General features: G+C 71.1%; 100 protein-coding genes and 3 pseudogenes. 42 read left to right on the top strand and 61 right to left on the bottom strand.

Annotated features, from left to right (window positions below; genetic code table 11):
- The first annotated feature begins 114 nt into the window (after positions 1-114).
- Complete coding sequence (locus IE107_RS01060; RefSeq protein ID WP_229866635.1) at positions 115-1,089, top strand: oxygenase MpaB family protein; 975 nt, start codon at positions 115-117, stop codon at positions 1,087-1,089.
- Here IE107_RS01060 and IE107_RS01055 read toward each other — a convergent pair.
- From IE107_RS01055 to IE107_RS01045, 3 genes are all read right to left on the bottom strand, one after another.
- Complete coding sequence (locus IE107_RS01055) at positions 1,007-1,639, bottom strand: TetR/AcrR family transcriptional regulator (RefSeq protein WP_189539945.1); 633 nt, start codon at positions 1,637-1,639, stop codon at positions 1,007-1,009. The genes IE107_RS01060 and IE107_RS01055 overlap by 83 nt on opposite strands.
- A gap of 160 nt (positions 1,640-1,799) precedes the next feature.
- Complete coding sequence (locus IE107_RS01050) at positions 1,800-2,060, bottom strand: hypothetical protein (protein ID WP_189539943.1); 261 nt, start codon at positions 2,058-2,060, stop codon at positions 1,800-1,802.
- A 4-nt stretch (positions 2,061-2,064) separates the two neighbouring features.
- Complete coding sequence (locus IE107_RS01045; RefSeq protein ID WP_189539941.1) at positions 2,065-2,541, bottom strand: macro domain-containing protein; 477 nt, start codon at positions 2,539-2,541, stop codon at positions 2,065-2,067.
- A gap of 129 nt (positions 2,542-2,670) precedes the next feature.
- Here IE107_RS01045 and IE107_RS01040 point away from each other — a divergent pair, with 129 nt between their 5' ends.
- On the top strand, positions 2,671-3,402 hold the full coding sequence (locus IE107_RS01040; RefSeq protein WP_189539939.1) for a MerR family transcriptional regulator: 732 nt from the start codon (positions 2,671-2,673) through the stop codon (positions 3,400-3,402).
- Positions 3,403-3,436: 34 nt separating this feature from the next.
- Here the strand turns inward: IE107_RS01040 and IE107_RS01035 are convergent, their stop codons facing one another.
- The 4 genes from IE107_RS01035 to IE107_RS01020 all read right to left on the bottom strand — a co-directional run bounded on the left by IE107_RS01035 (position 3,437) and on the right by IE107_RS01020 (position 9,236).
- A complete protein-coding gene (locus IE107_RS01035; RefSeq protein ID WP_189539936.1) occupies positions 3,437-5,608 on the bottom strand; it encodes a 3-hydroxyacyl-CoA dehydrogenase NAD-binding domain-containing protein in 2,172 nt (723 codons plus the stop codon).
- Between the two features lie 38 nt (positions 5,609-5,646).
- Positions 5,647-6,861 (bottom strand): acetyl-CoA C-acetyltransferase, encoded by a 1,215-nt coding sequence (locus tag IE107_RS01030; RefSeq protein WP_189539934.1) that lies wholly within the window; start codon positions 6,859-6,861, stop codon positions 5,647-5,649.
- 35 nt (positions 6,862-6,896) lie between these two features.
- Positions 6,897-8,039, bottom strand: a complete 1,143-nt coding sequence (locus IE107_RS01025) for an acyl-CoA dehydrogenase family protein (RefSeq protein ID WP_189539932.1) — start codon at positions 8,037-8,039, stop codon at positions 6,897-6,899.
- 63 nt (positions 8,040-8,102) lie between these two features.
- The gene (locus IE107_RS01020) at positions 8,103-9,236 is read right to left on the bottom strand and encodes a CaiB/BaiF CoA transferase family protein (protein ID WP_229866634.1); all 1,134 of its coding nucleotides are present in this window, start codon (positions 9,234-9,236) and stop codon (positions 8,103-8,105) included.
- 324 nt (positions 9,237-9,560) lie between these two features.
- Here IE107_RS01020 and IE107_RS01015 point away from each other — a divergent pair.
- Positions 9,561-9,790, top strand: a pseudogene (locus IE107_RS01015) (saccharopine dehydrogenase); the annotation flags it as partial.
- A gap of 913 nt (positions 9,791-10,703) precedes the next feature.
- Here the strand turns inward: IE107_RS01015 and mmpA are convergent.
- Both mmpA and IE107_RS01005 read right to left on the bottom strand, forming a co-directional pair.
- The gene (mmpA, locus tag IE107_RS01010; protein WP_177328089.1) at positions 10,704-10,847 is read right to left on the bottom strand and encodes a morphogenic membrane protein MmpA; all 144 of its coding nucleotides are present in this window, start codon (positions 10,845-10,847) and stop codon (positions 10,704-10,706) included.
- Between the two features lie 49 nt (positions 10,848-10,896).
- Positions 10,897-11,574: an endonuclease V gene (locus IE107_RS01005; RefSeq protein WP_189539928.1), complete on the bottom strand. Its 678-nt coding sequence runs from the start codon at positions 11,572-11,574 to the stop codon at positions 10,897-10,899.
- Between the two features lie 56 nt (positions 11,575-11,630).
- Between IE107_RS01005 and IE107_RS01000 the strand changes: the two genes are divergently transcribed.
- Positions 11,631-11,933 (top strand): YciI family protein, encoded by a 303-nt coding sequence (locus tag IE107_RS01000; protein ID WP_189539926.1) that lies wholly within the window; start codon positions 11,631-11,633, stop codon positions 11,931-11,933.
- A gap of 49 nt (positions 11,934-11,982) precedes the next feature.
- On the opposite strand, the gene IE107_RS00995 is transcribed toward IE107_RS01000, so the two are convergent.
- Entirely contained in the window at positions 11,983-13,083 is a 1,101-nt protein-coding gene (locus tag IE107_RS00995; RefSeq protein ID WP_189539924.1) for a WD40/YVTN/BNR-like repeat-containing protein, read from the bottom strand.
- A 173-nt stretch (positions 13,084-13,256) separates the two neighbouring features.
- Here IE107_RS00995 and ssgD point away from each other — a divergent pair, with 173 nt between their 5' ends.
- Positions 13,257-13,673 (top strand): spore wall synthesis regulator SsgD, encoded by a 417-nt coding sequence (gene ssgD, locus IE107_RS00990; protein WP_189539922.1) that lies wholly within the window; start codon positions 13,257-13,259, stop codon positions 13,671-13,673.
- A gap of 35 nt (positions 13,674-13,708) precedes the next feature.
- Here the strand turns inward: ssgD and IE107_RS00985 are convergent, their stop codons facing one another.
- Positions 13,709-14,113 (bottom strand): ATP-binding protein, encoded by a 405-nt coding sequence (locus IE107_RS00985; RefSeq protein WP_229866633.1) that lies wholly within the window; start codon positions 14,111-14,113, stop codon positions 13,709-13,711.
- Between the two features lie 215 nt (positions 14,114-14,328).
- Between IE107_RS00985 and IE107_RS00980 the strand changes: the two genes are divergently transcribed.
- The 3 genes from IE107_RS00980 (at position 14,329) to IE107_RS00970 (ending at position 16,575) form a co-directional block, all read left to right on the top strand.
- A complete protein-coding gene (locus tag IE107_RS00980) occupies positions 14,329-15,180 on the top strand; it encodes a helix-turn-helix domain-containing protein (RefSeq protein WP_189539920.1) in 852 nt (283 codons plus the stop codon).
- Positions 15,181-15,191: 11 nt separating this feature from the next.
- A complete protein-coding gene (locus IE107_RS00975) occupies positions 15,192-15,383 on the top strand; it encodes a hypothetical protein (RefSeq protein WP_189539918.1) in 192 nt (63 codons plus the stop codon).
- Positions 15,384-15,600: 217 nt separating this feature from the next.
- Complete coding sequence (locus tag IE107_RS00970; RefSeq protein ID WP_189539916.1) at positions 15,601-16,575, top strand: acyl-ACP desaturase; 975 nt, start codon at positions 15,601-15,603, stop codon at positions 16,573-16,575.
- Positions 16,576-16,641: 66 nt separating this feature from the next.
- On the opposite strand, the gene IE107_RS00965 is transcribed toward IE107_RS00970, so the two are convergent.
- From IE107_RS00965 to IE107_RS34655, 4 genes and pseudogenes are all read right to left on the bottom strand, one after another.
- Positions 16,642-17,142 carry a tetratricopeptide repeat protein gene (locus tag IE107_RS00965; protein ID WP_189539914.1) on the bottom strand — a complete coding sequence of 167 codons (501 nt, stop codon included), beginning with the start codon at positions 17,140-17,142 and terminating at the stop codon, positions 16,642-16,644.
- Between the two features lie 31 nt (positions 17,143-17,173).
- The gene (locus tag IE107_RS00960; protein WP_072484995.1) at positions 17,174-17,422 is read right to left on the bottom strand and encodes a WhiB family transcriptional regulator; all 249 of its coding nucleotides are present in this window, start codon (positions 17,420-17,422) and stop codon (positions 17,174-17,176) included.
- 72 nt (positions 17,423-17,494) lie between these two features.
- Positions 17,495-18,295 carry a VOC family protein gene (locus tag IE107_RS00955; protein WP_189539912.1) on the bottom strand — a complete coding sequence of 267 codons (801 nt, stop codon included), beginning with the start codon at positions 18,293-18,295 and terminating at the stop codon, positions 17,495-17,497.
- A 376-nt stretch (positions 18,296-18,671) separates the two neighbouring features.
- Positions 18,672-18,836: pseudogene (locus IE107_RS34655) on the bottom strand (ABC transporter substrate-binding protein); the annotation flags it as partial.
- Between the two features lie 132 nt (positions 18,837-18,968).
- On the opposite strand from IE107_RS34655, the gene IE107_RS00950 reads away from it, so the two are divergent.
- On the top strand, positions 18,969-21,239 hold the full coding sequence (locus tag IE107_RS00950; RefSeq protein WP_189539910.1) for a DEAD/DEAH box helicase: 2,271 nt from the start codon (positions 18,969-18,971) through the stop codon (positions 21,237-21,239).
- Positions 21,240-21,348: 109 nt separating this feature from the next.
- Here the strand turns inward: IE107_RS00950 and IE107_RS00945 are convergent, their stop codons facing one another.
- A complete protein-coding gene (locus IE107_RS00945; RefSeq protein ID WP_189539908.1) occupies positions 21,349-22,398 on the bottom strand; it encodes a multicopper oxidase domain-containing protein in 1,050 nt (349 codons plus the stop codon).
- Positions 22,399-22,592: 194 nt separating this feature from the next.
- Between IE107_RS00945 and IE107_RS00940 the strand changes: the two genes are divergently transcribed.
- On the top strand, positions 22,593-25,085 hold the full coding sequence (locus IE107_RS00940) for a ThuA domain-containing protein (protein ID WP_189539906.1): 2,493 nt from the start codon (positions 22,593-22,595) through the stop codon (positions 25,083-25,085).
- A gap of 74 nt (positions 25,086-25,159) precedes the next feature.
- Positions 25,160-27,313, top strand: coding sequence for an OmpL47-type beta-barrel domain-containing protein (locus IE107_RS00935; protein WP_373302387.1), 2,154 nt, complete (start codon positions 25,160-25,162; stop codon positions 27,311-27,313).
- Positions 27,314-27,374: 61 nt separating this feature from the next.
- Here IE107_RS00935 and ligD read toward each other — a convergent pair whose 3' ends face one another.
- Positions 27,375-28,406 (bottom strand): non-homologous end-joining DNA ligase, encoded by a 1,032-nt coding sequence (ligD, locus tag IE107_RS00930; protein ID WP_229866632.1) that lies wholly within the window; start codon positions 28,404-28,406, stop codon positions 27,375-27,377.
- Positions 28,407-28,482: 76 nt separating this feature from the next.
- Between ligD and IE107_RS00925 the strand changes: the two genes are divergently transcribed.
- The gene (locus IE107_RS00925) at positions 28,483-29,550 is read left to right on the top strand and encodes an ATP-dependent DNA ligase (RefSeq protein ID WP_189539900.1); all 1,068 of its coding nucleotides are present in this window, start codon (positions 28,483-28,485) and stop codon (positions 29,548-29,550) included.
- Here IE107_RS00925 and IE107_RS00920 read toward each other — a convergent pair.
- The 17 genes from IE107_RS00920 to IE107_RS00840 form a co-directional block, all read right to left on the bottom strand.
- The gene (locus IE107_RS00920; RefSeq protein ID WP_189539899.1) at positions 29,533-30,732 is read right to left on the bottom strand and encodes a lytic transglycosylase domain-containing protein; all 1,200 of its coding nucleotides are present in this window, start codon (positions 30,730-30,732) and stop codon (positions 29,533-29,535) included. The genes IE107_RS00925 and IE107_RS00920 overlap by 18 nt on opposite strands.
- Positions 30,733-30,754: 22 nt before the next feature.
- Positions 30,755-31,495: a hypothetical protein gene (locus IE107_RS00915; RefSeq protein ID WP_189539897.1), complete on the bottom strand. Its 741-nt coding sequence runs from the start codon at positions 31,493-31,495 to the stop codon at positions 30,755-30,757.
- 70 nt (positions 31,496-31,565) lie between these two features.
- Positions 31,566-32,096 carry an Rv1363c family protein gene (locus IE107_RS00910; RefSeq protein ID WP_189539895.1) on the bottom strand — a complete coding sequence of 177 codons (531 nt, stop codon included), beginning with the start codon at positions 32,094-32,096 and terminating at the stop codon, positions 31,566-31,568.
- 52 nt (positions 32,097-32,148) lie between these two features.
- The gene (locus IE107_RS00905) at positions 32,149-32,778 is read right to left on the bottom strand and encodes a hypothetical protein (protein ID WP_189539893.1); all 630 of its coding nucleotides are present in this window, start codon (positions 32,776-32,778) and stop codon (positions 32,149-32,151) included.
- Positions 32,775-33,296, bottom strand: a complete 522-nt coding sequence (locus IE107_RS00900; RefSeq protein ID WP_189539891.1) for a hypothetical protein — start codon at positions 33,294-33,296, stop codon at positions 32,775-32,777. The genes IE107_RS00905 and IE107_RS00900 overlap by 4 nt, the downstream gene beginning before the upstream one ends.
- Positions 33,293-34,552, bottom strand: a complete 1,260-nt coding sequence (locus tag IE107_RS00895) for an MCE family protein (RefSeq protein WP_189539889.1) — start codon at positions 34,550-34,552, stop codon at positions 33,293-33,295. Before IE107_RS00895 ends, IE107_RS00900 begins: the two co-directional genes overlap by 4 nt.
- Positions 34,549-35,715 (bottom strand): MCE family protein, encoded by a 1,167-nt coding sequence (locus tag IE107_RS00890; RefSeq protein ID WP_189539887.1) that lies wholly within the window; start codon positions 35,713-35,715, stop codon positions 34,549-34,551. The genes IE107_RS00895 and IE107_RS00890 overlap by 4 nt, the downstream gene beginning before the upstream one ends.
- Entirely contained in the window at positions 35,712-36,824 is a 1,113-nt protein-coding gene (locus tag IE107_RS00885; RefSeq protein WP_189539885.1) for an MCE family protein, read from the bottom strand. Before IE107_RS00885 ends, IE107_RS00890 begins: the two co-directional genes overlap by 4 nt.
- Before the next feature lies 1 nt (position 36,825).
- Positions 36,826-37,845, bottom strand: coding sequence for an MCE family protein (locus tag IE107_RS00880; protein ID WP_189539882.1), 1,020 nt, complete (start codon positions 37,843-37,845; stop codon positions 36,826-36,828).
- Positions 37,842-38,873 carry an MCE family protein gene (locus IE107_RS00875; protein ID WP_189539880.1) on the bottom strand — a complete coding sequence of 344 codons (1,032 nt, stop codon included), beginning with the start codon at positions 38,871-38,873 and terminating at the stop codon, positions 37,842-37,844. The genes IE107_RS00880 and IE107_RS00875 overlap by 4 nt, the downstream gene beginning before the upstream one ends.
- On the bottom strand, positions 38,870-40,180 hold the full coding sequence (locus tag IE107_RS00870) for an MCE family protein (RefSeq protein ID WP_189539878.1): 1,311 nt from the start codon (positions 40,178-40,180) through the stop codon (positions 38,870-38,872). The genes IE107_RS00875 and IE107_RS00870 overlap by 4 nt, the downstream gene beginning before the upstream one ends.
- The gene (locus tag IE107_RS00865; protein ID WP_189539877.1) at positions 40,180-40,983 is read right to left on the bottom strand and encodes an MlaE family ABC transporter permease; all 804 of its coding nucleotides are present in this window, start codon (positions 40,981-40,983) and stop codon (positions 40,180-40,182) included. The genes IE107_RS00870 and IE107_RS00865 overlap by 1 nt, the downstream gene beginning before the upstream one ends.
- A 3-nt stretch (positions 40,984-40,986) precedes the next feature.
- Complete coding sequence (locus IE107_RS00860; protein ID WP_189539875.1) at positions 40,987-41,838, bottom strand: MlaE family ABC transporter permease; 852 nt, start codon at positions 41,836-41,838, stop codon at positions 40,987-40,989.
- Complete coding sequence (locus IE107_RS00855) at positions 41,835-42,830, bottom strand: ABC transporter ATP-binding protein (RefSeq protein ID WP_189539873.1); 996 nt, start codon at positions 42,828-42,830, stop codon at positions 41,835-41,837. Before IE107_RS00855 ends, IE107_RS00860 begins: the two co-directional genes overlap by 4 nt.
- Positions 42,831-43,400: 570 nt before the next feature.
- On the bottom strand, positions 43,401-44,360 hold the full coding sequence (locus tag IE107_RS00850) for a hypothetical protein (RefSeq protein WP_373302380.1): 960 nt from the start codon (positions 44,358-44,360) through the stop codon (positions 43,401-43,403).
- 54 nt (positions 44,361-44,414) lie between these two features.
- Positions 44,415-45,878 carry a DUF6801 domain-containing protein gene (locus tag IE107_RS00845; RefSeq protein WP_189539871.1) on the bottom strand — a complete coding sequence of 488 codons (1,464 nt, stop codon included), beginning with the start codon at positions 45,876-45,878 and terminating at the stop codon, positions 44,415-44,417.
- 137 nt (positions 45,879-46,015) lie between these two features.
- Positions 46,016-46,666 (bottom strand): hypothetical protein, encoded by a 651-nt coding sequence (locus tag IE107_RS00840; RefSeq protein ID WP_189539869.1) that lies wholly within the window; start codon positions 46,664-46,666, stop codon positions 46,016-46,018.
- A gap of 962 nt (positions 46,667-47,628) precedes the next feature.
- Between IE107_RS00840 and IE107_RS00835 the strand changes: the two genes are divergently transcribed.
- The 4 genes and pseudogenes from IE107_RS00835 (at position 47,629) to IE107_RS00820 (ending at position 51,870) form a co-directional block, all read left to right on the top strand.
- The gene (locus IE107_RS00835; protein ID WP_189539867.1) at positions 47,629-48,843 is read left to right on the top strand and encodes a PucR family transcriptional regulator; all 1,215 of its coding nucleotides are present in this window, start codon (positions 47,629-47,631) and stop codon (positions 48,841-48,843) included.
- A 213-nt stretch (positions 48,844-49,056) separates the two neighbouring features.
- Complete coding sequence (locus IE107_RS00830; RefSeq protein WP_189539865.1) at positions 49,057-49,320, top strand: hypothetical protein; 264 nt, start codon at positions 49,057-49,059, stop codon at positions 49,318-49,320.
- Positions 49,321-49,361: 41 nt separating this feature from the next.
- Positions 49,362-49,736, top strand: a pseudogene (locus IE107_RS00825) (hypothetical protein); the annotation flags it as partial.
- Between the two features lie 58 nt (positions 49,737-49,794).
- Entirely contained in the window at positions 49,795-51,870 is a 2,076-nt protein-coding gene (locus IE107_RS00820) for an MDR family MFS transporter (protein ID WP_189539863.1), read from the top strand.
- Positions 51,871-51,907: 37 nt separating this feature from the next.
- Here IE107_RS00820 and IE107_RS00815 read toward each other — a convergent pair whose 3' ends face one another.
- The 4 genes from IE107_RS00815 to IE107_RS00800 all read right to left on the bottom strand — a co-directional run bounded on the left by IE107_RS00815 (position 51,908) and on the right by IE107_RS00800 (position 54,455).
- On the bottom strand, positions 51,908-52,354 hold the full coding sequence (locus tag IE107_RS00815; RefSeq protein ID WP_189539862.1) for a YchJ family protein: 447 nt from the start codon (positions 52,352-52,354) through the stop codon (positions 51,908-51,910).
- An 86-nt stretch (positions 52,355-52,440) separates the two neighbouring features.
- Complete coding sequence (locus IE107_RS00810) at positions 52,441-53,250, bottom strand: SAM-dependent methyltransferase (protein WP_189539860.1); 810 nt, start codon at positions 53,248-53,250, stop codon at positions 52,441-52,443.
- Positions 53,251-53,358: 108 nt separating this feature from the next.
- On the bottom strand, positions 53,359-53,595 hold the full coding sequence (locus IE107_RS00805) for a DUF397 domain-containing protein (RefSeq protein ID WP_072485026.1): 237 nt from the start codon (positions 53,593-53,595) through the stop codon (positions 53,359-53,361).
- The gene (locus tag IE107_RS00800; protein WP_189539858.1) at positions 53,595-54,455 is read right to left on the bottom strand and encodes a Sco1979 family transcriptional regulator; all 861 of its coding nucleotides are present in this window, start codon (positions 54,453-54,455) and stop codon (positions 53,595-53,597) included. The genes IE107_RS00805 and IE107_RS00800 overlap by 1 nt, the downstream gene beginning before the upstream one ends.
- Positions 54,456-54,662: 207 nt before the next feature.
- Between IE107_RS00800 and IE107_RS00795 the strand changes: the two genes are divergently transcribed.
- The 7 genes from IE107_RS00795 (at position 54,663) to IE107_RS00765 (ending at position 65,971) form a co-directional block, all read left to right on the top strand.
- Entirely contained in the window at positions 54,663-55,121 is a 459-nt protein-coding gene (locus IE107_RS00795) for an ATP-binding protein (protein ID WP_189539856.1), read from the top strand.
- Positions 55,115-55,558: a hypothetical protein gene (locus IE107_RS00790; RefSeq protein ID WP_189539854.1), complete on the top strand. Its 444-nt coding sequence runs from the start codon at positions 55,115-55,117 to the stop codon at positions 55,556-55,558. The genes IE107_RS00795 and IE107_RS00790 overlap by 7 nt, the downstream gene beginning before the upstream one ends.
- 121 nt (positions 55,559-55,679) lie before the next feature.
- Positions 55,680-59,300 (top strand): WGR and DUF4132 domain-containing protein, encoded by a 3,621-nt coding sequence (locus IE107_RS00785; protein WP_189539852.1) that lies wholly within the window; start codon positions 55,680-55,682, stop codon positions 59,298-59,300.
- Between the two features lie 2 nt (positions 59,301-59,302).
- Positions 59,303-60,433, top strand: a complete 1,131-nt coding sequence (locus tag IE107_RS00780) for an ATP-binding protein (protein ID WP_189539850.1) — start codon at positions 59,303-59,305, stop codon at positions 60,431-60,433.
- Positions 60,433-62,775 (top strand): DUF5682 family protein, encoded by a 2,343-nt coding sequence (locus IE107_RS00775; protein WP_189539848.1) that lies wholly within the window; start codon positions 60,433-60,435, stop codon positions 62,773-62,775. The genes IE107_RS00780 and IE107_RS00775 overlap by 1 nt, the downstream gene beginning before the upstream one ends.
- The gene (locus IE107_RS00770; RefSeq protein ID WP_189539846.1) at positions 62,772-63,965 is read left to right on the top strand and encodes a VWA domain-containing protein; all 1,194 of its coding nucleotides are present in this window, start codon (positions 62,772-62,774) and stop codon (positions 63,963-63,965) included. The genes IE107_RS00775 and IE107_RS00770 overlap by 4 nt, the downstream gene beginning before the upstream one ends.
- The gene (locus IE107_RS00765; RefSeq protein ID WP_189539844.1) at positions 63,962-65,971 is read left to right on the top strand and encodes a YehQ family protein; all 2,010 of its coding nucleotides are present in this window, start codon (positions 63,962-63,964) and stop codon (positions 65,969-65,971) included. Before IE107_RS00770 ends, IE107_RS00765 begins: the two co-directional genes overlap by 4 nt.
- 6 nt (positions 65,972-65,977) lie before the next feature.
- Here IE107_RS00765 and IE107_RS00760 read toward each other — a convergent pair whose 3' ends face one another.
- The 6 genes from IE107_RS00760 to IE107_RS00735 all read right to left on the bottom strand — a co-directional run bounded on the left by IE107_RS00760 (position 65,978) and on the right by IE107_RS00735 (position 72,092).
- Entirely contained in the window at positions 65,978-67,324 is a 1,347-nt protein-coding gene (locus tag IE107_RS00760) for a 6-phospho-beta-glucosidase (RefSeq protein WP_189539841.1), read from the bottom strand.
- 155 nt (positions 67,325-67,479) lie between these two features.
- A complete protein-coding gene (locus IE107_RS00755; protein WP_189539839.1) occupies positions 67,480-69,033 on the bottom strand; it encodes a cytochrome P450 in 1,554 nt (517 codons plus the stop codon).
- 69 nt (positions 69,034-69,102) lie between these two features.
- Positions 69,103-69,717, bottom strand: coding sequence for a GTP-binding protein (locus IE107_RS00750; protein ID WP_189539837.1), 615 nt, complete (start codon positions 69,715-69,717; stop codon positions 69,103-69,105).
- Entirely contained in the window at positions 69,698-70,069 is a 372-nt protein-coding gene (locus tag IE107_RS00745) for a DUF742 domain-containing protein (RefSeq protein ID WP_189539835.1), read from the bottom strand. Before IE107_RS00745 ends, IE107_RS00750 begins: the two co-directional genes overlap by 20 nt.
- Positions 70,066-70,473: a roadblock/LC7 domain-containing protein gene (locus IE107_RS00740; protein WP_189539833.1), complete on the bottom strand. Its 408-nt coding sequence runs from the start codon at positions 70,471-70,473 to the stop codon at positions 70,066-70,068. The genes IE107_RS00745 and IE107_RS00740 overlap by 4 nt, the downstream gene beginning before the upstream one ends.
- Positions 70,470-72,092: a sensor histidine kinase gene (locus tag IE107_RS00735; RefSeq protein ID WP_189539831.1), complete on the bottom strand. Its 1,623-nt coding sequence runs from the start codon at positions 72,090-72,092 to the stop codon at positions 70,470-70,472. The genes IE107_RS00740 and IE107_RS00735 overlap by 4 nt, the downstream gene beginning before the upstream one ends.
- Before the next feature lie 442 nt (positions 72,093-72,534).
- Here IE107_RS00735 and IE107_RS00730 point away from each other — a divergent pair, with 442 nt between their 5' ends.
- On the top strand, positions 72,535-73,359 hold the full coding sequence (locus tag IE107_RS00730; protein ID WP_189539830.1) for an IclR family transcriptional regulator: 825 nt from the start codon (positions 72,535-72,537) through the stop codon (positions 73,357-73,359).
- A 57-nt stretch (positions 73,360-73,416) separates the two neighbouring features.
- On the opposite strand, the gene thrS is transcribed toward IE107_RS00730, so the two are convergent.
- The 3 genes from thrS to IE107_RS00715 all read right to left on the bottom strand — a co-directional run bounded on the left by thrS (position 73,417) and on the right by IE107_RS00715 (position 76,973).
- Entirely contained in the window at positions 73,417-74,631 is a 1,215-nt protein-coding gene (gene thrS / locus IE107_RS00725) for a threonine--tRNA ligase (RefSeq protein ID WP_189539829.1), read from the bottom strand.
- A 219-nt stretch (positions 74,632-74,850) separates the two neighbouring features.
- A complete protein-coding gene (locus IE107_RS00720) occupies positions 74,851-75,357 on the bottom strand; it encodes a MarR family winged helix-turn-helix transcriptional regulator (RefSeq protein ID WP_189539828.1) in 507 nt (168 codons plus the stop codon).
- Entirely contained in the window at positions 75,354-76,973 is a 1,620-nt protein-coding gene (locus tag IE107_RS00715; RefSeq protein WP_189540557.1) for an FUSC family protein, read from the bottom strand. The genes IE107_RS00720 and IE107_RS00715 overlap by 4 nt, the downstream gene beginning before the upstream one ends.
- A gap of 204 nt (positions 76,974-77,177) precedes the next feature.
- Here IE107_RS00715 and IE107_RS00710 point away from each other — a divergent pair, with 204 nt between their 5' ends.
- Together IE107_RS00710 and pcaB are read left to right on the top strand one after the other, a co-directional pair.
- On the top strand, positions 77,178-77,945 hold the full coding sequence (locus IE107_RS00710; RefSeq protein WP_189539827.1) for a VOC family protein: 768 nt from the start codon (positions 77,178-77,180) through the stop codon (positions 77,943-77,945).
- A gap of 36 nt (positions 77,946-77,981) precedes the next feature.
- The gene (gene pcaB / locus IE107_RS00705; RefSeq protein ID WP_189539826.1) at positions 77,982-79,343 is read left to right on the top strand and encodes a 3-carboxy-cis,cis-muconate cycloisomerase; all 1,362 of its coding nucleotides are present in this window, start codon (positions 77,982-77,984) and stop codon (positions 79,341-79,343) included.
- On the opposite strand, the gene IE107_RS00700 is transcribed toward pcaB, so the two are convergent.
- Together IE107_RS00700 and IE107_RS00695 are read right to left on the bottom strand one after the other, a co-directional pair.
- A complete protein-coding gene (locus IE107_RS00700; protein WP_189539825.1) occupies positions 79,315-79,656 on the bottom strand; it encodes a hypothetical protein in 342 nt (113 codons plus the stop codon). The two genes, pcaB and IE107_RS00700, sit on opposite strands and share 29 nt — an antisense overlap.
- The gene (locus tag IE107_RS00695) at positions 79,653-80,528 is read right to left on the bottom strand and encodes a GNAT family N-acetyltransferase (RefSeq protein ID WP_308434197.1); all 876 of its coding nucleotides are present in this window, start codon (positions 80,526-80,528) and stop codon (positions 79,653-79,655) included. The genes IE107_RS00700 and IE107_RS00695 overlap by 4 nt, the downstream gene beginning before the upstream one ends.
- A gap of 20 nt (positions 80,529-80,548) precedes the next feature.
- Between IE107_RS00695 and IE107_RS00690 the strand changes: the two genes are divergently transcribed.
- The 4 genes from IE107_RS00690 to IE107_RS00675 all read left to right on the top strand — a co-directional run bounded on the left by IE107_RS00690 (position 80,549) and on the right by IE107_RS00675 (position 83,750).
- Complete coding sequence (locus IE107_RS00690) at positions 80,549-80,971, top strand: hypothetical protein (RefSeq protein ID WP_189539823.1); 423 nt, start codon at positions 80,549-80,551, stop codon at positions 80,969-80,971.
- 84 nt (positions 80,972-81,055) lie between these two features.
- Positions 81,056-81,706, top strand: coding sequence for a thioredoxin-like domain-containing protein (locus tag IE107_RS00685; protein WP_189539822.1), 651 nt, complete (start codon positions 81,056-81,058; stop codon positions 81,704-81,706).
- A 26-nt stretch (positions 81,707-81,732) separates the two neighbouring features.
- Positions 81,733-82,359, top strand: coding sequence for a DUF305 domain-containing protein (locus IE107_RS00680; protein WP_189540552.1), 627 nt, complete (start codon positions 81,733-81,735; stop codon positions 82,357-82,359).
- Positions 82,360-82,496: 137 nt separating this feature from the next.
- On the top strand, positions 82,497-83,750 hold the full coding sequence (locus IE107_RS00675) for an ROK family protein (RefSeq protein WP_189539820.1): 1,254 nt from the start codon (positions 82,497-82,499) through the stop codon (positions 83,748-83,750).
- Positions 83,751-83,826: 76 nt separating this feature from the next.
- Here IE107_RS00675 and xylA read toward each other — a convergent pair whose 3' ends face one another.
- Entirely contained in the window at positions 83,827-84,996 is a 1,170-nt protein-coding gene (gene xylA / locus IE107_RS00670) for a xylose isomerase (RefSeq protein ID WP_189539818.1), read from the bottom strand.
- 218 nt (positions 84,997-85,214) lie between these two features.
- Here xylA and xylB point away from each other — a divergent pair, with 218 nt between their 5' ends.
- The 5 genes from xylB (at position 85,215) to IE107_RS00645 (ending at position 91,294) form a co-directional block, all read left to right on the top strand.
- A complete protein-coding gene (gene xylB / locus IE107_RS00665; RefSeq protein WP_189539816.1) occupies positions 85,215-86,696 on the top strand; it encodes a xylulokinase in 1,482 nt (493 codons plus the stop codon).
- Between the two features lie 63 nt (positions 86,697-86,759).
- On the top strand, positions 86,760-88,034 hold the full coding sequence (locus IE107_RS00660) for a VWA domain-containing protein (protein ID WP_189539814.1): 1,275 nt from the start codon (positions 86,760-86,762) through the stop codon (positions 88,032-88,034).
- 2 nt (positions 88,035-88,036) lie between these two features.
- Positions 88,037-88,876, top strand: coding sequence for a hypothetical protein (locus IE107_RS00655; RefSeq protein WP_373302386.1), 840 nt, complete (start codon positions 88,037-88,039; stop codon positions 88,874-88,876).
- 273 nt (positions 88,877-89,149) lie between these two features.
- Positions 89,150-90,517 carry a cytochrome P450 gene (locus IE107_RS00650; protein ID WP_189539810.1) on the top strand — a complete coding sequence of 456 codons (1,368 nt, stop codon included), beginning with the start codon at positions 89,150-89,152 and terminating at the stop codon, positions 90,515-90,517.
- A 240-nt stretch (positions 90,518-90,757) separates the two neighbouring features.
- A complete protein-coding gene (locus IE107_RS00645) occupies positions 90,758-91,294 on the top strand; it encodes a DUF4232 domain-containing protein (RefSeq protein WP_189539808.1) in 537 nt (178 codons plus the stop codon).
- Between the two features lie 74 nt (positions 91,295-91,368).
- Here IE107_RS00645 and IE107_RS00640 read toward each other — a convergent pair whose 3' ends face one another.
- The gene (locus IE107_RS00640; protein ID WP_373302378.1) at positions 91,369-91,569 is read right to left on the bottom strand and encodes a hypothetical protein; all 201 of its coding nucleotides are present in this window, start codon (positions 91,567-91,569) and stop codon (positions 91,369-91,371) included.
- A gap of 88 nt (positions 91,570-91,657) precedes the next feature.
- Positions 91,658-92,482, bottom strand: coding sequence for an SAM-dependent methyltransferase (locus IE107_RS00635; RefSeq protein ID WP_189539806.1), 825 nt, complete (start codon positions 92,480-92,482; stop codon positions 91,658-91,660).
- Between the two features lie 214 nt (positions 92,483-92,696).
- Between IE107_RS00635 and IE107_RS00630 the strand changes: the two genes are divergently transcribed.
- Positions 92,697-94,583, top strand: coding sequence for a UDP-N-acetyl glucosamine 2-epimerase (locus IE107_RS00630; RefSeq protein WP_189539804.1), 1,887 nt, complete (start codon positions 92,697-92,699; stop codon positions 94,581-94,583).
- 15 nt (positions 94,584-94,598) lie between these two features.
- On the opposite strand, the gene IE107_RS00625 is transcribed toward IE107_RS00630, so the two are convergent.
- Both IE107_RS00625 and IE107_RS00620 read right to left on the bottom strand, forming a co-directional pair.
- Positions 94,599-96,722, bottom strand: coding sequence for a tetratricopeptide repeat protein (locus IE107_RS00625; protein ID WP_189539802.1), 2,124 nt, complete (start codon positions 96,720-96,722; stop codon positions 94,599-94,601).
- Between the two features lie 258 nt (positions 96,723-96,980).
- Positions 96,981-97,805 (bottom strand): maleylpyruvate isomerase family mycothiol-dependent enzyme, encoded by an 825-nt coding sequence (locus IE107_RS00620; RefSeq protein ID WP_189539800.1) that lies wholly within the window; start codon positions 97,803-97,805, stop codon positions 96,981-96,983.
- Between the two features lie 240 nt (positions 97,806-98,045).
- Here IE107_RS00620 and IE107_RS00615 point away from each other — a divergent pair, with 240 nt between their 5' ends.
- The 4 genes from IE107_RS00615 (at position 98,046) to IE107_RS00600 (ending at position 102,146) form a co-directional block, all read left to right on the top strand.
- Entirely contained in the window at positions 98,046-98,756 is a 711-nt protein-coding gene (locus IE107_RS00615; RefSeq protein ID WP_189540550.1) for a response regulator transcription factor, read from the top strand.
- The gene (locus IE107_RS00610) at positions 98,746-100,755 is read left to right on the top strand and encodes a sensor histidine kinase (RefSeq protein ID WP_189539798.1); all 2,010 of its coding nucleotides are present in this window, start codon (positions 98,746-98,748) and stop codon (positions 100,753-100,755) included. Before IE107_RS00615 ends, IE107_RS00610 begins: the two co-directional genes overlap by 11 nt.
- 125 nt (positions 100,756-100,880) lie before the next feature.
- Positions 100,881-101,378: a hypothetical protein gene (locus IE107_RS00605; RefSeq protein ID WP_189539796.1), complete on the top strand. Its 498-nt coding sequence runs from the start codon at positions 100,881-100,883 to the stop codon at positions 101,376-101,378.
- A 135-nt stretch (positions 101,379-101,513) separates the two neighbouring features.
- Positions 101,514-102,146 carry a class F sortase gene (locus tag IE107_RS00600; RefSeq protein ID WP_189539794.1) on the top strand — a complete coding sequence of 211 codons (633 nt, stop codon included), beginning with the start codon at positions 101,514-101,516 and terminating at the stop codon, positions 102,144-102,146.
- Here IE107_RS00600 and IE107_RS00595 read toward each other — a convergent pair.
- From IE107_RS00595 to IE107_RS00565, 7 genes are all read right to left on the bottom strand, one after another.
- Positions 102,121-103,017, bottom strand: a complete 897-nt coding sequence (locus IE107_RS00595) for an ATP-grasp domain-containing protein (protein WP_189539792.1) — start codon at positions 103,015-103,017, stop codon at positions 102,121-102,123. The two genes, IE107_RS00600 and IE107_RS00595, sit on opposite strands and share 26 nt — an antisense overlap.
- Positions 103,014-103,973: an ATP-grasp domain-containing protein gene (locus tag IE107_RS00590; RefSeq protein ID WP_189539790.1), complete on the bottom strand. Its 960-nt coding sequence runs from the start codon at positions 103,971-103,973 to the stop codon at positions 103,014-103,016. The genes IE107_RS00595 and IE107_RS00590 overlap by 4 nt, the downstream gene beginning before the upstream one ends.
- A gap of 157 nt (positions 103,974-104,130) precedes the next feature.
- Positions 104,131-104,520, bottom strand: a complete 390-nt coding sequence (gene rbsD, locus IE107_RS00585) for a D-ribose pyranase (RefSeq protein WP_189539788.1) — start codon at positions 104,518-104,520, stop codon at positions 104,131-104,133.
- Positions 104,517-105,443, bottom strand: coding sequence for a ribokinase (locus IE107_RS00580; protein WP_189539787.1), 927 nt, complete (start codon positions 105,441-105,443; stop codon positions 104,517-104,519). The genes rbsD and IE107_RS00580 overlap by 4 nt, the downstream gene beginning before the upstream one ends.
- Before the next feature lie 100 nt (positions 105,444-105,543).
- Positions 105,544-107,517, bottom strand: coding sequence for an ABC transporter permease/substrate-binding protein (locus tag IE107_RS00575; protein ID WP_189539786.1), 1,974 nt, complete (start codon positions 107,515-107,517; stop codon positions 105,544-105,546).
- Entirely contained in the window at positions 107,507-109,054 is a 1,548-nt protein-coding gene (locus IE107_RS00570; protein ID WP_189539785.1) for a sugar ABC transporter ATP-binding protein, read from the bottom strand. Before IE107_RS00570 ends, IE107_RS00575 begins: the two co-directional genes overlap by 11 nt.
- On the bottom strand, positions 109,051-110,067 hold the full coding sequence (locus IE107_RS00565; protein ID WP_189539784.1) for a LacI family DNA-binding transcriptional regulator: 1,017 nt from the start codon (positions 110,065-110,067) through the stop codon (positions 109,051-109,053). Before IE107_RS00565 ends, IE107_RS00570 begins: the two co-directional genes overlap by 4 nt.
- Before the next feature lie 811 nt (positions 110,068-110,878).
- On the opposite strand from IE107_RS00565, the gene IE107_RS00560 reads away from it, so the two are divergent.
- Together IE107_RS00560 and IE107_RS00555 are read left to right on the top strand one after the other, a co-directional pair.
- Positions 110,879-112,339, top strand: a complete 1,461-nt coding sequence (locus tag IE107_RS00560) for an amino acid permease (RefSeq protein WP_189539783.1) — start codon at positions 110,879-110,881, stop codon at positions 112,337-112,339.
- A gap of 482 nt (positions 112,340-112,821) precedes the next feature.
- Complete coding sequence (locus IE107_RS00555; RefSeq protein WP_189539782.1) at positions 112,822-113,724, top strand: RNA repair domain-containing protein; 903 nt, start codon at positions 112,822-112,824, stop codon at positions 113,722-113,724.
- The last annotated feature ends 364 nt before the right edge of the window (positions 113,725-114,088 follow it).

Below are 114,088 nucleotides of genomic sequence, written 5' to 3'. Positions count from 1 at the left end.
CCATCCGGACGGACCCTCATATCCCTTGCAAGAAAAGGGAGTTGGTCCGTCGCACAGCGACAACCGACAAGAGCGGCCCCGGAGGGAGTCGGTACCCGGACAGGAGGGCGCACCATGGGCCGATACAGCCGCCTGCACGAGATACGCCGGATGGATCCGGCGCGCGACTACGCCGAGATCCTCCGGCTGATCTCTCAGTACGAGTTCCCCTGGGACTACCGGCAGGGGGTGAGCGTCGCCTTCCTCCGGGACTACGGCGTCCCCCGGATCTCCGCGCTCCTCGACCGGACCCAGGAGTTCGAGCGGGCCGGGCAGAAGCGGTACGACGACACGGTGCTGATCGCGTACGAGATGGCCGCCGACGGCTTCGACTCGGAGCGCGGGCGGGCGGCCGCTCGTCACCTCAACCGGATCCATGGCAAGTACAACATTCCGGACGACGACTTCCGCTATGTCCTTGCGACCACGGTCGTGGGGCCGAAGCGCTGGATCGACCGGTTCGGCTGGCGTCCCCTGTGCACCCAGGAGGTCCAGGCGCTGGTGGAAGCCGGCCGGAAGACGGCGGCGATGATGGGCATCGAGGGGGCGCCCGACACGTACGAGGGGTTCGAGCGGCTCCTCGACTCCTACGAGGAGCGGATGTTCGCGTACGACCCGGCGAACCGGCGGGTCGCGAACGCCACGTTCCGCGTGATCGCGAGCTGGTATCCGCGCCCGTTGCGGCCCCTGGTGGCGAGATTCGCGCTCGCGCTGCTGGACGAACCGCTCCTGGCCGCGCTCGGCTTCCGGCCGCAGCCGCAGTGGGTGCAGGAGTCGGCGTCGGCGGCTCTGCGCCTGCGCGCACGGTGCGTCCGCAGGCTGCCGGCCCGGCCACGCAGGTTTCCCGCGCGCCCGCAGCCCCGTTCGTACCCCTTCGGCTGGCGGCTCGACGACCTCGGCCCGCACTGGGCCCGCAACCGCCCCGTGGAACCCCTGCCCGACGAGGCGGACGACCATGCCGGTGGCTCTACCCGGCAGCGAGCAGCGGCACCAGATAGCGACGGGCGAACTTCCGCACCTGGGTGTCGTCGTCCAGCTCGAAACAGCTGACAGGGTTGAGGAGGAAGGAGACGGTGATCCGCACCATCAGTTCGGCGACCGGAGTCGGATCGCTCGCCGGCCGGCCCTCGGCGCGGCGGGCATCACGCAGCCGGTCGGCCAGGTACTCGCGGATGGCGAGGAAGGCCCCTCCGCTCTCCAGGGTCAGGAACGGCAGCATCGTCTCGGGCTCCAGCCTCAGCAGACCGCCGATGAGCGGATGCTCGCGGATATGCCGGAGCACCGCCGCGAAGCCCTCGACGAGCCGGTCCTCCGTCGTCGGCAGCGCGGCCACTGCCTCGTCCACCTCCACGACGAAGCGGCGGTACTCGCGCAGCAGACAGGCGGAGACGAGGCTGTCCTTGTTGCCGATCCGCCGGTACACGGTCACCCGCGAGACCCTGGCGCGCTTGGCCACGTCGTCGACGGTGGAGCGGCGCAGCCCGAAGGTCATGAACTGCTCGCGCGCGGCGTCCAGGATCTGCTCGCTCAGCGCGTCGGAGGGCGGCGTCGCGCGGAGCGCCAGGGCCAGCCGTGTCTCGTCGGTGCTCCGTGCCGTCATGGGCCCTCTCCCGTTCCGCCGCTTCCACCCCACCATAGGAGCCGACACGGAGTGACTTGCCCCGTATCCCTGTATCAACGGGCGCCCCCGGTGTCCGGTGGGCGCCCCGCCTTCGGCGCGACGGTGCGGCGGGTGCTGCTCGCAGGTCCCGGCGAACGTCTCACGGGTCACCGCGTCGGTGGCCGCCTCGGTCGTGCCCGGCCGGACGGCGCGCCGTCACCGCCGAGCCGCTGAACGGGCCCGTGAACCCGTCCGGTTCGCTGTCGGGCCGGTCCACCAGCAGGTGGCAGACCGCGTCCTCGTCCGCTCCGGGACCGAGCAGGGTCAGCAGGGCCCCGCCCACCGAGCCGCCCGGTGCAACAACACCGGGAGGTCCCGGCGCTCCGCGCCCCGCCTCGGCACCCGCCAGGAGGCCGGACACCACCTTAATCGAAGTCGTACACCGTCACCGGTATGTCCCGGTCGGTCAGCCGCTTCTCGATCAGGGGCTCTATCCGGGACCACTTCCCGCCCGCGAGCCCGCAGCCGATCCGCGGCATGTGGACCGAGGCCCCCAGCTCGCGGGCCCGGCCGGCCACCGCGTCCAGCCCCGCCTCGATCGCCTCGTAACGCACCGGGGCCCCGCTGCTCCCTCTGCGCATCCCTCGCTGACCCACCATGTTCGCCACCCAGACATACGGGCTCACCTGCACGAACTGCACCGCGCCGAGGGAGAAGTCATTGTCCGCGCGCTCCCGGTGCCACCTGCGGTAGGCCGCTTCGGGTTCGGGCCAGCGGCGCGAGAGCGCCAGGACGAATCCCTTGCCCCAGCCGCCCAGGTCGTTGCAGACGTGGACGATCAGCTTGACACCCTTGCCGAGGGGCGCGGTGGCATCCCCCTGTACGTACCTGATCTCGGACATGTCCTCAGGCTAGAGGGCGCCTCTGACAACCGGGCTCTTTCACATCAATGGTGAGACAGCAATACTGTTGCACCGAGGTGGATCACGCGCACAGCGGACCGCCCTCAGGGCCGGACACGAGGAGCACATATGGCGACCGGGGCCGAGGAACCCACGCTCACCGTCGACGAGCTGGCGGCGCGGGCCGGGGTGACCGTGCGTACGGTGCGTTTCTACAGCACGCGCGGGCTGCTGCCGCCCCCGGTCATCGGACCGCGCAGGGTGGGGCACTACGGGCACGACCACCTCTCCCGGCTGGCGCTCATCGAGGAGCTCCAGCACCAGGGCATGACGCTGGCCGCGATCGAACGCTACCTGGAGCAGCTGCCACCGGATCTGAGCGCGCACGACCTGGCGATCCACCGGGCCCTGGTGGCGTCCTGGGCACCGGACTCGGCGGAGGACGCGACGCGGGCGGAGCTGGAGCGGCGGGCCGGCCGGGCGCTGACCGAGCAGGACATCGCGCGGCTGGCCGCGATGGGGGTGCTGGAGCGCGCGGAGCCGGTCGCCGGCTGCTACCGGGTGGACCCGGGGCTGCTGCGGCTCGGGGTCGAGCTGCTCGGCGTGCCGATCGCGCACGAGACGATCCTGGCCGCCCGCACGGTTCTGCTGGAGCACTCCCGCTCCGCCGCGCAGGAGCTGACCCGGCTGTTCCGGGACGAGGTGTGGGGTCCGTACCGGGAGCGCGAGTCGGACCCCGAGCACGTGGCGACGATGAAGTCGCTGTCGGCCCATATGCAGCCAATGGTGATCCAGGCGCTGGTGACCGCGTTCCAGCGGTCGTTGAAGGAAGAGCTGCGGGCCGCGTTCACGGCGGAGTGAACACGGCCCGTGGGGCGTGCGTCGGTCGTGGGGCTCAGTCGTGGAAGGTCTCGCCCTTCTCGGCCTTCTCCACGAGCAGCGCGGGCGGCAGGAAGCGGTCGCCGTACCGCTCCGCGAGCTCCCGGGCGCGGGCGACGAAGCCGGGCAGGCCGCCCTCGTACCCGTTGATGTACTGGAGCACGCCGCCGGTCCACGGCGGGAAGCCGATGCCCATGATGGAGCCGATGTTGGCGTCGGCGACCGAGACGAGGACGTTCTCCTCCAGGCAGCGGACGCTGTCCAGGGCCTCGGAGAACAGCATCCGCTCCTTCATGTCGATGAAGGGGATGTCCGTGTCCGGCTTCGTGAAGTGCTCCCGCAGTCCGGGCCAGAGGCGGGTACGCGTGCCGTTCTCGTCGTACTCGTAGAAGCCCGCGCCGCCGCTGCGTCCCGGCCGGTCGAACTCGTCGACCATCCGGTCGATGACCACGTCCGCGGGGTGTCCGGCCCAGGTGCCGCCGGCCTCCTCGACGGCCCGCCGGGTCTCGTTGCGGATCTTGCGGGGCAGGGTGAGCGTCAGCTCGTCCATCAGGGAGAGCACCTTGGCCGGGTACCCGGACTGTGCCGCGGCCTGCTCGACGGACGCGGGTTCGACGCCCTCGCCGACCATGGCGACGCCCTCGTTGATGAACTGGCCGATGACGCGCGAGGTGAAGAAGCCGCGCGAGTCGTTGACGACGATCGGGGTCTTCTTGATCCGGCGGACCAGGTCGAAGGCGCGGGCCAGGGCCTGGTCGCCGGTCCGCTCGCCCCTGATGATCTCGACCAGCGGCATCTTGTCCACGGGCGAGAAGAAGTGCAGCCCGATAAAGTCGTCCGGGCGCTCGACGCCTTCGGCGAGCACGGTGATGGGCAGGGTCGAGGTGTTGGAGCAGAGCAGCGCGTCCGGCTCGATGATGTCCTGGATCTCCTGGAACACCTTGTGCTTGAGAGCGGTGTCCTCGAAGACGGCCTCGATGACGGCGTCGCAGCCCGCCAGATCGGCCGGGTCGCCGGTCGGGGTGATCCGGGCCAGCAGTTCGTCACGCTCGGCCACGGTGGTGCGGCCCCGGGCGAGCGCCTTGTCGAGCAGCTTCTCGCTGTACGCCTTGCCCTTGGCTGCGGCCTCGGCGGAGACGTCCTTGAGGATGACCTCGATGCCGGCGCGGGCGCAGGAGTACGCGATTCCGGCGCCCATCATCCCGGCGCCGAGCACGGCGACCTTGTCGACCTGGCGCTCCTCGATGCCCTTGGGACGGCTGGCACCGGAGTTGACGGCCTGGAGGTCGAAGAAGAACGCCTGGATCATGTTCTTCGCGACCTGGCCGGTGACCAGCTCGGTGAAGTAGCGGGCCTCGATGGTCAGTGCGGTCTCGAAGTCGACCTGGGAGCCCTCGACGGCGGCGGCCAGGATGTTGCGCGGCGCGGGCATCGGGGCACCCGCGAGCTGCTTCTTCAGGTTGGCCGGGAACGCCGGCAGGTTGGCGGCGAACTTGGGGTTGGACGGAGTGCCGCCGGGGATCCGGTACCCCTTGACGTCCCAGGGCTGCTGGGACTCGGGGTTGGCGTCGATGAAGGCGCGGGCCTTGTCGAGCATCTCCTCCCGGGTGGCGGCGACCTCGTGGACCAGGCCGTTCTCCAGGGCGCGCCGCGGGGTGTACTGGGTGCCCTGGAGAAGGACCTTCAGCAGCGCGTCGGCGATGCCCATGAGGCGTACGGTGCGGGTGACGCCGCCGCCGGCGGGCAGCAGGCCGAGAGTGACCTCGGGCAGGCCGATCCGGGAGCCGGGTGCGTCGAGGGCGACGCGGTGGTGCGAGGCGAGCGCGATCTCGTAACCGCCGCCGAGCGCCGCCCCGTTGATGGCGGCGACGACGGGCTTGCCGAGGGTCTCGATGCGGCGGAGCGAGTTCTTGATGGCGGTGCCGGTGTCGAAGGCCTGCTGGGCGTTCTCGGGACCGACCTTGATCATGTCCTTGAGGTCGCCGCCCGCGAAGAAGGTCTTCTTGGCGGAGGTGTAGATGATGCCGCGGATGGAGTCCTTCTCGGCCTCGGCGCGGTCGGCGACGGCCGCGATGGAGTCCTTGAAGGCCTGGTTCATCGTGTTGGCGGACTGGTCGGGGTCGTCGAGTACGAGGGTGACGACGCCGGTCTCGTCCTGTTCCCAGCGGATGGTCGTGCTCTCGGTCATTGCTTTTCTTCTCCGTAGGCAGGGGTGGCCGGGGACGGTCAGAGACGCTCGATGACGGTGGCGACGCCCATGCCGCCGCCGACGCAGAGGGTGGCGAGGCCGTACCGCTGGTCGCGGCGCTCCAGTTCGTCGATGAGGGTGCCGAGGATCATCGCTCCGGTGGCGCCGAGGGGGTGGCCGAGTGCGATGGCGCCGCCGTTGACGTTGATCCTGTCGAGCGGGAGGCCCATGTCCCGGGCGAAACGGAGCACGACTCCGGCGAACGCCTCGTTGATCTCGACGAGGTCGATGTCGTCGATGGTCAGCCCGGCCTTGGCGAGTGCCTTGCGGGTGGCGGGCGCGGGGCCGGTCAGCATGATGGTCGGCTCGGAGCCGGAGACGGCGGCGGAGACGATCCGGGCGCGTGGCGTGAGTCCGTAGCGCTCGCCGACCTCCTTGTTGCCGATCGCGACAAGCGCGGCGCCGTCGACGATGCCGGAGGAGTTGCCGGCGTGGTGGACGTGGTCGATCTTCTCGACCCAGTGGTACTTCTGCAGCGCCACCGCGTCGAAGCCGCCCATTTCGCCGATCGCGGCGAAGGAGGGCTTGAGCGCGGCGAGCGAGTCGGCGGTGGTACCGGGCCGCATGTGCTCGTCGTGGTCGAGCACGACGAGTCCGTTGCGGTCCTTGACGGGGACGACGGAACGCGCGAAACGGCCGTCCTTCCACGCTTCGGCGGCACGTTCCTGGGAGAGGGCTGCGAACTCGTCGACGTCGCGCCGGGAGAAGCCCTCGATGGTGGCGATGAGGTCGGCGCCGATGCCCTGCGGGGCGAAGCCGGTCTCGAAGCTGGTCATCGGGTCCATCGCCCAGGCGCCACCGTCGGAGCCCATCGGGACACGGGACATCGACTCGACGCCGCCCGCGAGCACGAGGTCCTCCCAGCCCGAACGGACCTTTGCCGCGGCCAGGTTGACGGCTTCCAGACCCGAGGCACAGAAGCGGTTCTCCTGGACGCCGGCGACGGTGTCCGGGAGACCGGCCGCGATGGCGGCGATCCGCGCGATGTCCGAGCCCTGGTCGCCGAGCGGGCTGACCACGCCGAGGACGATGTCGTCGATGGCCGCCGGGTCGAGGCCGGGGAAGCGGCTGCGGAGCTCGTGGATGAGGCCGACGACGAGGTCGATCGGCTTGGTGCCGTGCAGGGCTCCATTGGCCTTGCCGCGGCCGCGCGGGGTGCGGATCGCGTCGTAGACAAACGCTTCGGTACTCAAGACAGCAGCCTTTCGGGGGTGGTTGTGCGACAGGGTCAGGCGAGCAGCGAGCGGCCGATGATCTCCTTCATGATCTCGGTCGTGCCGCCGTAGATGGTCTGGATGCGGCCGTCGGTGAACGCCTTGGCGACCGGATACTCCGCCATGTAGCCGTATCCGCCGTGCAGTTGGAGACAGCGGTCGGCCACGCGCTTCTGCAGTTCGGTGGCCCACCACTTGGCCATCGAGGCGTGCACGGCGTCGAGCGTCCCGTCGGAGTGGTCGACGATGCAGCGGTCGAGGAAGGTACGGGTGACGGCGCACTCGGTGGCCATCTCGGCGATCTCGAACCTGATGTGCTGGAGCTTGGAGAGCGGCCGTCCGAAGGCCTCGCGCTCCTTGACGTACCGCGTGGTGATCTCCAGCAGGTGTTCGGCCGCGGCGATCCCGGCGACCGCTATGCCCATCCGTTCCTGCGCGAGATTGGTCATCAGGTGGATGAAGGCACCGTCCCGCTCGCCGAGCAGGTTCTCCTTGGGGACGCGGACGTCGCGGAAGAACAGCTCTGCGGTGTCCTGGGACTTCTGGCCGATCTTGTCGAGGTTGCGGCCCCGCTCGAAGCCCTCCGCGCCGCGTTCGACGACGATCAGCGAGAGTCCCTTCGCACCGCCCTCGGGGGTGGTCTTCGCCACGACGATCACCAGGTCGGCGAGGATGCCGTTGGAGATGAAGGTCTTGGACCCGTTGAGCAGCCAGTGGTCGCCCCTGTCCTCGGCGGTGGTGCGGATGCCCTGGAGGTCGGAGCCGGCGCCGGGTTCGGTCATGGCGATGGCGGTGATGGTCTCGCCGCTGCAGAAGCCGGGCAGCCAGCGCCGCTTCTGCTCCTCGGTGCCGAGACCGGTGAGGTAGGGGCCGATGATGTCGTTGTGCAGCCCGAGCGCGAGACCGGGCGCACCGGCCCGGGTGAACTCCTCGGCGAGTACGGCGCTGTACCGGAAGTCGGTGTTGCCGCCGCCCCCGTACTCCTCGGGTACTGCGAGGCCCAGCAGCCCCTGCCGGCCGGCCGCGAGCCAGGCCTCGCGCGAGACGATGCCGTCCTTCTCCCACTGCTCGTAGTGCGGGAGGACCTCCTTGGTGAGGAAGGTGCGCACGGTCTCGCGGAACGCGTCGTGCTCTTCGGTGAAGATCTGCCGCTGCACTGGGGCCTCCTGGAGCCGGTGTTGACGGTGGGGATGGGCCGGGCCGGTCGAGGCCGGCGGGGATCACGGCTTGGCGATGCCGGGTACGCCCCAGTCGGCGGCGACGGCTTCGGTGTCCGCTCCGGGCCGCGTGGGCCCGGAGCGCACGGAGACGGGGGTCGCGGAGAAGCGGGGTGCGGGCGCGGGCTGGGTGAGCCCGTCGTGCTCGACGAAGGTGGAGCGGGCGGCGATGTGCGGGTGGTGGGGCGCCTCACGGAGCGAGAGGACGGGGGCGACGCAGGCGTCCGATCCCTGGAACACCTCGGTCCACTCGGCACGCGTACGGGTCCGGAATCGGTCGGCGACGACGGTGCGCAGCTCCTCCCACCGTCCGATGTCGCCGCGGTCCGGGGCTTCGTCCCCGAGCCCGAGGAGTCTGCCGAACTCCTCGTAGAACCGCTGTTCCAGCGGCCCGACCGCCATGTACTGCCCGTCGGCGGTCTCGTACGTTCCGTAGAACGGGCAGCCGCCGTCCAGGAGATTGGAGCCGCGCCGGTCCTGCCAGCCGCCGGCCGCCAGCATTCCATGGATCATCATGGCGAGATGGGCGGCGCCGTCGACGATCGCCGCGTCCACGACCTGGCCCCGGCCGCCGGGGGTGCGGGCGTGCTGGAGGGCGGCGAGCACACCGACGACGAGATAGAGCGAGCCGCCCGCGTAGTCGCCGACGAGATTGGCCGGGACGGTGGGCGGCTCGCCGGGCTTGCCGATCATGGACAGGGTGCCGGTGAGCGCGATGTAGGCGATGTCGTGACCGGCCCGTTCGGCCAGCGGTCCGTCCTGGCCCCAACCGGTCATCCGCCCGTACACGAGCCGCGGATTGCGGGCCAGTGCGGCGTCGGGTCCGACGCCGAGGCGTTCGGCGACCCCCGGCCGGTACCCCTCGATCAGGATGTCGGCGCGCTCTGCCAGGTCGAGCACCCTGGCGGCACCGCCCTCCGCCTTGAGGTCGACGAGAACGGAGCGCTTGTTGCGGTTGGTGAGGTCGTACGCGGGGTCGATGCCCAGCCCCGCACCGCCGGGCCGGTCGATCCTGACGACATCGGCACCGAGGTCGGCCAGGAGCATCGCGGCGAACGGACCGGGTCCGATGCCGGCCAGTTCGACCACCCGCACCCCTGCCAGCGGGCCGTGCGAGCCGTGCTCTGTCGTTGCCATCAAGCCCCCAGCGGTATGACACAACTGATGTAACATCGATGATGCTAAGAATGCGCCGTGCTCCGCACAAGCCCTTGGGACGAGCAAGCGCTTAGCTCTTTCTCCAGGATCCTCCCTCACCGGGGCCGCCCTGCCGCACACCGCCACGAACCCCTCCGCTAGCCTCTGCCGTGCCACATCGGCACCGGCCCCCGCGGAGGCACTCGCGGACGGGCGGAACGGGGCACAACGCCCCTATGACGTGGTCCTCTTCGGCGCCACCGGCTTCGTGGGTGCCCTCACCGCCGAATACCTGGCCGCCCACGCCCCCTCCGACTGCCGCTGGTGCGGTTCGTCGGTACGGGCGGCGGGCACCGGGTCTTCACCGAGGTCTCGGGCGGGGACCCGGATACGACGAAACGGCGAAGATGCTCGCCCATTCCGCTCTCTGCCTTGCCCTGGACGAGCTCCCGCCGACATCGGGGCAGGTCACCACGGCCGCCGCGATGGGTGACGCACTGCTGGAGCGGCTGCGAGCGGCCGGTCTGCGCTTCCAGGTCGCCTTCGCCCGCTGACCCGGAGCCCGGGGCGACACGCACTCGTTCGGGTGATGTCCGACGCCTGCCCCGGTCTCCTCGTTCCCGGGCGGGCGGGCCGTGGCGCCGCGTCGCGGGCTCCTCGGCTGCGCGGCGCGGATCGACGCTTTCACTACGATCTGCGTCCCGCAGGCCGACGCACCCGGGCATGTTCCCGATGCACGGCGCTGACCTGCGGCCATGCACACAGAGAGTCGGGGAAGAACGATGACGGACAACACTGTGGCGGGTCACGAGGAACAGCCGGGGCGGGCGCTCGCCGGGTTACTGCGGAACTGGTGGGAAGCGTCGGCGCGCGACGGCCGCGAGAAACCCACTCAGCAGTCCCTCGCCAAGCGGCTGGGCATCGACCAGACCACCCTGTCGCGCTATCTGAACGCGTCTCACGCCTCCAACGCCCCGTGCCGGATCGTCGAGCAGTTGCACTCGGCGCTGCGGGCCCCGGCCGGCGAACTCGACCGGGCGCTCGCCCTGGCGCGGGCGGCGGCCGGGAAGCGCCCTGCGGCAGCGCCCGGCCCGGCATCCGCACCCGCCGGGCCGGCCGACGACCGCGATCCGGCGGCCCATCGGCTGGGCCGCTCCCCCGCCGGGTTCCCGGCCCTGGCCGTCGCGTCGCTTCTCCCGCTCGCACTCGGCTGTTCCGTGTGGTGGCCGGCGCCGGCCGGGAAGCCGGGCGATGCCAAGGCCTCGGCGCATGTGTCGGTCCGGTTGCCAAAAGGCACGGACTGGCCACTGGCCCGCATGGGCAATGTGCCCCGGGAGGCGCGTACGGTGCGGCTGCTGCGCGCCGACGGCGTTCGGGAACCTGCCCGTGACGGGCGTCGGGGACGAGGTCACCCGGGGCGCACTGCGCAACGCCCAGGGTCCGGACCAGCACACATAGCCGTGGGGCTCAGAGCGCCCAGGACACCAGCGTGCAGATCATCGAAACGGCCCAGACCGCTCCCGCGATCATGCCGAGTGTCATTCCCACCGCGACCCGGCGCTGAGCGAGATAGACGGTACCGGGTCGAGTGGACGTTCGATGTTCGTTCATGCGTACCAGCTTGCCGGTCATGATCGGCAAACGGAATCCGTACGCATACTCAGGTGGTCGCCTCCCGCAGGGCCTGCCGGCAGAGCGCGTCGGCCCTGCGGGTGGTCTCCGGCTGTCGGAAGTCGCGGGCCAGCAGCAGGGTGTGGGCGCAGGCGTTGTCCAGGCTCGTCCGGTGCCCGACAGAGACGAAGACGGGTTTGACGCCGTCCTGGGTGCGCAGCGCCCGGCCCACTTCCTCCTCGCCGTCGAGCAGCGGCGACTGGTCGCCCCGGTGCGGGCCCGGTTGCTCGTACGTGAAGGTGAACGGGTTCTTGGCGACGCCGATCACCGGGAGACCGGTGAGCACCCCGAGGTGGCTGGCGAGTCCGAAGCGGCGCGGGTGGGCCCGGCCGTAGCCGTCGCAGATCACGAGTCCGGGGTCGACCGGCAGGGATTCGAGCGCGGCCAGCACGGTCGGGATCTCCCGGAAGGCGAGGAGGCCGGGGACGTACGGGAAGGTGATCCGGCCGGTGGCGGTGGTCTCGGCGACCACGTCGAAGGTCGCCTCGTCGAGGACGACCGCTGCCGCGACGACGACATCGCGCTCGTCGTCGTAGGCCACGTCGACCCCCGTGACCTTGCCGGTGCCGGGCGGCGGACCGGGTTCGTCGAGCACCACGCGGGCACGCAGGGCGTCCTGGACGGCTCGGGCCTCGGCCTCGTCGGCGGGCATCGCAAGGTTTGTCATGGTGCAGCCGATTCTAAGGCCGGGGCCCGCCGGGGCCGTCCCGTAGCCTGGCGGTCATGTTTGTCCTCGAATTGACCTACACCGCACCGGTCGAGCACGTCGACGCGCTGCTCCAGGACCACGTCGCCTGGCTGGACACGCAGTACGCGGCCGGGGTGTTCATCGCGTCGGGCCGCAAGAATCCGCGCGACGGCGGGGTGATCCTGGCCGTCGGTGACGACCGCGAGCGGATCAAGAAGATCGTCGCACAGGACCCGTTCACGGCACAGGGCGTGTGCGCGTACCGGATCACGGAGTTCCTCGCGACGAAGACCGCGGACGAACTCGCCCCGTACCGCCAGCAGTTGCCCTCGCAGTGACACATCTTCCCCGGAGCGGACCCCGCTCCGGGGAAGATGTGCGGAAGGTTCAGCGCCCCGCGCGCCCCACTCGCCCCTTCTCCCCCGCGGCCCAGCAGCCGCCGTCCGGTGTGCAGTCGACGGTGTCGTACGACCCGGTGTCGACCGTGCGCCAGGTGCGGCCGCCGTCCGTCGTGAGGTCGGTGCCGGTCGGGCCGACCGCCAGCGCACCGGATCTGCTGTGCGGCAGCCAGGCGACGCCCGAGCGGTAGGCGGCCGGCGCGGAGCCTGCCTGCCGCCAGGTGCGTCCGCCGTCGCCGGTCACGGCCGCGGCGTCGGGCGACGGCTCCCCGGCCCGGTAGTCGCCGCCGACCGCGATGCCGTGGTGGCGGTCGCGGAAGGCCAGGCCGAAGACGCCGCGGGCCGGGTCGCCGGCCGGGATCGTCGATTCGGCCGCGGTCCAGGTCAGCCCGCGGTCGGCGGAATGCAGCACCCGTGCGGTGGCGGCACCGCCGGTCGCCAGCCAGACGTCCCGGGGGCCCGATGCGACCAGGCACTGGCCACTGGCGGCGAATCCGGCCTCACCGGCCTGCGCCCGCGGCATGCCCCCGGTGGGCAGCACCTGCCAGCTCCGGCCGCCGTCCGCGGTGGACAGGATGCGGTACTTCCCGTCCACGGGATCGCTCATCGCCAGTCCGTGCCGGCTGTCGAAGAAGGTGAGGCAGTCGTAGAAGGCGCGCGCGTCGGTGTTGCGGAACGACTCCGTCCAGGTCGCTCCCCCGTCGTCCGTGCGGAACACCCGGGAGGCCTCGCCCTCCCCGATGGCCAGCGCCACCGCGCGCCGGGCGTCGAAGGCCTCGATGTCCCGGAACTCCAGCGCCTCCTGAGCCGCACCGGGCGGCGACACATCGCGCCAGTGCCGGCCGCCGTCGGAGGTGCGCAGCACTGTCCCCTTGGAGCCCGCGACCCAGGCGGTGCGACGGTCGACGGCCGCAAGACCGCGGAAGCGTGCGTCGGTTGCGGTGTCGGTGAGTTTCCAGACCGGCCGCTCACCGGGTCGGTGCCGGTCCCCCGGTGTGGCCGCGGCTGCCGGTGTGGCCAGTGCCGCGGTCAGCGCCGCCGCACAGAGCCCCCATGACATCAATCGTCTCGTCTTCCCCTTGACCCTCATGGCGCTGGAAGCTAGCCCACGAGTCGCACCCCGTCCAGGGCACGCCGTCGACAAGTGGCCGCGCGAAGGGGCGGTGACACAGCTCACGCCACCTTTCGGTGCACGGATGAGGGACTTCGGTCGTCTTCATCAGTGCCGGGAACCGTTCATCTGGCCGAGAAAGGGAGCAGGTCTTGTCCACCGTCATCCAGCAGTCCGTGCAGGCCCGCATGGTCGCGTCCGCGCCGCGGATGGAGACTCTTCCCGCCACCCTGCATTACGACCCGAAGGATCCGTTCACCGTCCGCATGGCGTTCCCCGCCCCGGCGACCCTGGAAGGCACCGAGGTCGCCTGGGAGTTCTCCCGCGAGCTGCTGGCAGCGGGGATGGACGGGGCGGCCGGCGTCGGGGACGTACGCGTCAGGCCGTTCGGCTACGACCGTACGGTCCTGGAGTTCCACGCTGCCGAGGGAATCGCGATGGTGCACGTCCGCACGGCGGAGTTGCGCCGTTTCCTGGGCCGGGCGCAGGACATGGTGCCGGTCGGCGACGAGCACCGGTTCCTGGATCTCGACCGCGGTCTGGCCGAGTTGCTCGGCGGTCCCTGCTGACCTCGCCTCCGACGGGAGCGGCAGCGGCGCCGGGATCACCTGTGGAGTAAGGCCCAGGCCTTGCAGCCTCCGGACGGAGTCAGCGCGGGCGCCAGCCCCCAGTCCCCGCCGTGCGCGTCGACCGCGGCGGCCAGCAGCCACATGCTGGCGCTGCGACGCTCCCGGCACGTCTCGGACTTCACGGCCGAGCCGTGGGAGGGGTGCTGGTCGTAGAGGGTGATGCGGAGCGCGTCGAACTGCCAGTGCACCCGCAGCAGCATCTCCCGGTCCGGGGTGAACCGGTAGGCGGTCGCGACCAGTTCGGAGGCGGCGAGCACGGCCGGCTCGCGAAGCTCCGCGAGGCCGTGCCGGGTGAGGAGATCGCCCACCGCGCCGCGCGCGAGACCGGCACAGAAAGCGCCGCCGGGCAACGCGAACGAATAACTCAGGTTGTCAGCCACCGGCGGGTGGGGGCCGGCAGATGCGACGGCTGGGAGACGACGCAGTGCGCCCTTCATCAAGATGCTCACATTTCGGTAATTATGGCGACAATCACACGTAAGCGCGGTCGCCCCGTGTGAGACTTGCGCTACCGACCGTAGCGCACCCTGGAGCACGGTGCTACTACTTGTCCGGATCCGGCCATTTCGACCCCTCCCCCGGAAGGAATCGCCCCTTGCCGCCCAGAAGCACCCCGACCGCCCGGCAGCAGCGACTCGGGCACGAACTGCGCAAGCTGCGCGAGCAGTCGGGCATGTCGGCGCAGCAGGCCGCCGCACTGCTCGGCGTCGACCGCACCCGCATCCCGAACATCGAATCGGGACGGTTCGGCATCAGCGCCGAGCGGGTCCGCACCCTCGCCTTCAACTACGGCTGCCCGGACACCGAGCTCGTCGACCTGCTCGCCGCGATGGCCCAGGAGCGCACCGGGGGCTGGTGGGAGGAGCATCGCGGACTACTGCTCCCCGCACTGCTCGACATCGCCGAACTCGAGCACCACGCAGTGGAGTTGACCACATCCACCACCACGCACATCCCCGGCCTGCTGCAGACCGAGGAGCATGCACGGGCGGTCTTCGACACCGCCGATCCACAGTTGCCCGGACCCGATCTGGCGGCCCGGCTCTCGCTGCGACTGCGCCGCCAGGAAGTGCTGGAGCGGGACCTTCCGCCGATGTACGAGTCGGTGATCCACGAGGCCGCGCTGCGCATGCAGTTCGGCGGTCCGAAGGTGGCGCGGGCCCAGCTGGACCACATCGTCGAGCACTCCGAGCGCGACCGGATCACGGTCCGGGTCATCCCGTTCGCGGCCGGCGGTTTCCCGGGCGCCGGACAGTCGTTCACCTATGTGGGCGCCGCGGTGCCGCAACTCGACACCGTACAGCTCGATTCCTCGCATGGTTCGATGCTGCTGGACTCCGAAATGCAACTGCGGCGCCATCGCGGTCTGTTGGAGCGTCTGCGCACTCTCGCGCTACCCGTCGGGGAATCGCGCGACTTCATCCGATCCATAGCCCATGACCTCTGAGGAGAGCGACCATGACCGATATCTGCTGGGACGAGGCCTTCTGCAGCGAGGGCGCCAACTGCTTCCGCTTCGGGGTCGACGACCAGGGCAGGGCGTACATCGGCTCCACCACGGACACCACCGCCCATGTCAGCGACTCGCTGGAGGCGCTGCGGGCACTGATCTCCGCGGTGAAGTCCGGCGCGGCGGACCATCTGCTCTGACCCCGCACGGCCGACCGCGCCCAGCAAGCGTTCGCTCCGAGTACGCCGACAGCCCGGAGCACCCGTGGCCGGGGCCGGCCGGCCCCGGCATGCGCACATATCAACACCTAACAGGACATCGAGAGGGCGGGATTGGCGGTGGGCTTACCGCCGCTTTAACCTACGGTCTCGTAACCTACGTATCCGTAGGTAATTCTCCCGTCCCCAGGAGTCACCCGTGACGATCACCGCTCCCCACCTCGGCAGCCCCAAGGCGTGGACCGACGCCCAGCTGCTGTACGCCCTGGAAGAGGTGGTGGAGAAGGAGCTCAACCGCCATCTCAAGGTCGCCAAGGACTGGATGCCCCACGAGTACGTCCCGTTCTCCGACGGACGGAACTTCCCCGGTGTCTTCGAGGACGGTGAGGCCTGGCAGGCCGACCAGTCCAAGGTCACCGACATCGGCAAGGTCGCGCTGGTGGTGAATCTGCTCACCGAGGACAACCTCCCCAGCTACCACCACGAGATCGCCTCCCTCTTCGGCCGCGACGGCGCCTGGGGCACCTGGGTGCACCGCTGGACCGCGGAGGAGGGCCGGCACGGCATCGTGATGCGTGACTACCTGCTCACCTCACGGGCGGTCGACCCGGACAAGCTGGAGCAGTTCCGGATGGCGCACATGGCGGACGGTTTCGAGTCGGACAACCGGCACTCGATGCTGCACTCCGTGGCGTACGTCGCCTTCCAGGAGCTGGCCACCCGCGTCTCGCACCGCAACACCGGCCACCAGTCGGGCGACCCGGTCTGCGACCGCATGCTGGCGCGGATCGCCACCGACGAGAACCTGCACATGGTCTTCTACCGCAACCTCCTCGGTGCGGCCTTCGAGCTCGCCCCGGACCTGACGATGCAGGCCGTGCGCGACGTCGTCGTCAACTTCCGGATGCCCGGTCACGGCATGCCGGGCTTCGAGCGGGCCGCCGCACAGATGGCGATCGGCGAGATCTACAACATGCGCATCCACCACGACGACGTGATCCAGCCCGTGCTGCGCTACCTGAAGGTTCTCTCCATCGACGGCCTGGGCCCCGAGGGCCTGAAGGCGCAGGAGGAGCTCGGGCTGTACATGAGCGGCCTGGACGACGAGGCGGCCAAGTTCGACGAGAAGCTGGCGGCCCGCAAGGCCCGGATGGCCGCGCGCGCCGGCGTCTGAGACCCCTGAAGGCCGCCGCCCCGCTCCGTCCCGGCGCGGGGCGGCGACCGACGCCCCGCGCCTGTCTCACACCGTTTCGTTCAGGTCCCGCGCATAGTGCTCGATCGCCGCCCGGTACTGGCGCACAGACGGGTCCGTGCTGCCGGCCGCGAGCAGTTGCAGCAGCAGTCGCATGGCTTCGTGGTGCTCACCGGTGTTGAACAGGGCCATGGCGAGAAACGTCCGCAGCGCCCCGTCGTCCGGGAACTGCCCGGCACCCGCGCGCAGGACCTCGACGGCCTTGTCGTACTGTCCGAGCACCCGGTAGGTGCTCCCGAGGCCGCGCAGCGCGCCCCTGTGGTCCTCCTCCGACAGCCCGGTCCCGGCCAGTGAGCGTTCGTAGAACGGCACCGCCTCGGCCTCCAGACCGAGCACATCGTGCGCCCAGGCCGTCTGGTAAGCGATCTCCGCGTCCGCGGGGAAGTCGACGGAGAGGGAGAGCAGCCGCTGCCGGGCCTCCTCCCGGTGGCCCTCGGTGCGCAGCCGCACGGCCGCCGCGAGCAAACCGTTCCTGCTTTGATCATTCATACCGACATCGTCCCAGGCCGGCGGGGACGCCTCAGCCGCGGCCGGTCCTGCGCAGCCGTTCCCGCTCCTTCTCGGAGAGCCCGCCCCATACTCCGAAGCGCTCGTCGTTGGCGAGGGCGTACTCCAGGCAGGCCACGCGCCCCTCGCAGGCGTTGCAGAGCTGCTTGGCCTCACGGGTCGAGCTGCCGGGGGCGGGGAAGAAGAACTCGGGCCCCGCCTGGGCGCACAGCGCGGTCTCCTGCCAGGCGAGTGCGGGGTCGTCCGCGGTGTTGATCAGCATGCGTCCACAGTGCCCGGCCGCGATAAACGACTGATCAACGCCTCATCAATGCGGCGCGCCGATGACTTCCGGTCAGCTCTGCGACGCCGATGCACTCTTGATCAGGGCGAATTCGGCGCCGTCCGGATCGGCGACATGGGCGAACTCTCCCACGCCTTCCATCTCCATCGGTTCCAGGGTCAGTTTGCCACCCAGCCGTTCCACTCGCGCCACCGCCGCGTCGCAGTCCTCGACCTCGAAGTACGGGAGCCAGTGCGATCCGGCCACCGCTCTGGTCGCCACCGCGTTGAGTGGTACGAGGCCGCCGAAACCCGCTTCCTGGCCGCCGCCCCTGGTCCGGATCACCGTGTAGGACCCGCCTCCGCCGGGGAACGGTGTCAGGGCGGTCTCCCATCCGAATACCGCGTCGTAGAAGGCTGCGGCCGCGGGGACGTCCGGGGTGTACAGCTCGGCCCAGCACAGACTGCCCGGGACACCCACTGCCCCCAGGCCCGGGTTCCGCCCCGGCTGCCAGATGCCGAAGAAGGCCCCCGCCCGGTCCCTGAATCCGGCCATCCTGCCGAGGTCCAGGACGTCCGTCGGGGCGAACGGTACGGTGCCGCCGGCCCTCTCGACCGCCCGCGCGGTGGCGTCGGCGTCCGGTGACCGGAAATAGACCGACCAGGACGGCTCCCCCTGCTTCTCGGTGACCGTCATCGCCCCGGCGGCCGTCTTCCCGTCCAGGGTGAACGTGCCGTAGCCACCGGTCTCCGGTCCGCCGGCGCTGTACTCCCAGCCGAACAGGCCGGTGTAGAACGCGACGGCACGGTCGATATCAGGGGTGCCCAGATCGGTCCAGTTGGGCGCTCCGTCGGCATAGCGGGTGGTGAGCATGGCCTGCTCCTTCGACGATGCCCGTGCCCCGGGCTGCGGGAGCCTTCCCGACGTTCCGAGTCTCGCACCGGGCACTGCCGGCCGCAGCCCGCATCCGGGGCACCGGCCGCGATGCCGTACGCCGTACGGGGCCGGCCCGGGCATGGCGAGCGGGTGGTCTTCCGGGATGTGCACGGAGTGCCGGCGTACGGCCCGATCGCGGCGCACACGGCCGGGCCCCGGCCGGTCCTTGTGGTCGAAGACCTCACCGGCGGTGAGCCGCTTCACGATCGACCAGTACTCGGAGCTCAGTTCGTACCGCTCGTCGTGCTCCAGGTGGAGCCCGTACTCCTGGAGGGATTTCGTCGAACCGTTGACGACGTTGAAGCGGAACCGGCAACGCGTCGTCGTCCGGGGCGAGTCCGGCGGCGGCGGGCGCGCCCTCGAAGCCGCGCAGGGCCATGGCCCGCCAGAAGTCGATGGCGATGTCGTGCACGGGGACGGCGAGCCGGAGCCCGCGCAGGGCCTCGGCGCCCCGGGTTCCGGAACCGGGTCCGACAAGTTCTCCCCGGCTGAGCGCCGGCCGCCAAAGCCCTGAGCAGCCGGGGCTGTCGGAGCCGCGTGGCACGATAGGAATCGTCCGGGCAGGTGCCGGGCGGGACGGCAGCCGGGCTGCGCGGACAGAGGGACATACATGACACAGGCCGGAGCGGCGGAGGACGGCGCGCCCACGGGAAGGGCCGCCCGGGAGCTGCTGACCCGGGCCGGGCTGCTGCTGGAGACCGCGCGCACCGTGCTGGCCGATCACACCCGCGCCGTGAATGCCGTGCACGGCGCGCTGAAGCCGCTGCTCGATTCCCTCGTCCGCCGGGAGCTCGCCGCCATCCCGGCCGCCAGGCTCAAGGACGTCACCGCAGGCAGGCTGCGGCTCGGCGCGGTCGAGCAGGCCGGTTTCACCACCGTCGGCCGGGTCCACGCGGCCAACCGTTATGAATTGCGGCAGATCCCCGGGGTCGGCGCGCAGACCGCCGACCAGGTGCTGGCCGCGGCCGGCCAGATCGCGCACGCGGTGCGGGACACGGTCACGGTCCGGATGGACGTGGACGCCCCGGACGAAGCCACGACCGCACTGGTCGTGGCACTGCACCGGCTGGTCGACGCCGGTCCCGACGTCCGGCGGGCGGTGGACGCTGCGGGCCGGCTCGTCGCGCGCCTCGAACCCCTGCTGGCCGCCGCCGGGCCCGCGCGCGGCCGGCTGCGCATGCTGCTCACCGGACGGGAGGCCCGCTCCCGGGCACAGGAGGCCGTCGCCGAGGTGCGGAGCACCGTCACCGAGGCGGAACGGCGGGAACTGCCCCTGCTGTTCGGGCAGGTCTCGGTGGATCTGCTGCGGGCCCCGGAGTCGGACCTCGCGGCGTGGGTGGATTTCGAGCTGCGGTCCGCCGAGTACTACAGCCTGCTCGCCGAGATGTCCGGCACCGGCCCGGACCGGGACGCGGCCGAGGGGTTCCTGCCGTCCGGGATGGCGGACCGGGTGCGCGGTCTGCGGCTGGACGACGCCCATCTGCGCGTCTCGCTGCGCGGCTACCAGTCGTTCGGCGCGCGGTTCGCGCTCGCGCAGAAGCGGGTGATCCTCGGTGACGAGATGGGGCTCGGCAAGACCGTCCAGGCCATCGCCGCGCTCGCGCATCTCTCGGCGCGGGGCGAGACGCACTTCCTGGTGGTCTGCCCGGCCAGCGTACTGATCAACTGGGCGCGCGAGATCCGCGCCCGCTCCACGCTGCGCACCCTGCCGGTGCACGGCCCCGAGCGGCAGTCGGCCTTCGGGGAATGGCGTCGCGGCGGCGGAGTCGCCCTCACCACGTTCGACGCCCTGCACACGCTGCCGGCCGCCGCGGACTGCGGCCTACGGCCCGGCATGCTGGTGGTCGACGAGGCCCACTACGTCAAGAACCCCGCCACCCGCCGGTCCCAGGCGGTGTCCGGCTGGACGCAGCACACCGAACGGGTCCTGTTCCTGACCGGCACGCCCATGGAGAACCGCGTCGAGGAGTTCCGCAGCCTGGTCCGTCACCTCCAGCCGGAGCTGGCCCCCTCGATACACACCACCCATGGGGCCGCCGGTTCGCTCGCCTTCCGCAGGGCGGTCGCCCCGGCCTATCTGCGGCGCAACCAGGTGGATGTGCTGACCGAACTCCCGGCGCTGGTCCAGGTCGACGAGTGGGAGGAGTTCAGCCCGGGCGATCTCGACGCCTATCGCGAGGCGGTGGGCGCCGGGCACTTCATGCGGATGCGCCGGGCCGCGTACGCCCGGCCCGGCACGTCCAGGAAGCTGAACCGGCTGCGCGAGCTGGTGGCCGAGGCGGCGGACAACGGCCTGAAGGTCGTGGTGTTCTCCTACTTCCGCGAAGTGCTGCACACGGTCGGACAGGCCCTGGAATCACCCGTGTTCGGCCCGCTCTCGGGGAGCCTCCCAGCTGCCCGCCGCCAGCGGCTGATCGACGACTTCGGTGCCGTGGACGGCCATGCCGTGCTGCTCAGCCAGATCCAGGCGGGCGGAGTCGGACTGAACATGCAGTCGGCGTCGGTCGTCATCATCTGCGAACCGCAGATCAAGCCGACCATGGAGCACCAGGCGGTGGCCCGCGTCCACCGGATGGGTCAGATAAGGACCGTCCAGGTGCACCGGCTCCTCGCGGCCGACAGCGTCGACGAACGGATGCTGGACATCCTGGCCCGCAAGGAGCGGCTGTTCGACCTGTACGCACGACGCAGCGACGTCGCCGAGACGACGCCGGACGCCGTGGATGTGTCGGACGGGGCTCTGGCCCGACGCATCGTCGAGGAGGAACAGCTGCGCCTCGCGACCGGAACGGCCGCCAGGGCCGCGACGGCCACAACAGCCATGCCCACTGGGGCGGACGCGGCGGACGGGACGGCCCGAGAAGTGGTGCCGGAGAGCTGACGCCGCCCGGGGCCCGCGGAGCGCCGGTCGGGGCCCGTGGACCAAGCGGTGTCCCCGGCCCGCGGAGCGGCGCCGTCCGGCGCCGGAGCACGTTTGCCGACCGGTGGTGTCAGGATCCATGGGCCGACGGGTCGTGTGCGGCCGTGTCCTTCGGCGCACTCCCGGGCACCGCTTTGCCCGGAGCCGCCTTGCCGTGGGACGTCATGTGGTGCGGCTCGTACCCCGGCACGGTGCCGTCCGGCTTGGCGACCAGCAGCAGTCCGGCCATGCCCATGTCGGAGTGGCTCTGCACATGGCAGTGGTACATCCAGGCGCCCGCGCCCACGCGTTCGCCTGCGATGATCTGGAAGCCGAAGGAGTCCGCCGGGCCGACGATCTTCGTGTCGATGACCCGGCTCGGGTCGTCGGGGCCGGTGAGCAGCCCGGTCCGGTTGTCCGCCCAGCGATGACCGTGGATGTGGAACGTGTGGTAGTACTCGCCGTGCGTGATCATGACGACTTCGAGCCGGTCCCCCACCGTGGCCTCGAAGTTCGGGCTCTCGTGGGCCGGCTTGTTGTTGATCGTCATGTCGTTGAAGACGATCGTGATCGTCTTGTCCGGCAGGATGTCGCCCTGGCGCCGGACGATCAGCGGACCGTAGAGGCCCTTGCGGATGCCACCGGTGCCGTGGTCCGTGCCGACGACATGGTCGTGATAGTGCCAGTAGCCCGCGCTGCCCGGCTGCCAGGTGCCGTCCTTGCGCCGGCCGGGGGCATGGGTGCGCCAGGTGTAGGTACGGGTCCCGCCCGGTTCGACGATGCTCTTGTTCATCCGGGTGCCGTCGCTCGCGATGTCGTAGTCGACACCGTGCGCGTGGAGGCTGACCGGCACATCGGCCGTGTTCTCGAACTCGATGTGCAGGGTGTCGCCCTCGTTGATCTCGATGAGCGGCCCCGGTACCGAAGCCTTGCCCTTCTCCAGCCCGTACCCCATCCGGCCGTCCGCCAGCTTCTCGGCATACAGCTTGAGATGGCGGACCGCACCGCCCGCCGGGGCGGTGGCCGACGCGGGCTCCGCCGAGTTGGCCTCGATCGAACCGAGGGACAACGATGTCAGGCCGGTCGCGGCCGCCACTGTGCCGCCGACCAGCATCCGCCGGTTGAAGCTCCTTCTGTCCATGCCGAACTCCCCACTGAGCCAAGGAATTTGGAGCGCCGACTCGCCCCGGACGGCCCACACCGTAGCCGGAGGATCTTCGTTTATCCACAGCCAGGACAAAGTTCGTGCAATTGCCGCCATAGCTATTGGCGGACCACGAAAAGAGGTCTAGCTTCATGCGCTGTTGCAGTGACCAAAGAGGGGTGGGTGACCACATGCAGCGCGCACCACATCGCAGGTCCAGATCGCGACGCGGACTCGCGGCGGGCCTCGCGGCCGGCGCACTGACCGCTTCCCTGCTCGGCGCCAACACGGCCGCGGCCAGGCCTTATCCGGAGCCGTCCGGCTCCCTGGCGACAACGTTGTCCCTGCCGTCGCCGCCGGGCGGCGCCGACGTCAAGGTGCTGGTGTTCCACGCCTCGGCCACCGAGGAGTCCCCGACGGTCGACGCCGGGATCGCGGCGATCGAGAAGATCGGGCTCACCGGTCCGGAGGCCGGCCGGTTCAAGACCGTCGCCACCGACGACCCCACGGTCTTCACCAACGGCAGGAAGCTCGGCAGGTACAACGCCGTGGTCTTCCTGACCGGCGGCGGCGATGTCCTCGACCCGGAGCAGGAGGCCGGCCTGGAGGCGTACATGGAGGCCGGCGGCGGCTTCCTCGGCATCCATGACGCCGCGCGCACCGAACCGTACTCGGACTGGTTCACCGGCCTGGTCGGCGCCCGCCCGGCGGCGAACAGCCCGGCCGCCGTGCAGCGTGCGACGGTCGAGATCGGTGACCGTCAGCACCCGGCGACCAAGAACCTCCCGCTGGAGTGGAAGCGCCCCGACAAGTGGCTGAACTGGACGAAGAACCCGTCCGGCGACGTGCACACCGTGGCGCGCGTCCGCGAGATCACCTACAAGCCGGGCGCGAGTGCCAACGGCTGGGACCACCCGGTCTCCTGGTGCCGCGACTACGACGGCGGCCGGTCCTTCTACACGGCGATGGGCGGTACGGCCGACAGCTTCGCGGAGACCGACTTCCGCGACCATCTGCGCGGCGCGCTGAACTGGACGACCCGGATCTCGCAGGCCGACTGCAAGGCCACGATCGACGCCAACTACAAGGCCGAGCGGGTCACCCAGCCCAACCAGCCGGGACAGAACGACCAGATCGGCGAGCCGCACGGCCTGGTCACCGCCCCCGACGGGCGCGTGCTGTACATCGGGCGCGGCGGTGCCGACAGCAGCCGGCCGGTCGTCACCGACTGGAACGACCCGGACATCGGCAAGGGTCTGGGGCAGATCCACGTCTACGACCCCAGGACCGGGAAGGTCACCCTCGCCGGTGAGCTGACGATCTTCGGCAACAAGGGCGGCGGCGACGAACTGGTCAAGGTCGAGGAGGGACTGCTCGGCATCGAGCTGGACCCGGACTTCGAGAAGAACGGGTGGGTGTACCTGCACTACACCCCGCACTCGAAGCTGGACCGCGACAAGCAGATGGCGGTGCGCCAGGTCTCCCGCTTCACCATGGACCTGTCCACGAACAAGCTGGATCTGTCCTCGGAGAAGGTGCTGCTGCACTGGCCCGTGCAGGTCCACAGCTGCTGCCACGCGGGCGGCGGGATGGCCTGGGACTCCAAGGGCAATCTCTACATCGCGACCGGTGACAACAACTCCTCCGGCTTCAGCGACGGCTACTCGGGGAACAACCCGCAGCCGAACTTCAAGGGCGTCTCGTTCGCCGACGCCCGCCGCACCGCGGGCAACACGAACAACCTCAACGGGAAGATCCTGCGGATCCACCCGGAGGACGACGGCACCTACACGCTGCCCGAGGGCAATCTCTTCACCGGCAAGGAGCCCGACGAGGGCGGTGGCAGGACGCGCGGCGAGATCTATGTGATGGGCGTGCGCAACCCGGCCCGGATCTCCGTCGACAAGTCGACCGACACCCTGTACGCGGGCTGGGTCGGCCCCGACGCGGGCTCACCCTCCACCACCTGGGGCCCGGCCAAGTACGACACGTTCGCCGCGATCACGAAGGCGGGCAACCACGGCTGGCCGTACTGCATGGGCAACAAGCAGCCCTACCGGGACCGCAATCTGCCCGACCCCACCAAGCCGCTCGGCTGGTACGACTGCGACCACCCGAAGAACGAGTCGCCGAACAACGACGGGCTGGTGAATCTGCCGCCGGTCACCTCCAACACCATCTGGTACTCGCCGCAGGGCGGTGGCGTGGACTACCCGCGCGACGCCAACGGCATCCCCAGCTACAAGGCCGAGGAGCAGAAGCAGCTGCTGCCGTGGCTCAAGGGCGGCGGCCAGGCCACGATGAACGGCCCGGTCTACCGGTACGACGCGGCGAGCACCAGCGCCGACAAGTGGCCCTCCTACTGGGACGGCAAGTGGTTCGTCGGTGACTTCTACGACGGCACCCAGCCCCGGCACGCCGTGCTCACCGACCCGAAGACGGCCGGCAAGGGCGGTCTGCCCACGCACGCCGAGTCCCTGCGGAAGATCATCCCGGTCGGGGCGGACGGCATCCGCAACCTGATGGACTGGAAGTTCGCCCCGGACGGCTCGCTGTACGTCCTGGACTACGGGCGCGGCTTCTTCACCTCCGACTCCAAGTCCGCGCTGTGGCGTGTGACGTACAAGGGCGGCGGTCCGACCCCGGCCGCCGGTGATCTGGCCAGGAAGGCGGCAGCGCGGTGAGACATCGTCCGGTCCTTCTCCGAAAGCGGTACCGTCCGGCCCGGTTGTGGCTCGCGCTGCTGGGTTCCTTCCTGATGGTGCTGGGACTGACCTCGACGGCGGCGTACGGCCGTACGGCGGCACCCGCTCCGGCGGCGGCCGAGCAGGTCCTCACCTGGACCGCGGGCGACCCCATCGACCGCTATCTGTCCGCCCCGAAGACCGCGGTGGCCGGCGAGGCGACCATCGTCTTCGAGAACAGTGCGGCGACCGGCAACACCACGGGGATGCCGCACACCCTCACCTTCAGCATCTCGGACCCGGAGTTCAACAACGACGTCACGCTGAACATCCTGGCCAACCCGTCCGACGACCAGGGCGGCAAGCACACCGCCGAGGTCACGCTCTCCCCCGGCCGGTACTTCTACCACTGCACCATGCCGGGGCACGAGGCGATGCAGGGCATCCTCACCGTGACCGAGGCCGGCGGCGAGGACACCACGGCCCCCGCGACCTCCGCGAAGGTGGACGGTGACAAGAACGCCGACGGCGCGTACGTCGGTCAGGCGACCGTCACCGTCTCGGCGACCGACGACGGCTCCGGCGTCGGCACCGTGGAGTACGCGGTGGGGGCGGACGGTGCCTGGCAGCCGTACACCGCACCGGTCGTGGTGAACGAGGTCGGTACGCACACCATCCGCTACCGGGCCACCGACAAGGCGGGCAATACGGCGGCCGAGAAATCGGTCGACTTCACCGTCGCCGCACCGCCGACGGACGACAGGACGCCGCCGGAGACCTCGGCGACCGTGTCCGGCGAGAAGGACGACCAGGGGCGGTACCTGGGGATGGCGACGGTCACCGTGACCGCCTCCGACACCGGCTCCGGCGTCAACACCATCGAGTACACGCTCGGGGCGGACGGCGCCTGGCAGCCGTACACCGCGCCCGTGATGGTGCACGAGACCGGTACGCACACAGTCCGCTACCGGGCCACCGACAGGGCGGGCAACGCGGCGGCCGGGAAGTCGGTCGACTTCACCGTCGTCGCACCACCGACGCAGGACAAGACCCCGCCCGAGACCTCCGCGAAGGTGGAGGGCGACAAGAACTCCGACAACGCCTACATCACCAGTGCCAAGGTGACCGTCACCGCGACCGACGCCGAATCGGGTGTGGACAAGGTCGAGTACTCGCTCGACGGCGGCCCGTACCTCGCGTACACCGCCACCGTCATCGTCGACCGCGTCGGCTACCACACCGTCGCCCACCGGGCGACGGACAAGGCCGGCAACACCTCCGTCGCGAGGCAGGTGTCGTTCACCGTCGCGGAGAGCGGGGGCGTACCGGCGCCGAACTGCCCGGAGTTCGACGAGCGGCTCACCGTCATCGTCGGCACGGTCGACACCGGGGTCCCCAACCGCATCACGGGCAACCGGTGCACGATCAACGAGCTGATCGAGGACGAGAAGGACTGGTCGTCGCACGCACTGTTCCTCAAGCACGTCGACGGTGTCCTCGACAAGCTGCTCGCCGCCGGCGTGATCGACGCCCGTGAGCACAAGAAGATCTACCGAGCGGCCAAGCAGTCGGGGATCGGCATGCCGGGCCAGGACGAGGGCTACAAGAAGCTCTTCGACGGCACCGCGGCGTCCTTCGCCAAGTGGCAGCAGGTCGGCGGCGGGAAGTTCGGGCTGAACGCGGACGGCACCCTCACCAGTTCCACCGCGGTGGACGGCATGGGCATGCTCTGGTTCCCCGGCCGGCAGTACGGCGACTTCTCGCTCAAGCTCCAGTGGCGCGACGACGCCCCGGGCACGGGCAACGCCAACAGCGGGGTGTTCGTCCGCTTCCCGAACGTCCACGACAACCCGGAGGAGCCGCGTCCGGAGTGGGTCGCCATCAAGTACGGCCACGAGGTGCAGATCCTCGACCGCCCGGACGGCGACATGTACAAGACCGGCTCGGTATACGGCTTCGACCGGATCGGTCTGGCCGGCGCCGGGGTCACCGCCAAGGGCACCTGGAACGACTACGAGATCCGGGTGGTGGACCAGCACTACTCGGTCTACCGCAACGGTGTCCTGCTGAACGAGTTCGACAACAACGGCGGTCAGGTCTTCGAGCCGCCGCGCGGTGACGACCCGGGCACCGACGGCCGGCGGTACGCCTCCGGCTACATCGGACTCCAGGTCCACAGCACCACGGACGTGATCTCGTACCGCGACATCCGCATCAAGGAGCTGTAGCCCGGACCGCATCAGGTGGCCGTGACCGCGTGCCCGAGGCACGTGGTCACGGCCTCGGCGCTCACCCTCCGGTGTCCTCGTCGTTCCGGGCCCGGCTCGGCTGGACCCGTTTGGGCTCGCCGGGCATCTTCGGGTACTCCGGGGGATACGGCATGTCGCCGAGGCCGCGTTCCCGCTCGTCCCGGTCCGCCAGCTCCAGCAGCGCGTCGAGCCGGAAGGCGTGGTCGTCCATGTCCGCGTGCACATCACCCACATCGGCGTAGCGCTTCGGCATGGTCCTGATGTCGAAGTCGCCCGGTTCGGCGTCGTCGATCTCCTCCCAGCGCAGCGGGGCGGAGACCGGGGCGTGCGGGCGGGGACGTACGGAGTAGGCGGAGGCGATGGTGCGGTCGCGGGCGGTCTGGTTGAAGTCGACAAAGATCCGCTCGCCGCGCTCCTCCTTCCACCAGGCCGTGGTCACCCGGTCCGGCATGCGGCGTTCCAGTTCACGGCCGACGGCGATGGCAGCGCGTCTGACCTCGGTGAACGTCCACTCCGGGGCGATCGGGACGAAGACATGGATGCCCCGGCCGCCGGAGGTCTTGGGCCAGCCGCACAGCCCGTGGTCGTCGAGCACGGACCGCAGCTCGTGGGCGGCGCACACCGCGTCGGCGTAGTCCGTGCCGGGCTGCGGGTCGAGGTCGATGCGCAGTTCGTCGGGGTGGTCGGTATCGGCACTGCGGACCGGCCAGGGGTGGAAGGTGAGGGTGCCGAGGTTGACCGCCCAGATGAGGGCGGCGAGTTCGGTGGGGCAGATCTCGTCGGCGGGACGGCCGCTCGGGAAGGCGATCCGTGCCGTGGGGATCCAGTCGGGGAGGTTCTTCGGGGCGCGCTTCTGGTAGAAGAACTCGCCCTCGACGCCCTCCACGAAGCGCTGCAGGGTGGTGGGCCGGTCGTGCAGGGCGCGGGTGATACCGGGGCCGACAGCCAGGAAGTACTCGGCCACGTCCCTCTTGGTGTAGCCCTTTTCCGGGAAGTAGACCTTGTCCGGACTGGAGAGCCGTACGGCCCGTCCGTCGGCTTCGAGCTCCACTGCTTTCACCGCTGCACCCATGACGGTCACGGTAGGCCGGGCCCGCATATGCCGCATATCGGGAGACTTGCGCCCGGTCGTGCGTGAGAATCGGGTCATGGATCTGCCGGTGATGCCTCCCGTGAAGCCGATGCTCGCCAAGTCCGTGTCCAGGATCCCGCCCGGTATGCAGTACGAGGCCAAGTGGGACGGCTTCCGCGCGATCGTGCACCGGGACGGCGACGAGGTGGTGATCGGCAGCCGCACCGGCAAGCCGCTCACCCGCTACTTCCCCGAGCTGGTCACCGCGGTCCGGGAGAATCTGCCGCCGCGCTGTGTGATCGACGGCGAGATCGTGATCGTGTACGACGGGCGGCTGGACTTCGACCGGCTCAGCGAGCGCATCCACCCGGCCGATTCCCGGGTGCGGCTGCTCGCCGAACAGACCCCGGCCAGCCTGATCGCCTTCGACGTCCTGGCGGTGGGCGACGACTCACTGCTCGCCGCCCGGCAGTCCGACCGCCGCGCCGTGCTGGAGGCGGCGCTGTCCGGCGCGTCGGCCCCCGTCCATCTCGCCCCGGCGACCACGGACCCGGCCCTCGCCCAGGAGTGGTTCGAGCGCTACGAGGGCGCGGGGCTCGACGGTGTGGTGGCCAAGCCGCTCGACCTGCCGTACCGCCCCGACACCCGGGTGATGTACAAGATCAAGCACGAACGGACCGCCGACTGCGTGGTGGCGGGGTACCGCCTCCACAAGAGCGGTCCGGTCGTCGGCTCGCTGCTGCTCGGACTGTACGACTGCGCGGGAGTGCTCCAGCACGTCGGGGTCTGTGCGGCCTTCTCGATGCAGCGCCGCGCGGAGCTGGCCGCGGAGCTGGAGCCGCTGCGGGTCGATTTCGCCGGTCACCCGTGGGCGGCCTGGGCCGACGCCGAGGCGCACGAGCGCGCCCGGCTGCCCGGGACGCAGAGCCGCTGGTCCGGCAAGAAGGACCAGTCGTGGGTGGCGCTGCGCCCGGAACGGGTCTGCGAGGTGGCGTACGACCACATGGAGGGCAACCGTTTCCGGCACACCGCCCGCTTCCGCCGGTGGCGGCCGGACCGCTCCCCTGGCGGCTGCACCTACGCGCAGCTGGAGGAGGTGGTGCGGTACGACCTGGCGGAGGTGCTGTCAGCCGGCGGAGGGTGAGCCCGACGGCGTGGCACAGGGGTCCTCGCTCGTCGTCGGCCCGGGCTCCGGGGACTCGGTGGACCCGGCGGTCCCGGTCGGGTCCGGTGACGGCGAGCCGGTCGGGCAGCCGGGACCGGGGTCGGGGCTCGTGCCCGGGTCCGGGCTGGCCGGTCCGCTGTCGGTCGGATCGGGTGAGCCGGTGCCCGGGTCGGTGGGGTCCGGGGAGACGGTGGGGTCCGGGGAGGCGGTCGGCGATCCGGAGGGTCCGGGGGTGGCCGAGGGGGACGGGTGGGGCGAACCGCCGGGCTGCGGGCCCACGATGATGCCGCCGTCCGGGGCGCCGGGGCCGCCGACCGGGTGCTTCGGCTTGTTCGGGCCGCCCGCGCCGGGGCTCTTCGGGACGGTGCCCTTGCCGTCGGCCACCGGGTGGGTGCCCCTGCGGTAGAACTCCAGCCAGGACAGCACGGTGCGCAGATAGGTGTCCGAGTGGTTGTAGCTGAGGATCGCCCGGTCCAGATCGGCCTTCACCGACAGATCACGCGGCCCGGCACAGAGGTAGTACCCGGCGGCGAGCGCGGCGTCGTAGATGTTGCCCGGATCGCGGCGGCCGTCGCCGTTTCCGTCCCTGCCCCAGTGGGCCCAGGTCGAGGGGATGAACTGCATCGGGCCGACCGCCCGGTCATGGGTCCGGTCGCCGTCGTAGGCGCCGCCGTCGGTGTCCGGGATGTCGGCGAATCCCGCGCCGTCGAGGACCGGTCCGAGGATCGGGGTGAGGGTCGTGCCGCGGGCGTCCACCCGTCCCCCGCCGGCCTGGCCGGACTCGACCTTGCCGATCGCCGCCAGTAACTGCCACGGCAGCCGGCATCCGGGGTCGGTCCTCCCGAGTGCGCTCTCCGCCTTGCGGTAGGCGGCGAGCACGGTGGCCGGGATGCCCGCCTCGGCCCACGACCGGGCAGCGGCCGGGCTCTGCTTCGTACCGGGCTTCGGCGGCTTCGGTGACTGGAGCGGCGGCAGTTCGGTGTGGTACGAGTCGTCGTTGGGTACGTGCGACCACTTCACCTCGTCGGCTTCCTGACGCTTCTGCGGCGTCGTTTCGTGACCGACGAGTCCCGGTGCCTGGGACGCGGTGAGCGCGGCCATCGCGGCGACCGCGGCCGCCGTGCCGCTGAGTCCGCGGCGCATCGTGCCGGTGAACCTCATGCGTGCTCCCCTCTCCCCCGGGTCACCGGGTGAACGTGTCGATGGCGGCGATCCGCCAGGTGTCGTCGCGGCGAACGGCGTCCACGGCGAACATGGCTGCCGCGTAGGTCGTCTCGTCCGACTTGCCGGTACGGGTGTTGCTCTGGTCGGCGAAGATCAGCAGCCGGGCCCGGTCGCCGTCGAGGAGCTCCACGCCGCTGTCGGTGACGGTCGTGGTCAGCACGAGCTTCTGCTTCTGTCCCTGGGCCCGGACCTGGGCGAGCATGTCCTTGTGCTGCTGCACCGCCTTGCCGACCAGATGGGTCCTGGCGGCCTCCTCGGAATTGCCGGGCGCGGCGTAGTTGTACGAGAACACCGCGCCCACGGCGTCGGAGATCTGGCCCTTCACCTCGCTGGTCCGTGCGATGTCGGTGAGCGCGGTGTTCTGCCGGGTCGGGTCGTCGCGCAGGCTTCCGGCCGAGGTGAACGCCCAGGCGGCGAAGGTCCCGAGCAGCACGGTGAGGGCGCAGAGAACGGCGGGCAGTCGGACACGGAGGCGGGACGGCCGCTCCCCGTCCGGTGCCGTCTTCTCCTGGCCCCCGATCGAACCGGCGTCGTCCGTGCCCTCGTCGTCGGTGGTGGTGTCCTTCGCGTCGCGGCTGCGCGCCGTCTCGTCCGCGGACGTGTCAGGGGTCGCGGGCCGTCGCACCGGGACGGTGGCGCGTTCGGCGGCGACGGTGGCCAGACGGCGTTGGCGGTTGACGAGGTGACGGGTCGTCGACATGTCCGGGGTCCTCTCGGTGGCGGTGGGAGTCGGTGGCTTCAGAGGCGGTCGGATGACCTCCGACCGCCTCTCAGCCGGCTGTGTTGCCGACGGGTGCCTGGCCGAGGGCGCTGAGCTTCCACCCCTCGGAGGTACGGGTGAGCTTGCCGAGCATCCGGCTCTCCTTCACCGCGGGCTTGCCCTTCGGCGCGGTCACGGTGACCCGCAGTGCCACCATGACTCCGGCCTGGCCGGCCCGGTCGTCGAGTTCGGTCACCGCCCCGGACAGGATCTGGGCCGTGCTGACCGTCTTCGCCTGCTGGATCTGCTTCGCGAACGCCGAGCGTCCGTCGACCAGTTGCCGGTGCAGTTCGCCGGTGGTGGAGTCCTCCCAGCTATCGAGGCCCTTCGCCAGCTTCCGGTGGTCGAGCGTGTTCATGTTCTGTACGGCCTGCTCGCCCGCAGCCAGCGCCTCGTCGCGGGACTGCGCGTACGCCGCCGACTCGTCCTGCGCGGCGTCGTACCACGACACTCCGCCCCAGGCGGCCGCGCCGGCCGCCGCGACCGCCAGCACGACCGCCGCCGTCGTCAGCGCGTTCCCCGTCATCCGTACCCGTGCCATTGCTGTCTCCCTGCCGGCCGATCCGTACCGAGTTGCGCGAAGGTGGGTGCTGCTATCTGGAGGCGATCTCGACCACGGTCCAGTGGCCGTCCCGCAGCCGGGCGGTGACGGAGAGCTGGGCCGCCGCCGTGGTGGCCGGCTTGCCCTGACGCTCGTAGACCTGGTCGAGGAAGACCAGCAGGTGGGCGCTGTCGTCCGTCAGCCGGGTCACTCCGGCGCGTACGACATGGGTGGTGAGCGTCAGCTTCTGGTCCGCGGCCTGCTTCTCGACCTGCCCGAACAGGGCCGCGTACTGCTGGAGCGCCTTGCCGGCCAGGAGTTGTTTCGCCGACTCCTTGGTGACGGCGGTGGCCTGCGGGCTGTAGGAGAAGACCTTGCCGAGCGCGTTGCTGACATCGCCCGCGACCCGGGTGGTCGCCTCGCTGTCGGTCAGCGCGCGGTTCGAGGTGGCGGGGGTGTCGCGCAGCGCCCTGCCCTCGGCGAAGAGCGCGACGCCGGTCGCGAGCAGCGCGAGGACCAGAAAGGCCGCCGCGATGCGCGGCCACCGCCGGGCGGGCCCGGACGGATCCGGCAGGTCCTCCTCGGCGGGCGCACCGGCGTCCTCGGCCTCCTCCGCCTCCCGTGTCTCCGTGTCCGTGCCGGTGTCCGTACTCACGACCGCTGTCCCTCCCCGCTCCTTCATTCGCCGCTCCCGACCGGAATCGCCGTGAGCGCCTTGACCTTCCAGCCGTCCGGGGTGCGGGCCAGCGTCGCCTCGAAGCGCTTGCGTTCGGTGCCGGCCCTTCCGGTGCGCGGGGTGACCTCGACATCGACGGTCGCGATCATCCCGGCCGTTCCGGTCCGCTCGTCGAGCGCGGTGAGTGCCGCGTCGGTGACCTTGCCGCGTGCGGTGGCACCGGACTCGGCCAGTTCTTTCGCGTCCTTGCTCCGGGTGCGCCCCAACTGGTCGTGGAGCGGCCCCGTCGAGGAGTCGAGCCAGGCGCCGAGACCGCTGTCCACGCTCCTGGCGTCCTTGGCGTCGAGGCTGTTCAGCACGGCGAGGCGGTGCTTGCCGTCGGCCAGTGCGGCATCCCGGCTCTTCGCGTACGCGAGGCTGTCGTCGCCGCGCGCCCGTGCGTACGACCAGCCCCCGAGGGCGCAGACCAGCACGGCGGCGAACAGCACCGCCCAGCCGGTCAGGGTCTTCGTACGGGTCGTCATCGGCCGCCCTCCGGTCCGAGTCCCAGCAGGCCGGCCATGCCCTCACCCTCCGACGGGCTCCGGCCGGTGACACCGAGCGCCCCCGGGAGCCGGTCCGCGTCGTTGCCCAGCAGCATCGAGCCGGGCCTGGCGGGCTCGGGCACGGCGCCGCCCCTGGGCGCGTTGGCGCTGCCGCGTACGTTGATGCCGGTGCCGGGCGAAGAGGTACAGCGGGCCCTGGTGTTGACGGGCGGCCCGGCCGTGGTGTCCAGGCCGCTGCGGTAGACCGTGCCGCCGTATCCGGCGGTGCAGGGCAGCGGCTCGAAGAAGGTCACCGACATCCCGAACCGGGCTCCGTTCTCGTCGATCGCGCTGGCCCCGGCGGCCGCCACCGCGGGCAGCTTGACCAGGAGTTCCTCCATGCCGCGTTGCCGGGTGACGGCGACTTCGGAGGTGGTGAGGAGGTTGGCGACGACGACGCCGAAGCCCGGGTCGAGGTCCCGCAGCAGTCCGCTGATCTGTCCGGTCGCGTCGGGGGCGACCGCGATCAGCTTGCGCAGGTCGGTGTCGGATCCCTTGAGCTGTGCGGCCAGTTCCCTGGCTCCGGAGGCGAAGCCCTTGAGCGCCTCGCCCTGTTCGGCCTGGGTGCGCAGCACGGTCCGGCCGTCGATCATCAGCCGGATGTTGACCGGCAGCGCGTCGTCCGCCGCCCGGACGAATTCGCTTCCGGTGTCCAGCAGCACCTGGAGATCGTCGCCGCGCCCCTCGAACGCGGTGCCGAACTCGTCGACGACCGTGCGCAGGGATTCCAGGTCGACGGAGCCCGCGAGGTCGTTGACGCTGGTGAGGACATCGGTGACGGGGGCGGGGACGGTGGTGTCGGCCTGGTCGATGACGGAGCCGTTCGCCAGGTACGGGCCCCCGGTGCGGGTGGGCCGCAGGTCCACGTACTGCTCGCCGACCGAGGAGAGGCTGGCGACGACGGCCTTGAGCCCGTCCGGGATCTTCGGGGCGTCCTTCTCGATGCGCAGTTCGGCCTCGACTCCCTCGTCGGTGAGCTCGATCGGCCCGACCCGGCCCACCGAGACCCCCCGGTAGGTGACGTTGGAGTGGGTGTACAGCCCTCCGGTGCGCGGGAGCTGGACCTTGACGGTGTAGTAGCTGCGCAGGCCGATGTAGTGGCCGAGGTCGGCGTACCGCACTCCGAGGTAGCCGAGCACGAGCACCGCGATGACCAGGAAGGCGATGTTCTTGAGGCGGATGGCGAGGGTGATCATCGGCTGCTCCCGTCCGTGCCCGCCGTCGGGACCGCGGGAAGGGGCAGCGGCAGGGTCCGGCCGGTCGGGCTGGTTCCGGTCCCGCTGGTTCCGGTCCCGCTCTGCGGAGGGACCGCCGGAACGAGCGGCGGGACGATCTGTGTGCCGGGCATGGCCGTCACATCCAGGTAGACGTTGAGATAGTCGCCCTTCACCCCGCGCAGCACCTCGTCCGTGAACGGGTAGGTGAGCAGCACCTGGAGGGAGTCGGGCAGGTCGCGGCCGGAATCGGCGAGCGCCTTGAGGCTGGGGGCGAGGGCCTTGAGGTCGGCGATCATGTCGGCCTTGCTCTTGTTCACCGTGTCGACGGCGACGGCGGAGAGGGTGTCGAGCGAACGGAGCATGGTGAGGAGCGAGCCGCGCTGCTTCTCCAGGACCTTCAGGCCGGGGCTGAGCCCGGTGAGGACCGTACCGACGTCCTGTTTGCGGGTGGCGAGGGTGGCGGAGAGCCGGTTCACCCCGTCCAGGGCGTCGGTGATGTCCTTCTTGTGATCATCCAGGTCGGTGACGAGGGTGTTGACCCGGCCGAGCATGGAGCGCAGCTGGGGTTCGTGTCCGGCGAGTGCCTTGTTGAGCTCGGTGGTGATGGTCTTGAGCTGGTTGACGCCACCGCCGTTGAGGAGCATCGACAGGGCGCCGAAGACCTCTTCGACCTCCGGGTTCCGGTTGGTGCGGGACAGCGGGATCCGGTCTCCGTCGGCGAGCCTGCCCTGTGCGGTGCCGCGCGCGGGGGCGGCGAGCTGGATGTACTTCTCGCCGAGGAGGCTGGACTGTTCCAGGTGGGCGTAGGCGTTGGCGGGCAGTTCGACCTTGCCGTTGACACGCATGGTGACCTTGGCGTTCCAGCTGCCCGAGCCCAGGGAGACCTTGGTGACACGGCCGACGGCGACGTCGTTGACCTTCACCGACGCCTGCGGGGCGAGGCTGAGTACGTCCGCGAACTCCGCGGTGATCTCGTACGGGTGGTCGCCGAGGTCGGCGCCGCCGGGCAGCGGGACCTGGTCGATCCCGGTGAACGAGGGCAGGCCCGGAGAGGTGACGACGAGGGCCAGGCCGACGCCCACGGCCAGCACCGCGGCGACGCCGGTCGTGCGGGCTCCGGGTCTGCGCAGCACGCGGCTCATCGGTTCGCCCCCTTCTTTTCCGTGGCGCTCTTCGCCGGGGTGCCGTAGACGGTGCCGACGGCCGGGAGCGGCAGGGTGGGCAGCTCCTTGCGGCGTGCGCCGTCCACCGGGGTGAGGCCGGCGAGTCCGTCGGCCCGGGTGAGCGGCCCGCCCATGGAGAGTTCGTTGAGGTTGGTACGTCCGTTGAGCGTGCGGTTCACCGGGTCGTAGGCGTTGACGACGTTGCCCGCGGCGAGCGGCAGCGTGTCCAGTGACTCGGCGAGCGAGGCCCGCTGGTCGACCAGGGCCTGGGTGAGCGGTACCAGGGCGTCCACATTCGCCTTGAGGGCGCCGCGGTTCTTGTGGATGAAGCCCTTGACCTGCCCCAGTGCGGTGCCCAGTTCCTTCAGCGCGGCACCGAGGTTCTCCTTGTCCTCGGCGAGGAATCCGGTGACCGAGTTGAGCTGTTGTTCGGCGGCGCGGACATTGCCGTCGTTGTCCTTCAGCATGGTGGTGAAGGACTGGAGGTAGGACAGCGTGTCGAAGAGGTTCCCGCTGCTCCTGTCGAGGGTCTTGGTGGCCTTGCCGAACTGCTCGATGGAGTTGCCGATGGCCTTGCCGTTGCCGTCGAGGTTCTCGGCCCCGGTGTCGAGGAGTCCGGAGAGGGCTCCGTCGGCGTTGGCCCCGTCCGGGCCGAGGGCCTTGGAGAGCTCCGTGATGGAGTCGTAGAGCTGGTCCACCTCGACGGGTGTGGCGTTGTTCGCGGCCGGCAGTACGGCGTGGTCCGCGATCTGCGGTCCGCCGTCGTAGGCGGGGGCGAGTTGGACGTAGCGGTCGGCGACGAGGCTGGGGGCGACGACCACGGCATGCGCCCCCTTGGGGACCTTGACGCCCTTGTCGACCCGCAGGGTGACCTCGACCTCCTTGCCCCGGGGCGTGACCGATTCCACCCGGCCGACCCTGACACCGAGGATCCGCAGGTCCGATCCGGCGTACACGCCGGTGGCCCGGTCGAAATAGGCGGTGATGGTCGTCGTTCCCCCGTCGTCCATGGCCATCACCCCGGTGGTGGCCGCTGCGGCCACCACGGCGAGTCCGGCGCCGATGCCGACGATGCGCTTCATTCTCATGTCAGCGGCCGCCTCGCTGCTCGGGTGGCTTGCACTCGGGCCCCGCGGGTGTGCCCGCGGGCACGTACTCCTTGGGGACGACTCCGCAGACGTAGTTGTCGAACCAGCGGCCGCTGCCGAGGGTGTTGCCGACGAGCCGGCTGTACGAGCCGGCGAGCGAGAGCACCTTGTCGAGGCTCTTGCGGTTCTTCACCAGTACGGCGGTGACCCGGCCGAGCGAGTCCAGGGTGGGCCCCAGCTGCTTGTTGTTGTCCCGCACGAGGCCGGTGAGCTGGGTGCCCAGGTTCTTGGTGCCGGTGAGCAGCAGGTGGATGGAGTCGCGGCGTGCCTGGATCTCGCCGAGGAGCAGATTGCCGTCCTCCAGCAGGGTTTCGAAGCTGCTCTTCTTGTCGGCGAGGGTCTTGGTGAGCTGCTTGCTGCCCTTGAGGAGGGTGGCGAGCTGGGCGTCCCGTTCGGAGACGGTCCTGGAGAGGGCGGAGAGGCCGTCGGCCGCGCTCTTCACGTCCGGCGGGGAGTCCTTGAAGGTGGCGGAGATCGTCTCGAAGCTCTTGGCGAGCTGTGCGGTGTCGATCTCGCCGATGGTCTCGCCGAGTCCGTTGAACGCCTGGGTGACGTCGTACGGGGAGGTGGTGCGGTTCGCCCCGATGCGCTCGTGCGGGTCCTGCGGGGCGTTGCCCAGCGGGTCGACGGCAAGGTACTTCTCGCCGAGCAGGGCCTTGATGGCGATGCCGACGGTGGAGGCGTTGCCGATCCAGACGTCCTCGACCTTGAAGCCGACCTTCACCTTGGCGCCGTCGAGCGAGACACCGGTGACCTCGCCGACCTTCACTCCGGCGACCCGCACCTCGTCGCCCTCGCTCAGTCCGGCGGACTCGGTGAAGTCGGCGCTGTAGGTGGTGCCGCCGCCGATGAAGGGCAGCGAGTCGGCGCGGTAGGCGCCCAGGCCGATGAGGGCGAGGACGACCAGCCCCACGACGGCCACGGCGACGGGGTTGCGTTCCCGTACGGGTTTGATCCTCATGCCTGGCACCTCGGCTTCCTGACCACGATGCCGGTGGGCGGGGCGCTGCCGTCCTCGGTCGTCACTCCGCTGACCCTGGCCTCGCAGAGGTAGAGGTTGAGCCATGAGCCGTAGGAGGTGAGCCGGCTGATCGCCGCCATCTTGGCCGGGGTCTTCCGCAGGAAGTTCTCGATCTGCGGGGTGCCCTTGCCCAACTGGTCGGAGAGCCGGCCGAGTTGTCCGATGTCGCTCTTGAGGGGCGCCCGGCCTTCGTCGAGGAGGTCCGCGGTGACGGTGGTGAGTGCGCCCATGGCGGTGACCGCCTGACCGAGCGGTTTGCGGTCGCCGGCGAATCCGGTGACGAGTTTCTGGAGGGTGTCGACGAGGTCGTCGAAGCCGGCCTCGCGGTCGTTGACGGTCTTCAGGACCGTGTTGAGGTTCTTGATCACCTCGCCGATCACCTTGTCCTTGGCCGCGACCGTGCCGGTCAGTGAGCCGACGTGCGAGAGGATGCTGTCGACGGTGCCGCCCTCGCCCTGGAGCACCTGGACGATGGAGCCGGCCAGCTGGTTGACGTCGGGCGGGGAGAGCCCTTCGAAGAGCGGCTGGAAGCCGTTGAAGAGCTGGGTGAGGTCGAGCGCCGGGGTGGTGCGGGAGAGCGGGATGGTCGCTCCGGCGGCGAAGCTCCTGCCGACCGGTCCGGCCCCCTGGTCGAGGTCGATGTAGCGCTGGCCGACCATGTTGAGGTACTTGATCGAGGCGGTCACCGAGGCGGGGAGCCTGCGCCCCTTGCGGACGGCGAAGCCGACCTCGGCGAGCCGCCTGTCGGCCACCTCGATGGACTCGACCTGCCCGACCTTGACCCCGGCGATCCGGACGCTGTCGCCGACGACCAGCCCGGTCGCGTCGGTGAACCTGGCCTTGTACGTGGTGGTGTCACCGACGCCGGTGTTGGCGATGGACAGTGCCAGCACGGTGGTGGCCAGTACGGTCACCAGGATGAAGACGATCGATTTCGTCAGCGGAGCGGCGAGAGAGCGGCGCTTCACTTGAGCTTCACCTCCGCACCGCGGAAGGCCGGACCGATGAGCACGCTGCTCCAGTCGGGCAGGGTCTGCGGCTGGACTTTCAGTGAGGGAGCGACCAGCTCGTTGACGAGCCGGCTCTCCTGCGGGGAGTTGGGCATGCCGAGGGCGGAGTCCCCGGCGGTGGACGTGGCGCCGACCGGTTCGCTGGCGCGTGCGGTGCCGGACGGGGTGACCGCCGTCGTGCGGGCGTCGGCGGTCGGGACGGTCCTGCCCACGTACGGCACGGAGTAGCAGTGCGGTCCGCCGGTCGCGCGGTAGACCGGGGTGTCCTTGCCGGGCACGTACTTGCCCTTCGACTTCACGGGCTTGACGGTGACGTGGAGTCCGGGCCGGCCGGTGCCCTTGCCGAGCGCCTTGTCCATGGCCGGGACGAAGCCCGCCATGGTCCGCAGGGTGCAGGGGAATTCGTCCGAGTACTTCGCGAGCAGCTCCAGCGTCGGCCTGCTCGTGGCGGAGAGCCGGATCAGGTTGTCCTTGTTCTCCTGGAGGAACGAGGTCAGGTCGCGCGCGGACGCGGTCGTGGACCCGTAGAGCCCGGCGAGCTGCGCCTGCTGTTCGGCGATGGTGCCGCTGGTGGTGGTGAAGTCGGTCAGTGCGTCCAGGACGTCGGGCGCGGCGTCCCCGTACACCTTGCTCACCTTGACGAGTTCCTTGATGTCGGCGTTGAGCGTGGGGAGTTGGGGATTGAACTTCGCCAGATGGGCATCGAGCGTGACGAGGGTGTCGCCGAGCTTCTCGCCGCGCCCCTGGAGGGCCTGGGAGACGGCGCCCAGGGTGGCGGCGAGCTTCTCCGGTTTGACGGCGGTCAGCAGCGGCAGGACGTTGTCGAGGACCTCCTCCAGCTCGATGGCGTTGCTGGAGCGGTCCTGCGGGATGACGGAACCGGCCCGCAGCGGCTGCGTGGACGGCATCTCGGGTGGTACGAGTGCGACGAACCGTTCGCCGAAGAGCGTGGTGGGCAGCATCTGGGCGGTCACGTCCGCCGGGATCCGGTCGAGCTTGTCGGGCTCGATGGCGAGGGTGAGCCGGGCCCCGTTCCCGTCGGCCGTGATGCCGCGGACCTGCCCGACGACGACGCCGCGCAGCTTCACATCCGCGTTGTCGTGCATCTCGTTGCCGACGCTGGAAGTGCGTACGGTCACGGTCGCGTCGTCGGTGAAGTCCTTGCGGTACACCGAGACCGAAATCCATACGAGCACGGCGGGCACGAGGAGGAAGGCGACTCCGGCGAGTCTGCGGCGGACGGTCTGCGTCCGGTGGGAATTCATCAGCCGGCCACCTTCACCGTCGTGGTAGCGCCCCAGATGGCGAGCGAGAGGAAGAAGTCGGTGACGCTGATGAGCACGATGGCGTTGCGCACCGACCGCCCGACCGCGACCCCCACACCGGCAGGCCCGCCGGTGGCGTGGAAGCCGTAGTAGCAGTGGGCGAGGATCACCATCACACTGAAGATCAGCACCTTGAGCACCGACAGCAGCACGTCGTCCGGGGAGAGGAAGAGATTGAAGTAGTGGTCGTAGGTGCCCGCCGACTGCCCGTTGAACAGGACCGTGATGGAGCGGGACGCGAGGTACGAGGAGAGCAGCCCGATCGCGTACAGCGGGATGATCGCGACGACCCCGGCGATGATCCGGGTGGAGACGAGGTAGGGCATGGACCGCACCCCCATCGCCTCCAGGGCGTCGACCTCCTCGTTGATCCGCATCGCGCCGAGCTGAGCGGTGAAGCCCGCGCCGACGGTCGCGGAGAGGGCGAGTCCGGCGACGAGCGGGGCGATCTCGCGGGTGTTGAAGTAGGCGGAGATGAAGCCGGTGAAGGCGGAGGTGCCGATCTGGTTGAGGGCGGCGTACCCCTGGAGGCCGACGACGGTGCCGGTGAAGAGGGTCATCGCGACCATCACGCCGATGGTGCCGCCGATGACACCGAGTCCGCCGCTGCCGAAGGCCACTTCGGCCAGCAGCCGCTGGACCTCCCGCAGATAGCGGCGCAGGGTCCGGGGAACCCAGATCAACGCGCGTACGTAGAAGGTGAGTTGTTCACCGGATCGGTCGAGCCAGCTGAGCATCGGCATCGGTCAGCTCCCCTTCGCGGGGACGATCTGGAGGTAGATCGCCGTGAGGACCGTGTTCACGAAGAACAGCAGCATGAAGGTGATGACGACGGACTGGTTCACCGCGTCGCCGACTCCCTTGGGGCCGCCGCGCGGGTTGAGCCCCCGGTAGGCGGCGACGATGCCCGCGATGAAGCCGAAGATCAGCGCCTTGACCTCACTGATGTACAGGTCGGGGAGCTGGGCCAGGGCGGAGAAGCTGGCCAGATAGGCACCGGGGGTGCCGTGCTGGAGGATCACGTTGAAGAAGTAGCCGCCCAGTGTGCCGACGACGGAGACCAGACCGTTCAGCAGTACGGCGACCAGCATGGTCGCGAGGACGCGGGGGACGACGAGGCGCTGGACGGGCGAGACACCCATGACCTCCATCGCGTCGAGTTCCTCGCGGATCTTCCGCGAGCCGAGATCGGCGCAGATGGCCGAGCCGGCGGCGCCCGAGATCAACAGGGCCACGATGATCGGGCTGGCCTGCTGGATGACGGCGAGGACGCTGGCGCCGCCGGTGAAGGACTGGGCGCCGAGCTGCTGGGTCAGCGATCCGACCTGGAGGGCGATGACGGCGCCGAACGGGATCGAGACGAGCGCGGCGGGCAGGATGGTGACGCTGGCGACGAACCAGAACTGCTCGATGAACTCCCGTACCTGGAAGGGCCGTCGGAAGACCTCCCGGCTCACGGTCGCGGCGAGGGAGAACAGCTTCCCGGTCTCGCGCAGCGGGGCGAGCAGCCGGCTCGCAGGCTTGTGCTCCGGTGCCTTCGGCGGCGCCGCGTCGGCCGGCGGCGGCTCGGGAGGCAGCACCGGCATGGGGGCCGTCACAGGCGTTCACCGCCCGCGGCCGGGGCGTAGCTCTGCATGATGGCTGTGCGGGCGGCCTCGGGCAGCTGGCCCATCATCGACAGGACCCGTTCCCGGCGGCGCAGCGCGGCCTGCCGCACGGGCATGCCGGGCGAGGGCTCCAGCTGCGGGACGACGGTGCGCGGCGCGTTGGCGGAGCTGATGCCGACTCCGTAGCCGTTCACCTCCTCGGCGGCGAGGGTGGCGGCGTCCTTCTCCTCGGCCATTCCGATGGGCCCTTCGCGGCGCCCCGCGAGGAACTGGGAGACGACCGGCATGTCACTGGTGAGCAGCACCTCGCGCGGCCCGAAGGTGACGAGGTTGCGGCAGAAGAGCATCCCCATGTTGTCCGGGACGGTGGCCGCGATGTCGAGGTTGTGGGTGACGATGAGCATCGTCGCGTCGATCTGTGCGTTGAGATCGATGAGCAGCTGGGAGATGTAGGCGGTGCGGACCGGGTCGAGTCCGGAGTCCGGTTCGTCGCAGAGGATGATCTGCGGGTCCAGGACGAGGGCGCGGGCCAGCCCGGCCCTCTTGCGCATCCCGCCGGAGATCTCGCCCGGGAGTTTGTCCTCGGCGCCGAGGAGACCGACGATGTCGATCCGTTCCATGACGATGCGGCGGATTTCCGATTCCTTCTTGCGGGTGTGTTCACGCAAGGGGAAGGCGATGTTGTCGAAGAGCGACATCGACCCGAAGAGGGCACCGTCCTGGAACATGAGCCCGAAGAGTTTGCGGGTCTCCATGATCTCGCGTTCCGGGCTGTTCACCATGTCGACGCCGTTGATGAGGACGCGTCCGTGCTCGGGCTTCAGAAGACCGATGATGGATTTCAGGAAGACGGTCTTTCCGGTGCCGGAGGGTCCGAGCATGACGCTCACTTCACCGGCGGGCAGTGTGAGGGTGACGTCCTGCCAGATGTTCTGCTTGCCGAAGGACTTCGTGAGGCCCTCGACGACTACTTCGATTCCCATCGGCCCTCCTTCGAAGTTGTGGTGAACGAAGTCATCTGTCAGCGCTCCGGCTCTGAGAAATCCAATGGCGGCTCGTCACACATGCACCAGGAGGCGCACGCTATGTCCGTCGAAACCGCCAGGACAAGCCGTTGAACAGCGGAAATCGACTGAACTGGGGCTCGGTGCGGATCACTTGTCATCAAGTGACAAAGCCCTGCGGCGGCTTTGTCGGAATCTGCGCAAGGTATCCGGTGCACGGACCGGGGCCCCACGGCCGGCGAGGCCGGATCCGCGGGGCTCCAGAGGTACCGAACGAGCAGCCGCGGATCCGTTTCCCCGCTGCTCAACCGGGACGCTACGACCCGGTAACCTGGCTTCGCAATACTGTTCGTCATCTTTTTGCACGCCACCCGGCAGCTCTTTTTCTTTTTGTGAGCGAGTGAGTATTGCGTATTGCGCACTTGTCGATAAGTGAGCCGTCCGGCACATCGGTGCGAATGCGCCCGCCCCGCCCGGCGGAATGCGCCGGGCGGGGCGGGCGGCATCACGGATCTCCGTACTCCACGGAAGGAGGTCCAAAAGGAACGCCTACCGCGCCACTCCCGCGTGCCAGCTCTCCGACAGCAGCCGGCCGGCGTTGGGCGCCGCCGCGCCGGGGGACGCCAGGCCCCCCGTGTACGTGGCTGCGTTGTTGAGCACCAGGTTGTTCTTTCCGGCCGCCGACGGGAGCGCCGTCTTGAGGTTGACCGCCCAGTTCAGCTCGCCGAGGGTCAGCGGCCCGCAGCCGCTCACCCCGGGGACGGCGAAGCCCGCGTCGCCCTGGTCGTTCCCGGTCAGCTCGATGCGATTGAGCAGACCGGCGGTGTTCGGCGTGCCGTCGGCATCGAAGCGCTTGCTGGCCACGGCCGGCTGGGTGAGGTTCTGCGGACGCAGCACGATCGGCTCGGAGGTGGTCCCGATGTAGCACTTCGACCCCAGGAAGGGGTTCTCCAGATGGATGCGGACCGGGATGTCGACGATCGTCTTCCCGCTCTGCATCCCGGCGGCCACATCGAAGTTCCTGGGGGTGCCGGCCGACTGCACGGTGGCGACGACCCGGTTGAGACTGTTGTCCGTCAGCTGTTTGCAGATGTCCGAGACCAGCGGAATCCCGCTCGGGCACATGAGGCCGAGCAGCCCGCCGGGAATCTCCGTCGCAGCTCCCACTATCGCCCCGCCCGCGGGCGGCACGACCCTGGACTCACCCGTCGCCGTGTTCCGTACGACACCGAACTGGAGGTCGTTGGCACCGGTCGTCGCCAGGGTGCTGCCGAGCTTGATGGAGCCGCTCCCGGAGTGCGAGGCCACGCAGATCGCGATGTCCGTCCGGCCGTCCGCGGCCAGCATGGCCGGGTCGTCGACCGGACACCGGCTGAAGGGTGCCCAGTTGCCGTTCATCTCCTGGGCGGAGGCGGCGCTCGCCGGCGAGGTGCTCAGCGGAATACCGACGGCCACCGCCACCAATGCGCCGAGGAGAGCGGGTCTGACACTTTTCGGGGCAGCTCGCATGATTCGTCCAGCCTTTCTGGGGATCCGGGAGTCAGCGCTTGCGGAACAGCTCTCTCAGCGTTCGGGCTTGGGCTTCGGCGGCTCGGGACAGTTCGCCGGAACACCTTCGACACACAGCGGGGACTGCATCATCTTCGTGTAGTTGCCTTTTCCGGAGACCGAGGCGGTGAAGAGGTTGTCGAGGTCCTCCGTGACACCGCATCCGGTGAACGGCGGCACATCCGCGTAGCCGGTCAGGGGCCCGCCGGTCTTCACGGTGTAGCCCTCGGGGCCACCCGCGCCGGACGCCCCCTTGCCGACCAGTTTCAGCGTCATCGGGCTCACGCTGCGGCAGTCGGGGCCGACGTCCAGCGGCTCCCCGTTGACCTCCACGTCGTAGAGGCGCGCGCGCAGGGGGGCGATGGCGGTCGTCGTCTCCTTGTACTTCTTGGTATCGGGGTCGGGGGCCGAGTCGCCCAGCGTTCCGATGTCGATCCTGCCTTCGAGGATCAGCTCCACCTTCGCCGTCGTCGGCATGAAGCCGAAGGTGAGGAAGGTGGCCTCGGCCGGCGGCATCCGGGCCTTGCCCTTGTGGTCGAGCGTGCCGTCGGTGGTCAGCCAGCTCTTCACGCCCGTCGGGCACCTGAGGAAGGAGACGGACGTGTTCAGGTTGAGGCGGAGGTGTCCGGGGTCGCTGAACCGGATCGCCCCGGCCAGTTTGTTGATGTTGGAGTACCCCGCCATGTAACCGTGTGCCGGCTTGGGCACCTGAGGAATGGGACCGGTCATGACCGTGCAGTCGGCGGGCGGCTGCACGCCCCCGGCCGGCAGAGCCTGCTCCCGTCCCGCCTTCGCGCCGCCGGACCGCTCGGGGGTGGTGTCCCCGGACGGCTCGGGGGCGGTCCCGGTGGGCGGGGCTCCGGTCTGCGGGGGAACGGTGACCGTGGCCAGCTCCGCGCTCTGGTCCGGATCGGCCTTGCACGAGAAGGCCGGCGGGGGCGGCGCGTCCCCGGCTCCCTCAGCGGCCCGCAGGGCGAGGCCCACGTCCAGCTGCCCCAGCGCGAAGAGCACGTCGCCGCTCGATCTCGGTGTGATCGTCGGTACCTCGCCCGTCGCCCGGAGCGCGATGTCCCCCGTGGCGGGGAGGGAAGTCTCCGGGATCTCCAGCCCTTGCCAGGGCACATCCGTCGACTCGCCCCGCTGCGAGACCTCGGTCAGCACCCGCGCGGATCCCGAGACGGCCGCCGGTTCGGCTTCCGGCGACGAGGAGAGGGCGGAACGCGGAAGCTCGAAGGAGAGGGCCACGTCCCGGAGCTGGATCGCCGTCCCGATGCTCGTGCTCACCGGCAACTCCGCCGTGATGTGCACCGGGACCGGCTGCGCACCGGAGGGAAGGTCACAGGTGTAGGCGATGTCCGCCTCGGCGGTCCGGGTGTCGTTCGCGGCTCCCGTGCCCGGCATGAAGCCCGCCACCAGCGCCATCGCACCGACCGCGGCGAAGCGTGCGGTGCGCCGCGGGTCCGGGGTCCTTGTTCTCATCTCGACATACCTGCCGTCGTCTCGGTGCCGGGCACTCGTGCATGGGATGCGAACGGGCGGGCCGACGGCGGGCCGCGGAGAGGAGGTGGAACTCCGCTCCGCGGCCCTTCCTTGCCACCGGCGCCGGCCCGGTTCGGTTACGGCGAGGTGATGGTGAGCGGCGCGGCGACCTTGTACGTCGCCTTGAACGTGGCCGAGTCACCCGCGTTGAGCAGCCCCGCGCAGTTGTCGGCGCTGTCGACCTTCAGACCGGAGCCGGTGTTGATGTTGAGCTCGCCCGTGGAGTTGGTGTAGGTCACCTTGTTCACGGACCCGGAGATCACGGCTTTGCAGGTGCCCAGGATGGTGTCACCCGTCAGGTTGACCTTGACCCCGGACAGGCTCCCCGAGGTGACGCCGCCGCTGTACGTGCTCGCGTCGATATTGATGACGGCACCCGGTGCGAGTGCGGCCGTGAAGTTCGAGCCGAGCGGTCCGGGGCACGGGCTGGCCGTGGAACCCCAGGCGGCGGCGGTGATCTTCGCAATGCCGAGGCCGGAGGGGTACGTTCCGCTCGGAGCGGTACCACTGGCGGTGCCCACCGAGCAGTCCACCTGCTGGCTGGTGCTGGTGTCGACCAGGGTCGCCACCGTGCCGGCCTTGAGCGAGGCCGTGAAGGTGCCGTTCGCATTGGGGTTGACCACGGTCCACTGCGCGAGGGCGGTGGCCGAGGCCGACGTGGCGGCGAAGCCGAAGGCGGCTGCGGCGACGGTCGTGGCGAACAATGCTCGTCTGAGGGTGCTTCTCACGGAACATACCTCCGGGAAGTGGAGTTGGACGTACCCGATTACCTCGCACCACGCCCCGGGAATGGGCCCGGCACGAGGGCGGCTCACATCGTGGAACGCAGAAGTCGATGGACTCGACTGCGTGATCGAACTCCGTGCGGATCGAACGTTACGAGCCAGTAGCCCGACGCGGCAATACCCGGCGCAGAAAATACCCGGCCCTCTCGGCAAAAGCATTCCGCCTTAGCGACAACTCAGCAGATCGCCACGATTTTCTATACGAAAGTGAGTAGTTACGGCCGTGTCATGCCCCCTGCCCCCTCCAGGACACTCATCCCGGGCGCAGTCACCGGCGACGGACGGGTCCGCCGACCGCAGGCGTACCCGCCGGTAAGATCGTCCACCCCGCGTCCGAATGACACCCCACCGCCCCTCACCCGCCCTGGAATCGAACCGGACAGGGCGCCCGAGAACCCGTTCCCCGATCACAGAACACACCGGATCGGAGAAACCGCGGATGAATTATCCATTACGGCCGACCGGTTCTTGTATCACCCCGGCAATCCCGAGGAATTTCCCCTCTCCGAACAATATGCTCCCCCTTCGAATGCAGAGGCGCCCGGGGCGACGAACAGCCGCGCCCGGGCGCGACTGCAGCACTCCGGAAGAATGCGCACCACCCGCGCGAATCCACACCAATCACCCGGACGAAAATTCGTTACCCACGGTTACTTTCTTGTCGCCGGAAGAGCAGATGTCCGAAAAATATTGTCCTGAAGTGAGCACTGGCGTCCCACCTGCACCGAAGCCCCACAACGAGGCCAAGATATGTGCCCCTTGCACTCCGATCTTGCCCAAGTAGTGGGCACAACCGCTGACTTGGTCTATCTTCATCGCGAACTTGGTACGCACCTGTCGGTTCGTGGGAGCGCTTTCCCCACCGCCTGACCCCCCACCGGGCGCCGGAGAGCAAGGGGACAGTCATGCCAGAACTCATACAGCCGTCGGACACGGGGGATCCGCTGGGGCCGCTCCCCCAGGAATTCGCCGCCATCATGCGGCCCGAACTCCCGAGCCTGATCAAGGAGATCGGCGTGGAGGTCACCCGGGCCTATCCGGAATATGCCCGGCTGCTCAGCGGCCCCAACGGGCAGGCCATCCGCGTCGGTGTCGAGCAGAGCCTCTCCTCGTTCGTGGACCTGGTCGCCGAACCCTCCGCCTCGACCTCGCTCCGCGACGACATGTGCCGCCGGTTCGGGCGCTTCGAAGCGTACGAAGGGCGCACGATGGAGACGCTCCAGGGCGCCTACCGGCTCGGGGCCCGGATCGCACTGCGACGGGCGCAGAAGGTCGGCCGGAGCTACAACTTCTCACCGACTCTCATGCTCAGCTTCGCCGACGCGCTCTTCGCCTACATCGACGAGCTCGAATCCCTGTCCCGGGAAGGCTTCCTGGAGGTCCAGTCGCAGACCGGCGAACAGGGCGAGGCCATGCGCCGACGCCTGCTCCACCTGATCCTCGCCGGGCGCCCCGCACCCCGTACCGCCATCGCCGAACTCTGCGAACAGACCGGATGGACACTCCCCGAGCAGGTCACCCTGGTCGCCGTCCGCTCCCCCGCCACCCTGGACCGGGCCGCAGCGGACCGCGACGTCCTGGCCGATCTCAGCGACCCCCAACCACACTTATTGATCCCCGGAGCTTTCGACGACGCCCGCAGACGGATGCTTGACGGGGCACTCCTCGGCACCCACGCCGCGATCGGCCTGACCGTGCCCACCGCCCTGGCCTCGGACTCGATCCGCTGGGCCCGGCGAGTGCTCGAACTCGTCGACACGAACATCATCGACGACGCGCCCGTCGTCCTCTGCGAGGACCACCTCATCACCCTGTGGCTGCTCTCCGACCCGGTACTGGTCGACCAGCTGGCCCAACGCGAACTCGCCCCGATCTCCGGAATCAGCGCCACTCGCCGGGAGCGCCTGGTCGAGACCCTGCGGATCTGGCTGGACACCCGCGGCACCGCTGCCTACATGGGCGAGCTGCTGGACGTCCACCCGCAGACGGTCCGCTACCGGATGCGCAATCTTGAGTCCATCTTCGGCGAGCAACTGACCGACCCCGAAAGCCGGTTCTCCACCGAGGCCGTGCTGAGGGCGCTCCAGTTACGGGCCCGCGGCGAGGAATCACCGCTCTGAGTCCACTTCCAGCCGGATCACGGTCCTCACCACGAGTCAACTTACTTATGGGTAAGGCGAAATAGACGGTCACTCTCAAACGGTTGCCACACGGAGACGTTCTCAACGAGAAACCCGGAACTGCGTCCCGTACACATGGAGATGTCGGCCGCCGCACCCGGCGGCCGAGCCGACAACCGCCTCCTGGCCGACCATTGCGAGAGGGAACCCCTCATGACCGCCTCACACCTCCTCGTCCCCGTGCCGATCCCGGACCGGGTCGCCGCGCTGATCGGCTCCTGCATCCCGCCGCACGTCCTGCAGGCGGAACTCGACGCCGCATGCGCCGCGCGCGAGGTGCGCAGCTTCCGCGGTCCGCGGCTCTGCGACGAGGACCGGGCCGACCGCGAGCAGGCGCTCTCCGAACTGGCCCGCGCCAACAAGGTGCTGGCCGCCCACCACCCCCGGCTGGCGGTGCGCCCCGGCAGCGCCTGGTGACGGTCCGGTACGCCCCGTAGGGATCGGCCGCGAAGGCGGGCGGGAGAATGTCGGGCAGCGAGTACCCGGTCGATCTGAGCCGGGCCGGACATCCGGTGATCCCCACGGTGGACCGGGCGGCCGATCTGGGAACGCTGCCCGAGGCGCCCGAGTACGTGGTCAAGCAGAAGCTGGGGGCGGACTCGGCCGGACCGCGGTTCGTACGGGAGGCAGCGCTGCCGGATGGCGAGGACGGCACCCTGCTCGTCCGGCCCCGGATCGACTTCCGCTACGAGGTGTCCTTCTACTTCGTCGACCACGACTTCCAGTACGCCCTGTACGCACCGGACCCGGAGCAGCGGTGGGTGCTGGAGCCACCCGTGCGGGAGGCGTTCGTGGCCCGGATGAAGACCTCCGTGCGGGATCTGCTGGCCTGACGACACGTCCGGCCGTCCCCCACATGCGCGAAGCCCGGGCCGGTGTGAAGGTGCAAGCGTGACCACTGCCAGCGAGACCGCCCCCGCCGCGCAGAGTGCCGCCGCGCCGCCCGTACTCGATCCGCGCCGCCGGAACATCGTCTTCGCGACGATCGTGCTGGGTCTTCTGCTGGCCGCCCTGGACCAGACCATCGTCGGCACCGCGCTGCCGACGATCGTCTCGGATCTCGGCGGCGCCGCCCACATGTCCTGGGTGGTCACCGCGTATCTGCTCGCGGAGACGGTGGCGACGGTCCTGGTGGGCAAGTTCGGCGACCTGTTCGGTCGGAAGATCATCTTCCAGCTGTCGGCGATCATCTTCATCACCGGCTCGTTCCTCTGCGGTCTCGCGACCAACATGACGCTGCTGATCGTCTGGCGCGGGCTGCAGGGCATCGGGGCCGGCGGGCTGATGGTCACTTCGATGGCGCTGATCGCCGATGTGATCCCGTTGCGCGAGCGCGGCAAGTACCAGGGCGCGATCGGTGCGGTGTTCGGGGTGTCGACGGTGATCGGGCCGCTGCTCGGCGGGCTCTTCACCGACCATCTGAGCTGGCGCTGGGCGTTCTACGTCAATGTGCCGATCGCCGTCGCGGTGGTGATCGCCGCGGCCCGGACGATCCCGTCGGTCAAGGCCGCGGGCCGGCCCGTCATCGACTACCTGGGCATCGCGATGGTCACGGTCGGCGCGAGCGCGCTGATCCTGGCGACGAGCTGGGGCGGCAACGAGTACGCGTGGGGTTCGCCCGTCATTCTCGGCCTCTTCGCGGGCGGCCTCGTCGCGCTGGCGCTCTTCTGCCTCGTGGAGTTCCGGGCCGCGGAGCCGATGCTGCCCATGCGGCTCTTCCGGAATCCGGTGTTCACCGTCTGCTCGGTCCTGAGCTTCATCGTGGGCTTCGCGATGCTCGGCGCGATGATCTTCCTGCCGACGTATCTGCAGTACGTGGACGGGGACTCGGCGACCCTGTCGGGCGTACGGACGCTGCCGATGGTCCTCGGGCTCCTCGTCGCCTCGGTCTTCAGCGGCAACGTGGTCTCCAGGACGGGCCGGTACCGGCTGTTCCCCATCATCGGCTCGCTGGTCATGGCGGTGGGGCTGTATCTGCTCTCCCGGATGGGCCCGGACACCGGAGGGTGGCTGGAGTCGCTGTACATGCTGGTACTCGGAACCGGAATCGGTCTGGCCATGCAGGTGCTGACGATCGCCGTGCAGAACACGGTCGACTACGCGGACCTGGGTACGGCGACGTCCGGTGTGACGTTCTTCCGTACGCTCGGCAGTTCCTTCGGCACGGCGGTCTTCGGGACGATCTACGCCAACGCGCTGAAGCCCAATCTGACCGACGGCATCGCGGCGGCGGCGCGGGCCGGCGGCGACCCCGCGACGCTCGCGAAGGCCGCGCTGAGCCCGGCGGGGCTGCACGCTCTTCCCCCCGCGCAGTCCGCCCCGCTGGCCCAGGCGTACGCGGACACGCTGCACACCGTGTTCCTGTGGACGGTGCCGGTGGCGGTCCTGGGGTTCTTCGTGGCGCTCTTCCTGAAAGAGGTGAAGCTGCGGGACACGGCCCGGGCGGGCTCCACGGACATGGGCGAGGGCTTCGCCCAGCCCACCACCGGCGACCCGGCCAGGCTCCTCGAATTCTCCGTGGCCAAGATCCTGCGCCGAGCGGGGCCGGACACGGCCCGGCGGATCGTCGCGGACTCGGACACCAGGCTGGACATGGCGGGCGCCTGGGCGGTGATGCAGGTCGAGCTCTTCACGCGGATGGTGGGCCACGCGGGTCTGCGGCTGATCGCGGCCCGGCACCGGCTGCCGCCCGAGGTACTGGTGCCGGTCTTCGACCGGATGATCGAGGAGGGCTATCTCACCGGCGACGGTCGTCTGTTCACGCATACCGTCGCCGGGAGCCGGGAGGCCGCGGCTATCACCGACGCGTGGGCGCGGTGGCTGGGCGAGCGCCTGGGCGAGCACGGGGCGCGGCCGGACGACCGGCAGCTGCGGGCGGCGGTCGACGTGATCGCCAAACGGCTGCTGGCGGAGGACCTGGCGCAGCAGCTGTCACCGGAGAAGGTCCCGGCGGGGGCGGCGGACTGAGTGTCCGACCGCCGGACCCACGCGTCGGTCGGCCGCGTCAGTCGACGAAGACGGCGGTCGCGTACACCCAGGCGCCCTCGTGACGGACGAAGCGGCTCTTCTCGTGCAGCGAGCCCGGCCGCCCGTTGTCCGTGTAGTGCGCACGGAACGTGACCGTGCCCGCGGTGTGGAACGGGCTGCCCTCGGTCGTCTCCAGCACCTCCAGGCGCACCCAGCGCATCGCGGGGTCGAAGTCGACGGCGGGCGGCCGGGTGTCGGGGTGCCAGGTGCGCAGCAGATACGCCTCGTCCCGGACGACGAAGGCGGCGTACCGGGAGCGCATCAGCGACTCGCAGCTCGACGCGGCGACGGTCCCGGCGTGCAGGCGGCCGCAGCACTGTGCGTAGCCGGCGGGGAGGCCGCAGGGGCACGGCGATTCCCCCGTGACGGCGGGGGTCCGTACTCCGGCGGCGGGCCGGGCCGGTCGTGTGGTGCGTCGTGACATGCGTCCATTGTGACCCGTGGTGCTGCCGGTTCTGGAAGCCGGGGTCCGTGGCCGACCGGCCGGCCGCCGGTGGCGGCGGTGCCCGGTCAGACCTTGCGGGCCACGCCCGCGTAGCCCGGGATCGGCTCGTCGCCGGGGACCTCGATGACCTCACCGAGCTCCGGGTGCCAGTCCGCGGACAGCGAGACCCCGGGCTCGACGAGTTCCAGACCGTCGAAGAAGGTGGTGATCTCGGCGTGGGAGCGCAGGCGCAGCGTCATCCCCCGTGCGCGGTACATGGCGGACGCCTGCGCCGCGCCCTCGGGGTCGAAGTCCCCCGTGGTGTGCGAGAGCACCAGGTAGCTGCCGGAGGGCAGCCGCTCGACGAGGCGGCCGACGAGTTCGGCTGCGCCGTCCTCGTCGTCCAGGAAGTGCAGCAGGGCGAGCATCGACAGGGCGATCGGCCTGCCGAAGTCGAGAACCCGGCCGGCCGCTTCGAGGATGGCCTCGGGCTTTCGGGCGTCGGCCTGGACGTACTCGGTGGCGCCCTGCGGGGTGGAGCGCAGCAGGGCCGCCGCGTGTGCGAGGACGATGGGGTCGTTGTCGCAGTAGACGATGCGCGCGTCCGGGGCGGTCCGCTGGGCGATCTGATGGAGATTCGGCTCGGTCGGTATGCCCGTGCCGATGTCGAGGAACTGGCGGATGCCGTTCTCGGCCAGCCATCGGGTGGCCCGGTGCATGAAGGCACGGTTGACCCGGGCCATGTCCCGCCCCCGCGCGTCGACGGCGAGCAGTTGGCGGGCCATCTCTTCGTCGACCGGGTAGTTGTCCTTGCCACCGAGGAACCAGTCGTACATCCGGGCGGGATGAGGCTTGGTGGTGTCGATATCGATGCCTGGGGATTCGTGCCCGGTCATAGCGCGCTCCATGGGTCCATAGGTCGGCGAACAAACAAGAGTGTGGGGCCGGGTCGGCTCCGGCACCACGGATCCGGGCCGGCGGACCGGCCCGGTCGGGCCGCGGACTCAGGTGAGCAGGAAGTCCGCCTGACCCGACTTGGCCCCCTGGATGAACGCCGCGATCTCACGGGGGGTGTAGATCAGGGCGGGGCCGTCGGGATCGGCGGACTGGCGTACGGCGATCCTGCCGTCGGACAGCTTCATCGCTTCGACGCAATTTCCTCCGTTCCCACCGCTCCACGGCTTGTGCCAGCCCTCGGAGCCGAGTTCGGCGGCCGGCATGCCGTTGTATATGGGATCCATCACAGCTCCTTGCGGAAGTCCCGGAGGATTTCCTTCGTGCGTTGTGCAGTTGCGGCCTGAGCCGCCATGCGGTCCATGACTTCGAGGTAGGAGGCCACCTCGGGGCGCGCGTCGAAGTAGACGGCTCCGGTCAGGTACTCGCTGTAGACCATGTCGGGGAGTTCGGGGACGCCGAAGCGGAAGAGGACGAACGGGCCGTAGGTACCCGGGTGGTGTCCCGTGGAGAATTCCGCGATCTGGAGCGTCACATGCGGCATCTCGGTCGCTTCGAGCAGCCGGTCGATCTGCGCCCGCATGGCCTCGACGCTGCCGACGGGGCGGCGCAGCACCGTCTCGTCCATCACCACCCACAGCCTCGGGGCGTCCGGTCTGGTGAGCAGGGACTGGCGCTGCATCCGCAGCGCCACATGGCGCTCGATGTCCTCGGGTCTGGTCTGGCCCACCGCTCCGGTGCGCATCACCGAACGCGCGTAGTCCTCGGTCTGCAGCAGTCCGGGGACGAAGTGCGGCTCGTACATGCGCAGGAGGCTCGCGGCACCCTCCAGGCTGACGTACATGCTGAACCAGTCGGGCAGCACGTCGTGGAACCGCTGCCACCAGCCGGGTTTGTTGGCCTCCTCGGCGAGTTCCACGAAGGCCTCGGTCTCGTCGTCCGAGACCCCGTACGCCTTCAGCAGCATCTGCACGTAGGGGATCTTGAGAGCGACCTCCGCGGTCTCCATCCTGCGTATCGTCGCAGGTGCGACCCGCAGCACCTTGGCAGCCTGGTCACGGCTCAGGCCGACGCGCTCCCGCAGATCCTGCAGGCGCTTGCCGAGAACGACCTGACCCACGGTCGGGGCGGACCGCGGTTCGCTCACTTCAGACCTCCCCATGCGCTGTTTGCGAGCAGTGTGCCATGCACGGGCCGACCAGAACACAGCCACTCTGAAAATTTCAGAGTGCCCCTTGCCAAGTGTTCACGACAGGGGGAGAGTTGTTGAGTGAACCAGTTCACGATGTCTCGCCCGCCCTCATTCGCATGGGAACGCGGAGCGTGACGCAGCCCCCACTGTGAGGAATCGGTTGTGGCACCTGGCAGTGCGCTCATCCCCCGGCTCATGGATCTCAGTCCCGGGACGGAGGCGCTCCGGTACTGCTTCGCCCTGCCTGCGCACCCCGAGTCGGTGGCCGGTGCACGCAGGCTGACGCGGGCGCGGCTCGACAAGTGGCGGCTGGACGCGGACGCCCATGACTCGGCGCTCCTGATCGTTTCGGAACTGGTCACCAACGCGGTGGTGCACACCATGAGCTCTCGTGTCGTGTGCGAGCTGCGCCGCCTCGACAGACGGCTGCGCATAGCCGTGCAGGACCAAGGACACCAGTCCGGCGGGCCGCAGCTGCGCCGGACCGCCGACGACGAGCACGGACGCGGCCTGCTGCTCGTCGACGCGATGTGCAGCTCCTGGGGTTCCCGCGACGCGGGCAACGGCACGGGCCGCATCGTCTGGGCGGAACTGCCGCACGGCCCGGAGCGCTCATGCTGAAGAACGCGATGTCCCATCTGCTCGGCGCACGACGCACCCGTGAGCCCCGGCCGGCCGTCGGTGCGGCGGGCACCGTGCGTCTGCCGATGCCGCCCGCGCTGTCGGCGAGCCTGGGTTGCGACGCGGTGGGAGTACCGGCCCGGTACGGCTTCCGGCTGATGTCGCACCTGCCGCGCACCGGCTGCGTCTTCGCGGACGCCGACCGCTGGTGGTGGATCGTGCCCGCCGGCTCCGACCTCGATCTGGACTGGCCCCCGCAGGTCACCTACGCGAAGGGGGCGTTCGTCCCCGCGGTGCGGCCCCGGCTGATCCACCAGCCGGACAACCGGACGCCGTACACCCCGCCCATCCCGCTCTTCCTGATGGTGTGCCAGGTGACAGGCGTGGCACCGTCGTGGGCGCCGTCCGGCGGCGAGCGTGCCGTCTCCGCCCCCTGACCTGCTGATTCATCCACCGGACATCCCGGTCACGCAGCGTTGTCAGTGGCCCGTTCTACTGTGGCACCACTGATCGAGAAGTCCGCGGCGGAGCGGGCTGCGGGCGGGAAGGGGCGGAGCCGTGCGCCGCTGGGAATATGTCGAGGGCAGTGCGTCGAAGTTCTGGGAGACCGAGGCCGAAGGCGCCGTGGTGACGGTGCGCTACGGGCGGTGCGGAAGCGACGGACGCACCCAGACCAAGGAGTACGCGTCGGCCGAGGCAGCGGCGGCACAGGTCGTCAGGACGATCGCGGAGAAGGAGAAGAAGGGGTACCGCGAGGTCGCGGCGTCGGCCTCGGCCCCCGCCGTTCCCACTCCGGACGCCACGACGGCCGCAACCGCCCCCGGTGGGGTCCCGGAGGGGGACACCGCCGTCGGCACCGTCGTTCTCCCGGACGAGGACACCTTCACCCTGCCCGCCAGCTGGAAGCGAGTGCTCCATCCCCGGCGCGGCGGAGTGCACCGCGGGCCGGCCAGGATCCGGCGGGAGGCGTTCGACGCGATCGAGGCCAGGCTCGTGGAGGACGCCGCCTGGATCCGGGAATTCGTGGACTCGCCGGACTCGGACGCCTCGGTGGCCGCGTCGCTGCGGGCCCACCTCGGCGGAGAGCCCTCACCGGCCGGCGCGGCCGCGCTGGCCGCGATCGCCGGTGGCCCGGGGTGGGCGGACTTCTGGTCCGAGCGCTACGGCCTGCCGTTCGCCGCACGGACCGCGACCGAGGTGTTCTCGGTCGAGGCCTACTGGCGGCAGAGCGGACTCAAGCGGGGCGCAGCCCGGCTGATGGCTCTCCCCGGCCCCCGCCACGCGCACTGGGCCCGGCAGCACCGGGCCCCGATCGACCGGGTCCGTGCGCTGCTCGCAGCGGCCGACGAAGAGACCTACCGGGCGGCGGTCGAGGCGCTGGCCGAGTGCCGCACCGACACCTTGCGCAAGATCATCGTCTCCTACCTGGTGCCGAGCGAGACCCACTGGGTGGACGAGCTCTGCGCGGATCCCGCGGTGGGCGCGAAGCAGAACCGCACGCTGCGCGCCATGGTGTTCGGCTCGCTGTACTCGGCCCACCAGCTGGAACTGCTCCCCTACCGCCCGGACTTCACCCTCGGTGTCGCGACCATCGCCACGGTGGCCGAGGGCATCGGATCTGCCGTCTCTCAGCCGCTGGCCGCCACGCTCGACGGCAACCACTACTACTCGGACGGCGTGAAGCAAGCCGCCGACGCCCTGGCGGAGCTGCCCACCGACGAGGCCTTTCTGGGCCTGCTGGCGCACGCGGACTCCAAGCATGTCCGCCCCTCGCTCCTGGAAGCCATGCGCCGCTATCCGGTACGTGCGGTGCGCCTGCTGGCCGCCGAGGCGGGCGGCGGTTCGGCCGCCGCGTCCCGGTCGCTGCAGCTGCTGGGGAGCCATGTCGGCGCCCACCGGGAGGTGGTGTCGCTGGCGCTCGGCGATCTCGGTCCCGAGGTCGTGGAGATTGTCGAACCGCTGCTCAATCCGGCGGACCTGATCGCCGACGCCCCGGTGGACGCCCTGCCTGCCGTGCTGACGGCCCCGCCGTGGTCCCGGCCCCGCACCACCGTCCGGACCAAGGCGGTGACGGGCCTGACCGCGGTGTCCGAACCCGCCCTGGAGTGGCTGCCGGGGGAACAGGCCGCCTGGGCGGCCACCTCCTCCTGGTACACCACCGAGCGCAACAAGGGCGATCTGAACGAGCACCTCGACGTCCTGCGCCACAGCCCGGCCGCGGAAGGTCTGCGACCGGCATGGGTGTTCGTCCACGCCGACGAGGAAGTGGTCGCCCCACTGCTCGCGACCTGGGATCCGACCGATCTGTGGGACGGCGAGGACACGCTCAGGCCGATCGCCGCACGTTTCGGCCTGGCCGCACTGCCGCTGCTGTTGCGTGCCGTGCCCCGGCAGCCGAGCTCGCTCGCCCCGCTGCTCCTCCCATTCGTCGATGTGGAGGTCGCCCGGTACATGGCCAACTGGGCGGTCCGGCTGAAGTCCACCGCGACGACAGCCCGTTCCTGGTTCACCCGGCACGGCGTCGCGGCCGCCCCGCTGCTGGTGCCGGACGCCGTGGGCAAGGCGGGCATCGCACGGCGCTCCGCCGAGCAGGCTCTGACGCTGATCGCCACGGTGCACGGCGACGCGGTGGTGCGCGAGGCCGCCCGTGCGTACGGCGCGGAGGCGGCGGCCGCGGTGGACGGGCTGCTGGCCGCGGACCCGCTGGAGCGGGCATTGCCGGCCAGGATGCCGGAACTGCCGGGCTGGACGGAGCCCTCGGTGCTGCCGCAGATCCTGGTCCGGTCCGGCGGCGCGCTGCCGGTGGCGTCGGCGCGCCATGCCCTGACGATGCTGGCGCTCTCGAAGCCCGGCGAGGTGTATCCGGGAATCGCCTCGCTGACCGAAACGGCCACGGCCGACTCGCTCGCCGAGTTCGCCTGGGCCCTGTTCGAGCAGTGGCGCCTGGCGAACATGCCCGCGAAGGAGTCGTGGGCCCTGCACGCCCTGGGGCTGCTGGGTGACGACGAGACGGTGCGCCGGCTCACGCCGGTCCTGCGTTCCTGGCCCGGTGAGGGCGCGCACCACCGGGCCGTGGAAGGGCTCGACGTGCTGGCGTCCATCGGCAGCGACGTGGCGCTTCTGCATCTGCACGGCATCTCGCAGCGGGTGAAGTTCAAGGCGCTCAAGGTACGGGCCCAGGAGAAGATCGCCGAGGTCGCCGCGGGGCTGGGGCTGACCGGGGAGCAGCTCTCCGACCGTCTGGTTCCGGACTTCGGCCTGGACGCGAACGGCTCGACCGTCGTCGACTACGGCACCCGTTCGTTCACGGTCGGCTTCGACGAGCAGCTGCGGCCCTACGTGCTGGACGGTGACGGCAAGCGCCGCAAGGACCTCCCGAAGCCGGGCGCCCGGGACGACGCGGAGCTCGCTCCTGCGGAACGCAAGCGGTTCATGATGCTCAAGAAGGACGTCCGTACGGTCGCCTCGGACCAGGTGAGGCGTCTGGAGGCCGCGATGGTGACCGGACGGTCCTGGACGGCCCAGGAGTTCCAGGAGCTGTTCGTCGGCCACCCGCTGATGTGGCACCTGGTGCGCCGGCTGGTGTGGCTGAGCGAGACGGACGGTACGGCGCGCACCGCGTTCCGGGTCGCGGAGGACCGTACGTTCGCCGACGTCGAGGACGATGTCTTCGCCCTGCCCGACGACGCGACCGTGCGGCTCGCGCACCCGCTGCACCTCGGTGACGGACTGAACGCCTGGTCCGAGGTGTTCGCCGACTACGAGATCCTGCAGCCGTTCCCGCAGCTCGGACGCACCGTGCTCACGCTGTCCGAGGAGGAGGCCGGGGAGTACCGGCTCACCCGGTTCGAGGGCCTCAAGGTGCCGATCGGGAAGGTGCTCGGGCTGGAGCGGCGCGGATGGCAGCGCGGCATCCCCCAGGACGCCGGGGTGGAGCGCTGGATCTCCAAGCGGCTGAGCGACGGCTGCTACCTCGTGATCGCACTGGACCCCGGCATCGCGGTCGGTGTGGTCGACATGTTCCCCGAGCAGGTTCTGGAGACGGTCTGGCTCGACGATCAGCCCGATGACCACTGGACTCGTCGTGACCATGCGCTCCGGTTCGCCGGGATGGACGCGGTGACCGTGTCCGAACTCCTCGTCGACCTGGCCGAACTCACCGAGGGCGTGGCGTCGTGACCATGAGGGACGAGATCCGTGCCGGGGCGCCGGACGGTGATGCGACACCGGTGCAGCGGCCCCCGGCCGAGGTGCGGTACGCCGAGGAGCTGGCCGCCCTGCGGGCGGACGACCGCGATCCGCGTCCGCCCGGTTGGGAGCTGAGCCTGCGTGCCGCGCGCCGGTTCGTCATCGGTGACGTGGAGACGGGCATCAGCCGGAAGTTCGTCGGCAACCCTTCGCTGGTGGACCGGGCTCTGGTGACGCTGGCGACGAGCCGCGGGCTGATGCTGGTCGGAGAGCCGGGCACCGCCAAGTCACTGCTGTCCGAGCTGATCGCGGCCGCGGTCAGCGGGGACTCGACGCTGACGGTGCAGGGCGGTGCGGCCACCACCGAGGACCAGATCAAGTACGGATGGAATTACGCGCTGCTGGTCGCCGAGGGGCCCTCCACCCGGTCGCTCGTGCCCGCCCCGATGCTGCGGGGCATGGCGGAGGGCAGGCTCGTCCGGTTCGAGGAGATCACCCGCTGTCCGCTGGAGGTGCAGGACTCGCTGCTGTCACTGCTCTCCGAGCGGGTGGTGGCCATCCCCGAGCTGACCGGCCCCGACGGCATGGTCTTCGCCCGTCAGGGCTTCAATGTCATCGCCACGGCCAATACCCGGGACCGGGGTGTCAACGAGATGAGCGCGGCCCTCAAGCGGCGTTTCAACTTCGAGACTGTCTTCCCGATCCCCGATCTGGACACCGAACTGGCGCTGGTGGAGGCCGAGGTGACGACTCTGCTGCGGCGCTCCGGAGTGGAGCCGCCGCCGGACCGGGATGTGCTGGAGGTCCTGGTCGGCACGTTCCGGGAGCTGCGTGCGGGGGCCGGTGAGAAGGGCGGTTCCGGTGCCGGCCCGGACCGTGCCTCGGCGGTGATGAGCACGGCGGAGGCCGTGTCCGTCGCCCATGCCGTGGGGGTGCGGGGCTGGTTCCTGCGCGGCGAGCCGGGCAGTGCCGCCGACGTGGTGGCCTGTCTGGCGGGCACGGCGGCGAAGGACAGCCCGGAGGACCTGGCCCGCTTGCGCCGTTATCTGGAGCAGCAGGTGCCGCACCGTCCCGGTCCGCACTGGAAGGCCCTGCACGACGCGCGCCATCTGCTGGCCGACTGATGCCCGCGGTTTTCCTGGGGGTGCGTCACCACTCCCCCGCCTGCGCACGGCTGGTGGAGCGGACCATCGACGAGCTCCGGCCCGCCCAGGTGCTGATCGAGGGTCCCGCCGAGATGAACGGCCGGCTGGACGAGCTGTTGCTCGGGCACGAGCTGCCTGTCGCGGTGTTCAGCCACTACCGCGACGGGGAGCGGGCGGCGACGTCCTGGGCCCCGCTGTGCGACTACTCGCCGGAGTGGGTCGCGCTGCGGGCGGGGCGGGCGGCCGGGGCGGAGGTCCGCTTCATCGATCTGCCGGCCTGGCATCCGGCCTTCGCCGAGCGCAGCAACCGCTACGCCGACGCGGAGGCGCGCTATGCCGAGGCGACGGAGCGGCTGTGCCGGCACTTCGCGGTGGACTCCTCCGACGCGCTGTGGGACCGCCTGTTCGAGGTCGAGCCGGACGAGGGTCTCGCCGAGCGGCTCGACGCATACTTCGCGCTGGTCCGGGGTGACGCGGAGGCCGACGCGGGCGACAGGGCGCGGGAGACGTACATGGCCGCGTGGGTGCGCGCGGCGGTGGAGTCCGCCGGGGACCGGCCGGTTCTGGTGGTCACCGGCGGCTTCCACCGGCCCGCGCTCCGCGCGCTCACCGAATCCGGTGGGCGGAGCGGCGCGGGCGGCTGGGAGCGGGGCGAGGACGGCTGGCCGCGGGTGCCCTCGCCGCCGGACGGCGCCCTGGCCGGGAGCTTCCTCGTGCCGTACTCCTTCCGGCAGTTGGACGCGTTCGCCGGGTACCAGTCGGGGATGCCGTCGCCCGAGTACTACCAGCAGGTGTGGGAGACGGGTCCCGAGGCAGCGGCGGACGGTTTGCTGCGGGCGGTCGTCGAGCGGCTGCGGGCACGGAGATTCCCTGTGTCCACGGCCGATCTGATCGCCGCCCGGAGCCTGGCCCAGGGGCTCACGGCGCTGCGCGGCCATCCGCGCCCCGCCAGGATCGACGTGCTGGACGGCCTGGCGGGCGCGCTGATCACGGACGACCTGGACCGCCCGCTGCCGTGGACGGGCCGGGGCACCATGACGGCGGGTGCCCATCCCGCGGTGGTCGAGATGGTCGCGGCCTGCGGCGGCGACCGCACCGGGCGGCTCCATCCCGCCACTCCGGCGCCGCCCCTGGTCCACGACGTCGCGGCGCAGCTCGCCGGGCTGGCGCTGGACGGCGGCCCCGAGGCCACGTACCGACTCGATCTCACGGACGCCGCCGGTCTGGAGCGCAGCCGGACGCTCCACCGGCTACGGGTGTTGGCGATCCCCGGCCATGTGCGGACCGCCGGTCCCGCCCACGGTGCGGACCCGGTGTTCACCGAACGCTGGGAGGCGCAGTCCGTCGCGGGGCGCGAGGCCGCGCTGGTGGAGGCGGGGGCGTACGGAGCCACTCTGGCCGAGGCGGCGGCTGTCGCGCTCGCCGAGCGGACGCGGACCGGCTCGGCCCAGGCCGATCACCTGGCAAAGGCGCTGTTCGACGCCGTGCTGTGCGGGATGGACGGCCTCTCGGACCAGTTGCTCGGCGAACTCACCGCCCGCGTACATGATCTGCCCACGCCCGGCCCCCTCGGGGAGGTGCTCGCCACGGCGCTCGGGCTGTGGCGGCACGACCGGGTGTTCGGCATGGCGCACGGTCCACTGCTCGGCACCGTGATCGAAGGGGCGACAGAACGGCTGCTGTGGCTCCTGGAGGGTGCACGCGGCTCGTCGGGGGTGGACTTCCCTCGTCTGCGGGCCGTGGTCGCGGCGCGTGACGCGGTGCTGCATGCACCGGAGTTGCTCTCCGTGACCCGGGAGACCGCGGCCGGTATCGCCCGGCGGATCGCCGGTGACCCCGAGGCGCCGATCGATCTGCGCGGGGCCGCGTTCGGCCTGCACCGCTCCATCGTGCGGGTCCCGGGCGCGGCCGGGGACCCGGCCGAGTCGGTGCGTACGGTGGCGAGAGCCGGTACGGACGCCCTCGGCGACTGGCTGGCCGGGCTGTTCGCGCTCGCCCGGGACGAGGTGACGGGCGCGGTGGTCAGCGACGACGGCGAGGGGGCCGACTCGCTGATCGATGTGCTGGACGGCCTGGTCTGCGCCCTGCCCGACGACGAGTTCCTGTCCGGGCTGCCCGCGCTGCGGCAGGCCTTCGCGTTCTTCCCGCCGCGCGAGCGGGACCGGATCGCCGGCCGCCTGCTGGAACGGCGCGGGGTGCGCGGCTCTTCGCGTTCCCTGCTGCGGACCACCGCGGACCCCCTGCTGATCGCCCGGGCCCGCGCCCTGGAGGAATCCGCCTCCCGACTGCTGGCCCGCTACGAACTGGAAGCCACCCCATGATCACGCCCGAACGAGCCCCCGGCCGGGCACCCGTGCCCGGAGAGGGCCCCGGCACGGTTCCCGACGCCGGCCTGGAGCGCTGGAGGCTGATCCTCGGCTCCGCCGCCCAGCGGCACACCGGGCCGCTGGGGCCGGGCAACGCCGGCCGCGACGCCGCCCTCGACTGGCTCTACGGCCGCGACCCCGACCTCGCCCGGCGGGGGGTGCGCCGTTCCGGCACCACCCCTCGGGAGGGCGGCGACGGCCCGTCCGCGGTGACCGCGATCGACTGGCTCGACGACATCCACCGGCTCTTCCCGAAGGAGACCATCGAGCGCCTGGAGCGCGATGCCGTCGAGAAGTACGGGATCCAGGAGATCGTCACCGACCCTGCGGTGCTGGAACGAGTCGAGCCCAGCCAGACCCTGCTGCGTGCCGTGCTGCGCACCAAGCATCTGATGAACCCGCAGGTGCTGCGGCTGGCCCGGCGCATCGTCGAGTCGGTGGTGAAACAGCTCATGGCCAGGCTCCGGCCGGAGATCCGCCGGGCCTTCCACGGCACCCGCTCCCGCAGGCCCAGCCGGGTCCCGCTCGCGAGGGACTTCGACTTCCGGCAGACCGTGAAGGCCAACCTGGCCCACTACCAGCCGGCCGAGCGGCGCCTGCTCATCGAGCGCGCCCACTTCCACTCCCGTACCCGTCGCCAGGTGACGCAGTGGCAGCTGATCCTGCTGGTCGACCAGTCGGGCTCGATGGCCGGATCGGTCATCCACTCCGCGGTGACCGCCGCGTGCCTGTGGGGCCTGCCCGGCCTCAAGACGCATCTGGTCGCCTTCGACACCCAGGTGGTGGACCTGACGGCCGACGTGACCGATCCGGTGGAGCTTCTGATGCGGGTCCAGCTGGGCGGCGGCACCAACATCGCACGGGCCGTGGAGTACGGCGCGGGCCTGGTGGAGAACCCCCGGCGCACGATCGTCGCGCTGATCACCGACTTCTACGAGGGCGGGGACCCCTACCGGCTGGTGCGGGCAGTGCGAGGGCTGGTGGAGCAGGGCTCCACCGTGCTGGGGCTGGCCGCACTCGACGAGGACGCCGAGCCGGACTACGACCGGCTGACGGCCGGGCAGCTCGCCTCGGCCGGGGCACACGTCGGGGCGATGACACCCGGCCGGCTCGCCGAGTTCGTCGCCGAGAGGCTGGGCCGATGACCGACCCGAGGGCCAGCGCCGCCGCGCGCCCCGATCTGCTCGCCCTCACTCCGGAGACGCTCGCCGCCCTGGCCAACCGCGGCCTGGTCAAACGCGCCACGAAGGAACTGGACGCAGGGACGGTGCCCGCTCTCACCACCGATCCGGACACCACGGTGCGCGCCCGGTTCGCCGACGGCACCACCACCGCGCTGCCACCCGGCACCGGCCTGGACGAGGGCGACTGCAGCTGCGCCGCACCGGGTGTGTGCCGCCACCTCATCGCCCTGGTGCTGGCCCATCAACGCGGCGCCGTCGCCGACCCGGAGAGCGCCCCCGCCACGTTCACCGACTGGTCCCCCGGCCGCACCGACGACGCGGCTCTGACCGAGGCCGTCGGCGCCCGCCCGGTCGCCGCGGCCCGACGGACCTTCGAGCGGGGTTACGCCGCCGTGGTGCACCGCCCCTCCCCCGGTCGTCCCGAGCCCCGGGTCGATCTCCCCACCTGTGCGGTGCGTTTCCCGGTCCCCGGCGAGATCGCGTACGCGCTGACGGACGCGACGGCCGCGCTGCGTGGCGAGGTGGTGGCGCTCGCGGTATGGGCGTTCCGGGCCGCCGACGCCACGGACACCGCGGAGCGTTCGGTATCCGTCCAGGTCGGTGGCCGCCCCACCGCACCGGCCACGTCCCTGCCCGCGCTCGACACGGCCGTGGGGCTGGTGGACGAGCTGCTGGCGGAGGGCGTGGCCCACGTCGGGCCGGTGCACGGCGCGGCCCTGGCGCGTGCCGGTGCGGCACTGACCGCCGCATCGATGCACTGGCCGGCTGGTGCGATCGCCGAGCTGACGGACCAGCTCACGGCGTACGCCGACCGCGATGCCCACTACCGCCCGGAGTCGGTCGCCGCCCTGCTCACCGAGGTGCACGCCCGGCGTCGGGCCGCCGCCCAGGCCGGCGTGCTCGGCACCCGCGAGGCCGGGGACACCCCGCTGCGCCGGGTCCGGCTCGTCTCGCTCGGCTGCCGCGTCCACGGCACCGCGCAGTCCCTGGTCTCCGAGGTGTACTTCGCCCATCCCGGCGCGGGCACCGTCCTCGTGCTGCGCAAGACCTGGACGGCCGCCGAGGGCAAGGAGCTCTCCGCGCACCAGCTGGCCCCCCGCCGTGTTCTCGGCACACCGCTGGGCTCGCTGGCCGCCGGAAGCCTGGTCAGCGAGAGCGTCCGGCGCACCCCGAGCCGCGCCCTGGCCGTCGCCCGGGGCAGGCTCGGCACGACGACCATCACCCCGGTCGGCGCCGCCTGGACGGAACTCCCCGACCCGTTGCTCGTACGGGATCTCACCGCCCTGACGGCGGGCTGGGACAGCAGGCCGCCCCGGCTGATCCGGCCGCGGGTCGAGGCGGAGACGGTCCATGTCGTCGCGATGTCGGAGGTGGAGAGCGTCGGGTACGACCCCGCCGAGCAGCGCCTCGAAGCCGTCGTGCGCGACGCGGCGGGGACCCGGGCGGTGGTGGCGTCGGAGTACCGGCCGGAGTGCCCCGGCGCGCTGGACGCCCTGGCCGACGCGCTGGAGGGCGGCGCCACACACATCAGCGGTTCGCTGCACCGGTGGGGCGGCGGGGTCCGGATCGATCCGCTCGCGGTGCTCACCCCGGCGGGGACGGTCCTGCCCGATCTCGCCGCCGGTGACGGCTCCACGGCACTGGCAGCGGTGGGGCGACGCCCGCTGGACCCGCTGACGGCGGCGCTGGACGAGGCGATATCCGCCATGTCGGCGGTACCGCACAGCGGGCTGCGTCATCTGAACGTCCCTGCCCGCGCCCGGATCGACGAAGCGGCGACCACGCTGTCCCGCACCGGCCTGAGCCGAGCCGCGACCCTGCTGCGCGCCTTCGTCGAGACCCTGGACGACGGGGCCGCGCCGAACGAGGAGGCCCTCGTCGCACGTTCCCGGGCCTGGCTGGGGGCCCAGCTCCACCTCCTGGTCAGCAGCGAACTCCGCTCCTGCGCAGCGGAGTCCGGTGCCTGAAGGGCCTCAGGGCCGGTTCAGATAGGCAAGGCCGGGATGGACCTTGACGTATCCGTCGAAGAGGCGGCCGGCCACGGTCACCGAGTCGACCAGCGGGTGCAGTGCGAAGGCCTTCACGGCGGCGGTCCGGGAGCCGCTGTCCGCCGCGTCCAGTACCGCGCGCTCGACGGCCTTGACCGCGGTGACCAGTCCGACGGCGTGGTGGGGAAGCGGGTCGGTGGCGACGGGACGGGCGCCGTTGGCGTCGACCAGGCACGGCACCTCGATCACCGCGTCCGCGTCGAGCACCGAAAGCGTGGTGCGGTTGCGGACGTTGAGGATGAGCGAGGTCCGTTCGTTGCGGGCGACGGCCCGCATGAGAGCGAGCGCCACCTGCTCGTAGCCGCCGGACTCCAGGTCGCTCTCCTCCCGCTCACCGACCCCGGCGACCTCCCTGTTCTCCGACATGTAGGTGGCTTCGCGCTCGGCGCGAGTGCGGTCCCAGGTGGACAGGGCGGGGGTGGCGGAGTCCTTCATCCGGGCGTAGAAGCCCTCCTGCTGCTCGCGGAGGAAGGCGCCGCGGGTCTGCCGGGCGTCCTGGTAGGCGCGTACCGCTTCCCGGTTGAAGTAGTAGTAGTGCAGGTATTCGTTGGGGACGGCGCCCAGCGACCGCAGCCAGTCGGTGCCGAAGAGCCTGCCCTCCTCGAAGGAACCGAGCAGTTCCGGGTCCGCGAGCAGCCTCGGGAGTTCGTCCCGGCCGTCGGCGTACAGCCCGCGGACCCAGCCCAGGTGGTTGAGCCCGACGTAGTCGATCCGGGCCCGGTCGGGGTCGACGCCGAGCACCCGGGCGATACGGCGGCCGAGGCCCACCGGGGAGTCGCAGATACCGATGACCCGGTCGCCCAGGTAGCGGGACATGGCCTCGGTGACCAGGCCGGCCGGGTTGGTGAAGTTGATGACCCAGGCCTCGGGGGCGAGCCGGGCGATGCGCTGCGCGAGGTCGACGGCGACGGGCACGGTGCGCAGGCCGTACGCGATGCCGCCGGCGCCGACCGTCTCCTGGCCGAGTACGCCCTCGTCGAGGGCCACCCGCTCGTCGGCCGCCCGGCCTTCGAGACCGCCGACGCGGATCGCCGAGAAGACGAAGTCGGCGCCGCGCAGTGCTTCGTCGAGTTCGGTGGTGGCGGTGACGGCGGGCGCGTCCGGTACACCGGCGGCCTGTTCGCCGAGCACCCGGGCCACGGCGGTGAGCCGGTCCGCGTCGGTGTCGTAGAGGGTGACCGCCGATACGCGGCCCTCGGCGTGATCGGCGAGCAGCGCCCCGTACACGAGTGGAACCCGGAATCCGCCGCCGCCCAGAATTGTCAGCTTCACGCTTGTGCATGGTACGGGGGCGGGGCCCGTCCGGGGCCGAGCGGCCCCGGACGGCCGCGCCCGCCGAACGCGCCCGGCCCGGCAGCCGCGGACGTGGGGGTCCGTGGCCGCCGGGCCGGGTGCCGGTCCTGTCTCCGGCCGAGGTGCGGGTCGGGTCAGTTGCCGCTCCACCAGCGCGAAACGGCGCGCCACAGCCGCGCGGGCGCGGATTCACCGCGCTGCTGCGGGATCCGGCCGACCGCGGTCGGCACGGAGGCCGTGCCCTCGGGTTCGTCGACGGCCGTGGTCATTGCCGTCGTACCCAGGGGCGCGGCGGCCGGGGCGCGCCCGGGGGTGGGTGCGGTGTGCCGGACCGCCGACTGCACCTCCCAGTCCTGGCGCGGCGGGTTGGGCCTCCCCATGGACGGCGGTTCCTTGTCGTCCTGCGGGGCACGGGCGGCGAAGTCCGCCGGGAGCTCCACCAGGTGCCGGCCCATGATGTTCCCGATCCAGCTCAGCTCGCTCTCCTCGACGGCGAGTTCGAGGTCGGGCAGTCGCATCAGCAAGGCGTCGACACCGACGTCCGCGATGGCGCGTCCGATGTCCTGGCCGGGGCATTCGTGGGGGCCGCCGCTGAATGCCAGATGGGCGCGGTTGCCCGCCATGTCGGCGGTCGGATCGGGCCGGACCAGCGGGTCGGTGTTGGCCGGTGCGATGCCGACGATCAAGGCGTCGCCGGCCTTGATCTGCTTGCCGCCGAGCTCGGTGTCGCCGACCGCCCAGCGGCCGAAGACCGCGGTGAACGGCGGCTCGTCCCACAGCGTCTGCTCGACTGCTTCGGGCACCGTCATGTGCCCGCCGCTGAGCCTGGCCCGGAAGCGCGGGTCGGTGAGCACCATGCGCAGGACGTTGGCGATCAGGTTGGCGGTCGCCTCGTAGGAGGCGATGAGGATCAGCCTCAGGTGTTCGCTGACCTCCTGGTCGTTCATCCGCGCGGGGTGCTCGACGAGCCAGGTGGCGAAGTCGTCCGCGGGTTCGCGGCGGCGGCGCTGGACGAGCCGGGTCAGGGCCTGAAGGACGTAGGCGTTGCTCGCGACGGCGGTGGCCGTGCCCCGGGTCATGTCGCGAGCGGCCTGGACCATCCGGTCGTTGTACTCCTCGGGCATGCCGAGGATCGCGCACATCACCATCATCGGCAGCCGTTCGGCGAACTGGCTGACCAGGTCGACGCGGCCCTCCTGGCAGAATTCGTTGACCAACCGGTTGCTGTAGCGGTTGACGTGCCGGCGGACGCCGCGGGTGTCGATGCGGGCCATGCTGTCGGTGACCGCGCCGCGCTGGCGCTCATGGGTGGCACCGTCGGCGAAGACGCAGATCGGCTGCCAGGTGAAGATCGGGGCGAGCGGGTGGTCAGGGGCGACGCTGCCGTCCTGCAGGGCCCGCCACCGCCGGGAGTCGCGGGAGAACTGCGAGGGCGTACGGGTCAGGTGCAGGTTCTCGCTGTGCCCGAGTACCAGCCAGGCGGGCACGTCCCCGTGGAGCAGCACGGGGGCCACGGTGCCGTGTTCGGCGCGCAGCTTGTCGTAGAGCCCGTGGGGGTCCCGCTCGGCCTCCGGGCCGTAGAACCGGCGCAGTCCGCCGGGGCCGATGCCGAGGCCATGGGCCGGGCATTCGGGGGGCGGAACCGGCCCCCGGGCCGCTCCGGGCTCGTAGTGGAATGGGGTTGTCACGATCGCTCCAGGGATCAGGCTTCCAGGTACCGGACTGATGGGGATGCGCGCGGGGGGTTGGTACTGCGGTCAGGCGAGCGGGAGAGCCAGACTGTGCAGATAGCGCATCAGGGTCATCAGCACGTCGCGGCTGGAGCCGCGCAGTCGGGCGTCGCAGTCGATCATCGGGACCTCCTCGGGGAGGTCCAGGGCGCTCCGCAGCGCCTCGACGGGGTGTTTCGGGGCGTCGGGGAAGGTGTTGATGGCGACGACGAACGGCACGCCGCGCTCCTCCAGTCTCCCGATGACGTCGAAGCTGACTTCGAGACGCCGGGTGTCGACGAGGACCACCGCACCGAGGGCACCTTCGAACAGGCCGTTCCACAGGAACCAGAACCGTTCCTGGCCCGGGGTGCCGAACAGATAGAGGATCAGCTCCTCGCTGATGGAGATCCGGCCGAAGTCCATGGCGACGGTGGTGGCGGTCTTGCTCTCCACCCCGTAGTTGTCGTCCACGCCGACACCGGCCTGGGTCATGGTCTCCTCGGTGGTCAGCGGCCGGATCTCGCTGACGGAACCGACCATGGTCGTCTTGCCGACCCCGAACCCGCCGACGATCACGACCTTCACCGCGGCAGTCGCCGTGGTGGGAAGGACGTCCTCGCGCCGGGGGCCGGTGATCGTGTCAGAGCTTCTGAAGTCCATGCATCACCGCTTCGAGAAGGGACCTGTCCGGGAGAGTGGCGCGGACGATGGGCGCGCGCGATTCGATGAGTCCGGCAGCGAGGAGTTCGGTGAGCAGCGAGGTCACCACGCTGAAGGGCAGACCGAGGTATGCCGAGATCTCGGCGACGGATAACGGCGCTTGGCAGAGCCGCAGGATCACGGCCTGCTCGGGCTGGACCGTCGGCGTCGGCTGTGCCTGCGCGACGATCATCGTGACCAGGTCGAGCTGTGCCCGCTCGCTGCCGTCGGGATCGCCGGTGATCACGTACAGCCGTTCCGGATCGCTCAGTGCCGGATCGGCCGTTCGGCGTTCTCGTCGGGGAGAGTTCATCCGGTCTGCCCGTCGTGGCGCGGCGGACTCGTCAGGTGGGCACCGATCCTGACGACCATGTCGCGCATCCGCGATCCGACCAGTCCCGCGTCGACCGTTTCGCCGGCGAGGACCGCGAGGTACGCGCCGGTTCCGGCGGCCATCAAGTAGAAGAAGCCGCCGGTGACTTCAATGACGACCAGTCGCATGACGCCGTCGCTGTACGGGATTTCGGAGGCGACGGCGGCGGCCAGGCTCTGCAGCCCGGCGCAGGCCGCCGCGAGGCGGTCGGCGACATCGGGGTCGCCGCCGTGCCGGGCGATGCGCAGACCGTCGGCGGAGAGCACCACGATCTGGTGGATGTCCGGTACGTCGTCGGCCAGTTCCTTGAGCATCCAGTCCATGTTTCCCCGCTGCTGGATCACTTCAGGTCTCCCTTGTCCCACGCATCGTCAGAGTCTTCGTCGGTCTTCGGGTCCTGCGGCACGCCGTTGACCGCGTTGGTGAAGGCCTCCAGCCAGAGTCCGGGGGGCTGCTCCTTGCCGCCGGGCCCGCCGGGTCCGTGGCCGTTGGCGTGGCCGTTGGCGTAGCCGTTGCGCTGGCCCGCGGTGGGGTCGGCGGGCTGGGCCGGGAGGTTGTGCGAGCCTAGGGGCGCCCGGCCGCGGCTGCGCCGCTGCGGGAGCCCGCCCGCGGTCCACTCGGTCACCACGGGGACGTCGTCCTCCATGGCGGCCGCGGGCACGACCGGCCGGGTGGCGGGCGCGACCGGCCCGGTGGCGGGTCGCTGGGCCACGGGGGTGCGCGGCTTGCGGCGGGCCGGCACGACGTGCTTCATGGCCTCTTGGTCGATGTCGCTGGTGGGCCTCGACGTGGCACCGATGCCGTGGGCGATACCGGGAGCGGGTCCGGTGGTGATCATGGCGCGGGGCACGATGAGCACGGCGCGGACACCGCCGTACGCGGACTGCCGCAGCGAGACCTGGAGGTCGTACATGCGCGCGAGCCGGCCGACGACGGCCATGCCGAGGCGCGGGGACTCGCCGAGGTCGTTCATGTTGGAGCCGGCCTGGGCCCTGGCGAGCATGTTCTCGGCCCGTGCGCGGGCCTCCTCGCTGAGCGAGACGCCGCCGTCCTCGATCTCGATGGCGATGCCGGTCTGCACCTCGACGGCGGTGACGTGCACCCGCGTCTGCGGGGGCGAGTAGCGGGTGGCGTTGTCGAGGAGCTCGGCGCAGGCGTGGATGAGCGGTTCGACGGCCGTGCCGATGATGGCGACCTTGGCGATCGAGTGCAGATCGACGCGGGGGTACTCCAGGATGCGCGACATGGCGCCGCGCAGCACGCTGAACAGCGGGACGGGCTTGGGCCACTGACGGCTGGGCCGGGCGCCGCCGAGTACCGCGATGGAGTCGGCGAGGCGGCCGATCAGCGCGGTGCCGTGGTCGATGCGGAGCAGGTCGTCGAAGACGTCGGGGTTGCGCCCGTGGTGCTCCTCCATCTCGCGCAGTTCGCTCGCCTGGCGGTGGACGATCGCCTGGACGCGCCGGGCGACGTTGACGAAGGCGCGCTGCGCGGAGTCACGCATCGCCTCTTCGTTGTCAATGATGTTCAGCACCGTGTAGACGAGGGTGCGCTGGGCGTCGGGAAGCTCGCGGTACATCTCGTCGGCGTCGACGACGTCACGGAGCACCTCTTCGGGCGAATTGCCCACGCGCAGCCGGTGGATGGCGGCCGGCAGGAGCTCCTTGCTGAGCCGGACGGTCTCGTCGTCGTGGGTGGCGATGCGCCGCTCCAGGTCGGCGAAGCGCCGTTCGTACACCGCGCGCTGGCTGCGCAGATCGCGCGCCCGGCGGGCGAGTTGGACGCTCAGCGCGACGACCGCGACCGTGGCGACGGCGCCGCACCATACGACTGGTATCCGCGCGGCCGCGGAAACCACTGCTGCCGCGGCGGCAGTGGCGCCGCCCATCAGGAGCACGGGCAGCAACACGGCACGAGCGACGGAGGTTTCTCGGTCGATCGGCGGTGATTCAACACGAACCATCTAGGACCTCTGGCGTTGATTCGGGAGGTATGCACGCTTGCAGGGCAGTCGGGAGCAAGCGCTCGAATTCATATCAACTCGACTTCACTGCGCGTGAGCTTAGTCAGATCGAATCAGTGCTTCGGCACATTCACCCAACCCCCTGCGCGAGCGCTCCGGCGGTAATACACTCACGAGTTTTTGCACGCACCGCCGTCACGCGTGCACAAGCAGTGACACTCAGCACGATCCGGCAGCGAAAGGGGACGTCCGTACCGGGGAACGGGATGACAGCCGGATCAATCGCGGGCCGATCGCGGCACCCGTTCAGACCATCCCGCCGATCACGTACGGTGGTTACGAAGGTGACACGGCGCGATCCGACCAGGTCGGCCATTCCGACTTGCTCCGCAGAACGGGACAGTCGCACACGCGATCGAACCAGACCGAAAGGAGCGCATTCATGTCGGATGGGCGAGTGGAAGACCCGGTCGCCGGACTGACTTCGGCAGCGAAAGGGAGCGGACACCCCTCGGGGCCGAACCGGAACTACACCATCGAGTCGCTGGACACCGGGCTCCGGCTGATGCGCCTCTTCCTCACCCATGACACGCTCACCGTCTCCGAGGCGGCCGGGCTGCTCTCCGTGGGCCGGTCCACGGCCCACCGGGTGCTCAGCACCCTGGAGGGACGCGGCTTCGCGATCCGGGGCTCCTCCGGCCGCGGCTACTCGGCCGGTCCGGAGCTGGTCCGGCTCGGCCGCCCGGCGGGATTCGGCACGGCCGTCCGCGAACGACTGGGAGCGGTACTGGAGGACGCGCTGCGGCGCACCGGCGAGACGGTACAGAGCACGGCACTGATCGGCGACCGGATCATCGTCACCGACGGCCGCGAGTGCCCGCATCCGGTGCGGGTGATGCCGGAAGTCGGCGGCACGCGCCCCGCCCACGGCACGTCTGGCGGCAAGGTGCTGCTCTCCCGGATGACGACGGAACAGGTCTGCGCCCTCTACCCGTACGAGAAGCTGCCCGCGGTCACGCCGACCACCCTCACCTCGCGCTCCGCGCTGCTCACGGAGCTGGCGGAGATCCGCGTCCGTGGATTCGCGGTGAGCCGCGGGGAGTCGGTCCGGGGCATGCACACGGTGGCCGTACCACTGGCGGGTACGAGCTGGCGCGACCGGCTCGCGCTTGTGGCCTCGGCACCCGCAGACCGCGGCGACGACGCGGCTCTCGCCCGCCGCGCCGGGGAACTACGCCTGTCCGCCGCACTGTTGGGCCCGGCCTGAACGATCACCCCGCGGGAGGCGGCAGCGGGCCCGGGTCCGCCGCCGCCTTTCGCGTCCCTACGCCCGGAGTTCGATGCTGCGCGCCTCCACCAGGGCGGCGATCCGGGCGAGAACCTCGTCCGCGGGCCGTGGATCGAGCCGGGTTCCGTCGCGCAGGCGCAGCGCCACCAGCCCTTCGGCCGCTTCCCTGGCCCCGATGACCACCTGACCGGGCACCAGGCGGGCTTCCCGGACACGGGCACCCAGGGACCCGCGTTCCGGTCCGGCGATCCCGGCCCGCAGACCCAGGCCGGCACACCGCCGGGCGAACACCTCGGCCTCGGGCAGTTCGGCACCGGAGACCGGGAGGATCACCAGCTGGGTGGGGGCGAGCCAGGCGGGAAAGGCCCCGCCGTGTGCCTCGATCAGATGGGCGACGGCCCGCTCCACGCTGCCGATGATGCTGCGATGGACCATGACCGGCCGGTGTTTCGCTCCGTCGGCGCCGATGTAGTGCAGGCCGAACCGGACCGGCTGGTGGAAGTCGATCTGGACGGTGGACAGGGTGGACTCCCGCCCCGCCCCGTCGGCGACCTGGACATCGATCTTGGGACCGTAGAACGCGGCCTCTCCCCCGGCCGCCTCGTAGGGCACTCCCGAACGGTCCAGTACTTCGGTCAGCACAGCGGTGGACCGCTGCCACATCCCGGGGTCGTCGACGTACTTGCCGCCCGGCCCCGGGAGGGAGAGCCGGTAGCGGGCCGCGCCGATGCCCAGTGCCCGGTACGCCGCGCCGATCAGCTCCAGCGCGGCCCGCGCCTCCTCGGCGACTTGGTCAGGGGTGCAGAAGATGTGCGCGTCGTTCAGCTGGATGGAACGCACCCGGGTCAGTCCGCCGAGTACTCCGGAGAGCTCGGAGCGGTACATGCCGCCCAGTTCGGCCATGCGCAGCGGCAGTTCGCGGTAGCTGTGCGAGCGGGAACGGTAGATGACCGCGTGGTGCGGACACAGGCTGGGCCGCAGCACCATCTGCTCCCCACCCAGGTCCATCGGCGGGAACATGTCGTCGCTGTAGTGCGACCAATGCCCGGAGATCTCGTACAGCTCCCGCTTGCCGAGCACCGGCGAGTACACGTGCCGGTAGCCCGCCCGCTGTTCGGCGGTGCGGATGTACTCCTCCAGGGCATGGCGCACGGCGGCGCCGTCGGGCAGCCAGTAGGGCAGTCCCGCGCCGATCAGCGGGTCGGTGTCGAACAGGTCCAGCTCGCGGCCGAGCTTGCGGTGGTCGTGCATGGCGGTCTCCTCGCGGTGGTCGGGCGGGTGACCGCAAGGCGAAGCCCCGGGGCACTCGCCCCGGGGCTTCTCACTGCACAGCTGTCAGCGCGCCGGGACACTCTCCGGCGTCGTCGTCATGGCAGCGCGCTTCATGCGGGGGACGCTAGCAGCGGCGCACCGGCGTCCGCGCGGCATTTTCCACGCGCCGCCGGAACGGCCCCACACACCCGTCCCGGTTCAGCGCGGGCCACCGCCGATCCGCCCCTCCAACTGCACCAGCAACTCACTGAGCTGGGCGCTGAGCCGGGTGCGGGACTGTTCGTCGAGGCCGGAGAGCACCGTGCGTTCGTACGCGAGCTGCCGGGGAAGCAGCATGTCCACCAGTTCGCGGCCCTGCTCGGTGAGGCGGATGTGGTTGACGCGCCGGTCGCGGTCGTCGCCGCGACGGTCGACGAGACCGCGCTCCTGGAGGACCCGCAGGCGCTTGGTGACCGCGGCGCCGGACGAGAAGGTCTCCCTGGCCAGTTCACCGGGGGTGAGTTCGCGGTCGGTACGGCGTACGGCTCCGAGCAGGTCGAACTCGGCGCGGGTCAGGCCGGCGGCGCGCAGCGGGGCGTCCTCCGCCTGCTGGAGCAGGGCCGCGCAGCGGTTGATGCGGCCGATGAGTTCCATCGGCCCGGTGTCCAGCTCCGGGTTGACGGCCTGCCACTGCCGTACCACCGAGGCGACGATGTCGTCGGTCACACCGCTCCGTTCTCCGGGGCGCGGGCGATCGACCCCCGCCGTGTTGCTGTCGCGGCGAGCGTACGGTGTCCGGCCTGCTCGGCGGCGAGGACCTGCTCCCGGGGCAGGGCGCGCTGCCACCATTCGCCCGCCGCGGTGTCGTCCGCCTCGCGCAGTTCGACGAGCGATCCGGTCAGCCTGCGGTGGGCGTCGTCGAGCGCGGCGGGCGTGGACTGCGGGGCGGCCAGCGTGTGTACGGCGTGGGCTCGGGCCAGGTCGGTGGCGGCCAGGGCCTTCTCCAGGCGCCCGGCGGCCCGGCGGTTGGTCACCAACATGGCGGCGAGCAGGCCCGCCCCGGCGCCGATGAAGGTGTCCAGGACCCGGTCGCCGATGAGTTCACCCGCCGGGTGGGTGTCGGCGAACTCCAGGACCAGCAGCGCCATCGGGGTGACGGCGACGGAGCCGAGCCAGTAGTTGCGGGTGATCAGGGCCTCGGCCGCGAAGCCGAAGAACAGGCAGCAGCCGATGAGGGCCAGTGGTCCGGTGCGGCTGGCCGGGAGGACGGCGGCGAAGACGAGGACGCCGAGCAGATTACCGAGGGTGCGCTGGAGGGCCCGGTTCCAGGACAGGGTGACATTCGCCTGGTACAAGGAGGCAGCGGTGACGATCGCCCAGTAGGGACGGCCGACGCCGACCGCCTGGGAGACGTACCCGGCCAGGGCGCAGCCGACGAGCGCGCGGGCGCCGATGGGCAGCAGCGGGGAGCCCGGGGCGAGGCTGCGCAGCAGGGCGCGGCGGGCGTCGCGACGGCTTCCGCCGGACCGGGCGGCCCGTTCGGCGTCGATGCCGAACAGTTCCTGGGCTGTGCCGGGAGCGGCCGGCGGGGTGGGGACGGGGCCGCGTGCGCGGGTCTGCCGGGCCCAGGCGCGGAGCCGGTCGGGGCCGGGCGCGGGGTCGAGCGGGGAGGTACCGGGGGCGGCTCCGGCGAGGGCGGCCTCGGCGTGCACCACGAGGCGTTCGAGAGCCCGGCGTACGGGCGTGGGGCGTCCGGCGGCGAGCAGGGTCTGCCAGGCCCCGTGCACGGCGGTGGCCGCGGCGTGCCGGGTGCGAGGGCCGGGGTCGGCGAGATACGCCGCGGCGGCGTCGAGGGCGCGGGCCGTCGCCCGGCGCTCCGGGCCCTCCCGGCGCAGGAGTGCGGGGCACGCCGTGACCAGCCAGGCGATGACGCCCGCGGCCAGGGTCAGCGCGAGATGGCCGGGCACCTGGCCGAGGCGCTGCGGTGCGAAGAGTGCGGCGGAGGTGACGAAGGTGAAGATCACCGGTCCGGGCGGTCCGATGCGGGTGGCGTCGCAGAGCGTCTTCTGCCCCGCCGCGAGCAGGGCCCCCACCGCGATCAGCACGGCGGTCGATCCGGTGAGCGAGGCAGCGACCAGGGATATCGCCATGCCGACGACCATGGCGACGACGACTCCGGCGACGGCCCTGGCACGGCGGGCGTACGGCAGGTTGTGGCCGTACAGCGCGCAGAGCGAACCGGCCATCGTGTACATCACGAGGTCGAGCCGGTCGATGGCGAACAGCACCAGATCGGGTACGGCGGTGGCGACGACCACGCTCAGTGCCGGTTTGAACCACATGTCCGAGGGCCGGGCCAGACGCAGTGGGGCTGCCAGCGGGAGTCTGCGGACGGCGGGCTGCCGGGACCAGGTAGTTGCATCACTCACTCAAATACTTTAGCAGGTATTACACCCGTAAAACAGTTTCCCCGATGGCCGCATCCGGCACGAGGTCATAGCGTTTCGAGTACGCAAGGGCGTCCACACCACCGCGGAGGAACCCGAATGAAGCTCACCGGACCGGTACCCGGCGGCCCCTGCTGGATCGAGCTGAGCACCTCCGACATCCCTGCCGCCAAGTCGTTCTACGCGGCCCTATTCGGCTGGCGCTCCGAGACCGATCCGCGTGAGGAGGCGGGCGGCTACACGATGGCGCGCCTCGGCGACGAGCGGGTGGCCGCGCTCAGCCCGATCTACCAGCCGGGCCGGCCGACCGCCTGGACGGTCTCGTTCGCCACCGACGACACGGACGCCACGGTCGAGCGGGTGAAGTCGGCGGGCGGCTCGCTGCTCGTCGGCCCCATCGACGTCTTCGACCAGGGCAGGTTCGCGGTCGTCGCCGATCCCTCGGGGGCGGTGTTCTCGCTGTGGCAGAAGCGCGCCTTCGCCGGTGCCGAGCGGCTGAACGACCCCGGCGCGCTCGGCTGGGTCGAACTCGTCACCCGTGAGGCCGACCCGGCGCTCGCTTTCTATCCGGCGGTCCTCGGGTGGACGGTGAACGCCGCGTCCGAGCGGTACACGCAGTGGGGTGTGGCCGGTGAGGACTTCGGCGGGATGCTGATCATGGACGAGAGCTTCCCGCCGGAGGCAATGCCGAACTGGGTCCCGTACTTCGCCGTTACGGATGTCGATGCGACGGCAGCCACGGCTCAGGGGGCCGGTGGCGAACTGCTGGTGCCGCCGACGGACATCCCGGACGGGCCGCGGATCGCGGTCGTCCGTGACCCGCAGGGCGCGGTGTTCGGCATCCACCGGACGGGCAGCGAAGGCTAGGGCCGTGTGGCCCCGGGGTCTCCTGGAGTGCAGCCGATGTACGAGAGCGATGCCGGACTGCTCGCCCCCGGGCGGGCCGGCTCCCCCGCCGAGACTGCCACCGGCGACAGCGCCTTTCTGCAGGCGATGCTGGACGCCGAGGCGGCACTCACCCGCGCCCAGGCCGTGTGCGGGCTCGCCCCTGCGGAGGCGGGCCGGGCGGTGACCTCGGCCGCGGCCGAGGCCGGCCGCTTCGACGTACGGGACCTGGCGCTGCGCGCACGCGCGGGCGGCGATCCGGTCGTCCCGCTGGCCACGGCGCTCGCCGCCGCGGTGGGGCAGGACGTCCAGCCGTATGTGCACCGGGGCGCGACCAGCCAGGACATCCTCGACACGGCCGCCATGCTCGTCGCCGCGCGGACCCTGGCCCCGCTGCTCGACGACCTGGCACGGGCCGCGGACGCGGTGTCACGGCTCGCCACCGCGCACCGCAACACCCCGATGGCCGGCCGGACGCTCACCCAGCACACCGCACCGACCACCTTCGGTCTGAAGGCTGCGGGATGGCGGGCACTGATCCTTGACGCGAGGGACCGCCTCTCGGTCGTACGGGAGTCACTGCCCGTACAACTCGGCGGCGTCGCAGGCACGTTGGCCGCCTTCGAGGCGCACGCCCCCACCGAGGACGTCGACGGGATCGAACCCGGACTGCCCCTGGTCCAGGCGTTCGCGAGCGAACTGGGTCTCGCCGAACCGCTGTTGCCGTGGCACGCCCTGCGCACCCCGATCGCCGATCTGGCGGGCTCGCTCGCCTTCACGGCCGGGGCGCTCGGCAAGTTGGCGGCCGATGTACTCAATCTGTCCCGCACCGAGATCGGCGAGGTCACCGAGGGGCACGGCGATGACACGGCCGTCATGGCACACAGGGCCGATCCGGTGCACGCCACGCTGATCGCGGCGGCCGCACGCCGGGCCCCCGGGCTGGCGGCGACGCTGTACGGCTCGCTCGCCGCCGAGGACGAGCGGCCCGCCGGGGCCTGGCACGCCGAGTGGGAGCCGCTGCGCGAACTGCTGCGGCTCGTCGGCGGGGCCGCGCACCGCGCAGCCGGACTCACCGGCGCGCTGCGCGTCGTCCCGTACGCCATGCGGGAGAACCTCCAGCTCACCGACGGGCTGATCGTCTCGGAGCGGCTGGCTGTCGTGTTCGCGGAACGGATCGGCCGCAAGCGTGCCGAGGAAGTCCTGATCGGCGCCGCCGACCGGGCCCGCGCGGAGACCACGGACCTGGCCGACGTACTCACCGACGTGCTCGACGAGGAACCCGAGCTCGCCGGTCTCGACCTGGGCGAACTCACCGACCCCGCCCGGTACACCGGCTGCGCCGGTTCCCTCACCGACCGCGCGCTCGACCGCGGCTGACCGGGGCGCTGCGCCGTCCGGGACCGGCACGCCCGGGCACCTGCCCCGCCCCGCACGCCTCGGAGCAGCCGGCCTCGCGCGCGATGATCCGGACGGCGTGTACGGCCATGGACAAGACCGGGCGGTCCACGACGTCCTCGGGCAGCGACCCGGCTGCCACCGGGTCGGCAGCCGGCCGGGAGGCGGGCAGGGCGGCGCCGCTGCCGCGCCGGCCGGGCCGGGTGTCGGCGCGGCAGGGTCCACCGAGCGGGACCGATCGGCGCGGCTCGGCGGGGACGACGCGAACAGCCCGCACCGCTCCCGTCGCGGTCAACCCTGCGCTCCGTCCGCGCGGAGCCTGGCGTGCAGATGCATGTCGTGCCAGCCGTCGGCGTGCAGATGGGAGCGGCGCCGGGTGCCCTCCAGGGCGAAGCCCGTCTTGACGGCCACCCGGCAGGACGCCTCGTTCAGCACGGAGTGCGCGAGTTCGAGCCGCTCGAACCCGATCTCCTCGAAGGCCCAGTGCGCGAGCGCCGAGACGGCCCGGGGCGCCAGGCCGCGTCCGCGGGCGGCCGGCAGCACCCAGTAGGCGCACTCCGCCTGACCGATCCCGGGGATCAGGGAGCGGAGCGAGATCCGGCCGAGGACTTCCCCGATTGCGTCGCCCGCTCCCAGCGGACGCACGACGGCCCAGTGGGCCGCGGTCTCGCTGTGCCAGGCGTCCCGCCACTGCTCGATCCAGTCGCGCGCCTCGTCCTCGCTGTCGGCCCGGCGCAGATGCCAGTGCTGGATCGCCGGATCGGAGAAGGCGGTCATGACCGCCGGTGCGTCCTCCCGTCGCCACGGCCGCAGGAGCAGGTCGTCGGCGACGGCCAGAGCCGGCTGGGCAGACTCCGCGAAGCGCCCCGGGGGAATGTGGGGCGGCACCAAGTACGGCATGGGCGCATCATGGCACGGTGACGGCTGCCAGGGCCGCTTTTCACGGCCGGCGGGAACCCGTACGAACGGGCCCGTTCGGCCCACCTGCTCGTCGGCCGCCTGCACAGCCTGCACATGGTCGGCGAAGCCCGCCACGACGATCCCGGTGTCCGGTTCGACGGACTGCCACCGGTGGCCGAGGCCGCCCGCGCGCTCGCGGGCGTGCCGGTCGCGCGAGGGGGCAGCTGCCCGGCAGCCACCCCGTCCACCCCCTCTGTGAAACTTCACGCACCGCGTACGATGACGGGATGAACGGGCTGAGCGAAGGGATGCGCCGACGCACGCGGGGCAGCTGCGCGTCGGCCGTGTCCGGCTGGCTGTTCGTGCTCTTCGCCATGGTGTCGTGCTGTTCGATCACGGCCCCGGCCGCACACGGCTCGGGCGCCCACCCGGCGGCCGTCGCCCGGACCATCACGCCCACGCAGCAGGCGCTCGCGCGGATCGTGGTGGCCGACGCTCCCGAGGACCGGGGCGCGGGCAGCTCCTGCCACGGCACCTCCGAGCACTCGACCCCGGTCGTGCTGCCGGTCCAGAGCGCGCCCGCGGCCCTTCCCGGTACGACCGTCACCGCTCCTGTCGCCCCCCTGACCGGCGCGGCCGCGATCCGCGGCCCGTCCAACGACGCCGTGCGGGAAGTCGACCATCTCCGTCTGCAGGTTCAACGGATCTAGAGGCAGGCCCCGTTCCCCGGGACACCCGGGGAACGGACTCCGCATGCCCTCAGCTCCCCTCTTGTCGAACCGAAGGACTCCCCCATGGCATCCGCCAACCAACAGAACACGTCTGCCTCCGCACGCCGCGCCAAGCTGGAGGAGGCCCGCCGCCAGGAGCGGGCCCGCGAGCGGCGCGGTCGCATCATCACCATCACCGCTTCCGTCGCCGTGGTCGCGGCGCTCGTCGTGGGCGGCGGCTATCTGATGTCCGCCGCCGACGACAAGGAGAAGGCCGAGGTCGAGGCCAAGTCCTCGGCGGTGAAGGGCGAGCGGACCTGGGACAAGCTCACCCGGGACCACGTCGAGAAGAAGGTCGACTACCCGATGAACCCGCCGGTCGGCGGAGATCACAACCCGGTCTGGATGAACTGCAACGCCGACGTCTACACCAAGGCGATACCGAAGGAGAACGCCGTCCACTCCCTGGAGCACGGCGCGGTGTGGGTCACGTACACGAGCAAGGCGAAGCCTGCCGACCTCGAGAAGCTCCGTGAACGGATCGAGTCGACGCCCTACTCCCTGATGAGCCCGGTCGAGGACCAGGCCGCCCCGCTCATGCTCAGCGCCTGGGGAAAGCAGGTGACGGTGACCGGCGCGGCCGACGCGCGCGTCGAGCAGTTCTTCACCAAGTACGTGCAGGGCCCGCAGACCCCGGAGCCGGGCGCGGCCTGCACGGGCGGGGTCGCCCAGTGACGTCCACGGTCCGCTCCTCGCGTCCGATGGTGCTGGCCGGCGGTGCGGTGCTGCTGCTGGCGCTGGGACTGGTCGTGCTCATGCTCGTACGACCGTCCTCGTCCGCGGGGCCCGCGACCGCCGCGGGCTCCGCCTCCGCGGCGCCCTCGGACACCTCGGTCGATGCCGGGTTCGCCCGTGACATGTCGGTCCACCATCAGCAGGCGGTCGAGATGTCGTTCATCGTCCGGGACCGCACGTCCGACGAGGCGGTGCGCCGGCTCGCGTACGACATCATCAACACACAGGCCAACCAGCGCGGCATGATGCTCGGCTGGCTGGAGATGTGGGGCCGGGCGAAGTCCTCCTCCGCCCCGCCCATGGAGTGGATGGGTCACACCTTCACACCGAGGGGCGACGGTTCGCTGATGCCCGGCATGGCGACCGACACCGAGCTCGACAGGCTGCGGGCGGCGAAGGGCAAGGACGCCGAGGTGCTGTTCCTGAAGCTGATGACCTCGCACCACCGTGCCGGCGCCGAGATGGCTCAGGCGGCGGCCGGCTCCGCGGACACGGATGCGATCCGGAACCTGGCGGCGGGCATGGTGCAGGGCCAGCAGTCGGAGATCGCACTCATGGCGGACATGCTGAAGGAGCGCGGCGCGAAGGCCTGAGTGCCGCGCGCCCGGTCTCCCCGACGGTCCGTTCGCGGCGGGTCGCCTCCCCCGCGAACGGGCCGTCCCCGCACCCGCGCGGCCGGAAGCTGCGGCCCGCCGGTTCGCACAGCAGATCGCATAGGCTCGGCCCCGACATGAAGAGCAACGTCACACCGCTGGGGCCCAAGGCCGACAAGGACACCGTGCGCCGGAGCAACCTCAGTCTGGTACTGCGGGCCGTCCGCGACGAGGCCGAGGGCGGAGCGACCAGGGCCACGGTCGCCGCACGGGTGGGACTGACCCGGGCCACGGTGTCCTCACTCGTCGAACAGCTGCTCGGCATCGGATTCCTCACCGAGTCCGGCAAGACCTTCAGCGGGCAGGCGGGCCGCCCCGGGACCGTACTCAAGGTGGCGCGCACCGGGCCCGCCGGACTCGGCGTGGAGGTCAACATCGACTACGTCTCGGTGTGCGTCGTCGACCTGGCAGGCACCGGACGGGTGCGGCTCACCGAACACCTCGACAATCGCGGCGCACCGCCGGCCGAGGTCCTGGCACGGGCGGCCGGGATCGCCGCGCGCACCCTGGAGTCGGCGCGCGAGCAGGAGCTGTTCCCGGTGGGGGCGACACTCGCACTGCCCGGACTGGTTTCGGGCGGTACGGTGCGCCAGGCGCCCAATCTGGGCTGGAACCGGGTTCCGGCCCGTGAACTCTTCGCCGCCGCGCTCGCCGTCGAGCGTCCCGGCGGTACGGCGCTGCCGGTGCGGTCGGAGAACGAGGCCAATCTGGCGGCGCTGGCCGAGCTGTGGTTCGGCGGGCTCGACACGATCCGCAGCTTCCTCTATCTGACGGGCGAGATCGGTGTCGGCGGCGCCCTGGTCATCGGCGGTGAACTCCTGCGCGGGGCGCACGGGTTCGCCGGAGAGATCGGGCATGTGGTGGTGGACGCCGGGGGACCGGAGTGCCGGTGCGGCTCGCGGGGTTGTCTGGAGCAGTACGCGGGACAGGCGGCGATCCTGCGGGCCGCCGGGATCGAGGAGCCCGGCGGCGGAGCCGGGGTGGCCGAGCTGGAACGGCGTGCCCGGACGGGGGACGAACGGGCGGTGGCCGCGGTCGCGGAGGCCGGCCGGATGCTGGGGCGGGTGCTGTCGGGGGCGGTGAATCTGCTCGACCCGGACGCGGTGGTGCTGGGCGGGGTCTACCGGAACCTGATGCCGTGGCTGTCGCCGCCCGCCGACGAGGAACTGACCGGCCGTGTGGTGTCGGGGCTCTGGTCCCCCGGCAGCGGGCGGCTGCGTGCCTCGTCCGTCGCGGGTGACGCGGCACGGGGCGCCGCGGCGCTGGTGCTGACGGAGGTGCTGGCCGACCCGATGGCATACGCGGGCCGCGCGACCGGCGGAGCGGACTGAACGGACACCCGGGCGGCCGTACCACCGGTCACCCGGTCCCACACCGCCCGGCGGTGCGGGACCGGGTGACCCGGGCTCAGCGGACCCCGAGCAGGTGGTCCATCGCCAGCTGGTCCAGTACTTCGAACGCCATCCCCCGTTCCGCCGCCGCGTCCACGTCGAACTCCTCGAACGCCGACCGGTCGGCCAGCAGCCCGGCCATGCCTTCCGGTGCGGTGGGGCGGGCCAGTTCGTCGAGCCGGGACGCGCGCAGCGCTTCCCGCACGGCGGGATCGGCGCGGAAGGCGGCGGCGCGCTCCTTGAGGATCAGGTAGTTGCGCATGCAGCCCGCGGCCGACGCCCAGACCCCGTCGAGGTCCTCGGTGCGCGGCGGCTTGAAGTCGAAATGGCGCGGGCCCGCGTATCCGGCCGTCTCCAGCAGGTCGACGAGCCAGAACGCCTGGCGCAGATCGCCCGCGCCGAAGCGCAGGTCCTGGTCGTACTTGATGCCCGACTGGCCGTTCAGATCGATGTGGAAGAGCTTGCCCGCCCACAGCGCCTGCGCGATGCCGTGCGGGAAGTTCAGCCCGGCCATCTGCTCGTGTCCGGTCTCCGGGTTGACGCCGACCAGCTCCGGGCGCTCCAGGCGCTCGATGAAGGCGAGGGCGTGGCCGATGGTCGGCAGCAGGATGTCGCCGCGCGGCTCGTTCGGCTTGGGCTCGATGGCGAACCTCAGGTCGTAACCCTGCTCGGTGACGTAGTCGCCGAGCAGGTCGAAGGCTTCCTTCATGCGGTCGAGGGCGACCCGGACGTCCTTGGCGGCGCCGGACTCGGAGCCCTCGCGTCCGCCCCAGGCCACATAGGTGGTGGCGCCCAGCTCGACGGCGAGGTCGATGTTGCGCAGGGTCTTGCGCAGCGCGTAGCGACGCACGTCGCGGTCGTTGGCGGTGAACGCGCCGTCCTTGAACACCGGGTGGGTGAAGAGGTTCGTCGTCGCCATGGGGACGACGAGACCGGCCGCGTCCAGCGCCTGCCGGAACCGCTTCACGATCCCTTCGCGCTCGGTTTCCGGCGCGCCGAACGGAATCAGGTCGTCGTCATGGAACGTCACGCCGTACGCGCCCAGCTCCGCGAGGCGCCGCACGGATTCGGCCGGGTCGATCGGCGCGCGGGTCGCGTCGCCGAACGGGTCTCGCCCCTGCCAGCCCACTGTCCAGAGCCCGAAGGTGAACCTGTCGTCGGGGGTGGGCGTGAAGCGTTCCGTCATCTTCTGGCCGCCTTCGGTGCCGTCGGGCCCAGGAGCACCGAGGCGCCCCGGATTCATTTGTTCAGTGACATGACTAATGATGCACGGCCCGCGTCCCGCACGTAACCCCGCACCACGGACCCCTGTCGCACAGGCAGTCGGTGACGTAATTTGTTCCGCGCACATCCAAATCCCCCGACCGCGTCCCGCACCCCGCACAGCAGAGGAAATGAGGGCCCATGCCGCCTCGTACCGTCGTCATCGGCGTGGACAGTTCCACCCAGTCCACCAAGGCGGTCTTCGTCGACGCCGCCGACGGCCGGCTGCTCGCCGTCGGCCGCGCCCCGCATGCCGTCAGCGGTACGGCGGGGGCCCGCGAGAGCGACCCGGAAGGATGGTGGCAGGCCCTGCGCGACGCCGTCGCCGCCGGGCTGGCGGAGTCCGGAGCGCCCGCGTCGGCCGTGACCGGCATCGCGATCGCCGGGCAGCAGCACGGGCTGGTCGTCCTCGACCGGTCGGGGCGCCCGCTGCGACCCGCGATGCTGTGGAACGACACCCGCTCCGCCCCGCAGGCCGCCGCGCTCACCGAGGCGCTGGGCGGACCGGACGCCTGGACCGCGCGGACCGGATCGGTGCCGGTGGCCGCCGTCACCGCGTCGAAATGGCGGTGGCTGCGGGAGAACGAACCGGACCACGCCGCCGCGACCGCCGCCGTGCGACTCCCCCACGACTTCCTCACCGAACGGCTCGCGGGCACCGCCGCCACCGACCCCGGCGACGCCTCGGGCACCGGCTGGTACTCCACCGCGACCGGCACCTACGACCCCGAGCTCCTCCAACTCATCGGACTGGACGCCGCGTTGCTGCCCGAGGTGGCCCGGACCGGCGCGAGCCGCGTCGGCTCGCTGACCGCCGAAGCGGCCGAGGCGCTGGGGCTGCCCGCCACGGTCGCGGTGGCGGCGGGCACTGGGGACAACATGAGCGCCGCCGTCGGCCTCGGACTGGGCGGCGCCGGGCTCCTGGACCACCCCGTCCTCAGCCTCGGCACCTCGGGCACGGTCTTCGCCGCCTCCCGGACCCGGCCCGCCTCACCGGCGCTCTCCGGCTTCACCTCGGCGGACGGCACGTACCTCCCGCTGGCCTGCACCCTCAACTGCACGCTCGCCGTGGACAAGGTCGCCGCACTGCTCGGCCTGGACCGCGACGACACGTCCCCCGGCGGCGGGGCGGTGCTCCTGCCCTACCTCGACGGGGAGCGCACCCCCGATCTGCCCACCGCCTCCGGCCTGCTCACCGGGCTCCGGCACGACACCACGCCGCAACAACTCCTCGGCGCCGCCTACGAGGGCGCCGTCGTCACCGTACTGCGCGCCCTCGACGAACTGCTGCGGGCCTGCGGCCTCGACCCGGCCGATCCCGAGGTGGCCGCCCGACCGCTGCGTCTGATCGGCGGCGGTGCGCGGGGGCACACCTGGGTGGAGACGGTGCAGCGACTCTCCGGCCGTCCCGTGATCGTGCCCGGCGGCGGCGAACCGGTGGCGATGGGCGCCGCCGCCCTGGCCGCGGCGGCGGCCACCGGCGCCGACCCGGTCGCCCTCGCCGTCGGCTGGCGCACCGGCGAAGGCGCCCAACTGCCGCCCGTCGAGCGGGACTCGGCCACCTGGGAGCGGATCGGTTCGGTGCTGGGCCGGGCCTCGGGCCCACTGCTCGGCGGTTTCTGACGGTCCCACGGCGGCCTGCGGACCGGTTTGGGGAAGCGAAGCGATCTTCACTAGTATCCGGCGATGATCATAAGAAAAAGGCTGACGGTCGGGGTGGGCATACTGCTCGCCACTCTGACCGCCGGGCTCGGTTCGGCGCTCCCCGCCGCCGCCGACGAAGCCCCCGCCAAAGCTTCCCCCAAGGTCGAGCTGGTGCTCGACGTCAGTGGATCCATGCGGACCCGTGACATCGACGGCCAGTCCCGGATGACAGCCGCCAAGCAGGCGTTCAACGAGGTCCTGGACGCAGTGCCCGAGCAGGTGGAGCTCGGCATCCGGACCCTCGGCGCCGACTACCCGGGCAATGACCGCAAGGTCGGCTGCAAGGACACCAAGCAGCTCTACCCGGTCGGCCCGCTGGACCGCACCGAGGCGAAGACGGCGGTCGCCACCCTGGCCCCCACCGGCTGGACCCCGATCGGCCCGGCCCTGCTGGGCGCCGCCGACGACCTCAAGGGCGGCGACGCCACACGCCGGATCGTACTGATCAGTGACGGCGAGGACACCTGCGGCCCGCTCGACCCGTGCGAGGTCGCACGTGACATCGCGGCCCGCGGCATCCACCTCGTCATCGACACCCTGGGCCTGGTGCCCAACGCCAAGATCCGCGAACAGCTGACCTGCATCGCCGAGGCCACCGGCGGAACGTACACCGCGGTCCAGCACACCGATGAACTCTCCGGTCGTGTCAAGCAGTTGGTCGACCGGGCCGCCGAGCCCGTCGTCACCCCGGTGGCGACCGAGGGCGCGGACAGCTGCTCCTCGGCGCCGCAGCTCAAGGCCGGTCTCTACACCGACCGCGAGAAGCTCGGCCAGCACCGCTGGTACCGGGTCGACGTGCTGCCCGGCCAGGAACTGCGCGCCTCCGTCAGCGTCTTCGCCGACCGCGCCGTGAACAACGACTACGGCGTGCTGCTGCGCGCACTGACCGTGCACGGCCGGGAGATCGTGCGGGGCTCGGAGTCGGGCACCGGGCGTACGGACGCGATCTCCTCCGGCCTGCGCTACCCGAAGGCCGAGACGGAGGACACGGACAGCGAGAAGCCGGCCGCCGAGACCGTCTGCCTCCAGCTCAGCAACTCCTTCTCGGCCCCCGCCTCGGTGAAGGCCTCGCCCGGTATGCCGGTCGAGCTGACCGTCGACCTGGTGGACGCCCCGGACGACGCCGCGGACCCCGCCGCGTTCGGTCTCGGCCGCGGCTGGTGGCTGCTGGGCGTGCTGGTGCTCACCGGACTGATCGCGGGCCTGGTCTTCGGCTGGATCTCGCGCTGGCGCGTCGCCGTCTGGAGGACCAACTGATGATGCGTACGACACGCGCGTTCGCGGGTGCGCTGCTCGCCGGGCTCGCCCTGCTGACCTCGGCGGGCGCCGCGGTGGCCGACGACCCGTCGGCGAGCCCGAGCGCCTCCGAGGACAGGGCGGCCCCCACCGAGGCCGGCACCACCTTCCGCACGGCGACGGCCCTCCAGCAGAACCAGCGCGCCACCGCCGAGGCGTCCACGGGCGACTACCTGTACTGGGTGTTCCCCGCCGACGCCGGCCAGCGGGCCACCGTCAAGGCGAAGATCACCCTGCCCGAGAGCGCCACCCGGCACGGCACGTCGACCTGGCAGGTCGATGTGTACGACGGGCTGCGGCGCCGCCAGGCCTGCATGTACGGCCGCCAGACCGGCAAGGCCGCGGCCGACGCACCGGCGGTCGAGCTGACCTGCGTGCTGCGGACCGTCCGCGCCTGGTCCGAGCCGTGGGCCGACGACCCGCTGCCGGGCAGCTACTACGTACGCCTCACGGTCGTCGATCTGCCGTCCGCCGACCTCGGCCTTCCGGTGCGGACCGAGGTCGAGATCACCGCGGCCGACAAGGGCGGGGCCGGTGATGTGGACGGCACGCTCGCCGAGCCGCTGGTACCCGGAGTGTCCTCCGTCGAGCAGGCCTCGGACGACTCGGCGGACGGTGGCGAGGACGCCTCGTCCAAGGTCTCGCTCGGCAGCGAGCCCGAGGACGGCTGGGCCTCGGGTTGGTGGACCGACCGTTGGCTGTGGACGATCGGCGGCGGAGTCCTGGGGGCGCTCGCGGCGCTCTTCGGCTACTCCCTCACCCGCGGCAGCGGCCGCCCGTCCCGGGTCCCGCCGGGCGTCTGACCCGCACACCGCGTGCCGTGCCCCGGACCGGGGCACGGCACGCGGTGGCACCGCACCGCTGGACGGGTTCGGGCCCCGGGCCCGTCCGGCGGTGGCGGACGGCGCCTTCTCCGCCACCCCGCCGCCCTCCCGGCCCCCAGGACGGCGCCGCGCGGCTACTCTCGACAACTCACGTACCGCACAAGGCCGATGGCATGCTCCACGGCAGGCGGTACCACTGAAGTCAGGTCGCCACGCACCTGATCGGGTGCGCCACAAGGAGCGGAGACTCTCATGTCCACCGAGACCGGCCCGGCCATTGACACCGAGCCGCGGAGCCACAGGATCGTGCCCGGCCCGAAGGGGCTGCCGTTCCTCGGAAACCTGCCACAGTTCGGAAAGAACCCCCTCGCCTTCTTCGAGCGCCTGCGCTCCCACGGGGACATGGTGGGCTGGCGATTCGGCCCCAACTCCTGTGTGTACATAGCCGATCCGGACTGCATAGGTGAGCTGCTCACCGAGACGGAACGCTCCTTCGACCAGCCGGCCCTGGGCATCGCCTTCCGGACCGTGATGGGCAACGGCGTCGTCGTCGCCCGGGGCACGGACTGGCGGCGGAAGCGGTCGCTGGTGCAGCCCTCCGTACGGCCCAAGCAGGTGCGGTCGTACGCGGCGACGATGACGAGCAGCACGGTGGAGCTGGCGGACACCTGGTCCGGCGGTGAACGCGTCGACATCAAGCGGGAGATGGCCGCGCTGACGCAGCGGATCGCGGTGCGCACCATCTTCGGCGTCGACACGGCGGCCGATGCCGAGGCGATGGGCCGGGCGATGGATGTGGCACAGCAGGAGATCGGCAAGGAGTTCGCCGGCATCGGCGCGTTGTTGCCGGACTGGGTGCCGACTCCAGGACGGGCCAGGATCAAGAAGGCCGCTGCGGTCATCGACGCCGAGGTGGGCCGGGTCGTCGCCCGCCACCGCGACGGCGCGGACGAGCGGCCCGACCTGCTGAGCAGGCTGTTGGCCGCGGTCGACGAGACCGGCGCGCACCTCACCGACCAGGAGATACGCGACGAGACGGTCACGCTGTACATCGGCGGCCACGAGACGACCAGTTCCACGCTGGTGTGGGCCTGGTACCTGCTGTCCCGCAATCCGCGGGTGCGCACCGCGCTCACCGAGGAGCTGGACCGGGTACTCGGCGACCGGGAGCCGGAGTTCGACGACTTCGCGCGGCTGACGTACACCCAGTCCGTGGTCAAGGAGACCCTGCGCCTCTACCCGACGATCTGGCTGGTCACCGGGGTCGCGAAGGAGGGTGCGCACATCGGCGGCGTTCCGATGCCGGAGGGCACCCGGGTGTGGACCAGCCAGTGGGCGACACACCGCGACGCGCGTTGGTTCCCCGAGCCGGAGGAGTTCCGCCCCGAGCGCTGGGATCCGGAGACGGGCGACGACATCGCGGAGTACGCCTGGTTCCCGTTCGGCGGCGGCCCCAGGGTCTGCCTGGGCACCCGGTTCGCGATGGTCGAGGCGGTGCTGATCCTGGCCGTGCTGGCGCGCCGCTTCGAGCTGGACGTGGACCCGGGCGTCATAGATCCGGTGCCGTCGCTGACGCTCCAGCCGGACCGGGAGGTGATGGCCACGGTCCGGACGCGGTGACGGCACACGGGGCGGGGCGGAAAGCGTCGCACGGCCCGCCCCGGCCCATGTGTACGCCCTGGTCCACACGTACGCCGCGGCCCACGCGCGTACCCCGCCCCGACACCGCACACACCGAACCGATACGCCCGATCTGTCGCGGAGTTCGGGCCATCCGGTTCACACTGTCCATGTCGGCCGCGCCGGCCGACGGGCCCTCCGGCCGCTTCCGCAGGCTGCCGATCCAACGGGAGAAACATCATGCACCTCCGCTCCGCACTCGCACCCGCACTCTCCGTCACGGCCGCTCTGGCCCTGACCGGCACCGCCGCCCCGGCAACGGCCGGCGCCGCACCCGCCGGGACCGCGAGCCGCCTCGGAACCTGCCAGGAGAAGGCCCTCGAAGTGCACGCCGAACCCGGTGGACAGCGGAACGTCGCACGGATCAGCGTCACCAACAACAGCGCCCGGAAGTGCGTGGTGGACCGGATCCCCACGATCACCTTCAGGGGCCTGGACGGCTCCGCCGGGGCCGTCCCGCCCGCCGGGAGCGGACCCTACGTACTGGCCGGCGGCGGGCGGGCCTACGCAGCGGTGCGCACCGCGGACCCAGCGGCCACCGAGGGCCATGTCGTCGGCAGCCTGTCCGTGGCGGCGGACCCCTCCCACCTGGGCGTGACCTTCCGCGCGGCCACCGTGGGCATGCCCGAGGGGGTCCATGTGTGGGAGCCGGTGACCACGCTGTGGCAGCAGTCGCGCGCCGCGGCGGACGGCGCGCTGGCGAACACGCCGGTCTGACCGGCGGGCGTACGCACACCGCCCGCAGGACGCGCCCCGACGGACCGGGGCACGGTCTGCGCACACGGCGGGTTCTAGCCGTGCAGCAGGACCGGGAAGGCCTCCATGCCGTTCTGCGCCATCACCGGGAGCCTGCGGACCTCTTCGTCCGCGATGGCGGCCCGCAGCCCCGGGAAGCGCCCGAACAGTGCGAGCAGGGCGATCCCGGCCTCGATGCGGGAATGGGCCGCCCCGGGACAGAACCGCCCCGGGACAGATGTGGGGGCCGTGGCCATTCTGCCTCTTGCAGCAATCGCCCGGCCGCCGGCCGCGCGGACATCCGCGGTCCGGCGGCCGGGTACGGGCGTCAGGCCCCGGGGCGCGTCACTCCTTGACGCCGATGCCCCCGAAGGCGTCGACCTCGGCGGAGACCGTCGCGCTGTCGGCGTCGGGTCGCCACTCGCTGAGCCGGACGAAACCGGGGTCGAGGATCCGCAGCCCGTCGAAGAGCGTGACGATCTCGTCGGGCTCACGCACGTAGTACGGCACCGCGCCGCTCTCGATGTACGCCTTCTCCGCGGCGATCATGCCCTCGCTGGTACGCGTGCCGTCGTACATCACGAGGTAGCTGCCGGTCGGCAGCCCGGCCATCAGCCGGCCCACCACCTCACGGGCCTTCGAGAAGTCGTCGGCGTGACCGAGGATGCCGAGCAGCATCAGGGCCACCGGCCGGTCGAAGTCGAGCGTCTTCGCCGCCTCGGCCAGGATGGTGTCCGGATCGTAGAGGTCGGCGTCGATGTAGTCGGTGACGCCCTCGGGGGAACTGGTCAGCAGGGCACGGGCATGCGTCAGCACGAGCGGGTCGTTGTCCACGTACACGATGCGCGTCTCGGGCGCGATCTCCTGGGCCACCTGGTGGGTGTTGTCCGCCGTGGGCAGGCCCGTCCCGATGTCCAGGAACTGCCGGACACCATGGTCCTCCACCAGATGACTCACCGAACGCCGCAGGAACTGCCGCCCCGCCACCGCCACGTCGACGAGCCCCGGGAAGAACGCCTTGATCTGGTCACCGACCTCGCGGTCGACCTCGTAGTTGTCCTTGCCGCCCACGAAGTAGTTCCAGAAACGGGCGGAATGAGGCCTCGTGGTGTCGATCCGTTCCGACACCGGCTTGGCGGGAGGGGTGACGGACGACTGCTGCTCACTCATGGAGACCTCCGAACGCGAAAGTGATCAAGCTCTGGCCTTAACCTACCTGGACGTGGCGAAACTTATGGCCGGATTCGTCTCTGAATCCGTCTCTCCTGGTCGGCCCACACCCTCGGTGGCCGGTGCGGCCCCGCGCTGGTTGACTGTCGTGGCGCCGGCCGCAGGGACGGCACGGGGGCCCCCGGGTGGGCCGGGGCGGATGAGAGGCGTGCGGATGACGTTCGGGCGGGCCGGGTGGGTGCGGGTGCCGGTGGGGGACGACGCGGCACGGTGGGCGACGCGGGGGAAGTGCCTGCGGGTACTGGTCGTCGTGCACAACGTGACCGCCGCGACGCGGCTGCTCGACGTGCTGCCCCTGTTCGACGACGATCTGCGGGTCCAGCTGCTGGCGACCTGCACGGGATCGTCGGCGTTCGCGGCCGGCACCGCCGAGTTGCTGGCCGACACCGGGGTGCCGGTGCTGCCGTGGGAGCAGGCGGTCGAGACAGCGGTCGACCTGGTCGTTTCCGCCAGCTTCGGCGGCCAACTGGAAGCATTTACCGGGAAGTTGGCCATCCTGTCGCACGGTGTTGGATACACTAAGAGGCTGGCAACACCGGACACCGGACACCGGACACCGGACACCGGACACCGGACGCCGGACGCCGGACGCGGGTCGGGGTCGGGGTCGGGGTCGGGGTCGGGGCCTGCGCCCGTGTTCGGGCTCGCGCCTCAGTGGCTGCTGTCACCCCGCGGCACCCCCGTCGCGGACGCGCTCGTCCTCTCCCATCCCGAACAGTACGAGCGGCTGCGCGCCGCCTGCCCCGAGGCCGCTCCGGCCGCCGTACTCGCCGGGGATCCCTGCTACGACCGGATCCTCGCCGCACGGCCCTACCGCGAACGCTTCCGCCGTGCGCTGGGGGTTCGGCCGGGGCAGCGGCTCGTCCTGCTCAACTCGACCTGGAACCCGGAGTCGCTCTTCGGTGACGGCGGGGAGGTCCCGGACGGCGGCGATATCGTGGCGGCGCTGCTGGACCGGCTCGCCGACGAGTTCCCCGTGGACGAATACCGGTTCGCGGCCGTACTGCACCCCAACATCTGGCACGGCCACGGGCCCGGTCAGATCCGCGCCTGGCTCGACCGCGCCCGGCGCGGCGGGATGGCGCTGATCGATCCACTGAGCGGGTGGCGCCAGGCCCTGCTGGCCGCCGATGCCGTGATCGGGGACCACGGGTCCGTCACCTTCTACGCGGCCGCCCTCGGTACCCCCGTGCTTCTGGGAGCCGTGCCGCTCCACGCCCTCGACCCCGATGCACCGATCTCCGCGTTCATGCGGGAGGCACCGCGGCTCGTTCCCGACGCGCCCCTGCTGCCGCAGATCGGGGAACTCCTCGCCCGTCACCGGCCGTTGCCCGGCCCCGCCGAGTTCACCACCTCCGTGCCGGGCGAGGCCGCGGCCCGGCTCCGGAAGATCTTCTACTCGATGATGGGGGTGCCGGAGCCCGACCGGCCCGCATCTCTGGAGCCGCTCCCGCTGCCCGGTCACGAGCCCGGAACGGCCACCGTCCCGTTGCGGGTCCTGACGCGGGTGCTCGGGCCGGGAGAGATCGCGGTCAGCCGCTGGACCGGGGCGGGGCCGGAGACCGGGTCGGCTCCCTGCGGCGAACTGCACATCGCTGTCCACGAGGACACCCGCGAGGTGGACCAACTGGATCTGGCCGATGTCGTCTTCCGGGACGGCGCGCCCGACGACCCGCGCTTCGGCTCCCCGTCGATCTGGACCGCCGAGGTGCTCCGCCGCCACCCGGGCTGCTCCCTGGCGGCCTATGTGACCGGCCCTTCCGCGTGCGTGGTCCGGGTGCGCGGCCAGGCGCCGCTCCGCATGGTCGCGATGCCCGCCACGAGTGCCGGGGCCGCGTCCGCCGCGGATGATGTGTCCGCCGCGGACCCCGCCGTGTACGCCTCCGCCCTGCACGCCTGGCTGGCCCCGGACGGTCGCGAACCGGGCGCGGTGGAACGGCGGCTCGCTCGGGCAGTGGCCAAAGGGCTCACCGTGCGGACGGGTGCCCGGCTCCACCGCGTACGGCTTGTTCCTCCGGCGCCCGAGGAGAAAACGGGGTGAGCGGGGCGGGAAGGTTCACCCGGTGAGGCAGGCCTCCCGCATCTGCCGCAGATACAGCAGCTGGTACTCCGCGCTCTGCCCGTCGAGCGTCGTGATCGCCTCATCGATCAGCGGCAGCGCGGCTTCGGTGTCCTCCTCGTCCAGCCGGCTCTCGGCCAGGTCCGCGAGTGTGCGGGCCGTGTTGTACGTATCGCCGCTCGACCGGAAGCAGCGCAGCGCGGTCTCCAGCCTCTCCCGGGCCTCCTCCCGCCGCCCGGGACCGCGCAGTGCCCGTCCTCGATGACGCTCCAGCAGGGCCCTGGCGCGCGGCAGGTCGGCCGTGCCCTCGTCCCCCTCACCCATGGTGTCCAGGATGCCGCCCGCTTCCTCGAAGCACTCGTACGCCTCCCGGTACCGCCACTGGCGCAGTCTCAGCAGCCCCAGGAACTCGACGGCCGAGGCGTGGCCGCGCTTGTGGCCGGCCGACTCCTCGGCCCGCGCCGCCGCCCGTGCCGCCGTCTCCGCCTCCTCCCAGCGCTTCAGCTCCGTGAGGGTGTGGGCGAGCTGCGCGTGCAGTGCTCCGGCGTCGGGGCTCGCGGGGCGATGGGTATCGGCGAGGCGCGTCCCGATACGGAGCGCCGGCAGCAGCATCTCGTGGTGGCCCGCCTTGAGCTGGAGCGGCCACAGGGCGCGGCACAGGCGTACGGCGGTGTCCGGGTCGCCGGACTCCTCGGCACAGCGCACCGCCTCGACCAGATTGCCCGCCTCCGCGAGCAGCGCGTCGAGGGCCGCACCCCGGTCCTCGTACCGCTGCCCGGCACGGTCCTCGGCGGGCGCGGGCACCCGCCAGCTCTCCGGGAGTGCCTGGTGGGCGGCCGATGCCGCCAGATCGGCACAGGCGCTCAGGGTACGGGCGAGAGCGGCCGAGCACGCCGCGATTCCGTCCTCGCGGACCGCTGCCGCCTCGGCGTGTGCGCGGATGCCGTGGCGGTAGTGGTAGCGGCCGTCGCCGGTTCCGCGCTCCAGGAGCATCCGGTCGGCGAGGTCCGCCAGGAGTTCCGCGGTCGCGTCGGGGTCCTGGAGCGTGGTCCGTGCCGCAGTGGCGGCGTCGAAGGAGGGCCAGGCGCGCAGCGCCATCAGCCGGTACAGCCTGGCGGATTCCGGCGTCAGGAGCCGGTAGTTGTCCTCGGCGGCAGCGCGTACCGGATCGCCGTCCGCCTCGGTACGGCGTGGCGGAAGGGTGGGCGCGGAGAGCTGATGGGCCGCGGCGCGCAGGGCGTACGGCGACCCGCCGCAGCGCCGGAGCAGCGAGGGCAGCGTGGCACGGGCGGCGGCGACCGTGGACTTGTCGGTGATGGCGGTGAGCAGCCGCTCCGCGTCCTTGTCCGAGAGCGGACCGACGGGCACACGCAGGGCGTCGATGCCGGGGAAGGGGGCTCGGGCGACCAGGATCGTGAACACCCCGGGGGCCGAGGTGAACAACGGCCTCACCTGCGCGGCGGAGTACGCGTGGTCGAGCACCACCAGGAGTCTGCGGTCCGCCACGCATTGGCGGTAGAACTCACCGAGCTCATCGGTCCTGAGCGGCATCTCCTCGTCCGGGACCCGCAGTTGACGCAGCAGCGCCCGCAGCACGGATCCGGGTTCGCGCCCGCCACCACCGCCGCCGCCCCCGAGGTCGGCGTAGATCTGCCCGTCCGGGAAGAGGCGGGTCGGCTGTGCCCCGAAGTGCACGGCGAGCGTACTGGAGCCCATTCCGTCCGGGCCGTGCACCAGCGCGAGCCTGGGCCGGCCGTCCGGGCGGCGGGAAGCCTCCCGCTGGAGCTGCTTCATCGCCTCCTTGCGATCCGTGAAGGACCTGATGGAGGCGGGGAGGCTCGACCGCACGGACCGGGCCGGAGCAGGTGCATGGCGCACTCGTGCGGCGAACGCGGTCCAGGAGGCGGCGAGTTGGGGATCGGAGCGGAGCCGTTCGTGGACCATCCGGGCCACTTCGTCCCGCTCCTCCGGGGCCGCGGGGGCGGGGATCTCACGGCCGGTGATTCTCCGCACGGCTGCGCCGGTGGACTCCCAGGCCCATTTGCCGGCCTCGTTGGCCATCCCCGATCCAACCGCACCGAGTACCGCCGAGATCGCCGCCACCGACGTGGGATCCAGCATGTCGCGCACTCCTCGTTCCCGGTGTTCCGCGCGGTGCGCCCTCCCCGGCACCGTTCGCTGTCACCGTGCGGAGCAACGTTAACGCCAGACGGGTCAATGTCCCCTGGACATCGCGATGGTGTGTGTCCGGACCGGATGCGGACGGCCGTTCGTCTGTCCTGAAATCGGCCTTGGAAGAGATCGTGACCGTACTCGCCCAGGGACGTGATGGCGGCCCATCAGGAGCTCCTGATGTCCCACGGGCACCCGGCACAGGGCTCAGGGTGCCTTGAACAGCGCGGGGAAGCGGGGTGCGAGCCAGGGCCTGCGGCCCCAGGCGAGCACCCGGCCCCGGGCCATGGCGCCGTAGGGGTCGGTGCGGCCGAGCGCCATCAGGAAGAACGTGACCGGCTCGATGAGGATGGTGCAGTCGGGGCGGACCGGCGGTCGGGAAGTGACGGTCACGGCGCCGTCGGTGAACGTGACACCGAAGCGGGAGCCGCCCCACAGGCGGATCGTGTACCCGGCGCCGAGCCGTGCGGTCGCGGTCGCATCGGTGACCCTGGGCATCACGGTCATCAGGAACGGCAGGGACAGTTCGACGCGTTCGCGGTCGACCATGTGACGGCGCCGCAGCGCACGGGCCAGGTCGTAGCCGTGGCCCAGCATGTGCGTCAGCAGGTACGAGGCCAGCACCGCCCGGCTCATCGGCCCCAACGGGGTGGCCACGTCCCCTGCCGCCGTACCGTCCGCCGCGCTCCGCTCCACGGCCGTGAGGCAGGCATCCGCGTGTGCCACGATCATTCCCGCCAGCGGCTCGGCAGCCCGCTCCTCGAAGCCGGCGAGCGCCTGTTCATTGGCAGCGGCCAGACTCTGCGGCGTACCGTCCCCGTACCGGCGTTCCCGCCCGGCAGCGAGCTCGGCCATCAGCTCGTTGGCCTGCGCCAGATGTGCCGCGGCCTCGCCCACGGTCCACTGCGAACCGGGCACCGGAACACTCGTGTCGGCAGCTCCGCGCAGCACCGCGGCGATCTCCTCGGCGGTGGCCCGAACGGCATCGGCGAGCCCTGCGGGCAGCGCGCCCCGCGCATCACGTCCGGTCATCGGTTCCCACACTTCTCCCCACGTCCCCTGCCCCGGCTGTGCCTGCGGGTGAACAGGCCGCCGACGGTACACAAGACCAGGCATCCGGCCCCGCGACAAGTGCCGGTATCCATCTGTTCCGCCGGGGCAAGACCGGCGGCGCCCGATTCCTACCCATCGGTAACTGCCGCTGCTTCGATGGGCTGCGCCACTTCCCCCCTTTCCGGACCATCTACGATCGATCGCGTGTGCGCAAACGTCATGGTCGCCGAAGACGACGAGAAGCAGGCCGAACTCGTACGCCGCTACCTGGAGCACGAGGGCCATGCGGTCACGGTCGTCGGCGACGGCCTCGCGGCGCTCGCCGAGGTCCGGCACCGGGAGCCCGATCTGCTGGTGCTCGATGTGATGATGCCGAGGGCCGACGGTCTGGACGTGGTGCGTGTGCTGCGCGCCGAGCACCGGGAACTTCCGGTGCTGATGCTGACGGCCCGCAGCACCGAGGACGATCTGTTGCTGGGGCTGGACCTCGGTGCGGACGACTACATGACGAAGCCGTACAGTCCGCGTGAGTTGATGGCTCGCGTCCGGACCCTGCTGCGGCGCAGCCGACGGGGCGCGCAGGACGCCGTCTCCGCCGCGGATCCGGCGCTGCGGGTCGGTGCTCTGGTGGTCGATCCGGACCGGCACGAGGTGTCCGTCGAGGGCCGGTCCGTGGACTGCACACCCGGTGAGTTCCGGATTCTCGCCGCCATGGCGACCGAGCCCGACCGGGTCTTCACCCGGCAGCGGCTCCTCGAGGAGCTGCACGGCTTCGACCGGTACATCAGCTTCCGCACGGTCGATGTGCACATCATGAACCTGCGCAAGAAGATCGAACCCGCGCCCCGCCGGCCGGCCCGGCTGATCACCGTCTTCGGTGTCGGCTACAAACTGACGGACCCGGCGAGGAACGCTTCACATGCGTCGTGAACAGCGGCGGACCCGACTACCGCTCCGCAAGAGCCTGTTCGGCCGGCTGCTGGCTGCGTCCGCGCTGGTCGCCGCCTGTTCGGTGGCCGCCACCGCCTGGCTCGCCGTACAGACCACCACCGGCGCGATCAAGCAGGAGCAGGGCCAGAACCTCACCGCCGACGCCCGGATCCACAACACCCTGCTCGGGTACGCGGCGGGCCACCCGACCTGGGACGGCGTCGACAGCACCGTGCGCGACCTGGCGCGGCAGTCCGGCCGGCGGATCACGCTCACCACCCAGCAGCGCCACCCCCTCGCCGATTCCGCCTCCTTGCCGTCACCGCCCGCGCTGCCGCCCCAGGCCTCGGCGATCGTCGACCCCCTGTCCGTGGACACCGCCCTGTCCCGGACGACCGGCCGGGCGGGTGCCGCGGCCGACCGTGTCGACCCGCGCGCGGTCGGTCCGTTCCGACTGCCCGCCGCCGAACGTGCGGCGCTGCAGCGCGCCGCCGAGCGGAGCGCGGCATGCCTGAGCCGGGTCGGGATCGCCGCGGATGTGGTCAGGGGGCCGAGCGGACGCCCGCGCATCGAGATCGTGGGCAATGATCCGGACCGTGTACAGAACACCCGGTGCACGACCGACGAGCTGGACTCACCGACCGCGACCGAGGAGAAGGCCCTGGACGCGCTCAACAAGCTCGCCGACGCCTGTCTGAAACGCCAGGGCCGTCCGGGCGTTCAGCTCAATCTGGACCTTTCCTGGGGGGACGGCTCCGCGCCGAAGGCCGCCGCCCAGCCCGCCACCGTGATTCCCCTGGCTTCGCCGGCGCCGAGCACCCGCACCGGCGAGGACGACCGGGCCACCGCCTCCTGCGTGGACACGGCCCGCCGGGAACAGCTCAGCTCCTATGTCGCCTCGCCCGCGCTGCTGTTCATCGGCGACGAGGGCGGCGCGACCGTTCCCGGTTTCGACCTCTCCCCCACGAACACCGCGAAGATCGCGGGCACCGCGGCACTCGTCCTGGCACTCACCGTCGGAGCCACGGTGCTCGCCGGGTCCCGACTCGTACGGCCGCTGCACGCCCTGACGGGCGCGGCCCAGCGGATGCGGGACGGGGAGGACTCCGCGCCCGTGCTGGTCAGCGACGACAACGAGATCGGCCGGCTCGCCGCGGCCTTCAACGACATGGCCGACCACCGCGCGCGTCTGGAGGCGCAGCGCAAGGACATGGTCAGCGACGTCGCCCACGAGCTGCGCACCCCGCTGAGCAATATCCGGGGCTGGCTGGAGGCGGCGCAGGACGGCCTGGCGGAGCCCGACCCGGCGTTCATCGCCTCGCTGCACACGGAGGCGGTGCAGTTGCAGCACATCATCGACGACCTCCAGGATCTCGCCGCGGCGGACGCCGGCGCCCTGCGTCTGCACCCCGAGCCGGTACGTATCGAGGACGTGCTGGCACAGGTGGCCGCGGCGCACCAGGCTCGGGCCGAGACCGCCGGGGTGGCGCTCTCGGCGCTGCCGGCGGCGGCCGACGCGCCCTCACCCGTGTTGTGGGCCGACCCGGTCCGGCTGCGCCAGGCCATCGGCAACCTGGTCTCCAACGCCGTGCGTCACACCCCGTCGGGCGGACAGGTGACGGTGCGCGCGTACGGCGCGGGGGCACCGGCGGACGAGGCGGCTGCCGACGGGGAGGTCGTGGTCGAGGTCGCCGACACGGGCAGTGGCATCTCGGCCGAGAACCTGCCACATGTCTTCGACCGCTTCTGGCGCGCCGAGAAGTCGCGCAGCCGCCGCACCGGGGGCAGCGGACTGGGACTGGCGATCGTGCGGAAACTCGTGGAGGCGCACGGAGGCTCGGTGGGCGCGGTCAGCGTCGAGGGGCAGGGCTCGGTGTTCACACTCCGGCTGCCTGCGGGCCCGGCGGGCCAGGCCGGCCCCCAAGGTCCCACCGGTCCGGCGAAATCCCGGCCGCAACCGGCGGGCGACGGGGCTCCGAACGGCGCGGACCAGGCCTGATGCGATGACGACAACGTTCTGACAGCTTCTTCATAACTTCACGCCAGCCTGTCGGCATGCCTCACGCCCCGGTGCGAACCGGCACCCGGGCGCCATCGAGGCCGACCTGGAATGGAGCGATGTCCATGCCCCACCGACTGTCCCTGCGCACCGCTGTGCTCGCCGCTGTCGCGGCCGGCGCGGTGCTCGTACCGTCCGCCGCGGCCTTCGCCGACTCCGCGCCCCCGCCCAAGGCACCGGCTGCGGAGAAGTCCGCTCCGGCCCGCGTGGACCTCAGCGCCACCGCCGAGCCCAAGGCGTCGGCTGGAGAGAAGTCCGCTCCGGCCCGCGTGGACCTCAGCGCCACCCCCGAGCCCAAGGAGAACACACGGCAGCCGGTGACGCCCCGTGGCGGTGTCGCCGCGGGTGAAAGCCCGGCCCCGGCACGGGCCAAGGCAGAGCCCGTCGTCAAGCGTTCGGGGGCCACCGCTCCGCGCGGCGGCGTGGCCGCCGGCGAGCGACCGGCCGGGACCTCCGACGACCGGACCACCGCTCTTGCCGGTTCGGCCGCGGCGGCCCTGCTGGTCGCCGGAGCGGGAACGATCGTGCTGCGCCGCCGTTCCGCCGCGCAGCGCAACGGCTGACCGGCCGGCAGCAACCGCACCGAGTCGACCGACGCCGCGAACCTGTTGATCCCAAGCGCCGGTTGACGCCCCCTCGTGGCGCCGCCCGTTCCCGGGCGGCGCCACTGCCGATTCCCGCCCAGACCTGGAGCCCTCTTGTTCCGCACATCGCCCTCGCTCCGACGCGCCGCGCTGCCGCTGCTCGCCTGTCTCTTCCTCGCAGGCTGCTCCTCCGAAACCACGGACGACTCGTCCGCCGCGACACCCGGCAGCAGCACGACCGCCACGGTCGACGCTCCGGAGCAGACCGGTTCGACGGGGACCGGGAAATCCGGGGATTCCCCGGCAGCCGCCCCCGTCCGCATCAGCATCCCGTCGCTCGGGATCGACAGCGAGCTGATGCGCCTCGGCCTCAACCAGGACGGCACCGTCGAGGTCCCGCCCGCCGAGAAGGGCATGACCGCCGGCTGGTACACCGGCGGCGCCGCTCCCGGCGAGCGCGGTGCCGCGGTCATCATCGGACACAACGACACCCGCTTCGGTAAGGCCGTCTTCCACGATCTGAAGAAGATCGGCAAGGGCGCGGACATCGCCGTCCACAACGACCGCGGCGCGGAACTCCACTTCCGGGTCACCGCCACGGAGAAGGTCAGCAAGAAGGCCTTCCCGACCGAGAAGGTCTACGGCGCCACCAACTCCCGCACCCTGCGCCTCATCACCTGCGACGGCGCCTTCGACGACCGGGGCCACCCGGTGGACAACCTCATCGTGTACGCGAACCGGAGCTGAGGGCGGAGTCGAGGGCCCCGAGTCGTGCAAGGCCGTCATCCGTCGCGCAGGCGCGCGGGCCCGGGTGTCGCAGCGCCAGGGCTGCCAACGCCTCGGGGGCGCCCTTCGGGCCGCGGATGCCCGGGAAGGCGTTGATGTCGACGACGACGGGCGCCCCCTCACGGTCCAGCAGGTCGACACCGTAGACGTCCAGGCCGAAGGCCTCTCCCGTGCGCAGGGCGAGCCGGGCCCAGTCCTGCGGCAGGTCGCGGACCAGCGGCGCGGGCCGTGCGCCGTCCGGGGGTGCGCCGACCGGGGCGGGGCGCACGCCTGCGAACACCTCTCCCGCGATCACCCACACCTTGTGGTCCCAGCCGCTGTTCGCGACGAACTCCTGCAGGACGACGGGCTCGTCGGACCACTTCGCCGCGAGGTCCCGGAGCCCGTCCGGGCCGTCCACGCGGGCGACCAGGTCCGCGCGTCGGCTGTGGCGGCTCTTGACCATGAGCGGATAGCCGCTCTCCGTCGGCTCCGCTCCGTGGAGGGCCTCGGACAGCGACTCCAGGGTCCGCGTCCGGGGCATCGGCAGACCGGCGCCTTCCGCCACGGCGGCGATCCTGGTTCTGTCCTGGCACAGCTCCGTCGCGGCGGCGGAGTTCACCACCCGGGCGCCGAGGGCTTCGAGGAAACGGGCCAGCGCGAGTGCCCGGGGGGTATGGGCCTTGAGGAGGTAGACATCGGCGAGATCGTCCGGGGCCACCAGTTGCGAGGGGGATACGGTTCCGGTGTCCGGGTCCAGGAATGTCACCCGGTGCCCTGCCTCGGTCAGCGCGGAAGCGGTCGCGGCGAGCAGCGGATGATCCGGCTTGTCGGTCAGCAGACACACCCTCATATCTGTGCGCCTTCCGGCACGGCTGCCACCATGTCCGCTTCGGGACCCGGACCCGGGCCGGCGGCGGGGTGCGGACGGGGCCGGCCGTGGGGGATCTGCGGCTGCACGTGAATGCGCGGGGCAGGGGCGATCGCCCCCTTCCGGTCCGCGCCGCCGGTCCTGGCCAGCTCAAGGACGGCGCCGGCCAACCGGGATGCGGCGTCGGGGACCTGACGGAAGCTCGGGAAGTCGTTGATGTCGACGATCACGGGCCCGTCCGGGCCGAACACCACGTCGACGCCGTACAGATCGAGTCCGAAGACCTCTCCCACCTTCGCCACCGCTTCGGCCACCTCGGCGGGCAGCGGAACGGCTCGTTCGTCGACCGGTGCATCCGGGTGGAGCGGGGAGCGGCGCACGGTCGCGTGGAACTCGCCCGCGAGACAGTAGACCTTCAGGTCGGAGCCCGGGTTGGACACATAGGGCTGTGCTATGAGCTGGCCCTCGCCCGCCTGCTCCGCCTCCGCCAGCCGCCCGGGGTCCGACACGAGCCGCACCCCGCGCCCCGAGCTGCCGTCGGCGGGCTTGACCACCAGGGGGAACAGCTCGTCGGGCACGTCGGCGAACAGCGCGGCCCTCGGTGCCGAATAGGTGACCGGGACCGGCAGTCCGTGGTGTCGCGCGATGACCGAGGTGAGGACCTTGTCACGTACCGCGCGGATCGACCGCGCGTCGTTCACGGTGGTCAGGCCCACCGCCGCCGCGGCCTCCAGCAGGGCGAGCCCGGGGCCGCCGGACACGGTCTTGAGCACCCAGGCGTCATGGGTCCCCGCGCGCACCTCCTCCGAGATCCGCAGGAGTGAGCCGCCCGGTCGCACCACATCCACCTGGTGTCCCCACGACGTCAGTTGCCGGACCACATCGAGCGGCATGCCGTCATGCCGGTACAGCTCTTCGACGAGGAAGCAGAGCTTCATCCCAAAACCCCTCGGTGCCCCATGGCTGATGGGGGCACAACGGTGCCTCGCGGTGCTCCGTCGAACACCGCCAAAAGGGCAACGCTACGTCACACCCGCCCCAAGACAATCTCGGCCGTGGGTTACTGATGGTGTGTTCCTTCGTCGGACGTTCTCGTCAGAAGAAGACCCCGCACCGCAGCAGCACATTCGCGTACGGCCGTGCCTCGCCCGTCCGCACCACCAGCCTGGCGTCCGCCGAGAGTGCCTTCAGCTCGTCATGGGGTACGTGGGCGAGTCCCGGCAGGCACTCCTCCAGGAGGCGTGCGGCCCCGGGGTTGGCCTCCCGTACCTCGTACGCGGCTGTGGCGCCCTCCACCACCAGTTCGTCCAGCAGACCGTCGAGCACCTCGGCGAACGACGGGACACCGGCCCGGAAGGCCAGGTCGACGACGCGGGGGCCGGCCGGGACGGGCATCCCCGCGTCGCAGATCAGTACGCCGTCGCCGTGGCCCAGTTCGGCCAGTGCTCCGGCCAGGTGGCGGTTGAGGATTCCTGCCTTCTTCACAGCGCGGAGACTTCCTCTGCGGTCGGGAAGGACTCCTGCGCGCCCTGTCTGGTGACGGCGGCCGCGCCCACCCCGACGGCATACGCGACGGCGTCGGCGAGTTCCTCGCCCAGGCCGAGCCGCCAGGCCAGGGCGGCCGTGAAGGCGTCGCCCGCCCCGGTCGTGTCCACGGCCTCGACCTCGATGCTCGGCACGCGTACGACGTCGTCCCCGCGGCTGTCCGCGACCAGTGCTCCCGCCGCCCCCAGCGTCACCACGACGGACCGCGGGCCGAGTGCGAGCAGTGCTCGCGCCCACGCCCCGGGCGTGGTGCCCGCGGCCTCGCCCAGGATGTAGCGCGCCTCGTGCTCGTTGACCACCAAGGGGTCGCAGGCGGCCAGCACATGGCCGGGCAGGGGCGCGGGCGGGGACGGGTTCAGCACCAGCCGGGTACCCGGTGACATCGCACCGGCCACCTCGGCGACCGTGTCCAGCGGGATCTCCAGCTGTACGGAGACGACCCGGGCCGCGGCGAACAGGGGCCCCGCCGCCCGGATGTCCTCCGGGGTGAGGCGGCCGTTGGCTCCCGGCGACACCACGATGCTGTTGTCACCCGAGGGGTCCACGGTGATGAGTGCGACGCCGGTGGGGGCCCCGCCCACGAGGACGCCCGCGGTGTCGACGCCCGCCGCCCGCTGCGACTCCAGCAGCAGGCGGCCGTGCGCGTCGTCACCGACCCTGGCCAGCAGGGCCGTACGGGCTCCGAGGCGGGCTGCGGCGACCGCCTGGTTGGCTCCCTTGCCGCCCGGGTGGACGGCGAGGTCGGAGCCGAGCACGGTCTCACCGGGGGCGGGGCGCCGCTCGACACCGACGACCAGGTCGGCGTTGGCGGACCCCACGACCAGCAGGTCGTACCGGTCGTGGTCGTGTTCGCTCTCGTGCATGGTTCCTGCTTTCCGTGGTCGGGCGGCTGCTCGGGGCACTCGGCCCGGCTCGGCCGCGCCGGGTCCCGGCTCGGCCGCACCGGGCCCCGTTCGGTCGCGCTCAGGAGAAGTCGGCGACGTTGCTCTTGGTGACGACCTTGACCGGCACCTTCACCGTGCTGTCGACCTTCTTGCCCTCGGCCGCCTTCACCGCGTTCTGCACGGCTATCCTGCCCAGCTCCTTGGGCTGCTGGGCCACGGAGGCGTACAGCGTTCCCGCATCGACCGCCTTCAGGCCGTCCGGGGTTCCGTCGAAGCCGACGACGGACACCGACTTTCCGGCCTTGCTGCCGAGCGCCTTGACCGCTCCGAGCGCCATCTCGTCGTTCTCGGCGAAGACACCGGTGATCCCGGGGTGGGACTGGAGCAGGTTGGTCATGACGTCCAGGCCCTTCGTGCGGTCGAAGTCGGCCGGCTGCTTGCCCACGACCTTGATGCCCGGGTACGCCTTGAGTCCTTCGGCGAAGCCCGCGCCGCGCTCGCGACTGGCCGAGGTGCCGGCCGTCCCCTGCAGGACGACGATGCTGCCCCTGCCTCCGAGCTTCTCGGCCAGCGCCTTGGCGGCCTGCCTGCCGCCTGCGACGTTGTCGGACGCCACGAGCGTCGCGGTCTCGGCCTTGTTGACGCCTCGGTCGGCCGCGATCACCGGGATGTCCGCCTTGTTGGCGCCCTGGACGGCGGGGCCCGCCGCATCCGAGTCCACCGGATTCACGATGATCGACTTCATGCCGGAACTCGTGAAGTTCTGGAGCTGGTTGGCCTGCTGCGAGGCGTCGTTCTGGGCATCGGTGACGGTGAGATCGATACCGGCCGCCTTCGCCTCTGCCTGTGCGCCCGCCTTCATCTGGACGAAGAAGGGGTTGTTGAGCGTGGAGAGCGACATGCCCACCTTGGCGTTGCCGCCGGAGGAACCGGAGTTGAAGTAGGACACCGCGCCGGCGACGACGGCCACGCACAGCGCGGCGATACCGAACTTGACCGCTCCCGCTCCCTTGCGACCGGATCCCGGTGAGCCCGGCGCGGCGGACGAACCGCCCGGTGCGGCGGCTCCGGAACCGGCCTTGCGGCGCAGTGTGTCCAGCAGCACCGCGAGAGCGATGACGACACCGATGACGACCTGCTGCCAGAAGGCGGAGACGGAGAGGAGGTTCAGCCCGTTGCGCAGGACGGCGAGGATGAGTGCGCCGATCAGCGTTCCGGACGCCTTGCCGACACCACCGGCGAGGCTGGCACCGCCGATGACGACTGCGGCGATCGCGTCGAGTTCGTAACCCTGCGCGGCCTGCGGCTGCGCGGAGGTCAGCCGGGAGGCGAGGACGACGCCCGCGACCGCGGCGAAGAGCCCGGACAGGGCGTAGATGGCCAGCTTCTGCCGCTTGACGCGCAGACCGGAGAGCCGGGCCGCCTCCTCGTTGCCGCCGATCGCGTACATCGAACGGCCGATGTAGGTACGGGCCAGGATCAGCGCCGCGATCAGCCCCATCACGATCATCACGAGGACCGGGACGGGCAGCCACCCGCCGAGCGTGTCGCCGAGCACGGAGACCGAGTCGGGGAATTCGATCGGCTTGCCCTGGGAAATGACCAGGGACAGACCGCGCGCGATCGACAGCATCGCCAGCGTCGCGATGAACGGGGGCAGTTTGCCGTACGAGACGAGCGCCCCGTTGACGAAACCGCACGCGATACCGGTGGCGGCGGCGAGGACGAGCGCCAGCCAGACCGGCAGCCCCTGCGAGGTCGCCGTCCAGGCCAGGACGGTCGCCGAGAGCGCGGCGACCGAGCCCACGGACAGATCGATGCCCGCCGAGACGATGACGAAGGTGACACCGAACGCGAGGATCGCGGTCACGGCGGCCTGCACACCGATGTTCAGCAGGTTCTGGGTGGTCAGGAAGTCGCTGGAGAGCAGCGACATCGCCACCAGTAGGACGACCAGGGCGCTCAGCGCGCCGTTGTCGAGCAGGAGCCGGCGGACCGTGTGCCCTGCTGCGCCACTGGCGCCCGTATCGCTCTTGAGCGTGTCAGTGGCCACGGCGGCTCTCCTCGGTTGTCGCGGGTGATGCAGGGGAAGATGTTGTGGGGGGTGCGCTGACGGCGAGGGCCATCACGGCGTCCTGGCTCGCCTCGTGCGCGGCGAGTTCTCCCGCGATCCGGCCCTGGGACATGACCAGCACCCGGTCGCTCATGCCGAGGACCTCGGGCAGGTCGCTGGAGATCATCAGGACCGCGTGGCCCGACGCCGTCAATTCGTTGATGAGCTGGTAGATCTCGACCTTGGCGCCGACGTCGATGCCTCGGGTCGGTTCGTCGAGGATCAGCACCCTGGTGTCGGCGAGCAGCCACTTGCCGATGACGACCTTCTGCTGGTTGCCACCGGAGAGCGTGCGGACGTGCTGGCCGAGGCCCGCCATCCGTACGCCGAGCTGTTCGGCGATCCGGGCGGCGGCCACACGCTGCCCCTTGAGGTCCACGAGCCCGGAGCGGCTGGCCGAGCGCAGGGTGACCAGTCCGAGGTTCTCCTGCACCGAGGCATCGAGCACCAGGCCCTGCCCCTTGCGGTCCTCGGGGACGAGCCCGATTCCGGCGCCCATCGCCGCGGTGACGTCGTGCTTGGCCAGCCGCTCGCCGAGCACGTCGACGGTGCCGCCGTCGTAGGGATCGGCACCGAAGACGGCGCGGGCGACCTCGGTGCGTCCGGCGCCGACGAGACCGGCCAGACCGACCACCTCTCCGGCCCGCACCTCGAAGCTGATGTCGTGGAACACACCGTTGCGGGTCAGGCCGCGCACGGCCAGCAACGGGCTCCCGGCCTCGGGGCGTTCGCGAGGGTACTGCTGCTCGATGCTGCGTCCCACCATCAGCTGTACGAGCTCCGCCTCGGGCGTCGAGGCGGGCACCTGGTCGATGCTCCGGCCGTCGCGCAGCACGGTGACCCGGTCGCCGAGTGCCGCGATCTCTTCGAGGTGATGGGTGATGAAGACGACGCCGACCCCGTCCGCACGCAGCTGCCGCACGATCCGGAAGAGCTTGTCGACCTCCTCCGAGGTGAGGACCGCGGTCGGCTCGTCCATGATCAGGACGCGTGCGTCCAGGCTGAGCGCCTTGGCGATCTCCACCATCTGCAGGCGGGCGATGCCCAGTTCGCGGATCCTGGCCTTCGGCGACACATGCAGACCGACGCGGCGCAACAGCACCTCGGCGTCCGCCTCCATGCGGCGCCGGTCGATCATCCCGAAGCGGCGCGGCTGCCTGCCGAGGAAGATGTTCTCGGCGACGGTGAGATCGGGGACCAGGTTGAACTCCTGGTAGATCGTGGCGATTCCGAGGCGTTCGGCGTCCTGTGCCCCGTGGATGCGGACCTCGCGCCCCTGGGCGAAGATCCGGCCGCTGTCAGGGCGGTAGGCGCCGGAGAGCATCTTGATCAGTGTGCTCTTGCCGGCTCCGTTCTCGCCGAGCAGGACATGCACCTCGCCGCTGCGCAGGTCGAAGTCCACGCTGTCCAGCGCGACCACGCCGGGGAAGGTCTTGCGTACGCCTTCGATGCGCAGCAACTCGTCGGGACTGCTCACAAGTTGCTCCTCTGGTCCGAAGTGGGCTCGCCGCACGAACGGCGTACGACGAGGCGGGCGGGAAGGGTGACGGACTGCGGGGACCGGCCCTCGACGATGTCGACCAGCGCGCGAACGGCGGCGCGGCCGAGCTCGCCGGTCGGCTGGGCGATCGCCGTGATCGGCGGGTCGGTGTGCACGAACCACGGGATGTCGTCGAAGGCGGCGAGCCCGATGTCCTGCGGGACACGCAGGCCGGCCGCACGGATGGCGTCCAGTGCGCCGAGCGCCATCAGGTTGTCGGCGGCGAAGACGACCTCGGGCGGTTCGGGGAGCGCCAGGAAGCGCTCGGTGACGCGCCGGCCGCTGTCCGCCTGGAAGTCGCCCTGGCCGATGTAGACGTCGGGCAGGGCGAGTTCGTGGGCGCGCAGTGCTTCACGGAAGGCCTCGACGCGCTCGTCGCCCGTGGTGGTGGCCGCGGGGCCGGCGATGATCGCGAGCCTGCGGCGGCCCAGTGCGTGCAGATGGGCGACCAGGTCCCGGATCGCAAGGCGGCCGTCGGCGCGTACGACGGGGACATCGACACCGGGCATCCAGCGGTCCACGAAGACCATCGGGGTGCCGGCACGCGCCACGTCCGACATCAGCGGGGAATCGCCGTCCGCGGGAGAGACGAGCAGCCCGTCGATCCTGCGGTCGAGGAGCGTGCGGACGTGGTGGTCCTGCAGCTCCGGCCGCTCGTCGGCGTTGCCGATGATGACGCTGTAGCCGAGGGCTCGGGCCTCCTCCTCGACGAAGCGGGCCAGTTCGGTGAAGTACGGATTGAGCACATCACTGATGACCAGGCCGAGGGTGCGCGTCTGATCGGTGCGCAGCGAACGGGCAACGGCGTTGGGCCGGTAGCCGAGGGCGTCGACGGCGGCGAGGACCCGCGTCCGCGCGTCCGGGCTGACGGAGGGATGACTGTTGAGAACACGGGAGACCGTGGCGACAGAGACTCCCGCCTGGGCCGCGACGTCCTTGATGCTCGTCATGTCCGGACCACCTCCTTGTGGTTTCCGTGAGCCTCGAAACCAGCGGTCCAGAGCCGTGGAATCGATTACAGCGATGATTGGAATCGATTACATGGCCGAAAACAAGACCTCACAGGGCACCAGGGACGGGATCGTGACGAAGGACACAGAGGGAGCCGGGGCACGGTCCGGGGCGGCACACCGGCGCCGGGCGGGGCGGCTCGGGGTAGCGGCACCGGCCCGCCCCGGACGCGCCGACACGGAGCGCATCCGCGCAATACCCGTACCGGGCACCGGTGAGGGGCTGGAGCAGGAGCGGCCAGGGCGCCACGGGCGGCGCCTGCTGGGCCACCACTCCGAAGGACAGTGGCGTCACCGTACTGAGCAAGTGGCCGATCCTCCGCGAGGAGCAGTACATCCACAAGGACTCCTGCGACAGCCACCGGTGGCCCAACAAGGGCTTTGACCATGCCGAGTTGAACGTGGGCCCCTTTGATGGGGACGGACGCGCAGGTGACCGAGCGGGGTTGCGGGGCGGGGGTGAGGCGGCGCAGATGCGCACCGGCACCGGCACCGGCACCCCGACGGCCCCTCCTCCACGAGCTCCCCGATCGGCGGCACCCCCACTGCCCCGGCAGCACCGGGACACCCCTCATTGATTACTAGCCCGTAACCTCTGAAGTACCTCAGATTCACTCCTCAGCGATGTGGGGCACTGACAGAATCGCAGGAATCCCGGATGATGTGTCGTCGAGCCGCGCCACGGTGACGGCTCTCTGGCCGGTCATGGCCGGCACCGCCCACCCTCCCCTCACAAAGGCGAATCTCCTTCATGAGTGACCGCACCACTGCGGCCGATACGCTCGCCGCCGCCCCACCGGCGACGAGCTCCCCCCACCGGGACGCCGGCGACGCCGGTTACAGCAAGGACCTCAAGTCCCGTCATATCAACATGATCGCCATCGGCGGCGCGATCGGCACCGGCCTGTTCCTGGGCGCGGGCGGGCGACTGGCCGGTGCGGGCCCCTCCCTCGCCATTGCCTACGCGGTCTGCGGGGTCTTCGCCTTCTTCGTCGTCCGCGCGCTCGGCGAGCTGGTCCTCTACCGGCCCTCCTCCGGCGCCTTCGTCTCGTACGCCCGGGAGTTCATGGGCGAGAAGGGCGCCTTCGCGGCCGGGTGGCTGTACTTCCTGAACTGGTCGACCACCGCCGTCGCCGACATCACCGCGGCCGCCACCTACGCCCACTTCTGGGCGATGTTCAGCGACATCCCGCAGTGGATCCTCGCGCTGATCGCCCTTGCCGTCGTCCTCACCGCCAACCTCATCTCGGTGAAGTACTTCGGTGAGATGGAGTTCTGGTTCGCGATCATCAAGGTCTCCGCCCTGGTGGCCTTCATGCTCATCGGCATCTTCCTGGTGGTCACCCAGCACCCGGTGGACGGTCACACGCCGGGCATCTCCACCATCTCCGACAGCGGCGGCATCTTCCCCACCGGCATGATCCCGTTGCTGATGGTGATCCAGGGCGTCGTGTTCGCGTACGCCTCCGTCGAGCTGTGCGGCGTCGCTGCGGGTGAGACGCAGAACCCCGAGAAGATCATGCCCAAGGCGATCAACTCGATCATGTGGCGTGTCGGTCTCTTCTACGTCGGTTCGGTGGTGCTGCTGGCCCTCCTGCTGCCGTACACCTCGTACTCGGCGGACCAGAGCCCCTTCGTCACCGTCATGGACAAGCTCGGTATCCCGGGTGCGGCCGGTGTGATGAACCTGGTCGTGCTGACCGCGGCGCTCTCCAGCCTGAACTCCGGTCTGTACTCCACCGGGCGCATCCTGCGCTCCATGGCGCTGGCGGGCTCCGCGCCCAAGTTCACCGGCCGGATGAACAAGGGCCAGGTGCCCTACGGCGGCATCCTGCTGACCGCCGGTTTCGGTGTACTCGGCGTCGTGCTCAATTACGTCATGCCGGGCCAGGCGTTCGAGATCGTCCTCAACTTCGCGTCGATCGGCATCCTCGGCACCTGGGGCATGATCATGCTCTGCTCGCTGCTGTTCTGGCACCGCTCGCAGGACGGCAGGGTCACCCGCCCCTCGTACCGGCTGCCCTGGGCCCCGTACACGCAGATCGTCACGCTGGCGTTCCTCGCCGGTGTCGTGTTCCTGATGTGGTGGGGCGGCGGAGTGGGCCGTACGACCGTGCTGTGCCTGCCGCTGATCGCGGCGGCGCTGGTCGGCGGCTGGTTCGTGGTCCGTGGACGGGTGAATGACCTTGCGCGGGCGCGCCAGGATGCTTGATCTCCGTCAGTAAAAGGCGCCGGTTTCGGCCCCGGTGGAAGCGCGAACACGCCCCCACGGGGGCCTTACGCAAAAGACCTCGGACGAACCAGGGTCTTTCGCTGGTGTGCGAGGGGGATTTGATCAACGACGATACGGTGGTTGAGCAAGGGGAGCTCCGACTGCCGGACTCGGACCGCAGAGGCGGAAGGACAGCGCCGAAACCGAAGGGCCGTCGCCCCCGACAACCCAATCCTCGGCCGCCACCACCCCATGGACCGGGCCCCAGGCGGCCCCAGGCGCCGCGCTGCCCTCACCATGCTCCAGGAACACGCCCTCGCGCCCCGCCCGCTGGGGCCAGGCCGCGCAGCTGCCGCAGGACCGGTGACCGGCCGGCCTGCTCCCGCAGGACGGCATCGCCCGGGGGCGCGACCGGGAGCTGCGGCTCGGAGTGGGCGGCACCCTGGAGGAAGAGAAGGTGTGCAGGCGGGAGAGGAGGAGTGATGCGGACCAGCGACGAGATCTATCACCGGGTCCGCTGGGACCCGCGGTTCGACCCGGCCCGGTTCGTGCTGGGGATCAGCCAGCGAGGGGACGCCCTCAAACGCATCCCGCTGCCTTCCTTCGTGCCCGGGGGCGACATTCCGTGGCACCGGGTGGTGTTCATCGAGGCGGACGGCGAGGTGGTCTGGGACCGGTCCACGGGTGTGGACCGCATCGACGCGTCGGGCGCCGGCCGGATGCGGGACCGGCAAGCGGACCTGAGCTCCGGCAAGGGCGAGGCGGACGGCGTCCTCGACGTGCCCCCGTCGGCCCGCACGGCGGTGGCCTGGATTCCGCCTGCGGAGCTGTGGCCGCCGATCCAGGACATCCGCCGCGATTACGATCCGCAGATCCACCGCTGGCCGCCGCACATCAATGTGCTCTTCGGCTTCGTACCGGAGTCCGACTTCGAGCGAGCGGCCGCGCTGCTCGCCGCGGCGACGGCCGAGACGCCGGTCTTCACCGCCCGGCTGGACGGGGTGCGCACCTTCCGGCACAGGGCGTACTTCACCGTGTGGCTCGACCCGACGGCAGCCGGCAAGGCGCCGTGGGCGGACCTATACCGCGTACTGCAGCAGCGGTTCCCGCGCTGCTGTGGGCCCGCCAAGAACTTCACCCCGCATCTGTCCCTGGGCCGGACCCGGAATCCGCGGGAAGTAACCGCCGACTGCGCCATCCGGCTCGACACCATGACGGCGACAGTCTGGGAACTCGTTCTGCTCTCACGCAGGGGCGACGGGCCGATGCGGCCACGCGCCACGGTCGCCCTGCGCACGGGCGAGATCCGCCGGCTGCCCGCGCCCGGCACCGAAGCACCGGGCCCAAAGGACGCTGCCTGGCTCTCCGAGATCGCCGACAGGTGAGGCACATGGCCAGGTGAGGCAAAGCGCCGCCCGGGATTCAGGTCGCATGGGCGGGGTGTTCTGACGCCTGCCGAAGATGTGTCAGCGCCTGCCCCTCCCAGCAACCAACGGTGGCTCGCCCGGCAGGTCACCGGCGCCTCTTGCCTCCTTTGCGAGCAGCCCTGCCCTTGTTCATGTTCTTGCCGTGCGATCGCTGTTGGACGACACGGTCGATGCGTGCGCTCGACTTGCGCAGCGCTTGCTCGGTGACGGCCGGCTGCAGGGCCGACGGGCCCTCTACGCAACGAGATGTGGTCCCAGTGCAAGCACTGGGGCCACATCTCATGAACGGACGAGGGACGATCTCGTGAACGTTCGTGCTGTG

The organism is Streptomyces gelaticus (genome assembly GCF_014649535.1).
GTDB classification, from domain to species: Bacteria; Actinomycetota; Actinomycetes; order Streptomycetales; family Streptomycetaceae; genus Streptomyces; species Streptomyces gelaticus.
This window is presented reverse-complemented; position numbering and strand designations above follow the sequence as displayed.

Excerpts from the sequence above, each read along its gene's own strand:
- xylB (WP_189539816.1), top strand. The coding sequence starts at position 85,215 with ATGCCGCCTCGTACCGTCGTCATCGGCGTGGACAGTTCCACCCAGTCC.
- thrS (WP_189539829.1), bottom strand. The coding sequence starts at position 74,631 with ATGCACGACCACCGCAAGCTCGGCCGCGAGCTGGACCTGTTCGACACC.
- IE107_RS01020 (WP_229866634.1), bottom strand. The coding sequence starts at position 9,236 with ATGGCAACGACAGAGCACGGCTCGCACGGCCCGCTGGCAGGGGTGCGG.
- IE107_RS00830 (WP_189539865.1), top strand. The coding sequence starts at position 49,057 with ATGACCGCCTCACACCTCCTCGTCCCCGTGCCGATCCCGGACCGGGTC.
- IE107_RS01035 (WP_189539936.1), bottom strand. The coding sequence starts at position 5,608 with ATGACCGAGAGCACGACCATCCGCTGGGAACAGGACGAGACCGGCGTC.
- IE107_RS00770 (WP_189539846.1), top strand. The coding sequence starts at position 62,772 with ATGATCACGCCCGAACGAGCCCCCGGCCGGGCACCCGTGCCCGGAGAG.
- IE107_RS00630 (WP_189539804.1), top strand. The coding sequence starts at position 92,697 with ATGACGTTCGGGCGGGCCGGGTGGGTGCGGGTGCCGGTGGGGGACGAC.
- IE107_RS00945 (WP_189539908.1), bottom strand. The coding sequence starts at position 22,398 with ATGGACAGAAGGAGCTTCAACCGGCGGATGCTGGTCGGCGGCACAGTG.
- IE107_RS00810 (WP_189539860.1), bottom strand. The coding sequence starts at position 53,250 with ATGACCGGGCACGAATCCCCAGGCATCGATATCGACACCACCAAGCCT.
- IE107_RS00925 (WP_189539900.1), top strand. The coding sequence starts at position 28,483 with ATGGATCTGCCGGTGATGCCTCCCGTGAAGCCGATGCTCGCCAAGTCC.
- IE107_RS01040 (WP_189539939.1), top strand. The coding sequence starts at position 2,671 with ATGGCGACCGGGGCCGAGGAACCCACGCTCACCGTCGACGAGCTGGCG.
- IE107_RS00690 (WP_189539823.1), top strand. The coding sequence starts at position 80,549 with ATGAACGGGCTGAGCGAAGGGATGCGCCGACGCACGCGGGGCAGCTGC.
- IE107_RS00615 (WP_189540550.1), top strand. The coding sequence starts at position 98,046 with ATGGTCGCCGAAGACGACGAGAAGCAGGCCGAACTCGTACGCCGCTAC.
- IE107_RS00635 (WP_189539806.1), bottom strand. The coding sequence starts at position 92,482 with ATGAGTGAGCAGCAGTCGTCCGTCACCCCTCCCGCCAAGCCGGTGTCG.
- IE107_RS00915 (WP_189539897.1), bottom strand. The coding sequence starts at position 31,495 with ATGTCGACGACCCGTCACCTCGTCAACCGCCAACGCCGTCTGGCCACC.
- IE107_RS00730 (WP_189539830.1), top strand. The coding sequence starts at position 72,535 with ATGTCGGATGGGCGAGTGGAAGACCCGGTCGCCGGACTGACTTCGGCA.
- IE107_RS00940 (WP_189539906.1), top strand. The coding sequence starts at position 22,593 with ATGCAGCGCGCACCACATCGCAGGTCCAGATCGCGACGCGGACTCGCG.
- IE107_RS00620 (WP_189539800.1), bottom strand. The coding sequence starts at position 97,805 with ATGACCGGACGTGATGCGCGGGGCGCGCTGCCCGCAGGGCTCGCCGAT.
- IE107_RS01005 (WP_189539928.1), bottom strand. The coding sequence starts at position 11,574 with ATGACAAACCTTGCGATGCCCGCCGACGAGGCCGAGGCCCGAGCCGTC.
- IE107_RS00555 (WP_189539782.1), top strand. The coding sequence starts at position 112,822 with ATGCGGACCAGCGACGAGATCTATCACCGGGTCCGCTGGGACCCGCGG.
- IE107_RS00885 (WP_189539885.1), bottom strand. The coding sequence starts at position 36,824 with ATGAGAATGAAGCGCATCGTCGGCATCGGCGCCGGACTCGCCGTGGTG.
- IE107_RS00715 (WP_189540557.1), bottom strand. The coding sequence starts at position 76,973 with ATGTGGTTCAAACCGGCACTGAGCGTGGTCGTCGCCACCGCCGTACCC.
- IE107_RS00625 (WP_189539802.1), bottom strand. The coding sequence starts at position 96,722 with ATGCTGGATCCCACGTCGGTGGCGGCGATCTCGGCGGTACTCGGTGCG.
- IE107_RS00655 (WP_373302386.1), top strand. The coding sequence starts at position 88,037 with ATGCGTACGACACGCGCGTTCGCGGGTGCGCTGCTCGCCGGGCTCGCC.
- ligD (WP_229866632.1), bottom strand. The coding sequence starts at position 28,406 with ATGGGTGCAGCGGTGAAAGCAGTGGAGCTCGAAGCCGACGGACGGGCC.
- IE107_RS00685 (WP_189539822.1), top strand. The coding sequence starts at position 81,056 with ATGGCATCCGCCAACCAACAGAACACGTCTGCCTCCGCACGCCGCGCC.
- IE107_RS00605 (WP_189539796.1), top strand. The coding sequence starts at position 100,881 with ATGCCCCACCGACTGTCCCTGCGCACCGCTGTGCTCGCCGCTGTCGCG.
- mmpA (WP_177328089.1), bottom strand. The coding sequence starts at position 10,847 with ATGAACGAACATCGAACGTCCACTCGACCCGGTACCGTCTATCTCGCT.
- IE107_RS00660 (WP_189539814.1), top strand. The coding sequence starts at position 86,760 with ATGATCATAAGAAAAAGGCTGACGGTCGGGGTGGGCATACTGCTCGCC.
- IE107_RS00565 (WP_189539784.1), bottom strand. The coding sequence starts at position 110,067 with ATGACGAGCATCAAGGACGTCGCGGCCCAGGCGGGAGTCTCTGTCGCC.
- IE107_RS00650 (WP_189539810.1), top strand. The coding sequence starts at position 89,150 with ATGTCCACCGAGACCGGCCCGGCCATTGACACCGAGCCGCGGAGCCAC.
- IE107_RS00935 (WP_373302387.1), top strand. The coding sequence starts at position 25,160 with ATGGTGCTGGGACTGACCTCGACGGCGGCGTACGGCCGTACGGCGGCA.
- IE107_RS00890 (WP_189539887.1), bottom strand. The coding sequence starts at position 35,715 with ATGAGCCGCGTGCTGCGCAGACCCGGAGCCCGCACGACCGGCGTCGCC.
- IE107_RS00995 (WP_189539924.1), bottom strand. The coding sequence starts at position 13,083 with ATGAGGGTCAAGGGGAAGACGAGACGATTGATGTCATGGGGGCTCTGT.
- IE107_RS00835 (WP_189539867.1), top strand. The coding sequence starts at position 47,629 with ATGCCAGAACTCATACAGCCGTCGGACACGGGGGATCCGCTGGGGCCG.
- IE107_RS00765 (WP_189539844.1), top strand. The coding sequence starts at position 63,962 with ATGACCGACCCGAGGGCCAGCGCCGCCGCGCGCCCCGATCTGCTCGCC.
- IE107_RS00775 (WP_189539848.1), top strand. The coding sequence starts at position 60,433 with ATGCCCGCGGTTTTCCTGGGGGTGCGTCACCACTCCCCCGCCTGCGCA.
- IE107_RS00710 (WP_189539827.1), top strand. The coding sequence starts at position 77,178 with ATGAAGCTCACCGGACCGGTACCCGGCGGCCCCTGCTGGATCGAGCTG.
- IE107_RS00580 (WP_189539787.1), bottom strand. The coding sequence starts at position 105,443 with ATGCACGAGAGCGAACACGACCACGACCGGTACGACCTGCTGGTCGTG.
- IE107_RS00855 (WP_189539873.1), bottom strand. The coding sequence starts at position 42,830 with ATGGGAATCGAAGTAGTCGTCGAGGGCCTCACGAAGTCCTTCGGCAAG.
- IE107_RS00675 (WP_189539820.1), top strand. The coding sequence starts at position 82,497 with ATGAAGAGCAACGTCACACCGCTGGGGCCCAAGGCCGACAAGGACACC.
- IE107_RS00640 (WP_373302378.1), bottom strand. The coding sequence starts at position 91,569 with ATGGCCACGGCCCCCACATCTGTCCCGGGGCGGTTCTGTCCCGGGGCG.
- IE107_RS00745 (WP_189539835.1), bottom strand. The coding sequence starts at position 70,069 with ATGAACTCTCCCCGACGAGAACGCCGAACGGCCGATCCGGCACTGAGC.
- IE107_RS00950 (WP_189539910.1), top strand. The coding sequence starts at position 18,969 with ATGACACAGGCCGGAGCGGCGGAGGACGGCGCGCCCACGGGAAGGGCC.
- IE107_RS00900 (WP_189539891.1), bottom strand. The coding sequence starts at position 33,296 with ATGACGACCCGTACGAAGACCCTGACCGGCTGGGCGGTGCTGTTCGCC.
- IE107_RS00735 (WP_189539831.1), bottom strand. The coding sequence starts at position 72,092 with ATGGTTCGTGTTGAATCACCGCCGATCGACCGAGAAACCTCCGTCGCT.
- IE107_RS00680 (WP_189540552.1), top strand. The coding sequence starts at position 81,733 with ATGGTGCTGGCCGGCGGTGCGGTGCTGCTGCTGGCGCTGGGACTGGTC.
- IE107_RS00960 (WP_072484995.1), bottom strand. The coding sequence starts at position 17,422 with ATGCTGATCAACACCGCGGACGACCCCGCACTCGCCTGGCAGGAGACC.
- IE107_RS01055 (WP_189539945.1), bottom strand. The coding sequence starts at position 1,639 with ATGACGGCACGGAGCACCGACGAGACACGGCTGGCCCTGGCGCTCCGC.
- IE107_RS00975 (WP_189539918.1), top strand. The coding sequence starts at position 15,192 with ATGACCGATATCTGCTGGGACGAGGCCTTCTGCAGCGAGGGCGCCAAC.
- IE107_RS00895 (WP_189539889.1), bottom strand. The coding sequence starts at position 34,552 with ATGATCACCCTCGCCATCCGCCTCAAGAACATCGCCTTCCTGGTCATC.
- IE107_RS00870 (WP_189539878.1), bottom strand. The coding sequence starts at position 40,180 with ATGAATTCCCACCGGACGCAGACCGTCCGCCGCAGACTCGCCGGAGTC.
- IE107_RS00865 (WP_189539877.1), bottom strand. The coding sequence starts at position 40,983 with ATGCCGATGCTCAGCTGGCTCGACCGATCCGGTGAACAACTCACCTTC.
- IE107_RS00750 (WP_189539837.1), bottom strand. The coding sequence starts at position 69,717 with ATGGACTTCAGAAGCTCTGACACGATCACCGGCCCCCGGCGCGAGGAC.
- IE107_RS00880 (WP_189539882.1), bottom strand. The coding sequence starts at position 37,845 with ATGAGGATCAAACCCGTACGGGAACGCAACCCCGTCGCCGTGGCCGTC.
- IE107_RS00845 (WP_189539871.1), bottom strand. The coding sequence starts at position 45,878 with ATGAGAACAAGGACCCCGGACCCGCGGCGCACCGCACGCTTCGCCGCG.
- IE107_RS00780 (WP_189539850.1), top strand. The coding sequence starts at position 59,303 with ATGAGGGACGAGATCCGTGCCGGGGCGCCGGACGGTGATGCGACACCG.
- IE107_RS00905 (WP_189539893.1), bottom strand. The coding sequence starts at position 32,778 with ATGAAGGAGCGGGGAGGGACAGCGGTCGTGAGTACGGACACCGGCACG.
- IE107_RS01000 (WP_189539926.1), top strand. The coding sequence starts at position 11,631 with ATGTTTGTCCTCGAATTGACCTACACCGCACCGGTCGAGCACGTCGAC.
- IE107_RS00590 (WP_189539790.1), bottom strand. The coding sequence starts at position 103,973 with ATGAAGCTCTGCTTCCTCGTCGAAGAGCTGTACCGGCATGACGGCATG.
- IE107_RS00815 (WP_189539862.1), bottom strand. The coding sequence starts at position 52,354 with ATGTCACGACGCACCACACGACCGGCCCGGCCCGCCGCCGGAGTACGG.
- IE107_RS00790 (WP_189539854.1), top strand. The coding sequence starts at position 55,115 with ATGCTGAAGAACGCGATGTCCCATCTGCTCGGCGCACGACGCACCCGT.
- xylA (WP_189539818.1), bottom strand. The coding sequence starts at position 84,996 with ATGACGGAACGCTTCACGCCCACCCCCGACGACAGGTTCACCTTCGGG.
- IE107_RS00645 (WP_189539808.1), top strand. The coding sequence starts at position 90,758 with ATGCACCTCCGCTCCGCACTCGCACCCGCACTCTCCGTCACGGCCGCT.
- IE107_RS00610 (WP_189539798.1), top strand. The coding sequence starts at position 98,746 with ATGCGTCGTGAACAGCGGCGGACCCGACTACCGCTCCGCAAGAGCCTG.
- pcaB (WP_189539826.1), top strand. The coding sequence starts at position 77,982 with ATGTACGAGAGCGATGCCGGACTGCTCGCCCCCGGGCGGGCCGGCTCC.
- IE107_RS00850 (WP_373302380.1), bottom strand. The coding sequence starts at position 44,360 with ATGCGAGCTGCCCCGAAAAGTGTCAGACCCGCTCTCCTCGGCGCATTG.
- IE107_RS00560 (WP_189539783.1), top strand. The coding sequence starts at position 110,879 with ATGAGTGACCGCACCACTGCGGCCGATACGCTCGCCGCCGCCCCACCG.
- IE107_RS00920 (WP_189539899.1), bottom strand. The coding sequence starts at position 30,732 with ATGAGGTTCACCGGCACGATGCGCCGCGGACTCAGCGGCACGGCGGCC.
- IE107_RS00965 (WP_189539914.1), bottom strand. The coding sequence starts at position 17,142 with ATGAATGATCAAAGCAGGAACGGTTTGCTCGCGGCGGCCGTGCGGCTG.
- IE107_RS00910 (WP_189539895.1), bottom strand. The coding sequence starts at position 32,096 with ATGGCACGGGTACGGATGACGGGGAACGCGCTGACGACGGCGGCGGTC.
- IE107_RS00955 (WP_189539912.1), bottom strand. The coding sequence starts at position 18,295 with ATGCTCACCACCCGCTATGCCGACGGAGCGCCCAACTGGACCGATCTG.
- IE107_RS00805 (WP_072485026.1), bottom strand. The coding sequence starts at position 53,595 with ATGGATCCCATATACAACGGCATGCCGGCCGCCGAACTCGGCTCCGAG.
- IE107_RS01045 (WP_189539941.1), bottom strand. The coding sequence starts at position 2,541 with ATGTCCGAGATCAGGTACGTACAGGGGGATGCCACCGCGCCCCTCGGC.
- IE107_RS01060 (WP_229866635.1), top strand. The coding sequence starts at position 115 with ATGGGCCGATACAGCCGCCTGCACGAGATACGCCGGATGGATCCGGCG.
- IE107_RS00595 (WP_189539792.1), bottom strand. The coding sequence starts at position 103,017 with ATGAGGGTGTGTCTGCTGACCGACAAGCCGGATCATCCGCTGCTCGCC.